Raw genomic sequence first — 109,344 nt, forward strand, 5'->3', positions numbered from 1 at the left:
ATGGCGAATAAGAGCGCAAAAAGCACTAAAGTCGACAAAATCGAACGCGTCTCGATTGATAAGACTATAGCCGATGATGCCGCGAAGCTCAGCAGCAATCTTCAGGAACTTTCCGCTCGGCTGTTTTCACCTGATGCGCAAAAGGCACTTCGCCGATTTAGTAGCACGGAAGCCGCAAAGCTGCTCGGGGTAACGGACAGCTACGTGCGTCATCTAGCGGCTCAAGAAGATTCTGTAACCTCCGAGAAGACGTCGGGCGGCCGGCGGACTTTCTCCTTGTCCGAAATCAACACGATCCGCCAGATTCTGGGTAAGACAAAACCAGCCTATCTGTCCGGACGCCGGGAAAGCGAACATCTGCAGGTTATCGCAGTGACCAATTTCAAAGGCGGATCGGGTAAGACAACGACCTCCACGCATCTCGCTCAGTATCTGGCTCTGCGCGGCTATCGAGTCCTCGCTGTCGATCTCGACCCGCAAGCTTCGATGTCCGCAATGCTGGGCTATCAGCCGGAATTTGATGTCGGCGAAAACGAGACACTGTTCGGGGCTATCCGATATGATGATCTTCGTCGCCCGGTAGGGGAGGTGGTTCGCGAAACCTATTTCCCCGGTTTGGATATAATCCCGGGTAACCTTGAGCTGCATGAATTCGAGCACGATACGCCGCGAGCGCTCGCGGAAAGAAACGGGTCCGAAACCGACATGTTTTTCATGCGAGTCGGCAACGCGCTAGCTGACCTCTCTGACCGATACGACGTCGTCGTAATCGACTGCCCACCGACCTTGGGGTTCCTGACGCTTTCGGCGCTATGCGCTGCGACGGCAGTGCTAATCACTGTCCACCCCCAGATGCTGGACGTGGCATCTATGAACCAGTTCTTGGCAATGACATCGGACCTTCTTTCGGTGGTCAAGGACGCGGGTGGCAATCTCGAATACGATTGGATGCGCTATCTGGTCACGCGGTACGAGCCAAACGATGGCCCACAAGCGCAGATCGTTGCTTTTCTACGAAGCTTGTTCGGGGATCGTGTTCTGACCTCGATGATGGTGAAGTCTACGGCTATTTCTGACGCCGGGCTCTCAAAGCAAACGATCTACGAGGCTGCACGGGAATCGATGAATCGGCAGACTTATGATCGCGCTGTGGAATCAATGGATGGGGTGAACCTCGAAGTTGAGGCACTTCTCAAGAGTTCATGGGGGCGTGCATGAAGGGCCGTGACATTCTGAAAAATATGGTCAGTTCAGCGGGTAGCGATGGGCCACCTAAGGCAACCACTCAATCTCAGCCACAACACAAGCCAGCTGGCGCGGTGCGAGCCATGAACCTGTCTCTTGCTCGTCTCGGTGATGAAGCCGCTGCGGCCAAAGAGCTACGTTTGGCGCTTGCAGCCGGTGACAAGGTCGTCGAGTTGACCCCGGCCCAGATTGATGCATCCTTCATTCAGGATCGCATCCCGACGGACCACGATGCAGCCCTTGAGGATCTTATTTCCTCTATGCGCGGGAGCGGGCAGCAAGTCCCCATCTTGGTGCGGCCACATCCCACGAAGGAGAACCACTACCAAGCGGCCTATGGGCACCGCCGATTGCGCGCGGCCATCGTTCTGGAACGCTCAGTCAAAGCCATCGTACGCCAACTGACCGACGAGGAACTCATCGTCGCGCAAGGCCAGGAAAACGGGCCGCGCGTTGATCTCAGTTTCATCGAGCGAGCTCTTTTTGCGAGGCGGCTCGAAGAGCACGGCTTTGATCGCGACCGCATATCTCAAGCGTTGTCTGTCGATAAGCCTGAAACCTCGCGGCTCCTACAAGTGGCCGACGTCATTCCAACAGAGATCATTATGGCTGTTGGGCCCGCCTCTAGAATCGGTCGCCCACGCTGGCTGGCCTTTGCCGAACTATTGAAAGACAAAGCGGCGGCGGCACGGGTAGCAGATTCCATCGCGGACCCTCATTTCAGAGCAATCGATACGAATGAAAGGTTCGCTCGTCTGTGGAACCAGGCTCAGGATGCAAAATTGCCGAAGAAGAGCACCGCGGGCAAGATTCGCACGCGCAAGGGTATCGTGCTTGCATCGATAGAGCGGACCACCAAGGGCACCAAGATCACAGTTACATCAGAAGAATTTTCAAAATTCCTAGATGCTCGTATGAGCGATCTCGTTGAACAGTTCGAAAAAGAAAACGCTTCTGAAACAAACCATTAGTTCGATTGTCAGCTGACAATCCGATCGCAACTAGGAGATCAAATCCGCAAAAGAAAAAGGCCCCCAAACGTCGCCGTCGTGGAAGCCCTTCTCATATGTGTCGCAACTAGAGAATCGCATTTCCCCGAATCCCAGTCAAGAGTCTTTGGCGCTGTTTTGGTGAGCGGATTTCTTTTGCCTTTGTGAGGGCTGAAGAGATGCAAACAGGAAGTGTAACGACGCCCTTTGGGCGGCGGCCGATGACGCTCGCCTTGGTCAAGCGGCAAGTGGCCGCAAACGATATCAAGGCCGGGAAAACGGTCGAGAAATGGAAAGTCTTCCGTGATGCCTCGGAAGCGAAAGAAGAACTCGGCCTGCAGTCGAACAGCCTAGCTGTGCTCGACGCGCTCCTGAGCTTCTATCCGGAAAACGAACTGCGCCAGGACGCGCAGCTCGTGGTGTTTCCTTCAAACGCGCAATTAATTCTTCGAGCCCACGGCATGGCAGGTGCCACGTTACGTCGTCATCTTGCGCTTCTGGTCGATGTGGGCCTTATTGTTCGCAAGGATAGTGCCAACGGCAAACGCTATGCGAGGAAAAACGGCGCCGGCGAGATCGAGAACGCGTTTGGGTTCGACCTTTCGCCAATCCTTGCGCGATCCGAAGAGCTTGCCATCATCGCGCAAAAAGTCGTCGCTGCTCGGTCGGCATTCCGCAAGGCGAAAGAGAACCTGACTATCTGCCGCCGGGATGTCCGCAAGCTCATCACTGCAGCGATAGAGGAGGGGGCTGACGGCGACTGGATGGCGATCGAGGCTATGTACATCGACCTCGTTGCCCGCATTCCACGGTCCCCAACCCTCTCCGACGTCGCCAGTATCCTCGATGAACTTGAGCTTCTTCGCGAGGAGATCCTTAATCTATTGGATACGCAGTTAAATTCAGAATTTAATAGCACCAATGCTGCTCATATTGAGCAGCACATACAGAATTCAAAATCCGAATCCTTAAATGAACTTGAACCTAGCTCTGAAAAAGAGCAGTGCGAAAAGCCGAGCAAGAGCCGCGGGCCTAACAGCGAGACGCTGAAGGCCTTTCCTCTGGGTGTAGTGCTGAAGGCATGCCCACAGATTATCGACTACGGACCAGCAGGCGCTGTGGGTGGTTGGCGCGATCTCATGTCGGCCGCGATCGTGGTGAGATCGATGCTGGGCGTCAGCCCGTCCGCCTACCAGGAGGCCTGCGAAACCATGGGGCCTGAAAATGCAGCGGTTGCGATTGCCTGTATCCTGGAGAGGGCAGGGCACATCAATTCCGCTGGTGGCTATCTGCGTGATCTTACCAACCGGGCGGGGCGTGACGAGTTTTCCCTTGGACCGATGGTCATGGCACTGCTGCGCAGCAATGTTGGAAGTGAACGGCGCACAGGGTGAGATCTCGATCTTCAGCCGGTTTCCCGCCCGTTTGACGACGGTAGCCACGAAGCTTCCTGGCAGATCATCACAAGCATCTTTCTCAACGGCGGCCATTGGGGATAAGTTGCATCCGAGCAGGGCCTTGTTTCGAATGGTTTGGTCAAGACTGTCGACCGTGGCTGTAGTGCGATCGGTATTTGAAGTAAGCCCGTCAACCTGTCAGGACGCCTACGATTCCATATGACCGGGCAATGCGGCTGCCGCAGATCGCAATTCTGAAAAGCTTGTATAACTTCGGCCAGCGGATCTACTCGTAATCTCACGCCGGGCAGAGCGAGGCGGGTTTTTCTCTAGAAACCCTGCTGATGGCCTCGACACCCGTGAATGCGGAGAACGAGAAGCAATCGGACTGGAGGCTGATGCCGTTCTCACTTGCCCGCAGCTATCATATGCCAAAGCCGCCCCCGGCACCTGCGATCACCGTTCCGTCCCCCATAATTATGATAGGCTGATTGTGTGGATTAAGAATTTCTGAGGGGAGTAGCATATGGAGTATGTTTCTTTTGATCTGCTGCTGCATGAACACAAGATAAGTGAGGCTGTTTATATCGGTGCAGCCCATACCATCGGCGTAAGGCCCGTTTTTCAAATCAAAAAAGGGGTCCGATACGTACCGAAAGATGAAGCAGCGCGAATCCTAGCAGTGATCAAATCGATTGAGCGTCCAGCGGATCTTGCGAATAGCTGGAAGGCCCTTCTTATTGGGGCGATCGGAGGCGCGTCAGGGAATCTGCTTAGCAGCCTCTTTGAGGCGAAGAGTACAGGTAACGAGGAGGTCGCTCCAATTGACGCTAGCTTATCCGAAGATAGGAGGGCTTTGGGGCATGTTTTCGAGACCGCCGAGCTCGATGCTTCGGTGATGTCGCTCCTGAGCTATTTTCGCCAAGCCCGTGATCTCCCAATAAGTGAGAAGATGTTATGTCAACGAATTGCTGATGAGGGATACGTCGCGCTTTACAATCCGATGAACCGGCCCGCATTTTATTTTAGTGCTGAGTTTCAAAATAGCATTCGGATCGTGGAAGAAGCCTTGCGTCGCAAGGTATCGTTACCAACTGCCAGGGCAGCTGTTTCCATCTGCTATAGCAAAGCATTTCACGCAACTGCAATGGGTGCTTTTGCGGGAGGTGGACTGAGCTCGAATGAGATTCAGCTATTGATGGAACTCAAAGGCAATCCCGTTCATCGGTTTGACCGTGCATTCGAGTAACATTGGTTCCCCATCGCCGGTCGTCAGACACCTCTGATCCCCGCATGTCTACAGCGCTTGACAAACTCGTTGCGCTTGTCCTTGTGCAATTTAAGAGTATCCTCAGTCCACCACCAACCGCGCTGCGCGTCCCATTTTACGTTCGGCGTTGTTGTAGTACCCTGACGCCTGTGTGACCGACTTGTGCAGGGATTGTTGCATCGCCTCCGGCAAAGGAACACCGCGGTTGGCCGCCTCGGTCAGATATCCCGAGCGAAGTCCGTGCGCCGAAAACTGTGCCGGGTCCAGCCCGGCCTGCCTGATGCGCGTTTTCAGGATAAGGTTGACCGACTGCGGCGTCATCGCCCGCCGATCTAGGTTGCCCCACTGATCGATACGCCGAAAAACAGGCCCTGCTTCGATCTTCGCCTCTGTCAGCCAATGCTTGAGTGCCGTCACAGGCCTGCCGATCAGCACAACATGTTCATCATCGTCTGACGTGGTGGTCTTGGTGCGGCCGAGATGGATGGTCAGGCAGGGGAGGAGAGGGGAGTGCTCGTCAGCCGGATTGGCGCGAACCGGTCCCTCGTACACCATATCCTCGACGCGCAGTCCCGCGACCTCGGAACGGCGTCTGCCGCCGGAAGCGAAAGCCATCAGCAGCAGCGCCCGGTCACGCAGGTCGACCAGCCGATCGCCAGCGCAGACCGCAAGCAATTTGGCGAGGATATCGCCGGTGACGGCCTTCTTGCTCTTTCTCTGACGCGGGCGATTGCTGGCGCGAACCGCTAACCGGAGTGCGCTTTTCAGCGACGGCGCCGAAAACGACCCGGTCAGCCCGCGCCAGCGCGTCAGGATCGACCAGCTCGTCAACCGACGGCGAACGGTCGCCGGCGCATGGGGCCCGGTGCTTCTCAGCAAGCCCTTCAGGCGGAGCGCCAGCGCCACGTCTTCGGGCATGCCGTGATCGGGATTGGCTTCCCGCTCTGCCAGATCCCACAGATGGTGGGCGACGAATTTCAGAAGCAAACTTTCGGGGGCAGGCCAGGGGAGGGGAGTGCCTGTCGCCAGCACGCACCACGCCTCCAGGTAGGCGAGATCGGATGCCAGCGCCCGCATGGTGTTGTCGCCCATGCCTTCGCTGGCCAGGTGCTTGAGCGTCGCGACGTCGTCGTCAGTGAGCAGCTCTGCAAGTTGATCGCGACGATCGAACGGCAGGATCGAATCGAGCGCATCCAGTTCCTTGGCGCGCTTTAGAACGTCAATGCCTGAAACCGATAGTTCAGTGCTCATGTTCGAGTGGCCCGACCACGGTGATTCCCTCACCGCGGGCAGCGATGGCCATCTTTCGGTCCCCGGTTGCCAGAGGAAGTCCCCGAGTTCTGGCAAGCGCGACATAACTCGCATCGTATGCGGTCAGCATGTAGCGGGCCGCCAGGTCCAGCACCAAGCCATCTCCGCCCGATCCGGCATCCTCGAGCGGCAGCCCGCGTAGCTGTGTCATCAGCAGGATTGATTCGCCGGGGCGGAGCCGGTCGCGGCGTTCGGCCACCAGAAACAGATTGCGGGTCTCGAACCAGAACAGTGCCGGCACGAGACCGACCGTCGACCGTATCTCCGACAGCAGTTGATCGGCGGCGTCGTGTTGTTCGTCGGGCAGAAACCAGGCGGCGGCGATCGAGGCATCGAGAACGAAGGACATCAGTAACGCCGGCCTTCATCGCGCCATTCGCGGATTTCGTCCTGCGTGGTGACGGGTCGGCCGACGCGCTGGGCCTTGATTTCGGCGATCAACGCATCGACATCGTTGTCGCGGCGAATACGGGTAAGCCGGGCAACGGGCATGTTGCCGCGCGAGATAATCACCTCCTCGCCGGCTTCGACTTTCGCCAGCAGATCGGACAGATGGGTTTTGGCTTCGGCGACCTTGACGGTAACGGTCATGATGATTGCTCCAGGGTATGTCTACTCTCGTAGAGCAGACGGTAATTTGCAGCGTTTTTCGACATTCTGCGCGATCATACGGCGGTTTTTGTAAGTTGGTCAAGGCCTAACCATATCACTATCGATACTGGAATACTATCGTTAGTGATGAGTACCGCCAGCCACAGCAACATACGACGCTAGCAAGTGGCAGGTTTGCTTTCGTTGTGCAAGTCGTGCACAAGAATTTCAATGCCTTATGATATCGCGAAAATCGATCTGAGAGATCTGAATGCGCCAGCCGCCCGTGCCGGTGAAGCTTTGGCGCGTCTGGATGAGCGCATAGCCCGCTCGCCGATCCGCGACGGCTTTCTCGAGCGGCAGAACTTTGCCGACGCCATCGCGTCGCTCTGGGTCGACGGCGAACTTGTCCACCTTGAAGACATCGTCCTGCACGATGCCCGCCTCGATATCCGCACGCCGACCCACGAACTGACCATTGCGCACTCGATCCTGCGGGTCCGCCGGCAGATTTTTGCACATCCGCCCGACTGGGCGCTCAGCGCCGCAGGCATTGCTCGTTTGCGGGGGAGGGGAGTGCCAGGTGACCATCCCGTTCCGGCGCGATCCGGTTTAACGCGCCCAGTCGGCGCAAATGACGGTGGTTTGGCGCTGGACGATGACTCGCACGGCGACGACTTCGCCGAGATTGACGCGGTTCTGGCACGAAGCACAGCGGTTCTCAACGGATCGGCCATCCCCCGACCGGCCGATGCCCGCGATCCGCTGGTCTACGACGCCGACTGGGACGAAGACGAGCGATTGGAACAGTGGCGTGCGGGGCTTAACGAAACCTACGGCCTCTCACCGGTGTTGCGTGGCGCGATCCTGCTTGACGCCTGGAATGCGATAGAAGTGCTTCAGCATCGAGCCGAGCTCGGCCGGCAGCTGGTCGCCTCACTCCTGCGCCGCGACGGCACGACGCCTTACCACCTGCCAGCGCTCAATGTCGGGCTGCGCAGTGTCCGACGCGAACAGCGGCATTCAAGAAGTCGAATGACGCGGCTGTTGGCGCTCCTCGAAGCATTCGCGGCGGCTGCCGAACTGGGGATGAAGGAGCATGACCGCATCCTGCTCGCCCGCCAGCAGCTGGAGCGTCAGACATCCGCCAAACGGACCAATTCGAACCTGTCACGGCTCGTCGACCTGGTCGTGGCGTGGCCCGTCGTGTCTGCCAACCTGATCGCCAAGGAGCTTGGCGTCACGCCGCAAGGAGCGCGATACCTGGCGGCGCAGTTGCCGCTGCGGGAGATGACGGGCAGGGGGAGGTTTCGGGCGTGGGGAATTCTGTGAACGCGTGCTCACTTTGATGTAGATATTCAAAGGTCAGCTGATCCACGACAAGGACATCTGTTGGTTGACGGAGGGCGCGGTCAACGTGGTCTTTTCAAGCTCTACCTTCCACCTCGGTGGGAAAAATGGCCGTTCCGTCGCCTTGCTGCTTGGTCGATATTGTTGCTTGATACGGGTTCGCCCTGACACGCCCGCGACGTCGGGATGCGATACGCGTGCGTACTTGGATATCTCGCAAAACAGATTTTGGCAGTCTATCGGCTGCAAAGGCCGATCACCCAAACCTTTGAAGTCGAGCTTCAAGCGAGCGAACGCAGCCGCTTGGCTATTGGTTACCTCATAAATTATGTCTTCTGCTGATAGCTTGCCGGTATCGATGAAGCATTTCGCTATACCGTCGAGCGCGCCCGGGCCAGCTATGACAAAGTCAGATTCATCGAAGTTCAGCATGGATGAGTAATTCAAATCAATCGCATATTGAAATGCAAGGAACCGTCCGAGGCCCGGATAAGGAAGTAGCAACTCAAAGACATGACGGAGCGTGGCGGCCTCGGCAATTTTCGCAGGAAGTCCATCTTCCATCATCAACTTGACCAGAGCGAGGTGATTTGCGTGTTTTCTGATGAAGCCCAACCTCGGAGCTGGCATAATGTATGCCGCAGAATAAACCGTGTGACCCGCCGCCATCATCCGGTCTAAAGCGTCGGACACATCTGAGAAAGACGTGAGGGCCCAGGATAGAGGTCCGACTACGCGTTCAAGGCGTTCCCAGGTTTCTATTTTATTGAAAATTTTGAAGATTATCGTCCGAAAAAAGATTTCTTCGATGCTTTGCGGCCTGGCATCGTCATATTGAACATGGCGGATAAGGTACTGACTCACCCGATCGGCCGCTCGATAGGCATTCGTGAAGCGATATTGTTTGATGATTGGGTCATTCGTCCAGGGACCGGAAGGGTCTTGTAGACGCTTGAAGTAGACCTGCTGCCGCTCATGGGCGAAGCGCCAGTATGTGTCAATGATTGGTGAAAATTCCATACAGCGCCCCGCCTTTACATCGGTCCTTCCTAGACTGTGAAGGCACTGCTTGGAAGCAAGAAAGGTGAAAACAAAAGCTATGGCGTTTTCGTAGGAGCACCAGATCCTCTCGGAGCCGCCTCGATTACTGAATGTGACGCAGATGAACTCGGCTATGACGCCGGAGTAACGACTGTTGTAGGATGCGGATTGGTCAAAATAGGTGACGTTGAAGGTTTGTTGAACAGGGTGACTAAGACCGTAATCCCAACACCCAGAAGTACGGTGCCTAACCACCACATAATAGACTGCTGCTTCTCGATCGAGACCACTCGATCAGCGAGCTTTTTTTCGGTTTCGTTGATCTTGGTTTCGAGACTCGAAAGCGATTGCACGCCTTCAGCGATATGCTTCACGAGCGAAGGCGGAATAACCTCGTATCCAATTTTGTCGCCCATCGGCGTGTGATCGCGGATATCTGCAAACCAAATGTGAAAGCAATCTTCGCCCCGGGCTAGGTGAACTGAACCCGGTCCGGCGTTGAAGACGGAGAAAATCAAACGTCCGCTGAAACCAGGATCGACATGGAATCCAGAGACGTTGACCAAGCCCTGGAATTTGTAACCGGCCCTTATCGAGATGAACGCAAGCGCGTCCTGTGGTACCGAGACACTCTCCTCGGTGATTAATAAAGCAAACTGGCCGGCCGGAATCTGGAAGTGCTCTCCAGGCTCAAGAATCTTTTTGGTCTTAAGTTTGGTATCACTACCGACGCCTGTCGGGGAGACGTAGATTTCAGCGCCAATCGTTAGACGATACGTGGCCCTATCCAAAAGCTCCGGATTATAGGGTACAACGAGATGCTGTAGCTGCCGTCTCAGTTCCTCGTTGCCCCAGAACATCCTTACACCCCTTTCACCAGAGAACGATGAAAGATCGACCGCTGCTCGATGAAACTCAAGCGCCTTCGATAGCTAGCGACGATGTCGAGCTTCGTGACGGCCGCATAACCCACGACGATTTTGAATAGTGATAGGTTGCTCTCTCGCATCATTGAATTGAACGATGCCATTTCTAGATGGTCCCAGGACTCGCACGCCTTCGAGAGCAATCCCGCCGCAATTGCATAGGCTTTGATAAATTGATCCCGCCCCGCGGGTTGTGCGTACGGCACGTCGGCCAGTCCAGATATCGTCGCCCAGTCGTCAGCCAGTGCCTTGCCGAGATCCTGGTTGAGAGTATTGGCAGTCGCCAGCGTAATGATGAACGCATCGGTAAGAACGGCGGCGAAGCGCTCGTCATCAGCAGCTTCGAAAAAGTAGGCGATGTATTTTCCGTTATGCAAAGCCATGTGTTTGACCCGTTCGGCCAAAGGTAAGATCACGACGTCCTTATGGAAGCTCTCGTCGTGGCGAAGCTGCTCGAGCTGAAGCCCATAGATAAAGCTCTCGGCGGAAAAACTCGCGGCGGTTTCGGAATGGGTCATGCAGCCTCCTTACTCGTGTAGAACTGGCGGCTTGCCGCAAGCAACTCTTTGATATCGCGCATGCTCCACTTCCCGGTTGCCGTATCGAGCTTTGCATAAGTGGAATTTATCGTCAGCGGACCAATATCTAAGCCGGCCTCATGCGCAAGAAAATACTGTAGTCGAGCAAGCCCAAGGAGATTTCCTAGCAGGCGTTGCACGTAATAATGTGATCTATACGTAGCATTCAACCTGACCCTTCCATGATCGAGTTTGACGCTGAGATGCATCAAGCAAGGAAGGTGGCCATACATCGGGCGCCTGTCGGCTGCGCCATTGTAAATTGCAATATCGTCGCCGGTGGTATCAGAGCCGCATATGTCGATCTGGGGATCATCCAGTGCTTGGCCGCTGCCCAGCTCAAAGGTCGCCTTGTAATCGCCATGGTCCTGAATCTTTTTTAGAAGATCCTTTAATGGGTTGTAGATCGTTCCGTCCCTATCCTTTTGACGTAAGATTCGCATGGCGTAATTCCCCCACTGCCGATCTTTTCTTGCGGCGTGTATTTTCGCCATTCGCTCAGGATAGGTCTCAAAGACACCGTTCTTACCGCCTCGAAGATAGTCCTGTAAGGGAAAAATCGTTTCGGCTACTGTGTCAACTGAGGCACCGCCACAATTCACCAGGAATTTATCAACGCCAGCCAAGACCAATGCATCTGATTTAGACAAGGGTGAGGGATTGGTAATGTGCAAGATGACGTCGAAGTCCTCATGGTCTGTTGTCTTCGCCAGATATTCGCAAGCCGCTAGCCAGACTTCGGGAGTGCTTTCGCCTTTGATTAATTCCATCAGTTTACTCCTTTGGACAATAGGGCTGTTTCGTACAACTGAGTATCGAGATACACCTTAGACACCCACGCATGGCCGTCGATACCCCAGGTCATACCCCAACTATTTCGTATTAGTAGATAGCGGCTCCCCATTTGGTCATGTCCATGACCCACTGCGAGCACAGCATGGCCACCGCGTTCGATATCCGTTGGTGATACTTCGATCTTCCCGCCCTGGTCCGGTGTTCGAAAGTTGTCGGTGATGATAATTCCTAAAACAACCACAAGCCCAGCATCGAGCATCTCGCAAATCGCTTCGAAGCCAAGCTTTCCCACCTTTACGTCCGCGTGATAGAGTTCACCTAGACTAGTTGGTGGTGCCCATGCTGGCGGATACAATTGTGTCTTCTGAAAAGGCCACGTCGCCTCCGTCGGCTGTCCATCTTTATTTACTGCGTAAGCGACAGCCTCCATGGTCGCACCCCTATCGGGATTTGCGCCAGGTGAGCGTGCTACTGATTGAAAATAGAGATACTCAATCGACAGTGAGGAACCGTCGGCTCGAGCGTGTTCGTGCGCAGCTGATGCTGCAAAAGCGAGGCAGCAATTGCGCCGTCCTTGAGCTGTGGCGGCAGGGAGCTGCCCGCGTAAATCGACGACCGCGATCACAGTCCGATTCCCTTCCGTCGCCGCTCGGCTCGCGAGAGACCGCTATCCTCCTTACCTTCGAGCGACAGAGTCATCTGGAACTCTAGATCCTCTTCGGTATAGTCCTTGCCCGCTTGACGCTCTTGCAATCGGATGTGGGTGACTCTTGGCCCGAGGGGACGGGCAATAACTGTCCGGTGAGCAGGAGCACCATAATGGAGCGGATCACGTGAAAAACTAGATTCATCGGCTAGGACTTCATATCCAGCACGCTCTAATTCACCGAAATCCCATTGATATCCTCCGTCAACCATCTCATCCAAATCAAACCTGACGAGGTCGTCGGGATTACCATGGACGCTTAAGCCAGAATCTTTGCCAGTAAGGCGCCACACATCAGCCCATGAGTTTCCCGGACGAAACGATTTCCCGGCGGTTTTTTTGAGTTGAGAAACTTTTGAGTGCGCCAATAAATCGGCGTCAACTCGACTTAAAATCTGATGACCTGCCAAACCCCAGCACGTTGCTGAGTAGCTTGTGCCCATGCGGAGGGATAGTTGGTAGACGACATCGGGATTTCGGAGATGGCCGGTGGTCCAGCCCTGCGTTTTAGCATGATGAAAATAGAGCCAGCGTGGTAGAAGAAACTCGGCTGCGAATGCCTCCGCCTGTATTTCCTGGAGGTCACCGGTATCTCGGGAAAATGGATCTCGGGCCAAGATTTCTTCTTTGTCGATACTGCCGGAATGCCCCAAGACTACGTGTCCAAGCTCATGAGCTGCTGTGAAGCGTTGGATGTGAAGGCTACGCAAGGTGGTTACCATAATTCCGCGTACTGGTGCCGGCAGGCAGAAACCAAGTGCGGAGGTCAATGGCTTAAAGATCAGCGCAATATCAAGCTCAGATATGGATTCGAAAATGTCGACTTGACCGCCGGCCTCGATCACTCTTTTTTCGAGGTCGAGAGCGCGGTGGACACGCTTTGCAGCGGCAACCGCTTTCAAACGAGCCAGCGATGAAACTGATCTAGCCATTGTCACCAACTTTAACTGGTCTGGCTTGGAGGAACTGGGCGAACCTAAGCAGCTCGTTCTGATCCTCAGTCGACAATCCTTTGGCCGCGCGGGCCAGCGCGATTACGCTATCGGGGATTGCTTGCTCCTGCGCATCACCTGATAGATGCTCAATTGTCTGCCCGTAAATTCTGGCGAAATCGCTTAGCTCCACCGCATCGACTTTGCGTTTGCCATTCTCGATCTGTGACAGTGCCGATCTCGAAATACCTACCGCCTGCGCTGCTTCCTCCTGCTTGAGCTCGACATACTCGCGTGCCTTTTTTAGCCGTTCGCCTATCTTCTGCCAGCGCTCTTCCTCGTTCGCCATCACGCAGCTGCTTTCACAAGCGACTTCTTAACCTTGACTTCTTTGGTGAAGACACGCTTCAACATGGGAACGAGATGGTCTGTCATTTCCTGAAAACTTTCGTAGCCGCCCGGCTTGATGATTTCCGGAGGAAGCTCGATACCCAATACCTCCTCCGTGATGACCGTCGCATCGACAACACGTTTCGAATCTATAGCGGGTCTAGCAGACACCACGGATCCTCCCGTGCCGCTTGGGGCAGAATTGGCAATAACGTCGTCGATCGACGTGGTCTCACTATCAAACCACTCACTCAGGCGCTTGATTAGCTCCGGCATTTTAGCGTCAAACTGTTTGGCAAGATCACTGATGGTCGCATCCATGGCACACCTTCATGTTTGAAAATCAAACATAAATGTGACGCGTATGTTGGAAAAGTCAACCGTCTATCGCAAAAGTGGAGATTTTTGTATAACTACAATCGCGGTCGCAAATCCAGAATTTTGGGAAACATTAAGCAATACAAGTGCTTGCTGACCTTTCCCACTGATTTTGTTCAAGTGTCGAACTGCACCATTTGACAGGGTTGCTTGGTGAGGCAACGCGATTTCAAAGTCATGCCAGCGAACGCCGTTTGTCATTCCGGTTCCGAGGGCTTTGGAACAAGCCTCTTTAGCCGCGAATAACTTGGCAACATACACGGCGTCGTTCCATGACGATGCCCTTTCAAGCTCTGCGCTAACAAGAACTTTTTTCACCCACCGCTCACCGAGGCCTTCGATTGAGCGCCGAATCCTTTCAATGTTCACGAGGTCGCTTCCGAGACCGATAATCATTGTGGGCAGAGTCTCCTACAGCGTCGAGCGAATATTACGGTACATCTTGCGATGACATGGACCGTTTCTTCTCGGTGGCTATAGCACCGCCTTTAGCGCATCTATGACACCCTGATGAGGTAAATAGCCGATGATACCGTGAGCGTTGCTTGTCGTATTGTTAACGGAACCATCGTTTTCAATTCCGGGTCCAAACGTCGCCTCATCCAGGTTTTTACCGAGGGCAACAATGTCCGATGGATCGAAGAAATTCACCCAACGCTTCACGAATGCGGCCCTACGACGGGGAGGTCCAAGCTTTTTCTTAAATGCCTCAAGTCCTAGGGGCGAACCTAGTGTAACCAGAAGGGGTATCTCAATGTTGGCACCTTGCATTTCTAATTCGCGCAGGAGCTTGAAGGCGATGACCGTGCCAAGCGAATGTGTTACCAGAACTTGCGGACTATCCAACAAGTAAGGTCGCACGATTTTCTCGACGGCTGCAGCGGCGCCTTTCGATGACAGGTAAGTATTGCCCTGTTTAATAACGCGCATCAGGATCGTTCCCTTAGCCGGCGATGCTTTTTCGAGCGCTCTGATCAATCCAACTAGACGCCTTCCGATAAAGCTGTCCATCGGAACGGCCGTGTCTACCTCATTGAGTGCGGCTTCTATTTCCCCTTCACTGATATTTTGCTTTGCGGCAGCCTCTTCCAGAGCTTCTCGAAGAAAGGCTAGCTCGCCAGCATCAGCTAAATCAACGCTTGTGTCAGCTCCCATCACAACGGCAGCCCTGGCTCTCCCATTGGCCCAGTCCGCAAGTGTTGTGCCATAGTAAGGGAATCTGATGTCGGCATTCTCTAATAAACCTGGAGAGGTTCGTTCAAGGCATTGCGTCCAATCTGCGACGAGCTGCTGCTGGGTCGAACCTTCCTGCCCAATCCCATGGATCATCAGAACCTTCATTCAAACCCCTCCAAACCAAATCTGTCGATAAGAATTTCCATCCCCCGCCGCTGGAACGACGAAAACTGTGATGGCAACAAGTGTGGAATAACGTCCCGGATGTTATCTGCAGACGCTTTCTCTAACGGTTCAGGATCTTCGACGAAGTCCCATCCTTGGCGGAGCCACGGCCAGTTTCCAGCTACGTCACCAGTCATGGTTTCGGTAGCTCGCGTAACCCAGCTAGGCAGCTGAACGGGATCCTCTTTGGCCCGGCGGGCGGCTACCGCCGGTACGGATACGTGATAGTCAACATTGAAATCGGCGTGCGGCAGGAGCCCTAGAAAAGCGACATCGAAGGGTATAGGTTGCCCATAATAGCAATAAAAATAGGCCATTCGCCGTATACTATCGATGTCGCCAGCATAGTCGTATAGATAGCTTGCGATCGCGCCGGATACTGGATTGATGTGCTTAGCTCTTCGTAAGGTTACAGCAATCTGGTCGACTTCGTTTGCTGCCAAGGTCCCGTATTGAAGATTTGCTATAGCTTCAATTGATTGGCTGATCTGGGTTTCGATATTCTCCCAGCGGTTGACGCACGTCCATCCAATAACCCCGTTTTCGTCGAGACTCAGAATAGTCACGAGTTGGAAATAAACGACAGCGGATGCAGCGGTGCCGTCGCTGAACTCGATCAGAACCTGCGTTGCACCGCCAGCGTCCACGCCAACGGCGAAACAAAAGGGTTTGATCCTGCGACGACGAGAATAAGTATTCGTCCAAACCCGCACCGGTTGCCGACCGAGCACGATTAGATTGATACCGATTTTGATAGCTCGCTCATCAAAGACGAAACTTCGGCGAGTGTACTCGCGTCTTTCTTCTTGCGTCTGTCTCTCTAATAGACGGTGTCCGTACCACTGCTCCGGTCCTGTTTGCCAACTGGTAACAATTGCGTCAGGTCCCTCAGGCGGCTTGGGCCAAACGGGCATCGGGGGCACGTTGCCAAACGCAGGCCCTTTGCGATGGTAGATGATGTGCTCGCGTGGGATTCCCGTTGAAAATTCAGGGATGCAATCAAGTCGATAGAGTTCGCAGATTTCCTCCGTGCGTGCTCCTGAGAATATGGCCAGCGACTCTGGGATGATGCAGTCGGGAAGGTATTTGTCGAAAGCGCCCGCGAACTGACCGCTCAGTCCCTCCAACAGAATTGTCGAAAAGACACAACGTGGAGGGCTGTGGCTGTCACCGTTGAGCATAAAAGCTCTACCGCCGTCTGAGACTGCGTTGAAACGATCAATAGCAGGCGCAACAATGTTGTAGGGACCACGTGGGAGGATTGGGTCAGCAACCATATCGGCGATTTCGATATCGTTCGGCATCGACCGGCATGCGTCGCTCAATATAGTGAGATTGGAAATCCCGTATCGATAGAGTTGCTTTTTAAGTCCCTCGACAGATATGCCGCGCATTTCGTGGTGGAAGTCACTTGGCAGCCAGATATTCTGCTCTGCTCCGGTTCGATACCCATGTCCTGCGAAATGCAGGATGAATAGTTCGACCTTATCATTTTTAGGAAGCATATCTTCGAGCTCTGCACGCAGGCGCGGAATGGTGACCGGAGTAGACCCTTCATCAGTCACGATGCGCGTCACAAAGCCAGCCGCTTGTGCCCAGGCTCCGATCTCATATGCGGCGGTAATTGCTCCTGGTAGACCGGCAAGCGGCTGCGCCTTTGATACACCAATCGTCAAGCACAATTTCACCAGTGATCCCCCAATCAGCTAACGCTACGATACATTCTTTGGTTGCAAGATCAAGCAAAAGCCTCATAATAACAAGCGTTTATTCGCCCCTTGATCACCTGCTGTTGCGTTTCTGATTGATATCCCTGTACTCATTCGCTTGAATCAGCCTTGATTTGCGCGCCTGCAGAACACGCGGCTGCACGCTGGTGCAAAACGCCTTCAACTGGCGGAGTTAATGCCGGCCATTCCCATAGGTTTGAAGCACTCGGCATTCCTATCGTATTCTTGGTAGGCAATCGCCAAGTGCATGGGCTAAGACGGCTTGTTGTGCCGCTTGTCCTCAAGTAGCCTTCACCGTTGACTGAATGCGGCCACAACGAGTTGGATAAGGGACGAGCGTTCGCAGGATCTTTATTGACGCCAACATTTTCATCGAGATGAAAGATCTGGACGTGCTCGACTGGCAAACATTGTTTCCCGGGCCCGGAGAGCTATGCATCGTCGTATCGATGCACGTCATAAAGGAACTCGACAAGCTCAAAAACGACCGCACCGAGCGTCGCCGAAAACGGGCGCGCGCGGCACTCCACATTATCGACCGTATTCCCCAAAGGGGCAAATCCGTCCTCCGGGAGAAACCCATCTTGGTAACGCTGGAGATAGCATTTCCGCGTTTACATCAGTGGCAAGACTATCACCTACTTGACGAAACGAGCCCTGACGACCGGCTCGTTGCTCATCTCATCGAAGATGGTAACAGCGTGCTGGTTTCTGATGACACCGGGATTCGGATCAAAGCTTCCGAATACGCAGCCAAAGCCATCGAGCCGCCGGCTTCGTTTCGTCTTCCGCCTGAGGAATCTAGCGATCGGAAAAAAGTCCGAGAACTAACGCAAATTATCCAAGATCTCGAAGACAAACGGCCCCGCATGCCACTGAAGCTCGGATGTGCGAGTGATCCTATCGTTCTGGTCCGACCGCTTCTAAAGCCAATGCCGGACGATTTACAGGACGAGCTTGTACGCCGTATCCTTGCAGCAAATCCGAAGTTGAAGAAACCGCAGAACGAAATTGGCATGGCGTCCTTATCGCGGCGGCCTGCTCCAGTGGACTGGGTTAAGTACGAACTTGCCCACGCGTCTTTTACTGACCGAGTAAAACGGCATGTCGCCGAATTTCATGGTAAACTGAACGCAGTTCCGATGGCGCTCGAAATTCCCTTTGAAGTCGTCAACGCCGGCCGTGTAACACTAGAGAACGCGGATGTTTCCATTCGCTTAGAGGGCGACGCACGTCTTTACGTCGATGAAGACGAAAATCCTGAAGAAGAGCGCGACGAATCGAATTATTTGGACTTGGTATTCCCGATCGCGCCTACCGTTGAGCCATCGTATGGTCTCTCCGGGGTCCGCATCAGTGAGATTTCATCTTTGCAGATACCCCGGATTCGGTTTCCCGGTGCGGTGTCGTTCGAATGGGACATCGTACCCGAAGACAAAGACCCCCAGAGAGCAAATCTATCCAACAAGGAGTTCCGCGTGGGAAAGCGCCACTCCGACAAAATCGCTGTCATACCGGAGGGGCCGCTTCCGCTCGAAGGTATGATTTCGTTTGAACTGGAAGCCAGAGATTTGGACGAACTCTACCGCCGCGACTACACATTTAGAATCGAAGCGGCCGAGAGAGATTGGACCTTAGGTGACTGGGAGCGGGTGGAGAATGCCCTTCCGGACGAAGTGCGTAAACTTGGATGACGGCGATACCTTGAAAAACCCGGGCGCAAAGATCGGGATCCGTTCCAATATCTTTCACGCGATCCAAACTGGCAGCGCCGTCGCGAGCGGCGAGACCAAGCGGATTGCTAGCGTTCTGGTTGTATGACTCTTCGTCACGTCAGCGATGGCTCTGATCTTCCTTCTACATAACAAGTCACTCCCTCGGCAAAGTCCCGCATTGGTAACGTCGTTAAGCGAGGCACTCCCTCCTTACTTCACTTATCCGACCGGTCCTCCGGGGTCATCCGCGCGACTATGCCGATCAGGTTTCTCACAGCCTCGTGTGGGAGACCCCGCGTAAGGTGCGACAACTCGAGGTGATCTTTTGCCTCTTCCGGCGTTCGTCCGTAAAGATGAGGGGCGACTGCGAAGAGCATATCGATGGGCTGAAAGCCCAGGAGCTCGCACAGGTGGATCATCCGTGTGACTGTCATCCTTGAAAACGCGCGTTCGTAGCGACCGTATACGGCTGTCGAGAGACCGACGATTGAGGCGAAGTCCGCCCTGGTCAGCTTTTCGTCTTCGCGAGCCTTGCGCAGGAACGCGGCAAGTCTCTCGTCCATTTCCTTAAAACTCACAATGCCTTCGAAGCCTGGGCGGCGGTAAAGCGGCCGGTCCACTTCGTCGTCAGTGGTCTCAACGAGGCCCTTCGAACTCTTGTATTTGATAAGGTCTCGCGTTTCCGACATCGCCCTCAGCCTCAATCCGCTTTTCGAGCGGTATTATGTACCAAGTTGAACCAACTTGGCACCAGTCTGTTCCTATGAATCACCAAACGGTGTTTCTACCAATTTGGGGGTAAGGTGTACAATCGGCGGCAAGTTGCAAACTTAGCCAAATTGGCGAACTCATTTTTCGTATAATTATCTATTCGACAAGCGCAATATAGGGTGTTTTCAAGGATATCCAGCTATTTTGCTCTAAGGGAAACTAGAGCCAAAACCTCATCTTTTCGCTCGAAGACCCCTTCCAATTGGGTATTTTCTTTGATCCAACCGAGTTTCGCAGTCATTTCACATGCGATAGCGTTTCGGGATATGCTAATACAGCGATCAACATGAACTGACGATTGAGAGCCGTAGTTTTCTATATCCCATTTGGATACGATAAACAGTTGCTCCTTGGCCGCTTGGTCAGTCGGCCAGTCGCCCTTATCGGTTAAATCCCTCACATTCATTGTTCGCGCCAAAATGGAATGTTTCAGGGCGGGTAGGTCTATACCGACCAATGCCGCTTGTGGTGCGAGCACAACTCCGAGCACTCCGCCCAAGGCGACAGCAATCAGGAATTTTGGGTCGAGGATCAATACCCGTTGTCCCGTAAATATTGGTCTATGGCCGTTTTGATGATGACCGTCATTTTTATTTCATTCTCGACAGCGGCGCGGGCAAGGCGCTGCTTCGTGTCGAAGTCCAAGGGGCAGTTCACGAAGTGCTTGCTTTCCCTTGCCTTCGTCTGCTTCAGGTCCTGCAGGCGGACACGTGATGCCTCCTGACGGAGTGCCCGCGTCGTGGTGCGCTCCCGGCGAACCTCCTCATCGGGCGAAATCAAATTTCCGGCGCGTTGTTCCGGCGCCGGCTTAATCTCTGCCCGATCAGGGGCAACGATGTTTTCCCGGCCCACCGGGACGGTGTTGATGGCTACTTCTTGTGACGGAGGCCCCGGTGCGACAAGCGCGTCCTGTGGGGCCTTTAGGGGCATAACCTGAGCGGCTGGTAACTCCTGACGCGGCTTACGAGGCGCAACCGCGAAATCTGTAACGCTTGTATCGCGTTTCACCATTGCATCAACTCCTTGCGTTGGTCGTGAGCGTCCGGCGAACGAATTATGGCGTGGTTGAAGGAATCTATGGGACGCGCTTCACCTCATCTGCCATGACTCGCTCGATGAGCTCGGGATCGCATTTTTCGTCGACGAGGAACTGGCGGATACCACCATCCCAGGTCCTGATGTCGGCGAGTAGATTTTGAAGGTCGTCGATTCCATTTTCGGTCAGACCCTTCGTGCCATCTTCACTGCCATCGCGCACATAAACCAATTCACCCCCGGCGATATTGTCCGAGTTGGCGGTCACCTCCTCGATGAGTTCGAGGTTCTCGCCGATCATACTGGCGACCTCTTTCAGCGTATAGATGAACCTCGATCGTGCCATCACGCCGCCTCGTATCGGTCTTTCGCCTGTGTCCAGTTCCAGGGCAACAGGTCCTCAAGTCGGTTCTTGGGGTGATCCTGGATCCGGGTCAGCACGTCTGTGAGATAGACCTCCGGATTGTGGCCATGGAGTTTGGCAGTCTCGATGATGGTCAGTATGTTGGCGATGCGCTCGCCGCCCTTGTCGGAGCCGGCGAACAGCCAGTTTTTTCTTCCGATTCCAAGCGGACGCATGGCCCGTTCAGCGATGTTGTTATCGATTTCGACCCGGCCATCGTCGATGTAAACGCTCAAGGCTGTCCATCGCGAGAGGGCGTATCGCATTGCTTCGGCCAGCTTCTGCTTCTGTGGCAGCGTCGGAAGCGTATCCTCGATCCAGGCCTTCAACTCTCCCAGTATGGGTCTGGCATGTTGTTGGCGCAGGGTACGCCGCTCGTCAGCCGGCATGCCGCGGATACGATCCTCGATATCGTAGAGCGCTCCGATCCGCGACAACGCTTCCTCAGCGATCGGAGACGGCTTCAGCTTGATCACATCATGGAACTTGCGGCGCACATGCGCCATGCACGCGGCTTCGATGATCTGGTTGCCGTAGAGTTTCTTGTAGCCCCCATAGCCGTCGGCATGCATCACACCGCTGAAGGTGGCGAGGTGGTCAGCCGGATGCTCGCCCTTGCGGTCAGGGCTATAGTAGTAGGCGATCGCGCCGGGAGTGGGGTCCTGGTAACCGCTTCCATCGAAGACATAGACCCAGACCCTGCCGGTCTTCGTCTTTCCTCGCCCGGGGTCGAGAACATCGACCGGGGTATCGTCCGTATGTATTCGGTCGACCGCGGCAATATGGGCTCTGATCAGCAAGATGAGAGGAGCCAGTAGAACGGAGACGCGACCGACCCAGTCCGCCATCACGGATCGGGAGATGTCTATCCCCAACCGGTCGTACATCTCGGACAGGCGGTAGAGGGGAATGTGATCGTCGAATTTGGCGACCATGATATGGGCCAGCAATCCCGGCCCGGGTTTGCCGCGCTCGATCGGCAGGGTCAGCATCTCACCCGCTACCGTCGTGTCGCACTCCCTGCAGATCATGCGCTTTTCGACATGACGGACAATCTTGACCGACGCCGGCACATGCTCCAACACCTGGACCACCCTGTCGGCCGCCTTCAGGAACGAAGTGCCACCACAGGTCGGGCAATTGCAGGGCGCCGCATAGACCAGCTCTTCGGTTGGAAGACCATCGGGCAATGGCTTGCGCTTCGGCTTCTCGGATGCGTGGTCCAACTCCGGCAGAGGAGTTTTCCCGGAGCGCAGTTCAGCCTCGGCACGGGAGGCCTCGATCTCCTCCAGCATCAGCTCAAATTGTTCGATCTTCCGGTCGACCTTTTCCGAAGAAGCGCCGTGCTGCCGATGGCGGAGCAGTTCCAACTGCGCGCGTAAAAGCCCGATGATGGAGTCGCGCTTGATGACCTCGGCTTCCTGGCTCTCAAGTTTCGCCGCCTGCTCGGCGACGAGCGCGCGCAAAGCAGATAGCTCGTCCTGACTGTCCAGCGGCGTTGTTTCCATACCCGCAAAGGTAGCCGATTTGCGCCAAAAACGCCAGTTTTTTGCCCCGGATCTCCCTGCAAAATATAGCTTTTACCCCGTTCGACCAGGAGCGGACGTCCACGCCGGGCGGCGCCAGTCGATCCCCTCAACGAGCATGGAAAGCTGCGCCTGCGTCAGGTGCGCTACGCCCTCTTTCGCCGTCGGCCACGGAAAGTATCCGCGCTCCAGAACCTTGTAGAACAGGCAGAACCCCTGACCGTCCCACCAGAGAAGCTTGATCCGGTCAGCGCGCTTGCCGCGGAAGCCGAAGATCGCACCGGAACTCGGTGCCTCCTTCACGACCGTTTCGACCAGCGCCGATAGACCATCAATGCCACGCCGCATATCGGTTACCCCGCAGGCCAGATAGACCCGTACATTCCCGGAAGGCCCGATCATGCCGCCTCCACGCAAGCGACCAGTGAGGACAGCACCTCAAGATCCATGTCAGCCGCAATTCTCAGCAAGCGGCCATTCCTCAGGACAATTTCAACGCCTTTCCATCGAGACCGAGCGCCGCTCCTCTTGAAGCCGTCACTCAAGCTCTCAGCTCCCCCGACAAGCGACACCGGGACGAACGATACGGTCTCTGAAGGTTTCAATTCGGGTGGCGAGAGCTTCCTTCGCCAGGCGTAAATCTGCTGTGGAAGAACGTCGTGCCGACGTGCCACATCCGACACGCTGCCATCCGCGCTGAACGCTTCGCGCAATATCGAACGCTTCTGTTCTGTCGACCACCGCCGCTGTCGCTCCGCACCCGTCAGGATCTCAACCTTGGCCATTCATACCCTGTTACGTCACAAATGATTCATCTGTGACGTAACTTGCGCCAATTATGCACACGACCAAAACCGGCTCACCGGACGCTCACCGTTGGTCTGGAGGAAGCCTTCGACTTCCTGCTTAAGGGCAAGAACTTCAGCCCGGGCCTTTTTCACGGGTTCCGTGAGCTCGAGCATCTGGAGGGTGCCATAGCCAGTTCGTATCTCTCGATAGGGATTCCGTTCGACAAGTTCAGTTTCGAGCAGATGCGAATTGTAGCCGCCCGAGCGAAGGTTGGCGACGAACGGGCGGATCAATCGATATTCCTCGAGGGCGCGGTTCGGCATGCTTATCCGCGTCCTGTAAATGAGGTGGGGAATGTCCCGGCCTACCCGATCACTCATTTCCGCCACGTCGCTTGCGGCTTGCCCTGCGGCAAGAATCTCGTCCTGCGATGGCTGGACCGGCGTAACCACAACATGAGAGCCCGCGATGATCGTATCCCTCGTGACGGTATCCTGACCGGGGGAGTCCATGATCACCACATCATATTTTTCGGCGTCCCGGTCGAGTATATGCCGAATACCGGCGTCCTGGGCTGCCGTGACAAGAGTTATGCCGTCTGGTTGATAGTCCTTATCAATCGACCGCTGGAACCACGTCGAGAGATTCTGCCTACCGTCGGCATCAATGAGCAGGACAGTCTTGCCTTCCAGGGCAAATTCTCCGGCCAGCAGGATGACAGCAGTCGTTTTTCCTGCGCCGCCTTTGCCGCTCACTGCGGACATATAAATCGCCATAGCTATCCCTTTGTCTACCCGAAGAGACTGGTGAGCCCCCGAACCACGAAAAAGTCGGAGCACCCCTTCTGTCTCGCGGTCTTTTGGATGCCCAGGTCAACACGCACTGTTGTTGGATCTAAACGACGGCAGTGAAACACGATGCGTTCTCACAACAGAAACGTGAGACACGAACCTACTACGGGAAAATAGGGTGCTCGCGTGTAGTTCGTCAACACACTTGTTGAGATCGGAACCACGCTGCGACCGCACGACACGGTATGGCGCAGTGCTCATGACGTACGACCTACTCATGTTGTCACAGACACGGAAAAAGGCCAACTGGACAACCACACGACCTCTCGTGTGGTTTTCTCGTGTGACCTGTTCGAGTGGTGAACCCCGGAGCCGCGTGAAGGCCGATTTTGGTAGGCGAACGGAAGCCGCAAGGGCGTAGAGCGGAGCGTCCCTTGCGGGTGAGTACGGCTGCCATACTAAGGGCTTCTTAGCGGTTTTGGCGGTGAACCCTGGTGAGCGTTTCAATGCTTTGAAGCCGATGCGTAAGCGTCGGTATCAGTGGGAAGAAGTTGGATGGAGGGGGTTGTAATTTTTCTAGTCTTAAAAGATGGCAGGATACGCAAAAATGTTTTACATTTTGAGTGCTACTATCGAGGGACTGGCCCTCGATGCCTTCGCTTTGCTCTGGAAAGGCCTTTGGCTGATGAGTGAAAACAGTTTGGTGACGTCTGCGACTAAAGCCCGCAAAGACCGGCTCGTAAACGTGCGCGTTACGGATACCGAACATGAAAAAATCGAGGAGGCAGCCAAAGCGGCTGATATGAGCGTGTCGGCATTTTTCCGTTCGCTTCTGCTTGAGGGCGCAGGCGTTCGGCCGATATTGACGCGTGATGACCGCGTTATCATGGCGGCTTTGCTGGAAGATATGCGCAAGATCGGCGTGAACTTGAACCAAGTCGCCCGAGCCTTGAACAGCGGTAAGGCCGTTCATCCGAGCGAACTGGATATAAATCTCGCCAACGTCCAGTCCACTCAGGCTGCTGTAATGCTTGAACTTCGATCGCTTTCAAGGCGTGCTGGCTACCAGCGACGTGGGGAGGAATAGCAATGGAGTTCTTCTTCGGAGTGTTCACAAGCGAATGGGAGCAGAAGCGCGCGGTGCTTCTGCACGAAATGTCACTTGGGGGAAAGGCTCAGCAATCCGAAGAAAACCTCTTCAAGTACGTTCATCAGATAAAGGAAGTTAAGCGTGGGGGAGGCGGACCCAAGGCTAAGCCTATGCGGATGCCGCGCATGCAGTTTCCCCGGATCTCCATGCCTTCTGGTATTGCGGCGGCTTCCAGCCGTCCGATGGAGGCGCGTCTTACTAGCGTCGCGAAGGGAAGTCAGCCAGCTGTTGTGAAAATGGCCTCCTATGGCGGCGGCGCACGCGTCGGGTCGATGCTCAACTACGTCTCGCGTGGCGGTGAGTTGAAGGTAGAGAATGAAAACGGCGAGAAACTTGAAGGCCGTGAAGATCTTGCTCGTGTTCGGGGCGACTGGAACCACCTGTTTCAGAACCGGACGGAGAGCCGAGATATTGGAAGCTTCTCGGTGGAGGTCGCGGCCAATGCTGGTGGAGAGGATTTGCATGGCCGGGTGCGAGGTATCCTATCGAGCGGTTTTGGCGACCGGCGGTATGCTTATGCCGTTGCGGAGCGCGCTGATGGTTCATTGACGATTGATGGCCTTGTCGTTCTACGAAGCGGGCAGGGTAAGAGGCTTACAGCCGACGCCAAGGCCGCCGGGATCGTGCAGCAAAGTTTTGACGCTAGCGCCGTCGCAGGTCAGGGCGCTGCGAGGTTTTCCTTCGGAGGCTATGGAAACGGTGTCGATTACGGCACTACGAAGGTTCGGGAGCTTGTCGAGGACAATGCAGAGGTTCGGGACGATCGCGGTCGCTTAATAGCAGACGGTAAAGGGGCCGGGGATCTCGTTCAAAAGGAGTGGCGCGAAGAGCTTCATAGCCGCAAGAGCCGTGATGTGATGCATGTCATCATGTCGGCCCGTGCCGGAACCGATGCGGGAGCCTTTGAGGGCGCGGTTCGAGATTTCCTCGCTGACCAGTTTGCTGGACATCGGTACGTCTTTGCGATGCACGACCCTGAAACCGACACCAAGGAAGCAGGGGAGGGCGGCAAGCGTCCGCATGTCCATGCTCATGCTATCGTCACGATGCGATCAGAAGCCGGGGACCGCATCGAGACAACGCCGGCAACCTTCCGCCAATGGCGTGAAGTGATGGCCGAGAAGGCGCGCGATCACGGCATCAATATGGAAATGACAGATCGACGGGAGTTTGCCTCAGCGCCTGCGTACACGCGTAACCAGGTCAGAGCCGTCAACTGCGACGGTAGGACCGAGCACATTGGAACAAGTGAGCCCGCTCAGGCTCGTTACGATGCCAAGCGATCAGGGCGGCGCACTGTCGCGTCAAGTGATCGCAGCCGGCAGTACACGGTCAAGGCTCAGGAGACGTGGCAAAAGATAGCTGCTGTTTCCGGTGATAGGCGGACTGTAGCATTTGCAGCTGAACATCGTGATGTCATTGAGACCGGGCTCAGAGAGCTCGAATCTGCAAGCAATTCAACAGTCGTTCACTCGGATTTCGGCGGCGATTTCCGTACAAATATGATATCATTGCAAAAGATGCTTTTGGAGGCAGAGGACATGCGCGAGCAGACACGCCAGGAGTTTGAATCATACGAAAAGACTGTTGAAACAGCTCTGTTTAGACTTGAGCGAAGCGCTGGCCCCGATGACAGGGGCGGTTTCGATGAGGTTGCAACTACGGCCCGCGAAATTGTGGATCTGCGCCGCGAAATGCTCGAGCTTACCGAGCGCGTTGGCGACAGACGGATTGGCAACGAGGCCGATCGGGAACCACTTGCTGGCGCCATGGACCAGCGTGGGGGAGCGGATGAACGTAGGGGAGCCGTCGCCACTGACGCTGTCCGCGATGACGCCCAACGCCTCGCCAACGAGGCTGACGAGGTCAGCAAGAAGTGGAATGAGGCTGTTGCCAAGCATGGCGAAGCGATTGTTGAGGCAGGCAATGATGCGATGATCGATGTCGAGCATTTCAGAGAAGGTATCGCGCTGGTTCAGTCGGGCGAGTTTTCTGAAGAAGACCTCGAAATGTACGAGACCGGGTTCAGGTCAGCGCTTCGGCGTGCCGCCGAGCTCGCGGCCGACGGAAACGCCTACCTTCGCGATGTCGCTATCGAGGATCCAGAGCTTCGCAGCGAAGTCGAAAAAATCGACCGCGAAGACGGTCGGTCAGACGAAAGCACGACCAACAAAACCGTTTCCACGTCTGATGTTCCTGACGATCGTCAGCGCGACCTTCAGCTTGATGCGGAAGAGGAGCAGGGCCAACTTCCAAACGAGCGCGAGGCGCACGAGCTGGCCGATACGATCGAGGCTACAAACAAGCAGCAAGATCGTGTAAAACAAGAGCGTGAGGGACAGAAAGCAGGGGAAACCACGCGAACGGACCCTGCGCAGCAGCACGTGCCTCGTCTTGAAGAACTTGAGCGCGAGCAAAACGAACAGAGGGACCGCGATCGAGACGATCGTGAGCGGTAATAGGCCATGACAGAGCGATACGTGATTCAGACGGAGAACAGAAAGTCGGACGAAGCCGTAGGAAAAGGCATCGGCGCGATCTTTGGCTTTGTTGCTGCTCTTGCTGCTATCGGCTTTGCGTATCAGACAGTCGTCGGATGGTATGACGCGACCGCGATCTGGCTTGGAGACATTGGCCAGTATCTCGCTAGCTTTTGGCCATTTTAGGCCTTCTACCCGAGCAAGTAGATTCTTACCGGCCCTAAGAGCGAAACTCTTAGGGCCGTTTCATATTCAGGCTGTCTCTGGGTCTGGAACGGTTGCAGCGAACACGTCCATGATATTCTTTCGCTTAGTCGGGTTCTTTCCGACGCTGTTTTTCTCGACCTGCTCGCGAAGCCTTTGTGCAGCAAGGGAATGCAGCGCTTCGATCTCTTCTCGCCGTGCGATGGCATTCGACGCTGCGCTGGTGCGCTTCCGTGGGGCTTTAGGTCCGGCTGCGGGTGTGGATTTGGCCTTCGAGGTCAATGCTGCTGGATTGACGATACGCTTCGCTGGAATGGCGGCCGGCGCTGTTACTTCAGCGAGTTTTAGCGACTCCGTTGCAGGAATCTGCTTTTCCGGCTCTTTTTGAGCGAGCCCAGCTTCCGGCATGTTCGTTTGGACTGCAGCCGAAGGCTCAGCTACCGGGGCTGTGTTTCCAGCATTCTCATATTCTGCAGTCGTCGCCGGGACCGGCTTCGATGGAAGGTACTCTATATCCGGGACACTTGGGATGTGAGCCTGGGCATAGGCCTCAGCTGCCTTGAACGGCTGGGTATTAAAGAACCGAAGCTTTTCAGCAAAAATTGGACGCTGGCCCTCTACCAACAGGATCATTCTGTTTTCTGGCATTTGCCGGACTTCCTGAGACATCATGAGGTCCCGCTCCCGAATTTGCTCGACCTTCGTCCGCCGTGGAAGTCCCATGATCTCGATTGTGCGAGACTCCGACGAGTAGCGAATGGTCCTCTTGCCGAGAGCTCGTGACGCGTAGTCGGCCGTCGCTTGATCATTTGCACCAAGGATCAACTGGTAGCCGCAATTCCCCAAGAGTGAGTGCCGCGAGGTCTCTCCATATATCTCATCTAGGTTTTTCAGGTCCTGGATAATGAATGCGAGCTTGATCTTGTAACCGGCCACGTAAGGCAGCTTCGTCATGATCTCGTCCATGCGTTTCAGCTGGCGAAATTCATCGAGCAGGAAATAGACAGGAAGGGAGTTTGGATCGTGCTCAAGCGTGAGAATATCCATGACCTGTTGGACAAACAGGGTCAGCAAGGGCCTGAGAAGCGTGATGTCAGTGATGTTCGGAGCGAGGTAGATTGTTATAGGCCGCCGCTTCATGGATCGAAGATCCATGTCCGTGAAGTTTGTTGCGGCAACAACCCGTTCGTTCTTGAAAGGTCGCATAGCCTTCTGGATATCCAGAAGCGCTGATGCAGCGGCTCGATCAGACAGGGAAAGATATGAGTTGAAGCTCTCGACGGTAAATTTCGAGAGGTAGGGCTCTTTCTCCTTGATGTGCTTCATCAAGGCCTGGAGGTCTACGCCGCTGTTGAAGAACGAGTTGATTTCGCCCAGATTGCGGCGGTCCCGGTAGAAGGGGCTTTCGAGAATGTAGCTTATCGCGCCGGCGAGGACCTGCTGCGCGGTGGCCTGCCATACCGAATTCTCAGACTCCGTGTTCTCCGGAACAAGAATGCTGGCAATGTTCTGAATGTCGGTGGTTCGATTGCCCCGTTCCGGTCGCACAAAATCCAGGGGATTATAGCTGTTCGTGCGCTCGGAGCCCGGTGCAAAAATGAAAACCTGGCTGCCATTCCTCTTCCGATAGCCGGCCGTCGCCTTGAAGACCTCTCCCTTTAGGTCGGTAACGATCATCGAGCCTTCATGCATGAGAGCATTCGGAATAACGTAACCGGCACCTTTACCGGACCTTGTCGGCCCGATGATCAGGTGATGGCGATCGTCCTGCGCCCGGAGGACCTTGCTTCCAAAACGACCGAAAATATGCCCCTTCTTGCCGAACCATTTCCCCGTTCGCAAACCCGCGATGTCCTGAAAAGCGGCGTCCCCTAACGGGCTCGTGACAGGTCTAAGGCCGAGATAGGCAGTAATTGCGGCGATCACGAACGCAGGCACCAACGACCCCAGGGCGACCTTCTGCAGGGTAGGATTATCGCTGTAAGCCCAGAACTGTTGGATTGGCGCGAAAGGATTGCTTCGTATCGTTGTATCGAGGATTCTGCCGTCGCCGTAAAACAGGTGGAGGCCAGCGCCATATCCAAGCATCCAGGCCGCAAAGGCAACCGCGAGGCAAAACGCTAGATAGACGGCTTTGAAGCCCTTCGTCATGCTTCATCTCTTGCAAAGAAAATCTCCGAAACGCCGCGCTTGCCTCCTTCGCGGCGGAGCTGGATGACGATCGGGATCACCATTTGAATGTAGGACATTAAGTCCTGCTTCGAGTAGCCCGCCGACATGCCGGATTGCTGCATCATCATGGCAAGTTGCTCATATGCCCCCATAGGGGTGTCCGCATGAACTGTGGACATGCTACCCGGATGACCGGTGTTGATGGCGCGCAGGAAAGAGAAAGCTTCAGCGCCTCTGATCTCGCCCACGAAAAGGCGGTCAGGACGCATGCGCAGTGCCGACTCGAGCAGGTTTTGAATGGTCACATTGGACGTGCCTTGCCCACCTTTGGAAGCAACCAAGTGGACTGCGTTTTTCTGTGGCGGAAAAAGTTCCCGCGTGTCTTCGAGCGTCAAGATGCGCTCGTTCAGCTCAACTGAATTGAGGCAGGCATTTAAGAATGTCGTTTTGCCCGAGGACGTGCCGCCGCTGATAAGGATCGAAACCCGCTTCGTGATTGCAGTATGGATGAAGTCGTAGATCTTTTCTTCGCGCAGATATCGAATGAGCTCGCGATCGACGTCGCTCAATCCCCCCACGGCAACCGACACCTTATCCAGCGATCCGTTGTCCCTGTAATCTTCCAGAGAGAAATTCTGGACGACCTGCTTTCGGATGGTAATGGATCCTCCGTCAGGAGCCGCGGGCGGTAAAACGACCTGAATGCGCTCACCAGTGGGCAGCGCCGCGCTTAGGATTGGATTGGCCTGGTTCAAGAACTGCTTTGTTGAGGCGGCGACGCGTTCTCCGATGTTCTCTATCTCTTGCGCGGTCAGAACATCGATAAGATGATGCTCCATATGGTCCGCGCCAAACCGTTCCACGTAAACGTGGCCCGGCTTGTTGATCGCGATTTCGACAACCTTTGGATCATCAAGAAATGGCCTGATGGGCTCCAACGAACGGGTCAGGAAATAGTGGGGATCATGAACCAGTGGGTCACCTGCCGGAGCGTTCACGTTTGATCTCCTTCATCGCTTCTGTAACCGGATCGTCGTACATGTCGCTGAAATCGAGGTCTTGGCGCACGAAGATGAAGATGCGTTCGCCCTGTGGGACGCTGATCGTTGGAGGGATACGAAGATTTTCCGAAAGCACGGTGTTTGCCATGTCGCTAAACGTCTGTGCGATCGTCTCGCGAGCGAGATCCGCCCCACGCTGCGCATCGTCGTTGTTGGAACCTGAACTCTGTTCGCTTCCATATCCCGTCAGATAGCTTGCGCCGCCACCAACGATCGAGAGAAGGATAGACGCGCCGAAGCGTTCCCGGAACTTGTTATCAACGTGACCTGTCAATCCAGATCTACCGAGGCTATCGGCTCCGATGGAGTTCAGCCTCACGCTGGCACCATCGTCACGGATCAGGCGTGTCCACACGACGAAAATACGCTTCTGTCCACGCGTAACCTCCGACTGGTATTCGCCGAGCAGGCGGGTGCCTGTAGGGATGATCACGCGCCGACCGTCGAACGAGTAGACATCCTGGGAGGTGATAGCGCGGATCTGCCCGGGAAGATCGCTGACGATCGCTGTTTCCAGAATTCCTGGAATGAGCGTGCCCTCTGGTACTAAAACGTCGAGGCGCTTTAGCTGTCGGGCCTTGGCGCTACGATCGCCGATCGCGCTCGCGGACGAGAGATACTGGCTATTCTTGTCCTCGCCGGCAACCGTCAATGGCGGGCCGCCTGCCGATCCGTCCAGCGATCCGTTCGCGTTGCCCCCCAGATTCTGGTCCATAGTAATCAGCTTTGACCTGAAGCGCTCGGGAAACTCCTCGACTTTAGGAGCCTCAACAGTGGGAGGCGGGGCCACTGGTGGCGGTGGCACGTTGAACGTTGTCGTATCAGCTGGCGGTTCGGGTGGCAGCGGAGGAGGCGGAGGTGGCGGTAGGACGACGACTGGCTGCTCCGGAGCGGGTTGCGGCTCCCCATCGCGTACGAAGCCGGGCGGCCGGAACGTTGTGGTCCGAAACTCCTCATCCGACTGAGAATTATCCCGCGGCTCATCTTTCGAGGTCGCAAGGACCATGTATGCAGCGATAACACCGAAAATCACCAGAGCAGCCATGCCTGCCGTCTGGTTTCGTTTCGCGTTCTTGTTGCTGATATCCGTTTCGTCAGCTTGCGCCATAGCTTCAAGTTCGGGGCTGCGCTTCATTAGTTGCCGCTCCTTCTGCGCTTGCTCGCGTCCGGATCAGGTTTCGGGGCCATGATGTCGGGGTCAGGGGCCGCAAAATCGGGCTTGCGAAGATTGAAAATGCAGGTCCATTGGTTGCCGTCTCTCAGCGTGTATTGTGTCGCCGTGCCATCAACGACGATATATTCGCCTTCCTTTCTGAAATTCCGAAGGGTCTCAGAGAAGTCAGACTGGACCGCAAAAATAGCAGGTACGCGTCCTTTGAACTTGAAGAACGTCTTCCTCCCATCATCGAAGACCATCGACGGCTTCAAAGCGGAGTCACCCGAGAATGAGTAGTCGATGTTGACGTTTGCCTTGTCGATATTGCTGATGTTCGGATTTGCTGCTCGAAACTCTGCCTCTTTCCGCAGAGATGCGTTCAAATCCTTTTCCGGATATACGAAACGGATACCGAAGACCTTCCGTTCGTCTGTCGGCGCGTAGTCATTCAGCTCCAAGAAGTAGATCCGCTTGGATGTCACGACATTCATGTTCGTAGAAACACCTTTCGCAATTGGTTTTACGAATAGGATGTTGCCTTTCTCAGACGGTGCGACCTGCCAGCTATCGGTGTCGCCAAGCGAGATCGTCTCGAACTTTTCATCTTCATCAAAAATGATCATCGTTGAGATGCCGTAGGTCGCAGAGACCTTCACCACGTTATTCGGCTGGTAGACAACACTCGTAACGCGTGAATCCAACGTGCCGGGTCTAGGCTGCTGTGCGCCGAAGGCGTGACTCATCGTCACGGCCATGAAGGCCGCAGTGACAAATAGTCTGACTTTCATCCTGCTGCTCCAGGCGTAACCGTTTCTTGATCGCGTCGGTAGTTGTAGACCTGGAAGCCAAGGGGGTTTTCAAAACGCCATTCGTTGCGCTCCGGCGTATCCGTGTATCGGAAGCGGACCACAGAGATGTAGTGCCGTGTGATATTATCGCTCTCAGAGCTTTCGGTGGTCGAGAAGCGGACCAGCGCGGTGCTAGCGTTCGAGAACGTGACCGACTTAACGTCCACGGTGATTTTCTTGTTCCTGCCCAAGCGCCTGCCTGGGTTGTTCGGATTGGCCGCGCTCCATTCGTCTTGGAGCTCCTTAGCGGCGTCTGCCGTTGAAAGGAGGGCGGCAATTCCGAAGTTTTGCTGTATCGCAAACGGGTCATAACCCTCGCGCGAGCGGATGTAACGGACCACATTGGCCTGAGTAACGGCCTGCTGGTCAGTGAGGTTTGCAGAGCGCGTGAGCCCGGTCTTCACCTCAATGTAGCCGGTGTTTTTGTCGACCTCGACGATGTAAGGTTCGAAACTCTTGAGCGGCACCAACATCACCAATGTCCCGAGCGACATAAGGGTGATGGCGCTCATTATCATGGCAACGAACCAAGCAAATGTCCTTGAGCGATTTGCCTTCTTTACGATCTCCTGTTCCCATTTATCGCCATCTTGAAAATAGCTCCTGAGAGCTTCGTTTGAATCTGCCATGGTCTAGCCCTTAAACCCCTCTGAACAGCCTGCGTTTAGCGCGGCACGCTGTTGCTACTGATGCGATTTTGCATCGCATTCGCACTTGCATTTCGAATATTTTCGCGCATGCCGGCTTGTGTCCGCTCGCGTGCCTCCATGCCGAGTCGGCCAGCTGTGCCGGAGGCACTACGCGCGCCGGTTAGCATTGCAGCTGGAGCACTGAAGCCTGTCAGGCCCCCGACAGTTCGCGCCACTTGACCGATTCCGGCCGCAACGCCGCCCGTGATCCCCTGAGCTAGCGTCTGAATGTTGAAGAGGACAAAGGCACCGGCAGCACACAAAAGAAGGAATGCCGCGACATCATCGAGTTGAAGCCTGCGCTGGTCGGCCGCCGCAGTGACCTTCGTCAACTCTGGATCCATTGCGGAGATCAGGAACGCAGCAACTACGTAAACGAACAACGGAATAAGCGCGTACATCAGCACACTTTGGAACCATGCCATTCCGTAGCTTCGGGTGGATTGAAACAACAAACATGCGATGAAAATCGGCGCGGTTCCTAGCAGCACCCACATCATGACTTTAGCGAGCAGAAGGATCGCGAGAGCGACGGCAATAAACACGCCGACGAAAAACATGATGAGGAAACCGACCATTGCCGGGAGAACGGAAAAATATCCGGCCTGCTCGGCAAAGGCCCCCGCCGCTTTATTGGCCGTTTCCCAGATCATCGACAGGCCGTTCGTCGGCTCCGTGATGCCTGTGTTGCTCACAGCTAGAATGGCGCGGCCAACATCTTCCGGCGTATCGCTCAGCCAGGTGTAGAAGAATGTGTTGAAGTTACCCCATGAGTTTATGAAAGCAACGATCAGCGTCATCCTGACCACGCGGCTGATGACCTCGCCGACACTGACCCGAGCCGTCCCCATGATCAGTTGAAGACCATAGTAGGCGACGTAGGCGATCAATAGCACGGCTAGAAGCGGCGCGACTTCGCTGCCAACTACCCCATAGGCGCTTTGCGTGAAGCTAGCGCCTGTCTGTTCAATCCGATCCAAAAGCCCACCGAGGAAATCCTCCATCGCCCAACGCCCCTATTCAGTTGCTAATGTGTCGATGGCCGCGAGAGCGGCTGATGGATCACCGTTGACGTTCGTCATCGGGCCACAGTCGTGACGCGGATCCTCAACGAAAGACGTCATGTTGGCCGGTCTTTTGCAGGGTGCTGTTTTCTCTTTCGCAGCCGTTCCACAGCCGGTAAGCCCGGCCGTGAACGTCGCGATTAGAAGCACTTTTCCAGCTGTTTCGAATGCCTTAATCACCGTAGGTCATCGCCTTTTTCGAGTTCGACATATCGACAAGACGCTGCTGATTTTGGGCATTAAGCGACTGAACGGTGCCATTCATGACGCCAATCATTTCGTTCAGCACCAGCCCCGATTGAACTTGGAGCTGCGTGTTCTGATCGATCGAGCCCTTGATATCCTCAGCCTTGCCGATCTGCTGACCCGCTTGCTGGAAGGATTGCGTACGCTGCTGCACAGCCTGATTTGATCCAGTCACCAGAGCAGCTACGCCAAGGACCGTATTCATCACTTCCTCATACGACTTATCGCCTGAGAACGTGCTATCGGCCTTTCCCGAAAGGTTTTTCACCAGCTGCAGCCCGTTGATGAATGTGGAGGCTACTTTGCCGATATCGCCGCCCATGCTTCCGAAATTCGGTACGCCACCGCTCATCAAGCTGTCGAAGGACGGCATCTGGGAAACACTGAAGCCATTGCCGATAGCAAGGTTCTGCATAGGGCTTTGCACGCTTCCACGGTCACCCGTTACGGCTTTAAGTGTTTCTTCGACAGTCTTAAGAACCTCTTTGTTGGTATCGAGGATGTCGGTCGTTGTTTTCGATGTTTCCTGAGCAACCTTCAGGTTAGCATTGTCGATTGTGGGGACCTGAGCGTACGCTGTCGAAGCTAGAGCCAGCGAAAACGCCGTTGCGATCGTCTTTTTCATGGCAGTTCTCCTTTATTGTGTACTCAACATCAGTTTCATTTCGGACGCCCGTTCCCTCTTCTGGGCGCAAGCTTGTTCCGTTTCATTCCATTCTACGTTCAGCGCCGGGTCACAGAGCTTCACCGTTTCGGGGTCTTTATCGTCTTTTTTCTTCACCGAGCTCGTGCGAGACGAGCCGGACCTTTCACCGAGATCCAGCGCGTTCTTCGAGTTCATGAGTTCAGCCATTGTCGCTCCAAGACGAATGACCTGATTCATCATTTCGAGATTCGCGTTTCGCGCCCCTGAGTTCTGGTCCCAGCTGTCTTGGATCGTGCCCGTCTGCATCTGCCCGAGCTGCTGCAACCACGAACTGACATTGCCACTGCTTTCCGTGATAGACTGGCTCGTCGCCATAGCGTTCATCGAGCTGTCACGAGCACCCGAGAAGGCTGTCCTGCCTCCTCCATAGTTCATCGGAATGTTGGAGGTATCAGACCCGCCAAACTGCGGCATCCATTGTTTCGTGATGCTCGCGACATAGCCTTGGGTTTCTTTGAATGGTGGGATGCCGCCATACTTCTGCACGTTGCCAGGGCCAGCATTGTAAGCGGCCAGAGCGAGGTTCGTATTCCCGTTGAAACGCTTCAGCTGTTGCTTGAGATACCGCGCGCCGCCCCGAAGGTTGTCTTCGATGTTGTTTGGGTCAACGCCGAGGTCCTTCGCGGTTCCTGGCATAAGCTGCGATAGACCCGTCGCGCCTACCGGTGATTTTGCGCACGGGTTGAAGCGGCTCTCTTGATAGACAAGAGACATGAACAGCGTTTCGTCTACGCCCTCTTCCTGGGCAACGCGCTTTACGAGGCCGACGATCTCCGGATTAGCTTGCGCGGCAGACGGCGCGTCGCCTCCCTTCCCTTTTTTGTACATCGAGCAAGTGACGCTCGTGCTGACAGAATGACGTTTCTTGTCTGTTTCCTTGATGTCGTCGGTCGTTTTCTCCCTCACCGTGTCGTCCGCCGTAAGAGCGGCGTCGGTGATTGGAACCTGCGTAAAGGCCGCGCTTGGAGCGCCAATCGACATGGCTGTAGCAAGCAGCACCAGAGTGGGACTTTTCCTCATTCAGCATTCTCCCATCCGCAAAATTTAGCCAACCAGTTTTCCGGCTCGTCTCCGTATTGCTCGCGGAGTGCAGCGCACTCCTCGATCGTTTCCTTTCGCCCGGACAGGACTTTCACGAGATCGGGCATGCTCGACAGGTCGAGCCTGGCTATGACGGAGTCATTGCCGTGCTTGATCAGGAAGGTTCGCTTCTCGGGCGGGGTATTCTTGATGAAGTTGTATTCCTTCACCGTGAGACCAAAGCGCTTGATGTAGCTCTCTTCGTCTGCACGCGGATTTGGGAAGTGAATGTTCGTGGATGATTGCTCAATTAGCGTGTGGGACACCTTCGATTTTGCAATGTCGGCGGCCGACTGAGTGCCAAAGCCTACGATGCCGTTGAGCTTGCGAATGGTCTTCATTTTGTCGACAATGAACGCGCTGAAGGTGTCGTCCAGGAGCAACTGCCAGCCCTCGTCCATGAAGAACATGACGGGGTTGCCATCCAGCAGTTCATCAAGCCGATGGTAGAGATACATAAGTGCGGGGGTTCGCAGCTCCTCGTTGCCAAGAATGTTGGTCATGTCGAAGCCGAATACGGTCCTGCCGGAGAAGGACAGCACATCGTGCGGAGCGTTAAAGAGCCACGCTTTCTCACCTTCGATCCAAGGACGAAGGCGGGAATAGAGATCGTTTGCGTCCGCCCGTGCACGGCCCATAAGCAGGTTGCCGAGGTTGGTGAGGTTTCGCTGTTGTGCCGGCTCTTCCATGAGGCGGACGACAGCGCGCTCGATGATATCTTCATCTTCCTGGGTGAAGTCGCGGCGATCACGTCCACCGAGCATTGCCTTGAGAAGGCGCTGAAGAAATTCTCTGTTTGGCCCGGTGTTCTCCAACTGGAGCGGATTGAATCCAGTTGGTGTCCCCGGGGAAAGGATCTCGTAAGATCCGCCGATGGCTCGAACGAAGATTTCGGCTCCGCGGTCCTTATCAAAAAAGACGGCGCGCGGCGTTGGTGAAACTCGCATGGCCTGCGCGAGCAGGAAGCTCAAACCGACAGTTTTACCCGAGCCGGTCGGTCCTGTGACGGTAAAATGCCCGATATCGCGGCGGTGGAAATTGAACCAATAGGGCGTCTGCGATGTCGTCTCAAGGATAGTGATGGGAAGGCCCCAATGCGTACGTTCCGCCTGACCACTGGCGAAATTGTGCATCGATGACAGGCCCGAGAAGTTCGAGCTGGAGAGCATCGCCTTTCTAGCAATATAGGAGTGGTTGCCGGGTAACTGCGCCCAAAACGCTGCCTCAAGATTCAGATCTTCACGCAGCCAATTGATGTTCATGTCCGTGAGGCATGCACCAAGTTCCGAAACGCAGCGGCTCAAGCCTTCGAGGTCCCGGGAAATGCAAAGTAGCGAAAAATGGTGGAAGCCAAATACGGCTTCCTGATTCAGCATGCTGTCGAGAGCAAAATTGATGTCAGATTCTACAGACGTCCCAGCTTCGTCCGAGGCACGGATTTGTCTCTGAAGGCGCGTTATGCGCTCCTGCGCAATCGGCTTGTCGGCAAGGGTAAACGACTGCGTCAGGATGAACTCGTGGTTCACCTGTAACAGTCCGTCCAACATGCCGGGTCCAGTGAAAGGAGGGTATTCCTTGATGGACAGCAGTGCGCCATACCGCGAATCTTCGTCCACGGCGGCATGCGCATGCAAAGCGCGCTTGGCGAAGTGGAGACGAGATCTTCCAATGAAGTTACGAATGCCCATACGCGGCAGTCGCATCTTCCGAGACACGCTACCCGTGAGGATAGAATTGAAGAATTCGCAGGGCTCGGAATACGGTTCGCCCTTGGTCTCTTCCTCCTGCCCCTCAATCTTTGCAGTATCGTCGGACTTCTTCCGGTAGGTTATGCCGAGCGAGCGGGCTCCGTATTTACTCAGTTCACGGACGATATTGCCGATCAGTTCCTCTAGGTCCGTTACCTCTTCGCGAGTGGCCTGTGTTTTTGCGTCCTTGTTAGACTGCGTAAAAATCCGCTTGAGCGTGTCGCCAACACCAAGCGCCCCGCGCATGCCCGAACGGACGATCGTCAAGTAGATCTCGTTTGTGAACATGCGCTTCTTGCGAAGCTGACCCATGTATCGCGTATTCAGGATGTCGCAGAATGATTGATCAAACGTTCCGCCGATCTCGGTCTCGACCTCGCGACGGATCACGGTTGACCATAGGGAAAACCGGCTTGAGCCGAGCGCGCGGATCATCGTGTTCTGGACGACTGATCGCATATTCAATTCTGCCTGGTCTTCGGTCTGGAAAAACAGGCCGTCGAGCTTGATGACGCTGGCGAGCGATCCATTCTCGAGACCTATCACCGTGTCCGAGACATGCCGCATGTAGGGAATATGAACGGACATAGGCCGCTCGTTTCCGGCGACCTTCCCAAATCCTAGCTCTTCTTTGACGACTTTCAGCATGATTATGGTCCGTACGAGTTGGTGCCCCAAAAGCGCTTATTGGGAGTGCGGGGGGTCTTGCGTGACGAAACCTGAAGCACGTCGAGAATTTTCGCGTCCCATGTGCAAAGCGAGAAAAGGACGAGGTAGCCAACAGGCGCGAGCAGAAGTGCGGCGAGATGGTTTGACGCAAGCCAGCCGATGATGGTGAGGCCGATGATCAGCACCACCGCCATGTATGGCACGCCCCATAGGGTAGGTGATCGGGTCAGACCGATCACCAAAGGCGTAAGCGCCGGCTTCTCATCCGAGAACTCGCTCAACTTACTGCCCGCCCACCGAAGAAATCATCTGATCAACAATGGCCGGAGCGCCGAAGACGAGCCCGATGCCAATAACGACCGCGCCGGCCGTAAACCAAGACAAACGACCAGCAAATGCCATGAAGCCCAGGGCGATAACGGCGATGATCGCCAACAACCGGCCAAATGGGCCAGTGATGAAATCCACGATCATCTGCACGGCGGTCTGGATAGGGCCGAAAGCACCGCTACCGCCCCCGCCTGCCCCTTGCGCAAACGCCAGCTCTGCGCCGACGATCTGTACCGCCGCGACCACGCCAAGAAGCGCGATCACCTTAACCGCCTGGGATTGACCCAACTTCACACTTTTCATCTGACTCTCTCCTTAAAAGTGCATCACGCCGCCGACAAACTTGCCGGTCTTCTCAACGGCAATTACCCCGCTACCGTTGGCCGTATTCGTCGCCGCTGCCTCGCGGACGACATTTCCGGCCTTCCGCTTGCCCGTATGCATCGGAAGGCCAAGCTGAAAATTGAGGACTTTTGCTACGTATCCGACCGTTTCCTGAAACGGCGGTACGCCGCCATATTCGTAGATCCGGTTCTCGCCGCTGTTGTATGCGGCGGCTACAAGCAGAGGATTCTGAAACTCATCGAGCAGGAAGCGGAGGTACTTGATACCGCCTTCGATGTTCTGCCGAGGATCGCAGACATCAACGACACCGAACCTCGTAGCGGTGTCAGGGATAAGCTGCATGGGGCCACGCGCACCTTTGGGAGAGTTGCGAACCACATCAAACCGGCTTTCGGCCCATGTAATCGCCACAGCAAACCCCTCGTCAACCTGATGGCGGCGCGCGGTTTCTACAACCAATGCTTTGATCTCGTCAGGCGTCATCGGAGACGCCCCGCACTCCTTTGTCCCCAACACGGGCGAAGCTAAGACATTTACTGCGCCAATTTGGCTAAGTGAACCGGTGGCACGAGGAGCGAGCGGGGAGTCCACTTCCGATCCTGTCACATCCACATACGGGGTGTTTCCTGCGCCAATCTTAGTACTTGGCAAAGCGGCCGCTTCGGTCGTGTCTTTCTGCTGGTTCGCGTCCTTCACTACGCCATCAGCGCCCAAGACAAATTCTTTGGCTGCGACAGGCTCGCCAGCCCATCTTTCCGCGAAGTTGGTAGCTAGTGACGGTGGCTCAGACGTTGTTGCTTCATTGTATGCGCTGGCTATTCTGGTATCTTTTACAGCATCTTGGGCATATGCGCAGTTGGCCGACCACAGCGTAACGAAAGCTGTCCCAAAAAGGACGGTGGTGCCTGAAAAGCCTGCCATGCTAGCCCTTTTTTCCATCGTCTCCGCCTGCCAAACGGTGTTGTGATTGGGAAGAAAACCGATTAAGTTGATGCTTGTATGATACCGATTTGGCTCAGACTTACAAGTTTTTGTGCCAGTGTTAAACCCCCTTTCTCAAGGGAATCCGTTGTACCAAGATGGTTAGGGCTAGAAAATGATACGGACCATCATTACCGCACTCGCAAGTTGCGCAATGGCAACACAAGCTTTTGCCGCGCCGGCAATCAACAAGGATTACGTCAAGTCGCTCGCCGCCCCCGGTAAGACGGCTTTGGTGATCGAGTATTATGACGGCAATGGGAAGGTCGTTGACCGGAAGGGCTATGCAACAGCCTCAGGGTTCAAGGCGGTATCCGGAACCGACTTCAAGATTGACGATAAGACGACAGTACATCTGTACGGTCTCCAGCCGTGTAAGGGGGATCTGGTCAACCGGACCGAAGATTATGCGGGAACCTGTGATGACTATGCTCTTAAGCAGCTTCAGGTCATGTTGCAGAGCCCAAAGGTCGTTTTCTGCCGCGCTTTCGTCAGTGAGCAGGGGGCGACGATGCAGAATGCGACGTGCTACGGGTACTACAATTACCCTGGTGCCATGGACTCGGTCGATAATTTCGAAGAGCAGCTTCTCTCTCTGGGCGCTCTTCGTCTCGCCAAGAAGCCTGATGGTTCGGTGGAGCGGCCTGATCTACAGGAAGCCGAGAAGCTCGGGAAAAAGGGCGACTTCGGCATGTGGGCTGATCCGCGGGTAAAGTCGCAATGAGGCGGATAGCTCTTCTTATGGCGGCATTGATGCCTTCCTGGGCTGTCGCAGCCCCGGAGGGCTATTTCGATTTAAAGCCAGACGGGATAACGCTCGAGACCGGAGACACATGGGTGTCCAATGGAGAGCGGTTCCGTCTCTATGGCATACAGTCATGTTTGCGCGGCACCAACTATACCGATGCCCACGGTAATACTCGCGATTGCGGCGAGGCGTCCCTTGCTGTTCTTGCCGCGTATATCAAGGACACACAGCCGATTTGCGCACCAGTCGCTAAGGCAAACAACATTTCGTATGTCATTTGTTACGCGACCGTTGGGAGCCAGCAGCTGGATCTAGGGCAGGTTCTCGTCAGCAGTGGGTATGCGTTTGCTGCATTGAAGAGCGACGGACTTCCATATCATGTCCCCTACTCTGTGGCCGAACAGATGGCCCAGCAGAAAAAGGCCGGTCTCTGGCAGTTCAAAGACGTCCAGCACCCGTCGATTACCCTCAGCCGAGAAGCCAATCAGCGCGCCAGGAAGGCGGAGCAATGAAACATATTCCACTGTTCGGCGTCATTATCGCTGCGATTGCCACACCTTCAATGGCCGCCGACCTACAATACTATACCCCGCGCTACTCGGGGCGCGTTGCACCACCCGTCGACTCCGCGCCCGTCAGGTTGCCGGTCTTCAAAGGCGTTGTAACCGTTCTGGACGGCCGCACTCTTTGGTATGGCTCTCTCGGACGTGGCTATAAGGTCCGCCTCGCGAGTATCGACGCATGCGAGCTTCCGCAATGGGCTCTCCACCCCAAGTGGGTAGACCGGACAAAGAACCAAGCGCCTATGCCGGTTCCCTGTGGCCCGCTTGCGAAAGCTTGGCTTAAGCGAACCATTGGCAACAAGGTGACGGTCTGCACGACGCTTGGGTATGGGAATGATGGCATTCCTCTCGCTCAATGCACGGTCAAAGGCCGAGACGTGGCGACGGAAATGCTGCGCGTAGGTTGGGCGCGAGTGGATTCCCCCTACGCCAACCAACAGTACCTTTCCTATCAGCACGATGCCATGGCCGCCCGTTATGGAATGTGGGGCACCTATGTGCTCGACATGAACGAATGGCAGCGAAAAGCGGTTGATAAGACCCTTGAGCGGCGGCCTCTAGCGGATTTCAACCTTTTGGCAGAACGAAAAAGCGAAATCTCGCCGCCGTTTGATGACGCACGCAACAAACCTAAGAGGACAGATCGATAGTTGCCGGATATCGCACATATCGCGACATTGTTCGCGGTCGATCCGATGGCGGCGCTATTGGTTGCCATTCCACTTTCGCTCGCCCTGATCGTGCCCTGCGAACGTTTGTGGTGGATCCACGCCCCCTGCGCTCTGGTCCTCCTCGTGGTCTCAGCCTTATTCCAGGCCGAGCGTCATCTCGCTTTCGACAGCTATCTTGTCGGCTTTTTTGCATTTGCGGCGGTTTGCCGGGATATCCCAAACCGCCCCCTCCTCTACCGCGTCGGTATCCTCTGGTTTGCAGCATTCTCGTTGATCGCCGCCGTCATTTATGCGGCCTCCGACCGAACAGACCCCCACGCGATAGAAGCCAAGATCTCACACCGGCCAATTCCGCAGTGAACGAATGAGAGAGGGAAAGCTAATGAAAGCTCTGTATTTTGTCGCCGCAGGTGTTGCGGCTTTTGCCATGACACCTGCCGCAAGGGCGCAAGATGCGTCTTGGGGGTGCCAGATACTCCTTTGCGCAGCGTCCAAAAACCCTTCATGGCAGGGGGTAGGGTACTGCGTGCCTCCCATGCAGAAGCTGATTTCGGCGATGAAAAAGCCCGGCTTTTCGTGGCCGATCTGCGAAGAAGCTAAAGCCTGGAAACCCGGCCATGAACCTTTTGAGGATTGCCCTGCCGGTTTCCAGGCCGGACGGGCCTCGTCTGGCCGCGACAACGACTCCCTCTTTGGCGGTGGCGAGGCGAATGTATGCACAAAGACGGTCAACCAGTGCAGCAACCGTGGCGCGTTCCGGACGCTCTATGGGAACGAACGCGCAAACCAGCAGGCTGGCATCACAATCCGCGAACTCAATTCAAACAATGACAACGGCTTTGGCAACAGCTGCCAGGTTGTCATCACGCAGCCAAGGCCAATGAGAGCTGACCCCTATTTCTTCGATATCCCGAACGACAAAGGCGTGAAGGAACGCCATTGGTTCAACCTCAATCTATGAGGACGACTCCATGAATCAGAATATCCTACTCGTAATCGCTACCGGCGTCGGCATTGCTGCCGGCTCCGGCGCAACTTACGTTTTGACGCCGCAGCCAAACCCGCAAGTTCGCGTACCCACGCAGGAAGAGATTGTAGCAGCCATAAAAGCTGATCCGTCTCTTCTCCCACGCGAATTTTTAGCTCCGGCCTTCGAGACCCCGAGCGAAGACGAGGCCTTGGCGGCATACCGCCGAGCCTACTCCTCCAATCCGATGCGAACTCGCGGATCGGAAGACCGTATCTCAATACGACTTGGCGAGTGCGACCAGAATCCAGCCGGGCCGGGAGTGTCTTGCCTTACATCTATTAAGTTTACGCCGTCCGCTCAACCTCTCGATCGCGTTATTGGATATTCGAAATCCGCTTCAGGTGATTGGGTAGCGAACGGATATTAGCGTCTATCCGGCCAACTCAAACGATCAGGTTGTCCGCCTGTGTCTTGATCATCTCCATCTCATTGGGATCCAAAGGTGCCTGCGTTGTCAGGATGTAGGCTACTAGATATTCGAGCTTGCGGTCGGATTCGTTTCGATCGGCGGCCTGTGCATGACGATCGATAGTCGTGCTGCCTCGTCTTCCTTCGATGCAGCAGCCAAGGCCCCGGCATAAATCACAGGGCTTACGCGCTCGACTGCTCGCTTCTCGTCCCACTCTCTTACCGTCTTCGCCGTCGCCCTCTGAGCCGCGATGTGGCGCTCCATCTTCTCGAAGAGCGAACCGTCTTCCATTCCCTGCTTCATCATCTCACCCCTACCCACAAAACCGGCCGAAGCCGTTTGACCTCCCAAATCGAAGGGAGGGCAGGACCTGGTCCTGCTCCCGAGCTCGTGCGGAACAGCTGGAGAGAGGGGGACAAGCGCTAAACCGGAGGGGGATCACCCACCCGAAGGGCCGCGTCGGATTTTTGTAAAAAATCGGACCGGTGCTGCAAGCCGCAGGCTGAAGCATGGGGAGACCGGTTTAGTGGTTGTGGGGGAGAGAGGGTAGCGCGCCTTTCTCCCTTCTCAGTGAGCTAAATTGTCATTAAATCTAAATGGCGATAGGTTTACATTACGTAGAAAATAACATGGGTTATGTGACGCGCTATTGGTTTTTCCTCGCCGCAACACTGACTGTAACAAATACGGGGCTGTTGCCAGCCTGCTTTTGTGCCGCCCAGCGGAGGTGTCTGCGGGACGTGCCCCTGAGGCCGGCCTCACCTTGACGGCCACGGACGTGCTTCGGCGGCGGATACGGTAGCGCTCGCCGCTTGACCCGCAGAATCGTATCGACTTGCGATTTGGATGCTGCACCAATAAGAGATACTCTTCTCACGTCGAGCAAGCGGAGGATCAAGTCATGAAACCGACAACCATCGGCTCTTCCCCCAGCCTCCTTACCGGCGAGCCAGCGAAAAGTATCGTTCCGGCGGTACCGATGAACACGGGGGCCATCGTGCTCAGCGAGTCGCAAGTGTTGGAAGCCGAGAAGGCGCTTGCGTCGCTCGACTTTCCCGCCATGCATTCGGGCGACGTCATCAGGATCGGTCTAGAGGCAGAGCAGGCGTTGCAGCGGACGCTGGACGGCTTCCTCGCGCGGCTCGACAAGAACAGCGCGGCCGCCGTCTTCGCGCTGTTCGGCCGTCTCGAACAGGGCGTCGAGGATGCCGATCTCCCGGAAATCCTCGACAAGCTCCAGAACGGCGAAAAACCGGGTTTCCTGAGTTCGTTGCTGGGAAGGTTTCGCGGAAAGCGGCCGGAGGAGGTCGCGGCGGAATTTCTGGCGGAAATCGGCGACCTTATCACCGGACGGACCAGGACGCTCGCTGACCGGATGATGAAGCTCGAAGGCGAACTTTCCGGCGAAATGCAGAAGCTGTTCGGCGAGTTGCAGGCGCTCGATGCCCTGAAGCAGAGCTATGGCGCGCATTTCAGCGATTTCACCGTGGCCGCGGCTGTCGCCCGCGCCTTCCTCGACAAGGCGCGCGCCTATGTCGCCGACGAGGAGGCGCAGCTCAATCCGGCCGATCCGGTGGCGCAGACAAGGATGATGGAATTCAAGGACAGGCTGCGGCTGATCGAGAGCCGCGCGCTGGCGCTGGAAGGTACCTACACGCGGCTGCCGGCCGACCAGCTGGTGATTCAGCAGATCGAACAGGCCGGCATTGCGACCCTGCAGGAGACCGCCAGCACGGTGGCGTCGCGGTTCGCGTCGATCAAAATGACGCTTCTTTCGATTCATGGCGCGTTCGCGGTGAAGAGCGTGCAGCAGCTGGCCGGCCGCCAGGCCAAGCTCGACAAGCAGCTGACCGAGATGCGCGGCCGCGCACTGAAAGACATCGCGGTCACCGCGGCGCAGGCTCCGGGCGACAACCGCCTTGCGCAGGCACAGCAGATAGAGCAGATCATCACCACCACCAGCGAGATCCATGACCTCGTCGCGGCGGCGAAGAAGTCGACCGAGGAAAAATTCGAGCAGGCGCGCCAGAAGTTTGCCGCCGCCCGTCAGGAGCTTGCCGCCCTGTCGTCGCGGTAACGCGCTCGCCGGCTTCCGCGCGCCCAAACATGGGCGCAGTCAGATCACAGGAGTTTCACAAGCATGCTGACCCTATCTCTTGAAAAGCCCGGCACCGCGACGCCAAAGCTCAAGCTTTCCCTCAACAAGGGAGCGCAGTTCACCGTGAAGGTTGAGTGGATGTGCGATGCCGACCACGCCGATGATGTCGACGTTCACGCGCTTGAGGCGCGGAGCGACGGGAACGGCGCGAAGGTGACGGAACTTACCAGCGTGCTGTCGACCTACAATACCACGCGGATGAACCCAAATGGCGGCACCTTGCCGTCAAACCCTGAAGGATCGTTTCAGACGCCCAGCGGTGGGCTGTTCCACAGTGGCGACAAGAGAGTGCAGAACAACACCGAGACCATTGTCATTGACGGCTCCAAGCTGCCGGCGGGGGTCAACGAGATACCGATCTTCGTCACCGTCCATGAAGCGGAACATGGGGGCAGCCACGAGACCGAGCAGGGCGCCGAACAGGGGGAGGAAGCGGCGTTCGGCGACATCGACGTCTGCACCATCACACTGTCGGACGGCAGTGGGAAGCAACTCGGCGCCTACAAGCTGTCGGACGAATTCAAAGAGTTCAATGTCGTCCAACTGGGCAGCATATTGCTCGGCCCCGAGGGCTGGGAATACGCGGCCGTCGGCCGAGGCTTCACCGGAACGTTCAACGACGTTCTCGCGCACTTTTCCTGAGAGAGCGATGCCCCAGAACAAAGCCCCTCCCTCGCGTGGTACGATGCCGGATAATCGCCAGGGCAGGCTTCGCCCAACGGTGATCGTTCCGCCGGCTGAGCGGTCACGGACGCCAAGGGCCAAGCCTGGCGAATCGGCTGGGACTGATGCGCCCGCAAAGCCGACAATTGTGGCGCCCGCCAGTACCGGGAACGACAGTGGGACTGCGACGGCGAAAACTGGACGGTCGGCGCAGATGCCGCTGCTGGCGAAGCCGACTGCGATCCCCGGGGTGGAACGCAAGCGGATCGCAGTCGAGCTCTCCGACATTCGGAAACTGTCGCCGTTGGCGAGACCTGAGGTGCTGGAGCAGGCGCTCCGGCTGATTCAGTCGTTCGTGGTCGAAAGCGCGCGTGACCGGCAGGCCGTCCTTTGGGGCCATCGCCTCCAGCAGGATTACGGCGACCTGGTGTCGCGCACGCTCGAACTCTCGCAGGCCGATGTGCTGAAGAAGGCGACGGGATATATCGGCCGAATGACCGACATCCTTGGCGCGATCGACATCAAGGCCGTCTGCGGTACCTCTTCAGCGGCTGGAATTCTCGGCGAGTATTTCAAGAAGGCGAACAGCAGGATCGACACGGCTAGTGAGCTGCAAGCGGCGCGCATCGAGCTCGACCAACTGGTCCGGCTGATGGGCGAGGCACTCGAGCTTCTGTTGTCATTCAAGGAGACGCTGGAGTTGCACGCCCGTCGGATTGAGGACATGGGGGATGAAGCCGAAGCCTCGGCACTCGCGGCATCTTTTCTGTCGGACCATCTGCGCGTGAGCCGGCCGCCGCTCTCGCAACGTTTGCTGGAGCGAGCCATGAGCCTGACGCAAACCGTGGCGCAGATTCGCAGCGGCGCCTCGATGCGAGAGATGCAGCTCGAACAGCCGCTCCGGCTCATCGGGGCGATCCAGAATGTGGCGCTCGTCATGGTTCCAGGCTTTCTGGGAAGCATCGCGTCGCTGACGACGATGCTGGAGAACAACCGCAAGCTGACCCCGACCGAAGCCGGCGAACTTTCCTATCAGCTTCGGAACATCCTTCAGCAACTCAAAGAGTGAGGACCGATCGGCCATGGCACTGCAACTCAACCTCAAGAAGTCGGCGGAAACGCTGCGTCTTTCTCTCGAAAAGGCGGGGGTCGCGGCTGACATCAAAGCCGAGCTGATCTTCGACATGGACGTCTCCGGCTCTTTCGAGCACGAGCACGAGGAAGGCACCACGAGCAAGCTCGTTGCACGGCTGGTGCCCTACGGCATGGTGCTAGACCCTGATGGCAAGGTCGATGTCTTCAGTTTCAGTCATGGCAAGGGCCACGTTCACCATGTCGGAACGGTCACTCCGGACGATTGCGAGAACTACATCGTCCGCAACGTGATCGACAAAGTGCCAGGCTGGAAGGGCGGAACCACCTACAGCTATGTGCTGGAGCGCAATCTGCAGCATTTCGGGTGGTTGCCACGCGAAAAGGAACGCGAAGGCTTCTTCAGCCGGTTCTTCGGCGGGAGCACCAAGGAAGCGCCGGTTTCGGCAAGGAAACGCTCGGTCGTGATTTTCGTTACCGATGGTGAGAACGATCCTTCGGATGAAGAACGGACCATGTGGGTTCTCGAGGAATCGGAGAAGCGCGGCGATCAAGTGTATTTCCTGTTCATGGGCGCCTGCGAGCATACCGTGGAATTCAAGTTCCTCGAAACGATCGCCAGGCGTTTCAAGAACACCGGCGTCGTCATCGTGCGCGACCTCGACGGCTTCGTCGAACTCTCCGACGAGCAATTGAACGCGCAACTTCTCGGAACCGAGTTGATAGATTGGCTGCGATCTTGACAATCAGCCTTGGCTGGCGGTGACCGCAGTTCGACAACCAATACTGCTCCTGCGGTGTGGCAACTCGCTTAGCTTGCGCTCCCTGCTAGCTTTAGATCATCGCCGGTAGGACCGGTTTCATCCGCCCCTGACGAGAAGCACCATGACCATTGACTTACACCTGCCGTGCTCCTTTTCGGACGTAGGAACTCCGGGTCCCGGGCTGAGTTTGCTCTTTCGTCAATACGCTAATGGATCAAAAAGCATGATCGAGCCTAAGGCGGACGTTACGGCGGCATGCCTTAATCACCAATTGTCCTAATTAGGACCGATCAATCACGCCGCTACAATTTGAGTTCCATAATATGGACTGACGAGAGTTCCGCAAAACGCGAACAAGCTAGAGGAGACATCCGGCAGTTTCGAGCGGCGCTTCAACGCTCAAATGAAGGGTTTAGGATGCCGCTGTAGCCGTCTACGAGGCGTGGAGCGGATGAATGCGGGTTATCAAGCAAATGTTTATTACGACGGCCTTAGAAAGTCGCCGGCAGGTGTACGATTCAGCGTCACGCATGAGATTGGCGAGGACTGGCTTTGGGATATTGTGAAAACCGGCCATGTTCTAGTCAATCAATTTGCTGGATGTCCGAAGCGTGGCCGCATCGTCGCGGAAATCAGTGCCGAGCAAGCCGCCTTGCGCTGAAAAAGGGCTCTGAAACGCAAAGAGGGCGAGAGCACGTCGCTGTCACCTTAGGCACGTCAGACTTTTCGACAATGGCAGACAATCTTAAGCGGCGTCGGAGGCAGTTGTCTCTGTGGAGTGGTTATCGCGTGGTCGCGTGAGGTTGAAGCGACGTTCCAGAAAGCGCGCCCAGCGCGGCCGCTCGAAAATGAAAATTGCGATACCGGTTATCTTCACCGCTGCATACAATGCCAGCGAGCTGAGGATAGAGACAATCATCACGACGAAGCTTACGACACCTGTGTCACTTATTAGCTCGCTTTTCAACGCAAAGGCCCTGAAGATGGACATCGGGATCGTGAAGACGAGATATATGGCCAGAGAATGCCTTCCAAGTAGGGTCAACCAGGCCGAAAAAGGCAGCTTCGTAAGGAGGCCCGATGTGACGCACAAGGCGAGCGTGCCCGCCACGGCCAGCACAAGGCGCAATCCCGGCAAACCCGCCAAGCCCATATGCACCCCAGTTGGTTGAACCATATAGCCAGATGAATAGACAAGCAGGCCATTCATCATCGCCCAAAGAAAGAGCAAAGCCCAAGCAAATCTAGGATGACGTTCGGCAGCTCCCACGACTGCGACCACAAAAGGTCCGGCTATGAACCCTAGATAGAAGTAGACGAAATACGCGCTAAATTGCGTTGCAACATAGCTAACGGATTCGCCTGTGAAAATCTGGATCGCCACTGCCACCGGAAGGACGCCGAAAGCCGGAATTCTAAAATGGTAGAGGGATTTGGCCACAAGGCCAAAAACCGCCAGCAGATAGACGAACCAGAGGACCCCATAGGGTTGGACTAGAGCCAGCGCAAACTCTGCAAGCATCTTGGTCGGATCGGCTTCGTATATCCCGACCTTGAGGCCCAACATAATTGCGCACCACAGGATGTAAAAATATAGGTAATGCACGACACGGCGGTCGCAAAAAAGTGGCCACGGTTTGGATATAACCTGTGAAAGAAACAGGCCCGAGATCAGAAAAAACTCCGGCATTCGGAAGGGTGAAGCAAAGCCTATTATGTAGTGCATGAACCCTACTTGGCCTGTGTACTCACCCGTGTTGAAGGCTGAATACATCATCACCACGAGTATGATCGAAATCCCCTTGGCGGCGTCTACCCACTCTAGTCGTTTGGAATCCACCACGTGCTGACTTTGCCTCTCTGCAGCTAGCGCAGTTTCTATCTTGCGCGGTCTTGCTCACAAATTTGCGCCCACCAGGCCTGTTACTAAAGGGGCTGGAGAACTGGGTAGGAATTGAACCTACATTTACGAGCTTGCTGGCCCGCTCCATTACAGTCTGGCACCAGTTCCGATTAGACCGTTGCAGCCGAAAAACCACACTAGCGTGGTGGGGTTACCAATCTCTAAAAGTCGAGGTTCGTTCATGGCTTGAACTCGCGCCAGTTTTGGGGGCGAGAAAAAACCCTAAACGATCTGCGAGATCAGCAGCTTCTTTAGGGTTACGCTGAGATGCTGTCGTCGGAGCGACGCAGTTAAACAAAACATTTCCGAATAATCCTCTTGCATCTCTAGTAGCTAGAGGTCGTAGAATTGCTCACATTAATAGTGAGGATTCCAAGATGAGCGATTCACTTCAAACGAGATTTCGTGTCGGAGGCATGGACTGCGCCTCTTGCGCTGCCAAGATCGATACGGCCATCAGGCGCATGCCCGGTGTCACCGACGTGTCCGTTTCGGTCACCGCAGGAACGATGACGGTCAAGCACGACGAGAACAGCGATCTCGCCGCCATCCCGAAGAAGCTCTCCGGGCTTGGCTACGAAGCGACACCCATTCAGGCGAAGGCAGTCGCCGCGGAATCCGTCCATGTGCACGGTCCGGACTGCTCGCACGACCATCAACACGCCGACTCCCATGATCACTCTGATCACGACCATTCGGGTCATAATCATTCCGGTCATGACCATGATCACGCCGACCATGGCCATGTACCCGACCAAGGCATACCCCCGCAGGACACGGCGCCCGGACCCCTGCAGGCCCGCTTCCGAATCGGCGGAATGGACTGCGCCTCCTGCGCGGCCAAGATCGACACCGCTGTTCGGCGCATAGACGATATCGAGGATGTGTCCGTCTCTGTCACCTCCGGGACGATGACGGTGAAGCATCGCCAGTCCGCAGACATGAAGGCTGTTGAGAAGCAGGTCTCGGGTCTCGGTTATTCGATCGTACCCATCCTCAAGACGGCGCTGCCGTCGGGCCAGAGCGTCGCGCATGCAGGCCATGACCACGGACCCAAATCCGACCATGCCGAGATCGAGGGCCTGCACGGACATGACCATGGCCCGTCCGAAGGCCCGTGGTGGAAGAGCAAGAAGGGCCGCCTGACTATCATGGCAGGCGTGGCGCTCGTGCTCGCATATGGCGTCGGCCATCTGTTCCCGCCCATCGCGACGTACGCCTTCATCGTCGCCATGCTGGTCGGCCTCGTCCCAATTGCACGCCGGGCCTTCATGGCGGCACGCGCGGGAACCCCGTTCTCCATCGAGATGCTGATGACGATCGCCGCAGTGGGCGCGCTAATCATCAACGCCACCGAGGAAGCGGCCGCCGTCGTATTCCTGTTCCTGGTGGGCGAACTCCTCGAGGGCGTGGCCGCAGGAAAGGCGCGCGACAGCATCAAGTCGCTCACCGCACTGGTTCCGAAGACAGCCCTGCTCGAAGAAGGCGGGAAGACACGCGAGGTGCCTGCAGAGACGCTTGCGGTGGGTTCGGTCATCCTCGTCCGTCCCGGCGACCGCATCTCGGCCGACGGCGTGATCGTCGCGGGGGAAAGCTCCATCGACGAAGCCCCTGTCACTGGTGAGAGCGTTCCGGTTCGGAAGGTGGTCGACGACAGCGTGTTCGCAGGCACCGTAAACGGCGATGCGGCACTCCGCGTAAGGGTAACGGCCGCTGCCGCCGACAACACCATCGCCCGCGTCGTCCGCCTCGTCGAGGAGGCCCAGGAATCTAAGGCTCCGACCGAACGCTTCATCGACCGCTTCTCGCGATACTACACGCCGGGTGTCGTCGTCGTCGCTGCGCTCGTCGCAATCCTGCCTCCGCTGCTTGGTGGCGGTGTCTGGAGCGAATGGGTCTACAAGGGCCTCGCAGTACTTCTGATCGGCTGCCCGTGCGCGCTCGTCATCTCGACACCGGCCGCTATCGCAGCGTCGCTTTCGTCGGGTGCCCGACGCGGCCTGCTCCTGAAAGGCGGCGCCGTACTTGAAGGACTGGGCAAGCTCACCGCCATCGCCTTCGACAAGACCGGGACACTCACCGAAGGCAAGCCGAAGGTCACCGACGTCGTGCCGTTCGGCCGCAAGGTCGACGAGGTGCTCCGGTACGCCGCCGCGCTTGAAATGGGATCCAGTCATCCGCTCGCTGTCGCCATTCTCGACAAGGCGAACGAGGACGGGATCGATGCTCCGGCGGCAACGGATGCCAAGGCACTTGGGGGCAAAGGCGTGACCGCGGTGATCGACGGGGTCGAGGTCTTCTTCGGCTCGCCAAAGGCCGCGGCCGAACGTGTCACGGTCCCGATGGCTCACTCGAAGACGATCACGTCCCTCAACGACGAGGGCAAGACCGTCTCCGTGCTTGTGATCGGCGACGTGCTCGCTGGTGCCATTGCCATGCGCGACGAGCCCCGGCCCGACGCGGTTGCGGGACTCAAGGCGCTGACTGACGCGGGCATCAAGACGGTCATGCTGACAGGCGACAACAAGCGGACGGCGACCGCCATCGGCGCGCAGCTCGGCATCGAGGTCCGTGCGGAGCTGATGCCCGAGGACAAGCAGCGGATCGTCGGCGAGCTGAAGAAGGAAGGCTACGTCGTCGGCAAGATCGGCGACGGCATCAACGACGCACCCGCACTGGCTGCCGCCGACGTTGGCATCGCCATGGGTGGTGGCACCGATGTGGCGCTGGAGACCGCCGATGCTGCCGTGCTGCATGGCAGGGTAGGGGACGTCGCCCTCATGGTCGATCTCTCGAAGCGGACGATGAGGAACATCTTCCAGAACATCACCATCGCGCTGGGATTGAAGGCGGTCTTCCTCGTGACCACGGTCCTCGGCATCACGGGCCTGTGGCCTGCAATCCTGGCCGATACCGGAGCGACCGTTCTGGTGACCATGAACGCGCTACGTCTGCTGCGTCCGATCCGGGGATCGTGATGCTGAGGAAGGTCGTGTTCGCTGGCATACTCGTCCTTGTCGCCACGTCTGTCGTGTTCAGCCTCGTCGGCGTTCTATCGGTGTGGAACCCGATGGAGCTTTTCCGGTACGGAGACTGATGAGCTTGAACTCAGCGAATTGAATTGGAGAACTTCATTTTGTCCGTCCAGATCACGTCCACCTTCGCCGGCGCCGTTACAGTGGCGGTCATGCTGTCCACCTCCGCGCTGTCCCACGACTTCAAGACAGGCAGCCTCGAGCTGAAGCATCCTTGGTCGGCGAGGGCGCCTGCGGTCGCTCCGGTTCTCGGTGGCTATGTGACGATCGTGAATACGGGAACACAGAGCGATCGTCTCGTAGGCGGGACGACGTCTGTGGCCGAACGTCTCGAGATCCACGAATCCTCCATCGTCGACGGTATCGCAAGGATGCGACCCGCCAAGCAGGGGATCGAGATTCCGGCTGGCGCGACGCTGAACCTGCAGCCGGGCGGTGCTCATATCATGCTGGTGAACCCGCGACAGCGCCCGGCAGAGGGCGAGAAATTCAAGGCGACGCTCGAGTTCGAGAAAGCAGCATCCGTGGAGGTGGAGTTCGTTGTACAGAAAAGTACGCCTGAAAGTGCGGGCGACCATTCAGTGCACAAGCCCTGATGTGGGGGGCCGAGCTTCAGCGGGTGATGTTAATCGTGGGAATGTGATCCGCACAGCTGCCCCGTTAACCTTCCTGGTTCACCCGGCATGAAGATTCCGCAGGTCAGATCAGAGCATCTGACCGGAGACTCGTAAACGCTGAACGCCGCCAACTGATCTTCAGGATCAGGCTTGACGACGTTATTGGGAGCGGTCGCTCTCTGCGGCGCAAGCGGTGCCGCCGTGCTCTATATCGGGTCCGCGAAGGCGCTGGGCGTGATGCGGGTAGACTTTCGCTGCGGTCATAGGGTTTTTCCTGCTGGTCCAGACTGGACTGCAGTCCCTTTGCACGCGGCTATCGCCTCCAGCTATGATCTGGCCATACGTCCCGGGCTGAACCGCGAGGCCGACAATCTGTTGGCTCCGCTGCTGGGTCAGTCTGCAGCTGTTTCGCGGTGTTCCCGTTCGTGATGTCACATCCGACCGCGCCAAGACGGGAGAGCTGAGGCGCCGCTCGGCTCACGGCATTCGCGTGGCTCATCAACGTCGTGATAGCCCTGTGAACATCAAGCTGGTGGTCGACTTCATCGGTTCGTAGTCAAGCCGATCGATCCCCGCTGACATCAGTCACGGCAGTGGAATTTCGCAACGGGAGCGCCAGCTATACGTTCTTGAGATGAATGGTTTCACCGGAGGACAGACATGCTCGACGAACGCGCCCGGATCATCGAGGAACTTGGAGTGAGCCGGGTTTTCGACGCAGCGGCCGAAGCCGATCGCCGCTCGGCCTTCCTTGCAGACTATCTCCAGGCATCGTCCATGCGGGCGCTCGTCCTTGGTATCAGCGGAGGCGTCGACTCACTGACTGCAGGGATGCTTGCGCAGCGGGCGGTGCAGCGGCTGCGAGCCGGCGGCTACAGCGCGGAGTTCATCGCGGTACGGCTTCCGTACGGCGAGCAGGCCGACGAGGCCGACGCGCTGAAGTCTCTGGATGTCATCCGCCCCGACCGCACAGTCACCATCGACATCAAGCCCGCAGCCGACGCCATGCTGGCCGAAATTCGGCGCGATGCCGACGATCTCGTTTCGGGCGAACGCCTTCATTTCCATCTCGGTAACATCAAGGCCCGCCAGCGGATGATCGCCCAGTATGCTTTGGCAGGCGGTGCCCGCGGCCTTGTCATCGGAACCGACCATGCTGCCGAGGCCCTAATGGGCTTCTTCACGAAGTTCGGCGACGGCGCGGCCGACATCCTACCGCTTTCCGGTCTCAACAAGCGTCGGGTGAGGGCGGTCGCGCAGCATCTCGACGCACCTGACGATCTCGTCTTCAAGGTGCCGACGGCCGACCTCGAATCCGACGCTCCGCTCAAGCCCGACGAGGATGTCTATGGTGTCACCTACGACGAGATCGATGACTTCCTTGAGGGCCGGGAGATCAGCGATAACGCGCTGCAGCGGATCCTCACGGCGTATAGGTCCACCGCCCACAAGCGCTCTCTGCCCGCGGGTCCGATAGGGTGAGGCACCTTTGAGATCGAAACGGCAGGCGAGGCGGCAATGGCAAGCATTCCTTTTGAGAAAATACCGGACTCGACGCTAGCGCTTATCCGCGATCCCTATCGCTTCATTTCCGATGGGTGTCGGCGCCACCAATCAGACCTGTTCGAGACACGGCTCCTGCTGCAGAGGACGATCTGCATGACAGGCCCGGAAGCGGCCAGGCTTTTCTATGACCCGACCTTTTCGCGCGCCAGGGCGCAATGCCGAAAGCAGTCCAGAAGACGCTGCTCGGGGAGGGTGGCGTGCAGGGCCTCGATGGAGGGCCGCACCGCCACCGCAAGCACCTGTTCATGTCGCTGATGAGTCCCGACCAGATCGGGGAAATTTCTCAGCTGACGGCAGCAATGGCAGATTCGCATGCGGAGATGGAGGTCGAGCGCTGACGTCACGCTGTATCCGGAATTCCAGCAGCTTCTGACGCGCGCGAGCTTGGCCCGGGTCGGGATACCATTCCGCAGGGCGGCGGAGACCACTCCGTCCACCATCGCTGTCCAGGTGAGTGGATCACCATCGAACTCATGAAGCAGGCGACGGTCATGCTGACCCGACAGATCGGGTATGACGTTCCCGAACAGGATCTGCGGATCGAGTGGTCGCGGATGCCCGCGATGCCACGAAGCCGCTTCGTGGTCAGCAATGTCATCCCCCGTGAGGAACCGTGAGCGATGCATTCCTTGCCCTTTAGGGTAAGGCTGGTTTGGGTGCAGCCGCAGCGTGATGCTCGCGTAAGGCATCACCGGAGCGGGCCTGCCGAGCTTGCGCGGCACTTTCAGAACTTTCGGGCGGGACGTTCACCGTCCGAGGTAGCTAAGCAGCAACCGAGCTTCCACGCTCGATCCTGAACCGAGTGCACCAAAGCCGGATTAAGCCAGCTGAACGTAGAAACAATGAGGTTGCTGAAGCGGACCCACCGGGCGATCGCACTAAATTTTCATCGGGTTTTCCGACTCGTGCATAGCCCGATCGTCAATTTGAATTGTAACATGAGACAAGCCAAATTTTTCCTCCATGATAGCGCGGGCACGGGAGAGTATCGTACGAGCTTCAGACATATCATTCACCACGACGTGACAACTCATGGCGTCGACCCCAGATGTAATTGTCCAAACATGCAGATCGTGGATAGCATCGACGCCGGGGATGCTAATCAACTCATTCTCCAACATCGGCATATCTATCTCGGGAGGCGTTCCTTCCATGAGGATATGAATGGCTTGTTTAAGGAGAGTCCATGTACGAGGGAGGATAAGGAGGCCAATCCCGGCACCGATGATCGGATCCGCGAGCGCCCAACCGGTGAGCATCACCACACCTGCGGCAACAATGACGCCAAGCGAGCCTAGCATATCGCCAAGCACCTCGAAATACGCCCCTTTGACATTCAGACTTTCTGACGAGCCAGCGGAAAGCAGCTTCATGCTGATCAGGTTGACGGTCAGACCGAACATGGCAACTATGAGCATGGGACCGCCGAGTATGGGAGGTGGATTGAGGAACCGCTCGTAGGCCTCGTAAAATATGTAAATTGTCAGTAGTAGCAAAACCACTGCGTTCGCCAGCGCCGACAGAACCTCCATGCGGACATAGCCGTAGGTGTTTTGGGGGGTCGCCGGGCGTTCTGAAAAACGGATTGCGACTAGCGCGAGAACGAGCCCTCCAGCATCTGTCAACATATGAGCTGCATCCGCCAAAAGTGCCAGGCTGCCCGTCCAAAGCCCGCCGACCACCTCGACTATCATAAACGCTACCGTCAATCCTAGGGCGGCGGCAAGCCTATTCTTATGTCGCCCTGCGGATGTCTTTGCTGAAGTTGTCGCTGAATGAGATTGGCCGGCGCCCATGTCTTGCCTCCCTGGTTTTTTTCTCGAAGGGCTACGCAACTGGTCCGTTAGCGATGCCCATTCTTCCTTTAATCGAAGAGCCGACCCAGAAACGATCCGTGACGGTGGCTTTTTCCGTGGCCGCCATGGCCGGAACCATGCCCATATTCTCGATCATCAGCGGAAATAACGTGTACATATGCTGTTTCCCGAGGCTGAGCGACGTTCTGCGTAATCCTCCGGTCAAATGATTTTTGTCGAGCTCTCCTCGGTCCAGCCAGACCCCTCTGCAGTTCGGGCAACAGTCGATTTCGATCGATTGGCATTCGCTCATAACTAGATCAACCTAACACGTTGGGCAAAGAAACCTGCTGGCCTTCTTCTGTTTAGCTGAATTCTCAAGATCATTCATGATTGTCTGCTGATGTTTCGGCGTCCACGAGATATCTGACGCACTTGGACATCATGGGATCTCTAGTACCTTGAGGTTCAAGGGCCTAGTCAAACATTTCCATCAATGCTGTCTGGCGGTGAAACCCCGAGCTACCGCGTGACGCTGGCGAAGGACGCTAGACATCCCGATTTCTTAGCAACCCGCAACCGGATAGTCGTGGTGAAACGGCTTGAATGCTGCGTGACCGCAGGCAGGCATCCAAGCCATCAGATGCATCAGGAGACGACAGGAACCTCCTTGCACCGAAATCGTTGAGGAGCTGCAGAAACAGGAGGAATACTATGCCCGAAGAAAAACCCGGCCCGCATCACGACCATCCGGGCCACACCCCAGGCGACCTGGACGATCACGGTCATCGTGATAAATCAGTTCAGGAAAAGCCAGGTCCTCATCACGATCATCCTGGCCATAAGCCGGGTGACCTAGATGACCACGGACACCGCGATAAGAGTGCGCCGCCTCTCAAGTAACAGAGATAGGAGGCACCGTCTTCGGTGCCTCCTAGTATCTGGTTCGACAGAGCACACTTTCCTGCACCCACGGATCAGAAAGGCCGGCTGTGGCCTCGCTTCAGCTGCACCGCAAACGATAAATCATTTGCCATTAGCTTTGGGAGTTTTTTAGTAGTTTGTCTAGGCGAACTCTCGATCTGCTAAATTTGCCATAAGCTTCGCCGGCCAAATCGTTTACTTGAGGCAACCTTGCTTTGAAGGGATCCATTCTTTTCCGATCACCGTCAACTCGTAGTGGAGATGGGGGACGGTCGAGCGTCCGGTCGATCCCACAAAACCGATTATTTGACCTCGTAACACCCTTACTTCTTCTTTTATGCCTCTGGCTATTCCGCTTGGATGGGAATAGGCGCTGACATATCCATTGCCATGCCGGATGATCGTCTGATGCCCATAAGTGGAAGCCCAACCGGCCTTTTCAACGATCCCGTTACCAGCAGCCATGATCGATCCTTGCGGTCCGGCAAGATCGGTACCGGTATGGCCTTGTGCGTATCCAAGAATTGGATGAATTCTTCCACCAAATTCGGAGGTTAGACGTGCGTTCGGAAGCGGCAGGAGTGGCCTTAGCCCTTTACCTTCGCTGTCGTAATAGTCAGCTACCTTTTGTGTCCGGATCCTGGAACCGGTAGAAAGAGGTGACGGAATCTCCGAATCGCGCTCGGATGTAGAGCAATTCCGAGCCCTTAGTCGCATTTCCTCTGTCATCAATGACAGAGAAGAAGGCCTCCAGCTTGTCGGTCGGCCTTATATTCGCCTGCAGATCAACCTTTGCAGCTACGCCGCAGTCGATGCGCTGGTCATCAACGCGACCGAAGAAGAGGCCGCCGTCGTATTCCTGTTCCTTGTCGGCTAACTACTCGAAGGTGTGGCGGCCGGAAAGGCGCGAGACAGCATCAGGTCCTGACCGCGCTCGTGCCGAAGACCGCGGTGCTGAGGAGGGCGGAAAGACAAGGGAGGTTCCGGCTGAAACTCTGGCTGTCGGATCCGTGATCCTTGTCCGTCGGGTGACCGCATCTCGGCGGATGGCGTAATTGTCGATGGCGAGTGCAACGGGTGTAACTGTCTGGTGGGTTTACTCTCGATAAGTTGTGCCTCGGTGGGGTGAGTTAACCGTGTTGTTTCATCGGTTTTCAACAATCTGAAGTCAAGCATACGGCCATTAGTTTGGAGTAGGGCGCATGCAGGTACGCAAAAAGCGGATCTACAGGATCGGCTTGGGAATTATCCTCGGATCACTCGTGCTTTGCGGAGCGAGCGGTGCGGCGGCTGTCTACATGGGGTCCGGAAAGATCCTCGGGCCCTCCTATGAGGAGGTTCACGGGAGCGAATGCCGCACCGTAGCGGCGACGAAGACCAAGGATTCCGACGGCATCTGGATCAGGCAATACATTGTCGCCGATGCACAGGACGACCTGACCCGCATGCGGACTGCATTGCGGGTCGCCGAGTCGATCCTTAAGGAACAGTTGCCGCATCTTGTTCAGGTATCTGTCATCGATGCTGGCAATCCTGGGACCGGCGCCAGCATGCGCGGACGTGCCATCGGCGCTCAGGTTACCATCATTCCAAAACCAGTGACGGAGGCTGAGAGCAATTCCGGTCCTTACTCCGGATTTTCCATTCAGGGAGCGGCAAGCACCGACGGCGAGTTCCATGGCATTCGTTTCGATGCGACGCGTGAGGATCTGAAGGCGATGGCCTCCAAATTCGAGGAGCTGAAGGGTTGCGTAGCAGCATCTGGCGAAGGAGCCTAAGAGGCGCTTCAAATGGCATCAGCTCTCAGATCTGTTGAGCAACCCGTCTATCCGCTGCCTGTCGCTGTTGAACTGCTCGTAGATGTCACCGACCAGATCTTTGACCTGCGGCAATCTGGTTTTCATCGCGTCCACACGAGTGCCGTTGACCGTTAGCTCGTAGTGGAGATGCGATCCGGTCGATCGCCCGGTCGATCCGACGAAGCCGATGATCTGGCCCTGCGCGACCCTGACCCCTTCCTTGATGCCCTTGGCGATCCCGCTCTGGTGGGAATATGAGCTGATGTAGCCGTTGGCGTGCCGGATGATCGTCTGATTTCCATAGGAAGCGGCCCATCCGGCCTTCTCCACGATGCCGTCTCCGGCGGCCATGATGGGAGACCCCTGTGGAGCGGCAAGATCCGTTCCTGTATGGGCCTGTGCGTAACCCAGTATGGGATGCATCCTTCCGCCGAAGTTGGAAGTGAGACGCGCGTTTGGAACGGGCGTGCGCAGAAGCAGCGGCCGCAGTCCTTTTCCATCGCTGTCGTAGTAGTCTACGGCCTTCGTCTTCGGATCCTGGAAACGGTAGAACGCTGTGACGGTGTCGCCGAACCGAGCCCTGATGTAGAGCAACTCGGATTGTGCGGTGGCCTTTCCCTGCTCGTCGACGATAGAGAAAAACGCTTCGAGTTTGTCCGTCGATTTCGTCGTCGCCTGCAGGTCGACCTTTGCAGCCACGAGGCGCAGGACCTGCGTAACCATCTCCCTGGTCATCCCGTAGGACAGCGCCGCGCGGAAGATCCCATCGTAAATCGTCTGCTTATCTCTCGGTCCGGACACGGTAGCGGGTTGCTGGTTCATGGCAGCGAACACCTCATCATTCATCTCGGGCTCGGTACCCGTCACGAGGCGATTCAGGTCGTTCATGGCCAGCGTCAGACGATGTTCGCCGCTTCGGTAGACGCTTATGCGCACTATGCGCGCCATCTCGCCAAACTGGAAAATGCCCACGCGCAATGCGTCCTCTTCACCCAGTTTGTTTGTGCCGAGGCGACTTTGGATCACATCCACAAGGCCTGCCACACCAGCCGCGTCGTATCCGTTGGCCGAAAGAAGTTCGGAAATGGTCTGTTTGCGGCGCGACGGGATCACGTCGTCGGCGAATTCCGGGGCGGTAGGATCATATGCTTCGGGAAACGAAGTACTGACGTTTTCTTCGATCACCCGGGCGGTAAGGCTCCCTGTGATATCCGGACTGATTTCGGGAAGATCTGCGAAACGCTGCGGGTCAACTCGGTACGTGCTATCCGATGCAGAGGTCACCGAAGCCAGAAGCGCTCCGTTGAATCGGATGTCCTGCTCCACTTCGTCCGTGCTCATCTCGTCGGACTTCGAGAGGCCACCTCCGCTGCCGGGGAATGGAGTTATTTTCAGGCTGATCTCGGAGGCTATGTCAGAGGAGTAGATGGCGCTGACGCGCGATTCGGGCGGCTCTGCCGATGTCCCGTCTGCGAAAATGGCTAGAGGATCGAAGCGGGGATAGTCCTCCTGAAGCTTGTAGTTCGAAGCGAGGGACATCCGGACCAGGGAGAAGGATTCTGGTCGGACCACATCCACGCCCGCCTCTCGCATGACGACAGGCACCTTCAGAATTGCCTTGTCCGCGGCCCTAGCAGTGATCCGTGCTTCGACGACGCGATCCCCTTTCCTTGAGGTCTCATGCGGAGGCTCTTCGCCGGACGCGATCATAGCTTCGGCTGGGATGGCAAGCTGCTGGCGGCCTTCGACGGCGGCAAACAGGGCGTAGCCCATCATGGTGCACGATGTCACGCCGACCAGGAAAGTTCCAGCGAGCCAGCGCAGCGAGATCTCTCTGCGATCGAGGGTCCGCCTCCCATCAGCCTGGATCGGCTGATCGTTCCCTATCGTCTTTCTTATCGAATTCCTGGCCTGCAACCCGTTTTCCGCTTCTTTGGAAGGCTGCTGACTTCTTGATGAAGAAAGCAGCGGGAAGCGCTCTCATAGAACCTCTAGCTGGATGAGGGTCAATAAAGACTGGGGCATTTTGGTGTGTTGACGAAAAGAAGGTGGTTCACGTTCCTGCGATTGGATGGTGGATCCCTACCCACCTGACGAGAAGCGGCCGTTGTCAAACGTTCCCGCGGACTCGGTCGGAACTGGGACATCAACAACGCTTTGATCGCTTGAACCGACCACCAGGGCGCGGCGGACGAGGAGCGGTGCTGACATTCCGGTCGAACTGCCAGGCTGTGACAGGGCCCACGCGACGATGGCGTCGTCACCGTCGAAATCTTCATCGGGATCGACTTCAAACGCATCGATGGGGAGGCTTGCGATCGATAAGGCGGGCTCCTTCAAAGCGAGGCGCGGAGCGGGTTGGAGCGTGTCCCGCACCTCCATGGCTAATGAAGCCGGGTCTATCGATGTGGTCTCGATGCTCTGCTCGGTATCGATCTGCGAAGGTCGTAGTGACGGGACCGGCACGGTAACCGATGCGAGATCTGCGAAGGATGACGTTGGAGGCGCGGTCGCTGCTTGCGGCCTTGTCTGAAGCTCCAGCGCGCGCTCTGCCCTTGTTTTTGAAGTCGGAAGCATGGCCGTTAGAAGGCTGCTGCGAGACGAACTGACATCATCGTCGTCATCACCAGCGGTGCTCGCGATCTGGATCGAGTTGGGGCCGACCCGTCTCCGGTAATCCGCCACGGCTTGCTCATAGCCTGGCAGGGGGCGACCGTCCGCTGGCAGATGCATGGTGTTGCCGTTGGGAAAGATCCTGGCAAGCTCCTGTCGGGACATGCGCGGCCAAGCCCTGACGTTGCCGACATCGAGATGGACAAAAGGCGAGCCGGAGGTCGGATAGAACCCCACGCCGCCGATCTGCATCTGCATTGCAAGTGCCCGGAGCGTGGCGAGCTTAACGCCGGGCAGATAGAAGTCCATCGCCTTTCCGAGCATGTGCTGGCTGTTCTTGGCGACCCCTGTGACTCGCGAGCGGTTCCTGAGCATGTTGTTCGTGGTGGGCGAGCGGTAGGCTGAAACGATATGGATGTAGTCCTTCGCGCTACTGCGGTCATACACCTCCCAGACTAGATCGAGCAGGCGAGGATCCATTCGGGCAGGTTCGTTCCGCCGCCAGTCGCGCAGGAACTGATTGATCTGCGCCAAGCCTCTGGAATCGTATTTTCCGTCACGCTTGAAGGTTATCGTGGCGCGCTCCCCCGTGTGCGTGAAAAACAGCTTGAGAGACCGCTCCTGCGCCTCTGCGGCACATGCTGATCCGACGTAGGCGGGAAGGGCGAGGAGCGCGGTGGCCGCTGCCCGGATCGCCCATCGGCATGCCTTGGAGAGCAGGACGGGCGTCGAAGGATACGAGAACTCGGGCACTTTCATGAACACAGGCACAACATCCCTCAGAAGGATTCAACGCACGCAAACGAAGCGGCTCGCTTGTCAGAGATTATGGTCAACAATTCGCTAATAAGCCGTTGACGGGCTGTCGCACCTTTCCACCTAAAGGCCCTCTTGCCAGATCGAGTCCTTCATGCGAATGATTTGCAATAGCAACTTAGTCGCTGTCGAAGGATGTGAAGGCAATGGATCAGAACGTTTCGGGATGGCGGAAGACCGCGGGGGATCCATCGCTTTCAGATGTCCACCGCACGATCAAAGTGTCGAGCGCGCCGGGATCGATGCGGCGTGCGATGGCATTCTTCGGCCCCGGCTATCTTGTGGCGGTCGGATACATGGATCCCGGCAACTGGGCGACTTCGCTCGCTGGCGGCTCCAAGTTCGGCTATGCGCTTCTGACCGTAGCGCTGCTTTCGAACATCATGGCGATCGTCCTGCAGTCGCTCTGCGCCCGTCTCGCCATCGCGTCCGGACGGGATCTTGCCCAGGCCTGCCGCGACGCATTCCCGAAACCCGTCGGGATTGTCCTGTGGCTCCTTGCAGAAATCGCAATCATCGCGACCGACATCGCGGAAGTGATCGGTACAGCGATCGGCCTGAACCTCATCTTCGGGATACCTCTCGAACTCGGCGTGCTCATCACCGCGCTCGACGTGTTCCTCATCCTATACCTTCAGAAGCTTGGTTTCCGCTGGGTCGAAGCCCTCGTCATCACGCTGCTGGGCGTGATTGCCGTCTGCTTCACCATTCAGATCGCACTTGCCGATCCCGATTGGGGGCAGGTGATCCTGGGATTCGCGCCGACCACCGAAATCGTCACGAACCCTGAGATGCTCTACCTCGCGCTGGGCATCCTCGGAGCGACGGTGATGCCTCACAACCTCTATCTCCACTCCGGTATCGTACAAACGCGGGCTTACGGACATACGCTCCCCGAAAAGCGGGAGGCGTTGAAATTCGCGACGATTGACTCGACGGTCGCTCTGATGTTCGCACTCCTCGTGAACTCCTCGATCCTGATACTTGCGGCGGCGACCTTCCACACGACCGGACGCACGGAGGTTGCGGAACTGGGCGAGGCGCACAATCTGCTTGCACCGCTTCTCGGTCTCGCCATCGCGCCGACATTGTTCGGTATCGCCCTGTTGTGTTGCGGGATCAATTCGACGGTCACCGCAACGCTTGCCGGGCAGATCGTGATGGAGGGCTTTCTGAACATCCGGCTAGCTCCCTGGTTGCGTCGTCTTATCACGCGCGCCATAGCGATCGTTCCGGCGGCAGGTGTTACAATCGCTTTCGGTGACAGCGGCACTGCACAGCTACTCATCCTGACGCAGGTCGTCCTGAGTCTTCAGCTTTCCTTCGCAGTGTTTCCGCTGGTCATGTTCACTTCGGACCGCCGGAAGATGGGCGAACTGAAAGCCCCGATCTGGCTCACTTCCTTCGCCTGGCTGATCGCAATTGTCATCGCGGTCCTGAATGTGAAGCTGCTGACGGATTTCGTGGCCGTGTGATGCGGCCATTCCTTACTTCAGATTGGAACCGTGAACAATGAGCACGACAAGAGCCAATCATGCCCAGTCGGAAACGCGCCTCACCGGCTGGTTCGTTGCGATATCAGCTCGCCCTCAGCTTCCAAGCGTCGCGCGGATCCGCTTTCTCTCCCGCCTATTGATACTCGCGGTCTTACTCGCAGGTGCGATTTCAGGAGGGCTGACCTTCGGGTAGGCGGCCTGCAGGCAGCGGAGGCTGGATCGCTCGCATTTCAGCCGCCGCTCCATCTAGTCGTGGTCGGTAGAACAAAGGTCGTGGTTAGCGAGAGCACGGATCACGTAGCAGTCACGAACCTGGTTCGTATGGCAGTGCGTCGAAATTCGTTCGAGCTCCGCTTCCAGCTTCTTGAGGCGCATGATCTTCTCTCGAACGGTCACGAGCTGCTCGGCAGCGATCCGATCGGCTTCCGCGCACGGCTTCTCCGGATGCTGGCTGAGATCGATAAGTTCGCGGATGGCCTCGATCGTCAATCCGAGTTCGCGAGCATGTCGGATGAACGACAGCCGCTCTCGCTCGGACTTGGAGTACCTACGCTGATTGCCTTCCGATCTTTCGGGATGCGAAAGAAGTCCCATCTGCTCGTAGTACCGAATCGTAGGGACCTTCACGCCTGTCGTCTTTGACAAGTCACCGATCGTCAGCATGCGAATCCTCCAGTCAAAAAAGCAGCCTCACAAGCCGCGGCATATTCAAGCTTCACGAAAAACTGAATCCATTGAAACCGCAACCGAGATATTCAGGATAGGCCCAATGTGAGGATTCCGTATGGCAAATCAAGTGATCCGATTGCTTCCCACGATCCCCACGGCCTTGCTCGCCCTGATCTCGATTCCCTGTTCTGCGTCGGGCTCAATCCTTCGCATCTCCCGGACTATCCGAATGTTATCGTCGAGCATGCGGAACTCGTGCTCAGTCCAGACGGGATCCCTGACACGGCGTACCTGACCATCTACAATGGGACCGGCAATCCGGTCGCTGTCACACGAGTGACGGCCAGCGGATACAACAGTGCCGCGGTAGTCAAACGCAGTCAGCACCTGTTCGGCTTCGAGGAGGTTGCTGCTGACGAGGGCGACCTCGCCATTCCCGCAATGTCGGAACTCGAAATGAGCCAGGATGCAGTGTTCGTCACCATGGAGCGGGATCAACAACTGCCGGAAAGCGTGACGATCACCGTCGGGTTCGACGATGGCAGCCTCCGGTCCGTTCCGGCTAGGATTGTTGACACTGATAGAACTAGGACAAGTCATCATCACGGGGCGAGTGAACTGGAGTGATCAGGTGGCCGTCGATTGATTGTTTCCGGTCTGACGGAAAGAGACTGCGATCATGAACAGAGCTCCGCACACGATCATGATATCCGCTAGATTGAATGTCGGCCACGACCATCCATAGAGATGAAAGTCCAGATAGTCCGTCACGCTCAGGTTGAGAAGCCGGTCAACCACGTTCCCGCTGGCTCCGCCCGCGATCGTGGTGATCGCCAGTGATTCCAGCGCATACTTCGCCTTCCACGCCCAGACAACAAGGCCGAGAACCAGGCCGCCCTGCAGCAGTGCGAACAGCCTGGGAGCGGAGGCCATGGCATCGGAGAACAGGCTGAAACTCACTCCGGGATTGTACGCCAGAGTAAGGTTGAAGAAGGCCGTGATCGGAATGACCCTCGGCGGATCCATGAGATGATTGACGACGAGATACTTAACGGCGAGATCGAGCAGGCAGAGCGTTGCGATCCAGAAGAGGATGAGTACGGGCTTCTTCAGGGTCACGATCGATAAGTTGGTCATTCGATCTCCTATTGGTGGACGACTATGCGGGCCTTCGCCGGAACCCGCTCAAAGAGATCAATCACGTCCTGGTTCAGAAGCCGAACGCACCCGGACGACACGGCATTCCCGATGGAGCGCCAGTCCTTCGTTCCGTGAAGGCGATAGAGCGTGTCCTTGCCGTCCTGGAAGATGTAGAGCGCTCGTGCGCCGAGCGGATTGTTTGGCCCAGGTGCTTGCCCGCCGTTCGCATACGAGTATTTCCGAAGCTCCGGTTGTCTCGCAATCATCTCTGAGGGCGGTGTCCACCGCGGCCATTTTTGCCGCCACTGGATTGCACCTTCGCCCGACCAGGTGAAGCCTGCGCGACCGATGCCGATCCCGTATCTCATCGCTGTGCCAGCATCTTCGGTGAGATAGAGAAACCTGTTGGCGACGTCCACGACGACAACGCCCGCAGGCTCCCCAGTGGGATTTTCAACCCGCTGCCGATAGTATTTCGGGTCGATCTTTCGAAACGGAACTCCGGGGATCAAGTGACCACCGTCGGTTCTTGCAGCGTAGCGAGCGGCAAGCTCGCGTTCGCTCGGTTCCAGTTGGCCAGCGATGCTGGTGGCGGCCGCGCCTACGGGAATTCCAAGCACGGCTGATGCCAGAGCTCCGCCAGATAGAACGACGAGTGATCGACGTTTGAAAAGACCCGGTTTGGGCATGCATGTCCTCATTCGGTTGGCGCGTCCGCGTCATCCGCACTGTTGATTCCCTGTGGGTTTACGATCTCTAGTAGCTTGAGGTTCAAGCGTTAGGGCAGAGCCGAGGTGTGGATACAACGAATTGTGTAGAGCTCGTGATGAACTGTCTTCGCGCCTTGAGGACAAATTGGCGCAGTGTCGAAGTAGCGGGTTCTTTTTGAAGTCGAGTTTTGCTACTCGTCGTTCGATCGATGCCGTCCTGCTTATTAGGAACGAATGACCCGCAACGTTTCAACCAGTTGGAAGACCATAGCGGTCCTGACGATGATCTTGTTTCAGATCATTTCGGGAAGCCTGTGCTCGACTCCGCCGGCGGATCGCACCGTTGTTGCATCCGGGATCGTCGCGGTCATGCAGGAGCGGGCGGCCCCGGCGGAAAACAGGGCTCTGATCCTGTCTGATGCCGATCACCACGTTCGATGCGAGCAGCGATACCCGCAAGCCGAAACCGACGACATGAGACGTTCGGATGTGCTGCGGTATGCCATATCCAAAGACGCGGTCCTTGAGGGCCAGTCCTATCTCATCTCGCGCCCTCCGAAACGCCTGATCTAAGCGTTCTGTCCGGCATCGCCCAGGCATCTTGTCCTGAAATAGCTCGACCGCAGATCCACACCTGAAAACCACCCTTCGACCAGATCTCTGGGCGAGCGTGTGCGTGATCTTTTGTGGCCTCTCCAGAGCGGCCGGATACCATCCTGTAACCACAATCCCCATCCCGGGAGCCGAAAGTGCGTCTGTCAAAGAAGCTCGTTCGCCTCGCCGCCTTAACCAGCTTGCTCCTTCTCGGCGGATGCAAGATGGTCGTCATGTCCCCGTCCGGGGATATTGCGAGGCAGCAGGCAGATCTCATCATCGTCGCCACCGTACTGATGCTGCTCATCATCGTGCCTGTCCTCTTCCTCACCTTTTATTTCGCCTGGCATTACCGCCACTCCAACACGAAGGCGAAATACGACCCGGAGTGGCATCACTCCACCAGACTTGAAGTCGTGATCTGGTCGGCCCCGCTGGCGATCATCATCGCACTCGGGGCGATCACCTGGATCAGCACACATAAGCTCGATCCATATCGCCCTCTCGACCGGATCGATGCCAATCGACCAGTTACGCCCGAGACCAAGCCAATTACGGTCGAGGTCGTCGCACTCGATTGGAAGTGGCTGTTCTTTTATCCGGAGTACGGCATCGCCACAGTGAACGAGCTGGCGGCTCCTGTAGATGTGCCGATCAACTTCAAGCTGACGGCCTCATCAGTGATGAACGCGTTCTATGTGCCCGCGCTCGCAGGGATGATCTACGCAATGCCGGGAATGCAGACCAAACTGCATGCCGTCATCAACGCGCCCGGCTCCTACGACGGCTTTTCCGCCAACTACAGCGGAGACGGTTTCTCCCAGATGCGGTTCAAGTTTCTTGGGCTGGATCAGGGCGGTTTCGACCAGTGGGTCGCACGAGTGAAGCACCAGGGCGTTGCATTGAACCGCAATGCGTACATGAGGCTCGAGAAGCCCAGCGCGAAGGAGCCTGTCCGGTATTTCTCGAGTGTCGAAGACGGTCTCTATAAGTCCGTGCTCAACCTGTGCGCGCGGCCCGGCCAGATGTGCGCCGACGAGATGATGCATATCGACAAGATGGGTGGTGCGGGCGTGGACAGCCGCGAGAACCGCGCGCGCCTCGAATACGACAACCGCCGTGCCAGCGACGAAGCCGCAGTCGGGGAGATCGCACCCGGTGTCGCCGTCCCATCCGATGGCAGCCCGGCCCGCAGCGAAGATCCTGCGGAAATTTTTGAGATCAATGCGAGCCCGCCGTCGCAGCCGATTAGCCACGGCATGCAAGGCATGCAGCACCCCATGACACCTGGAAGCAACGAGGACGGTTCATCACCCGCCGACCTCGATGCCTCCGCGCAACCTTGAAGGATTCGGCAGATACCATGTTCGACAATCTCACACTCACCCAGTTGGTCTTCGGACGACTTACCTGGAATGCCATTCCATACGATCCCATCATCCGAACCACCTTCGTCGCTGTCGTCATCGGTGGCTTGGCCATCGTGGGACTAATCACGAAATACAAACTGTGGGGCTATCTCTGGAAGGAGTGGTTCACATCCGTCGATCACAAGAAGATCGGCATCATGTACATCATCCTCGCGCTGGTAATGCTGCTGCGCGGCTTCGCGGACGCGATCATGATGCGCATCCAGCAGGCGATCGCATTCAATGGGTCGGAGGGCTATCTCAACGCCAACCACTACGACCAGATTTTCACAGCCCATGGCGTGATCATGATCTTCTTCGTGGCCATGCCCTTCATTACCGGGTTCATGAACTACATCGTGCCGCTGCAGATCGGTGCGCGCGACGTATCGTTTCCCTTCCTGAACAACTTCTCGTTCTGGCTAACGACTGCAGGCGCGATCATCGTCATGATCTCGCTGTTCGTAGGTGAGTTCGCGCGGACCGGCTGGCTTGCATATCCGCCGCTTTCCGGTGCCGACTACAGCCCGGGTGTCGGGGTCGATTATTACATCTGGGGTCTGCAGGTGGCGGGCGTTGGAACGACGCTCTCGGGCATCAACCTCGTCGCCACCATCGTCAAGATGCGTGCCCCAGGCATGTCGTTGATGAAGATGCCCGTCTTCACCTGGACCTCGCTCTGCACCAACATCCTGATCGTCGCCACCTTCCCGATCCTGACGGCCACGCTCGCACTGCTCACTGCAGATCGCTATCTCAACACCAACTTCTTCACGAACGATCTCGGCGGCAACCCGATGATGTACGTGAACCTGATCTGGATGTGGGGGCATCCCGAAGTCTATATCCTGATCCTGCCCGCCTTCGGCATTTTCTCCGAAGTCGCATCGACGTTCTCGGGGAAGCGACTCTTCGGCTACGTGTCGATGGTCTACGCGACCTGCGCGATCATGATCCTGTCCTACCTTGTCTGGCTGCATCACTTCTTCACGATGGGGGCCGGGGCCTCGGTGAACGCTTTCTTCGGCATCGCTACGATGATCATCTCGATCCCCACGGGCGCGAAGATGTTCAACTGGCTGTTCACCATGTACCGCGGCCGGATTCGGTACGAGCCGCCAATGTACTGGCTCATCGGCTTCATGGTCACCTTCGTCATCGGTGGCATGACAGGCGTGATGCTTGCCATCCCGCCTGCTGACTTCGTGCTCCACAACTCGCTCTTCCTGATCGCGCACTTCCACAACGTCATCATCGGCGGCGTGCTGTTCGGGCTGATGGCAGGGATGGCCTACTGGTGGCCCAAGGCGTTCGGCTTCAAGCTCGATCCTTTCTGGGGCAAGATGACCTTCTGGTTCTGGCAGATCGGCTTCTTCTTCGCCTTCATGCCACTCTACGTCCTCGGTCTGATGGGCGTGACCCGCCGCGTGAGCCAGTTCGATGACCCGTCGCTGCAGATCTGGTTCATCATCGCGGCATTCGGCGCGGGCCTCATTGCGCTCGGCATCCTGTCCTTCATCATCCAGATGGTCGTCAGCGTCATGAGGCGTGATCAGCTCCGCTGCACGACGGGCGATCCCTGGGGTGGACGCACACTCGAATGGTCCACGTCCTCGCCACCGCCGGATTATAACTTCGCCTTCACGCCTGTCGTGCATGAGATGGATAGCTGGTACGACATGAAGGAGTGCGGATACCAGCGGCCGCTTGAAGGTTATCGGGCGATCCACATGCCGAAGAACACGGGGACCGGCGTCATCCTGTCCGGCATCAGCATCGCGCTGGCCTTCGCGCTCATCTGGTACATCTGGTGGCTGGCCATCCTGTCTTTCGCGGCGATCCTTGTGATCTCCATCGCTCACACCTTCAACTACAACCGCGACTTCCACATCCCGGCAGAGACAGTCGCCGAGGTCGAAGGTGCGCGTTCGAAGCTGCTCGCCCAGGGGAACTGACATGGCAAATCCGATTGAAGCCCGCCGGGCCGACAAGAAGTTCCACCTCGAGGAGGAACATCATCCCGAAGGGAGCACGAGCCTCGGGTTCTGGCTCTACCTGATGAGTGACTGCCTTATCTTCGCGGCTCTCTTCGCCACCTATGCCGTACTTGGCCGCAACTACGCGGCCGGGCCTGCGCCTGCGGATCTGTTCGACCTCAAACTCATCGCCGTCGCGACGACGATCCTGCTCGTATCCTCGATCACCTACGGTGTTGCGATGATCCGCGCCGAGAGCAACGCGAAGGGCGGGACGATCTTCTGGCTCGGTGTCACGGGCCTGCTGGGGCTCGCTTTCCTCGGTCTTGAGGCATACGAGTTCTATCACCTGATCGCCGAGGGTGCTGGCCCGCAGCGTTCAGCCTTCCTGTCATCTTTCTTCGCCCTCGTCGGCACGCATGGCCTGCACGTCACGTTCGGCATCGTCTGGCTTGTCGTCCTGATGGTTCAGGTCTCGAAGCTCGGCCTCACTCCGGAGAACCATCGACGGCTGATGTGCCTGTCGATGTTCTGGCACTTCCTGGATCTCATCTGGATCGGTGTCTTTTCGGTCGTCTATCTGATGGGAGTTGTCGCATGACCACGAATTCTTCTCACAATGGGGCGCACGGACAGCATTCCGGTCATCGTTCGGGTCAAAGCTCCCTCAACAGCTACCTGAAGGGATTCGTCCTCTCGCTCATCCTGACTGCAATACCGTTCTGGCTGGTGATGGGAAACGTCATCGAGAGCAAGACGGTGACGATCGCGGCGATCATGATCCTCGGCGGCATCCAGATGGTCGTCCACATGATATACTTCCTGCACATGAACAGCCGCTCGGAAGGCGGCTGGACGATGATGGCGCTGATTTTCACGATCGTGATCCTGGTGATCGTGCTCGTCGGGTCGCTCTGGGTGATGTATCACCTCAACACCAACATGATGCCGATGTCGCCGGAGATGATGAAGAACATGCCCTGAGGCCTTATCTTCTGTTTGAAATGGTCTGTCCTCATCTCTATCTGCGGTAGGCCTCGTGGCCTATCCCGCATGCGAGGTCGCTCATATACAATCCGGGAACCGTCTGCGAGAGGTCAGCACGGCTGGGCTCCACGGTTTCCGGATCTCTCCTTTTTCTAAAATGCTGGCGAGCACATGCCTTTTTATCTCGTTACCCATAGATCGCTTGTGGAAGCCAACAGCGATCACGAAGCGGCCGTCAAAGCCCTCGAAAAGATCGAAGACGGCGGGAAGCTCGATTTCGAGGTGAAGTTCGACGAGGTGACCATTACCCATGTCGTCATTTCAGGAAGAAAAACCTCGAAGCCGTCTTCCGAAAGTCAGGAGAAATTAGCGGTCTCCGAGGATACAAAATCCGTGATGGAGCTGCCTGGCGCGGTGACGACGACTGAAGAGCATCTGCCGGAAAACCGCCCGGCTCAGTTGGAATTGAAGCGTCCGGACAGGCGAACCACCACAATCGTGTCGCTCTTTCTCGGTGGCCTTGTCGTGATGACGATGCTGCTGGGAACGTTTTAGGTGTGGCGACGTCGATCCTGCCCACGCCAGCCCGGCCGAATTGCCCAGCGCCAAATCTCTGAATGACTATTTGATCCCGCTGACAGCGACCGTGTCACGGCCGTCATTGATCTTGACCCATTTGCCGGGGTCCTGCGAATCCTGCCGCTTGAGATATGTGTATTCTGTCTCCGACCAGTTCCTGATCTCTGCGCGCAGGTTGTCGAGCACGATGTCGCCCAATCCTGAACGCACGGCCAGGACCGCGTGACCGGATCCGTCCGGCTGAAGGACGACGGTGATGAGCAGGTTGGAAGCGGAAAAGCCGCGCTCCAGGAGCAGCTTGCGTTTCTGCAGAACGAAGTCCTCGCAGTCCGCCGCGTCGATGGGGTAGGTCCAGAACTCCTCGACACCGTATATATCCATGTCGGTCATGGCTGGGATCAGGTTGACGCTTCTGTTCACCTCGACGAGGGTACTCCACGTCTCTTGCGTCAGCTTCATCGGGCCGCGATCGGTGGAGCCCGGTCGGCATTCACGCGGATATCTCTGGCAGAAGTCGTAATGCCCGATCGGCTGGGATGTCGGCCCGGAGATGGGCATTGCGTCGAAGGTAGCTGCTTCCGGCTTCCAGGCCGCGCCCATGGATATCGTGGTGATGGCAATGACTGCAATCAGAAGCCTGAACATCATTCTCTTCGTCCCTGTTGTTGAGACGATCTATGACGACGAAGCGGATATATCCCGGAAAAAAGTTCGGTGCAATTTTAATGAGATGCGTCAAAATCCGACGCGCGTTTCCGCCAGCGCCAATCCTTGAACCAGAGATAGGCTTCAATACCAATCCATCCGCCGAAGCCGATGGACGCCACCAAGCTGATCATCGTTTCGAGCGTGTCGTGCCCCGCGGTCCAGCAAACCAGTTCGAAGATCACTCTGACCACTACGAATCCAACCAGCGAAAACACCGTTATCAGGGCTAGGGCCTTGCACAACCGTCTGAAGAAAGATCGCATGGCGGAAGGTTAGCTCCGTCGCCGGACACTTGGAAATCAAGTCTTCTTGTGTTTTCGGTATCGTAGTCACGACAGGGCTTGAGCTCAAGCTTCACGCAATCTAAACCATGTTCAGGATATTGCGTGATGATGTTGTTGATGGATAGATCGATCAGGATGCTATGCTTGGCGCTGCTGTTGGTAGCGGCGCTGATGGCCTCGCTCGGCCCGGTAAACCGCTCCGGCAGCCCTACGCCGATAGTCACGACTGCGCTTCAATCGGTAGCAGAGGTGACTGGTCATCAGCGATGTCTGCATGTTGCAGAGCATTCCCACGATCTCCTCGCTTCGATGCAGGACGAAGTGAACACGCCGAAATGCGTGAACTCGAGCCTCATCGAACACTCGGATCGCTTTGTCCACCAAGCAACGGTCAATCCACTCGAGCATCCTCCACGGGCCTGATCCTCTGATCACGGTCATCCGACCGCGCATGTGTCCGGGCCTGTACGCGTGATCGCAACAGGTCTGCCCACGGGCGGTCCTTCTTGAATCCGTAACCAGGCCTTCGCCCGAACTACGATGTGGGAGGACTTGGTTTGTCGACGGGAAACATCGAGAAACTCTCGATTCTCCCTGGTGGAGATCATCATATGTGGAAGATTGCACTGACTGGCGTGTGGTGCGTGGTCGTGTCCCTGACAGCCGTCTACGCCGCCTCCCGGTTTACACCGACCGCTGAGGAGCCAAAGACTCAGTATCCGCTCCTCACCGAACACGAAGTGGTAAAGTCGGAGATGGTGACCGTGCCGATCATAAAACAGACAAAGGTTGACGGCTATGTGGTCGCGGAAGTCAGCCTCACAGCGAACGACGAGGCGTGGCACAATAGCGTAGGCCCGTCGGCAGAACTGACGGACGAACTGATCTCCGTTCTCCAGTCGACACCCGTGCTGACCGATCCGATGTTCGCCGCTGACAGTCTGCGCTCCGAGCTTGTGAACCGGATGAACGCTCGAGTGGGGATGCAGGCGTACTACAACACTCTCCTGACGAGGCTCGATTATCTGACTGTCAATGACCTCGAAAGGATGCGTAAACCTGGCGGCAACCAGATGAAATCCACTCCTATCGTGGATCAAGCCGCTCTCGATGTCGTGCCAGCCCCGGCGAAAGGCAAGTGAGGACGATAATCCTTCCACCGCGCCTCTTGCACCTCTAGGTGCTTGAGGTTTTATGATCCGGCCACTTGCTGAGGCTACGGGAAATCGGTGTTTCCACACCATTCCGTGCCGGATCGGAAATGAACCGAACGAAGCAGATCAAAAATGCGTAATCGCAGAGTGGCGAAATGAACTGGTTCCATATTTCGAGCAAGCGCGTGGCCGGGTTCACGCGAAAGGCAGCACTCGCCGTAGCGGTGAGTGTCGCGCTGTCCGGATGCGTTTCGGACATGGCGCTCGACGACCTGTCGAGTTCAGCTCCGCAGATATCAAGCAAGATGCTCACGGAGATGTCCAAGAGAGGCATGAAGGCCGAAAGTCCCGTGCTGGTCAGGATATTCAAGCAGGAGAGCGAACTGGAAGTCTGGAAGATCGACCGGACTGGACGCTATTCGCTTCTGAAGACCTATCCGATGTGCAGGTGGTCCGGAAAGCTTGGCCCGAAGATGAAAAACGGGGACCGGCAAGCGCCAGAGGGGTTCTATCACGTCTCGTCTGGCATGCTGAATCCGAAGTCGCAGTACTATGTCTCCTTCAATCTCGGCTACCCGAATAGGCTCGAGTCGGCCCTCGGGTATACGGGAGAAGCCCTCATGGTTCACGGAGCTTGCTCTTCATCTGGATGCTACGCCCTCACAGATCAGGGCGTAGGCGAGATCTATTCGATCGTCGCCAAGGCGCTTTCCTCCGGCCAGGATCGCTTTCAGGTCCAGGCCTATCCCTTCCGCATGACCCCAGAAAACATGGCGGCACATAAGGGCGATCCGAATATGGCGTTCTGGCAGACGCTGAAGGAGGGATACGACGCATTCGAGATCACCCGGCAGCAGCCGAAGGTGTCAGTGTGTGGTCGCCGATACATGTTCAACACCGAATTCGCAGGCGGCGAGCCGCGTGATCCTCTTGGAGCTTGCCCCGTCGTTTCCACGCCTCCTGATGCGCAACTCGTTGCACGGATGGATACAGAGAAGAAGAAGGTCGAGGCGGCGATGGCCGAAAGCAGCGGCTCCACGGTCTCGTCTTACGTCGACGGCGGCATGCATCCGAGCTTCCGTACACTCCTCCAGAAGGACGGAGCCGAGAAGCTGGCGGCTCGCATATCTGGTATCAAGTATCCTGTCAGCAGGCCGGACGCAGCGCTTGCGGACCCCTTCAAGGAAATGACGAAACGCTCGAACGCAGGAGCCGTCGCAGACGACTCCGCGGGGGATTGAAAATGGCGCAACCGGATGATCGGATGCGTCGCATTCGGCGCAATAACTGGATCCTGTTCGCGATCCTCGCAACCTTCGTCGTCTCGGTCTTCTCGTATAGCTTCCTCCATATTGGTCGAGAGGCGAGGCCGGATCCGCCGTCGAGCGCGACGCAGCCGCGTCCATAGGGGCTGGAACACGTGTCCATGAATGCAGGGGACGGCCTGCGCACCGACATCCTCGTTATCGGGGCCGGGCAGGCAGGGCTCGCTACGGCTCACTCGCTGGCAGGAGCAGGGCTTCAGTTCCTAATAGTCGACAGCGCCGTTGCAGTTGGTGATAGCTGGCGGAAGCGATACGAAAGCCTGACCCTGTTCACACCCCGGAGCATCAGCGCGCTGCCGGGGATGCCGCTTGTTGGCGATCCGGACGGCTACGCCACGAAGGACGAATTCGCAGACTATCTCGCCAGGTATGCCAACAGAAATAGCGTTCAGGTCATCGGCTCGACGAGGATCGTCAGACTGGTCAAGGTCGGCAGGTTCTTCGAGGCATTCACGGATGCAGGCCGTGTTGTGACCTGCCAGAGCGTCATCGTCGCAACAGGCTCGTTTTCATCTCCACGCATTCCCGTTCTGCCTGGCAGGCTCCCATCTACAGTCAAGCAAATGCATGTGGCAGATTTTCAGGACACGGGGGATGTGCCCGCCGGGACAGTGCTCGTCGTCGGCGACGGCGCGAGCGGGCGGGACATGGCAGTCACCTTGACAGGTTCTCATCGGGTGCTGATGTCAGGTGGCAGAAAGCGGAAGCTTCTTCCGGAACGGATCCTGGGAAGAAGCATCTGGTGGTGGCTCAAGACGTTTGGCCTTCTCCGTGCTTCGCCGAACAGCCTGATCGGCAGACGAATGCGGCGAGAAGACCCATTTCCCGGACGAGGGAATGATGATGCGGCGCTCATTCGGAAAGGCGTGATGTTGAAGGACAGGCTCGTCGAACTCGATGACGATAATGCGATATTCCAGGACGGCTCGCGTGAACCGATCCGCTCGGTGATATGGGCGACTGGATATGTCGACGACTTCGGGTGGATTGAGATCGATGGTGCGACCGATGGAAAGGGTGCCTCAGTTCATCGCGAAGGTATCTCGTCCATCGACGGTCTCTATTTCGTTGGCAGGCCCTGGCAACGAAACCGCGCGTCCGGGCTGATCGCAGGCGTAGGGGAAGATGCGATTTTCGTCGTGAATGCGATCCGTCGACGCGGTGGGAAGTAGCACCGCTATAGCTTGTCGACCTCGTGCCCGATGACCTTGGAATCGTTGTCACAGCGGTCGTCGGGTGTCTCTATTTCCAGCGTGCTGTGAGCGATGCCATGTTTCTCCTGTAGGATCTTTCTGGCCATCCGCTTCACTTTGGCAACCTCGATGAAAGAATCGTTGGCGACGACAAGATGAGCCTCGAAGGCATTGTGACCTTCATCAAGAGCCCAGACGTGGACATGATGGACATCCTGCACGCCTTCGACGGAGCGAAGATCGAGTACCACTTGCACGGCATCGACATTCTCAGGGGTCGCCATCATCAGCAGCCGGATCGAGGATCCGATTTCCGTGAACGCCTGCCAGAGAATGTAGCCAGCGATCAGAAGTGTGATCGCCGGGTCGATCCATATCCATCCATAGATGAGCACGACGGTACCAGCAATGATGACACCGACGGATCCGAGAGCATCAGCCACGTTGTGAAGGAACGCCGCACGGATGTTCATGCTGCTTTTCGAAAGGGCATAGGTGAGCATCGCGGTAACCACATCGATTGCCAACGCGATGCTCGCCACGATGACGACGATCCATCCTTCGATCGGCTCCGGATTGATGAACCGCATCACTGCTTCGTAGAGAAGGTAAAGGCCGATGACGATGAGGGTCGTGTAGTTGATCAGCGCGGCGACGATTTCGGCACGAACGTAACCGAAGGTCATCGTATCGTCCGCCGGGCGGCGTGATATCCTCCTCGCTCCATACGCAATGACGAGCGATGCCGCGTCGCTGAAATTATGCAGGGCATCTGCGATCAGCGACAGGCTGCCGGAGAGGATGCCCCCGGCGATCTGTGCGAAGGTCAGGAGCACGTTGACGAGGATGGCCCACCAGATGCGCTTGTCGCCGGCATCGGCTCCGTGATCGTGATGATGTCCGCTCATGCCGTGCTACTTGGGTGCCGTTTTCGGGCCGATCTTATGAACTCGGCTTCGTTGCGTCGATTTCAGCTTTGACGAGATTGTAAAGCCCTTGCGGACTGAACTCGGTCAGCGGCTTCCCATTTACGAAGAACGTCGGAGTCTGCTCGACCTTGTTGATACGTACGTCCGCCATATCCTGCGCAAGGACGGCATCGACCGCGGGAGAGGCCGCGTCCCTTCGGGCCTGGTCGAGGTCGAGTCCAGCGCTTGCTGCCGCCTGCCATGCCTTTTCGAGATCCGGTTCGCCATGCGCCGCCCAGACAGGCTGCTGCGCGAGCAGCGCCTCGAGGACTGGCTGGAAGCGGTTCTGTTTGCGGGCCGCCTCGAGAATGCGGACTGCCTCGTCAGATCCCTTGTGAAAAGCGGCGTAGCGAAGCACGAGACGGACGCTCGGCCCTGTCTGGGCCATCATTTGCTTCACGATCGGATAGAAGGCCCGGCACGCTTCGCAGGACGGATCGAAAAATTCGACGATGGTAACGGGCGCCGCAACAGGGCCCATGACGGGCGAATGCATTCGGACGAGCGTGTCGTTGCCTGATGGCGCTGGACCCGGCACAGGGGCCGGAGCAGGAGTGTTGCCGCTGTAGATGGCTGCTCCTCCTGCGAAAACTGCTATGCCGACCGCAGCCGTGGCTAGAACGAGGGTGCGTCTGTTCATGATGAGGTTCTCCAGCGCACGGTTAGAAGGAGGACGATTATTGCGGTGAATGCCGCGAGCGAAAGGAGGGGAATAGGCAGAGCCCCAAACAGGATCATTCCGTCCCCCGAGCATGAGGGACCTTGCCCGCATGGCTTGATGGCGGTTGGAATGATATTGAAATAGAGAAGGTTGTGGAATGCCGCGATCAGCCAGCCGATGGCCGCGAGGGGTGCGGCATAGAACCAAGCACCTCCGTCCGATCGGTAGGCGGCAACGGCAAGCAGAATGGCCAGCGGGAACATGAAGGCTCGCTGATACCAGCACAGATCGCAGGGTGCCTGCCCCATCACCTCGCCGATAAATAGAGCGCCAAGCGTTGACAGGAGCGCGATGAGCCATGCCCCGAACGTCGGGAGCCAAGTCTTGTCATCCTTGTTTATTTCAGCCGCGACCATCCAATCTCCTTCCAATATTCGAAGACATTGTCAGACCTCTAGTACCTTGAGGGTCAAGGACCGGTTGCAGTCATGGGCGGGGTTTTCTGTAATTTTCGATACTTGTCGAACTGCGTCACATCAACGCGGAACCAGCAGTTGCCGCAGAAAGCATCTTGAACCTCAGGCTACTAGAGGGATTAAGGCTAGTCCCGTAGCGAATCGTGCGGGAGAATGGATGAAGCGCCTTCGGATTTTTCAGATCGTGTTGTGGTGCCTGGTCGCGATCGTTGGTGCAGGGCTCCTTGTGTTTGGAAACGTCCTGCCGTTCCGATCGGGAAACCAGGTGGTTGATGCGTCTGCACCCGTTATCGGCAAGCCCTTTGAACTCGTCTCGCACAAAGGCGAGGTGATCAACAATGCCGCCCTCAAGGGCAGGCCATACCTGGCGTTCTTCGGCTTTACCCACTGCCCCGATATCTGCCCTACGACTCTCTTCGAGCTGACGGATCTCATGACTGAGCTGGGCCCGCTGGCTGACAAGTTCAACGTAGCGTTCATCAGCGTAGATCCTGAGCGGGACACCCAGGATCTGTTGAAGGAATACATGACCTCGTTTGATCCCAGGATCATGGCTCTTCGAGGCAATCCACATCAGACCGAGGTCGCTCTCAAGGCCTTCGCTGCCTACGCAAAGCGGGTTCCGACGGAGGGCGGCAACTACACCATGGATCATACGGCGGGGGTTTACCTCATGGACGCGAACGGCACCTTCAAAGGAACGCTCGATATGCATGAACCCCGAGAAACCCGCCTTCACAAGATCCGCAATCTGGTTGCGGGAATGAGCTGAGCTGGTCACTTTGAGCCCGCAATACATATTCAAGAGGAAATCCATTGCAGGAAAGAAACATCACCAGGCGCGGACTCATGACGATCGGGGCAGGGACCGCGGTTATCGCTCTAGCAGGCTGCTCGACGACAGCTCGAGAGACGGCGCAGCCGACAGCCGCTCCACTGGAAGATCCTACGCTCGCTTCGATCTACGGACCCGTTCCCGATGAGCAGTTTCCGCTACCGGCTGTTCCGTACCAGAAAATCGGCAAGCGATATCATCGGCAACTCGTAAGCGATCCGACGGGCGAGCGTCCTGGAACTCTCGTCGTCGATACTGCAAACTTTTTCCTCTATCTCACCCAAGAGAATGGACAGGCGATGCGTTACGGCGTTGGCCTCGGCCGACAGGGGTTCGAATGGGCCGGGAAGGGGGTCATCCAGTACAAACGCGAATGGCCGCGCTGGACCCCGCCGGACGAGATGGTAGCCCGACAGCCCGAACTGGTCCCCTATAGTATCGCGAACGGTGGAATGGCTCCGGGTTTGAACAACCCACTCGGCGCGCGAGCTTTGTACATCTTCCAGAATGGAGAAGACACGCTCTACCGCATCCACGGTTCGCCGGAATGGTGGAGCATCGGCAAGGCGGTCTCGTCCGGATGCGTCCGGATGATCAATCAGGATGTCATCGACCTCTACAGCCGGGTGCCGGACAGGGCGGCGATCGTCGTTGCCAGCCTGCCGCGCCCCTCGACAGCATAACCGAGGATCAACAAGTCGCTGGCATGCCCCGTTTCACGGAAATGCTATCGCGACGTTATCTGCAAGTCAGACTTCGTTAATTTCAAGTCCGTAAATGTTTCAACCTTAACTGTATATTTATGCAGTTTTTAATGATCGCCGCTCGACGTTTCAATTCTGCGTTGGCTGTCATCGAGGCTGTGTAAAGATCCCTGAATATCCAGCAGACAGGCGTACCTGTGTCGGCGGAACGGTTCTTGTAGGTCGATTGCAATGCTTTCATTCGTTGTGCGGCTCAGGAGCCGATCCCATTTCAGTATAAAGAGCCGTTTGGGCAGTGAAGGCGGCGTGCGTGTCGCCGGATCCGGTGCTCAGCGTCGGAAGCAGGCGAAGCAGCGTGTCGGAATCCTGATCGCGGGGTTCGCAGTACTCTTTTCTATCGTTGGCAGCCGTCTCGTATGGTATGGCTTTCGCGAACCTCTGACGACGGCCTCGATCGGCAACCCGACACTCGTCGCCTCACGTCCGGACATAGTCGATCGTAATGGCGAACTGCTCGCGACCGACCTGAACATGACCTCACTCTATGCCGATCCGCGCCGGATCGTTGATCCCAACGAGGTTGTCGAGAAGCTCTCCTCAGTAGTCCCCAACCTAGATTGGCGTGAGACGCATCAGAAGCTGCGTTCGAAGACAGCGTTCCAGTGGCTGAAGCGTCAGCTCACTCCGAGGCAGCAGGCCGACATTCTGGCCCTTGGTATTCCGGGCATCGGCTTCCGTCCGGAGAAGCGGCGTTTCTACCCCGGCGCCGAAACCGCCTCCCACATCGTAGGTCATGTCAATGTCGACAACCAGGGCCTGGCCGGGATGGAGCGTTATCTCGATCAGCAAGGTCTCGCGGACCTTCGCCAACTCGGTATGACGAGCGGCGCACCTCTCGAACCCGTCCGGTTGTCGATCGACATCCGCGTCCAGACCATCGTTCGCGATGTCGCCGCGAAGGCGATGGAATCGTACCAGGCCGAGGCGGCAGGTGCGGCCATCATCGATGTCGACACTGGCGAAGTGATCGCGATGGCATCCGTCCCTGACTATAATCCGAACGAGCCGTCGCGAAATCTGCCGGACGGCAGCGTGGACAAGGAGTACGAGAAGGGCTGGTTCAATAGGATGAGCAACGCGACCTTCGAGATGGGGTCGACGTTCAAGAGCTTTACCCTCGCGATGGGACTTGATGCCGGAAAGATCAATCTGAACACCGTCGTCGACGCGTCACGTCCGATCCGCATGGGTGGCTTCACGATCAAGGACTTCAAGGGCAAGAACAGGGCGCTCACCATCCCGGAGGTCTTCCAGTACTCCTCGAACATCGGCACTGCCGCTGTTGCGGACCGCGTTGGTATAGAAGGCCACCAGGAGTTCCTGACAAGGCTTGGTCTTCTTTCGAAGATGAATACCGAGATGCCCGGTGTCGCGACCCCCACTCAACCGCGAACATGGAAGAAGATCAACTCGGTGACGATCTCGTTCGGTCACGGGGTTGCGACGACACCGCTCCAGACCGCAGTTGCGGCCGCCTCCCTGATCAACGGCGGTAAGCTGCTTCCTCCGACCTTTCTGCCCCGCGGACCGGAGGCTGCAGCATATCTGGCGAAGACCGTGGTCAAGGACTCAACAAGCGCAGACATGCGCTACCTCTTCACCTGGAACGGTCTCAAAGGATCTGGACGCGGCGCCCAAGTCGAGGGCTTTAACGTCGGTGGCAAGACGGGGACTGCGGACAAAGTTATCAATGGGCGCTACGCAAGCAATATTAACTTCAACGCCTTCGTGGCGGCCTTCCCAATGGACAAGCCTAAATACATTGTTCTCAGCATCATCGATGCGCCAAAGACTGGAGAGCATGGCGGCCGCACGGCTGCCTCGACTGCCGCACCCATGGTGAAGCAGATCATTTCCCGCTCAGCGCCATTGCTCGGAGTGAAGCCGCGCTTTGGAAACGGTGACGAATACCTGCTAGCAGACTATTAACATCTTGATGCCGGAGACCTACCCACCCAGTCGGCGCTGTGATAAAGTTCCATAACTAGGCGTTATCCCACGAAGTACGTCTTTCAGACACTTAAGCTATCTGACCAACCTGTCGCCGGTTCGACTCCTTTCAAGGCGACGTACGGCAAATAGGAAGGAAACAAGACCATATCGCCGGAGAGGTCGTTTCCTCTTGCCGAATTCGGAGATGCGATGTTGAAATCGTTCATCAAAACGCCAAACAGGGAAACTACGGGTGCGCCACTGTTCGACGGTGGCGGTTTCGTTTGCTGTCGCCTCCCTATTCGCGATTGCAGCTTGACGCATGCCGATCGTTGGCGTCCGGTTTTTATTGTCTTCCCCTATGATCGAGAAATGGGTACGTGAGTACATCAGCATCTCAAGCGGTGTCGTTTGACCGGCGTAGGAAGGGGGCGTGGCTCTTACGCTTTGACGGCCACGTTCGCGACGTCAGGTCATCCGTTAGTATGGCGTCGAAACGACTTTTCCATTAAAGTGCTTCAGGCGCATTTTTTCGAGATTGAGCGGGGCGTCGTTTCAGCTTGACTGAAAACTTGGTTCTCCTGAAAGTTCATCGATAATCGGGCAATCCGGCCGCTCGTCGCCATGGCAGTTCTGGACAAGGTGGTATAACGCGCCGCGTAGTCCAACCAGCTCAGCAATCTTCCGGTCGACCTCTACCAACTTCGCCTGTGCAATCGCCTTGACCTCCGCACTTTCACGGGCTTTGTCATTGTAGAGTGACAGCAGTTGCCGACACTCTTCCACCGAAAACCCAAGGCTGCGGCCACGCTGTAAAAACCGCAGCCCATGGAGGTCCTTGATCGAGTAGTCACGGTAGCCGTTATCAGCGCGCCCAGGCTTCAAAAGTCCGATTTCCTCGTAGTAGCGGATGGTCTTTGCCGGCAGGCCGGATCGTAACGACGCATCACCAATATTCATTGAAAGCCCCCTTGAGCTTATAGTTTCAGACTGCGCAGGCGGAGCGCATTTCCAATGACGGACACGGAGGACAGGCTCATGGCGGCAGCCGCGATCATCGGCGACAGCAGTGTTCCGAAAACCGGATAGAGGACCCCGGCGGCAATCGGCACGCCAAGCACATTGTAGATAAAGGCAAAAAACAGGTTCTGCTTGATGTTGCGAATGGTCGCAACGGCGAGGGTCCTTGCCCTGACGATGCCATTGAGATCGCCTTTCACAAGCGTGATACCGGCACTTTCCACCGCGACGTCAGCCCCTGTGCCCATGGCGATACCGACCTCGGCCGCCGCAAGTGCAGGGGCGTCGTTCACACCGTCCCCCGCCATGGCGACCTTGGCCCCACTGGCGTGCAACTGGTCGATAAGCGCCTTTTTGTCTTCCGGCAGAACGCCAGCGCGAACTTCATCGATGCCGAGCCTGGAGGCAACCGCCTTTGCGGTCAATTCGTTGTCGCCGGTCGCCATGATGATCCGCAAGCCACTTTCGCGCAGGGCGAGAATAGCCTCCTTCGTGGTGGCCTTGATCGGATCGGCCACAGCGACGATCCCACCGAGCTTGCCGCCGATCGCGACATACATGGCGGTCTTGCCTTCGGTGCGCAGCGCGTCCGCTTGCTTGGCAAGTATTCCCACGTTGACCCCGAGGTCGACCATCATTGCCTGGTTCCCCAGCGCGATGCGCCTGCCGTCAACCAATCCGCTCACGCCCTTTCCGGTGATCGCCTGAAACTCAGTGGTCACCAGGAGGGTTGCGCCACGCTCCTTTGCTCCTTCAACGATGGCCTCGGCCAGTGGATGCTCCGATCCCTGTTCCAAACTCGCGGCAAGCCCGAGCAAGTCTGCCTCGGTCGTGCCTTTAGCGATCAGTATATCAGTGAGCTTCGGCCGCCCTTCCGTAAGGGTCCCGGTTTTATCGACGATGAGGGTATCGACTTTGGCGAAGCGCTCCAGCGCTTGGGCATCCTTGATCAACACGCCGGCCTGGGCGCCACGCCCGGTCGCCGTCATGATCGACATGGGTGTGGCAAGCCCAAGCGCACAGGGGCAAGCAATGATCAGCACCGAGACCGCCGAAACGATTGCGTATATCATGCTGGGTTCAGGGCCTATGATCGCCCACGTGGCAAAAGCCCCAACTGCGACCAGGACCACGGCTGGCACAAAATAGAATGACACTCGATCGGCAAGACCTTGGATCGGCGCACGAGAGCGTTGGGCCTTGGCGACCATCTCGACGATCTTCGAGAGCATGGTGTCGGCACCAATCCGCTCGGCACGCATGATGAAGGTTCCATTCCTGTTGATGGTGCCGCCAGTGACCTTGGCACCCTCGGTGACCTCCACCGGCAGGGGTTCGCCGGTGATCATGGATTCGTCGACGGAGGAGCGGCCCTCGGTGACGATCCCATCGACCGGGATGCTGTTGCCCGGGCGGACCCTCAGCAGGTCTCCGGCCAGCACCTGGTCGAGCGGGATATCTTCCTCAGACCCGTCCTTGCCGATGCGCCTCGCTGTTTTGGGAGCAAGGTCGAGCAAGGCGCGTATTGCCGATCCGGTGCGCTCGCGTGCCCGGAGCTCAAGCACCTGCCCAAGGAAAATCAGCGCGACGATGACGGCCGCGGCCTCGAAATACACCGGGACACTACCGCCGTGGTCACGGAACGTATGGGGGAAAATACTGGGGAATAGGGTCGCGACAAGGCTGTAGCTATAGGCTGCGCCGACGCCCAGTGAGACCAGCGTCCACATGTTGGGCGAGCGGTTGATGATCGACTCGTAGCCGCGCTGGAAGAACGGGGTAGCGGCCCAGAGCACCACCGGAGTGGCAAGCGCCAGTTCGAGCCAGGTGGCCATCGGCTCGCCAATCCATTCCCGGAAAGGCAGCCCAACCATCGGCCCCATGGTAATGATGAGCAAGGGCACGGACAGTAAGGCGCTGATCCACAGCCGCCGTGTAAAATCCACCAACTCGGGGCTTGGGCCCTCATCTCCGGTCGGCACACCCATGGGCTCAAGGGCCATGCCACAGATCGGGCATGATCCCGGCTTGTCGCGAATGATCTCCGGGTGCATCGGGCAGGTATACTGGGTTCCCGGTTTCATCGGCTCGGCAACGGACTTATCGCCGAGATACCTGGCCGGTTCTGCCGCGAATTTGGTCTTGCAGCCATCCGAACAGAAGTAAAAGCCCTTGCTCTCGTGGCGAGTGAAGTGGTTGGCGGAGGCGCGGTCAACGCTCATTCCACAGACCGGATCAATGGCTGTCAGGTAGTCCTGTGGCACTTTGACAAACTTATCATGGCAGGATGCGCTGCAGAAATGATAGGTCAAGCCACCGTGCTCGAAAACTGGTTTGGCTGCTTTGGGATCCACGGTCATTCCGCAGACCGGGTCGCGAACCACCGCTTCTGGTGCTTGAGGATTGGCAGCAGGACTCGAGCCTTCTGTGCTGTGTTCGTGATCGTGGGTCGCCATTGGCAGTACCTTTCAATTCAATCCAAAAGAGTACCGGTTCCCGTGACTGGAAGGTCAAGCGATTTCTTCAAAATAGACATGCTGTGGCGCTAGACGAAAATCGTAGCAATGAGTACCGATTTTCCTTGACCTTCCCCTCGCTGGAAGGAGCACGCTGTCGCAACCCCTCCTTGAAGAGGTTTGTTCCAGCTTGAAAGGTAAACCCATGAAACAGTCTCTCCTGCTCGCAAGCGCCATCCTGCTATTTGCCGCCCCGATTGCTAACGCCGAGGAAGGCAGTTTTCCGGAGGTTTGCAAAAGCGACATGGCGATGGATATGAACGCCGACCATTCCAAGATGATGACCGGCATGATGACCGAGGAGCATCAGAAGGCTGGAATGACCGGCATGATGCGGATGGATAAGGACATGATGCAGGGGATGATGCACAAGGACCCCGACGTGGCCTTCGTCTGTGGCATGATCGCTCACCACATGGGCGCCATCGACATGAGCAAGGTAGAGCTCAAATACGGTAAGAATGCCTGGGCCAAGGAAATGGCGCAGAAGGTTATCGACGCGCAGACCAGGGAAATCGCTGATATGACCGAGTGGCTTAAAACCAACGCGAAGTGAAACGGTTCACATCAACCGTCTTATCGCCGATAGCCGGGTCTGTTGGCCCGGGCCTCCCGCCCAAGCGAAAGACTTAAGATGCCCCCAGCTCCAACCGTGGCGGATGGTCGTTCGTCGCTTGCTGCACGACTGAACCGCAAGTGCTTTTGCGTTACCCTCGACCGGGCAGCGCTTTCGGCTGCGTTGTCGCTGGAGGCCGGCGAGCCTCAGTTCTCCGAGACTTTCATGGCGTCTCGGCCGCATTTGTTTTCGAACGTTCCGGTCTTCCTCGCTGCATCGGCGCTTGACGAGATGCAAGCTATTGTCGTGGCCGTCGAGGCAACTGCCAAGCTACCGGGTTACCGCGAAACCGTTCTATCCTGGGCTCCCGAAATCGCTCAGCGGGATTTTGGTCCCGTTGGCGCGATGATGGGCTATGATTTTCATCTGGACGATGACGGTCCGAAGCTCATTGAGGTCAACACCAACGCGGGCGGAGCCTTTCTCAATGCCGTGCTCGCCAAGGCCCAGAAAGCATGCTGCTCCGAAGTCGACCGAACGGCAGTCGATACAAGATACGATGATTTCGAAACCAGCGTCGTTGCGATGTTCAAAAATGAATGGCGCCTCCAGCGTAAAGCCGGTTCGCCACAACGGATCGCAATCATTGATGATCAACCGGAGGAGCAATACCTGTATCCGGAATTCGTTCTTGCTCGTAATGTTTTACTAAAACATGGGTTTGAAGCGATTGTCGGGGATGCCAGCGCGCTGGCATATAAGGACGGCAGGCTTCGGCTCGACGGAGAGGAGATTGACCTCGTCTACAACCGACTGGTCGATTTCACACTCGAACGCCCCGAACATGCCGCGTTGAGAGCGGCTTATCAGGATGGCGCCGTGGTGGTCACGCCCAATCCGCACAATCACGCGCTTCTATCCAGCAAGCGCAATCTGACGCTGCTATCCGATCCGGCGAGGCTTGAAGCCTTTGGTCTTTCTTCGGAGATGCGCTCGCGGCTGGCCAGCGTGCCGCAGACCATGCTGGTTACGCCCGATAATTCGGACTCTCTTTGGCAGTCTCGAAATGACATGTTCTTCAAGCCGCTCTCAGGCCACGGCAGCAAAGCGGTCTATCGTGGCGACAAGGTGACAAAGCGAGTTTGGGCCGACATCGCCCTTGGCGGATATGTCGCCCAGGCCTTTGCCTCACCTGGACAGCGTATAATCGAGATCGACGGCGCACCCACGCCGCGCAAGATGGACGTGCGGCTTTATACATACGATGGCCGAGTGTTGCTTGCGGCTGCCCGTCTCTACCAAGGCCAGACTACAAATTTCCGGACACCCGGCGGCGGTTTTTCCCCGATACTGGCCGTCTAGAAACGTGGTTCGGTGCTGGTCGTGGCAGCCTGGATCGATCAAGCGTGAGAATGGCCAGGAACTGTATGAACCTGGCATAACGTTCGCACCATAATGCTCTAAATGAGGAGGTTTCCATGAGCTACGTGCGCTTTGCTGCAATGATAATTGTCTCAACCGTCATCATGTTTGCGCTGATGTACCTGAACACATTCGCTTTGAATCATGTCTTCTTTAGCCAGACCCGCGCCTGGATGGCCTTGCTCATGGGCGCAGTCATGGCGGCGATCATGCTTTTGTTTATGTGGAACATGTACGCGAGCAGAAACATCAATTTTGCGATCCTGGCCGTGAGCGCCCTGGTTTTTGCAATTTCACTTTGGCTGGTGCGCAGCCAGGCAACTGTAGACGACGTTTCGTATATGAAAGCTATGGTTCCTCACCATTCGATTGCGATCATGACCAGTGACCGGGCCCACATCCACGATCCACGTGTCCGAAAACTCGCGGACGGGATCATTGCGGCACAGGTGAAGGAAATCGCTGAAATGAAAACGTTAATCGAGGATCTGAAAGAACATCCCGTATCCTCAAATGCACCGCAGATGGTCCCTACAGTCTCTCCTCAATAACTGGTCGGCTTGGGCTGGCCTGTCAACTCCTAGGCCATATCAATGGCCCGCATGTAGAGGGCATTGGGCCATGCACGCGCAGCGCATCGTTGATCCTCAACATCAAACATCCCGACTATTCAGCCAACGCCTGTCCGGCGGGACCACGCGGGTTATCTTGTGCTCGAAAATCCTTAATTTGTTTGTATTTCAGCATCTTTCGTTCGCCGTGAATTTTGTCTAAAACATGGTCATGACCAGAGAAACCGAAGCCTTCGACTTCCTGGCGCACAAGGCCGAACTTGCCGGCCTGATCGCCAGTTTAGACTGGTCGACCAACCTATCTCGGCGGTCCGGGGACGTGGTCTCAAAGTGTGCGGACGACGGTTACCGTGTATTGCTCAAGAGGTTCGGCCCGGATCAACTGGCGGGGAGGATTTCATCCACCCGTCACCCGATCAGCCGTCCAGATGCCGCCCTGAAGGATCCGTTCATGCCCCAGCTCCGGCCTCGCAAGTGGACCTCCTCGAGCACGCCAAGATGAAAGGATCGCCATGCCAGTCTCGTTATTGACGTTAGGCCCGGTGGCAGCCGCCGTCGTTGCAGCCGGGGTCGCCACGCTGTTCAAGTCTGGGCCTAGAACCATCAGCGGCATCCGCCATTTCGCGGCGGGGGTGGTGTTTGCCGCCGCCGCTGGCGAAATCCTTCCGGACGTGGTGCATGGCAACGCTTCGGCCATCGCGACCTTTGTCGGCGGCGGGCTTGGGCTCGCCCTGATGCTGGTGGTTAAGCAGACAGAGCGGTGGATTCCGGGCCCAGCCGGGTTGATCGCTGCTATCGGGGTCGACCTGCTGATTGATGGTCTGGTGCTCGGGATCGCCATGCTGGCTGGGGAGAAGGCGGGACTGCTGTTAGCCATCGCCCTTACCTTGGAAGTTCTGTCGCTTGGGTTGGTGCTGACCACTTCCCTGGAGCCGCTGCTCAAATCCCCACTGAAAGTCATCGCCAGCATCGGCGGACTTACCCTGCTGCTGCCTCTGGGTGCCCTGCTCGCGACGCCGGCGTCGCTCCTGCCGGCCCCGATGTTCACGGGCTTGCTGGCACTAGGCTTAGTAGCACTGCTGTATCTTGTCACCGAGGAGCTGTTGGTGGAAGCGCATGAGGTCGAGGATACGCCACTCATCACGGCTATGTTTTTCGTTGGCTTCCTGGCGCTGCTCATACTGGAAGAGGTGATGTCGTAGCCCATGCGCCCGCATTAGCAAGTTCTCAATTTCCGCCGGCCGAGAGTGGATGCTAATGTTCGTGTTGTTGACACGTTCTGATAGCCGCCGGGTGGTGTCACTCCCGCCAACCTTTCAGCAAACAGCACCCCTTTTACTGTTCGCCAGGCGCCTGTAAGGCGTCGAACGCAGGCACTGTTGCAGGTTTGGCGCGCGCTTTGGGCAACCGCCAGCCCTTGACCACGCCAAACACGGCCGGAATGACGATCGGAGTCAGCGGCCTCTTCGGCCCAATAGCCGCCGGCCGATATGCGCGGGACGAAACGGCGACTTCATAAAAGCCCTATTATGGGATTGGTCGACATCTGGTAAACTTGGCTTCTTAACGGGGACGATTTCGATGACAGCGACCGACCGACAAAATCATTGGGAGGGCGTCTATAAAGCCAAGGCAGATACCGAAGTCAGTTGGTACGAGGACACTCCCGAATTGTCGTTGGCACTGCTGCGTGAAGCGGGACTGACACCGGAAATGTCGGTCATAGATATAGGCGGTGGTGCGTCACGGTTGGTCGATGCCCTGGTGGAATTCGGTCAGGCCCACGTCAGCGTCCTTGATCTCTCGCGCGCCGCCCTCGATACGGCGAATTCCCGACTGGTGGACGCTGCTCGGGTACAATGGATCGTATCGGATGTGACCGTATGGACGCCCGACCGCAGGTACGATCTCTGGCACGACCGCGCCGCCTTTCATTTCCTGACGACAGTCGCGGATCAGCAGGCCTATGTTCGCGTGCTGGCACAGGCTCTCAGAAACGGAGGCAAAGCCGTGATCGGCACCTTCGCATTGGACGGCCCGGAGAAATGCAGCGGCCTACCCGTTGCCCGCTATGATGCGGACGGCCTCGAGGCCGTTCTCGGCGATCAGTTCAGGCTCGCCACGACACGGTGGCATGAACACACAACCCCCTGGGGATCGATGCAGAAATTTCAGTTCAGCACTTTCGAAAAGATCGGCGAGCCGAGCGCTTCGCCACAGACTTGATCTTTGGCAATGCCCGCACACGATTTCTGGACTACGTTGAGCTCCTGCGCAAGGGAACAAATATCTCTCGCCGGGGTTACTTCCTCATAACAAACAAGGAGGATTATCCAATGGATCATACCAATCACGTACGCCTCGCAGCCACAGAACTGACACCTGCTGTCCTTGAAGGTGCGACGATTTACGGAGCCGACGACCATAAGGTTGGTAAGCTCGATCACGTTCATGGTTCGGGGAGTGGCGGGACGGCCATCATCGATGTCGGCGGTTTCCTTGGCATCGGCGCGAAGCCGGTCGGAGTGCCGCTTGTGGACCTCCAGTTCATGCGTGACGAGGATGGTGATGTCCATGCCGTCACAACCTGGACAAAGGATCAGCTCAAGGAAATGCCCGAGCACAAAGACTAACTTCCGCAGCGAGTGAATCGAAGAAGGAGCCCGGCCTATGCCGGGTTTTTTCTTGCGTGTTCTCCGCTTATAATTCGCTTGTGATCCTTCACATCCAGCTCAGCGTGATTGCGGTAAGAACAAGATAGCGCGTCACCTTGGCGATCGTGACAAGAAGCAGAAACATCCCAAACGGCTCCCTCAGGACGCCGGCCACAACGGTCAGCGGGTCGCCGACCACTGGCAACCAGGACAAAAGCAGCGACCACTTGCCATAGCGTCGGTACCAGAGTGTGGCGCGTTCCAGTGTTCTGGCATTGGCGGGAAACCATTTTCTGTTCCGGAAGCGCTCGATGCCGCGACCCAGACCCCAGTTTATGACGGAGCCCAGCACGTTGCCGGTGCTCGCTACGGTCACCAGAAACCAGACAGGATGACTATCGAGGACGAGCAGTCCGGCAAGGACGGCCTCGGACTGCATGGGGAGAATGGTGGCTGCGGCAAGGGCTGCAAAAAACAGCCCGGCGTAGACGCGGAAGTCGGTCATCCCGAACGCGGCCATTCCTGGTGATGGCTGTCAATGACGAACGTATGGACATGGCGGTGGCCACCCGCGACCCGGTCAGCACCCGCCACGTGCGGATGATCTGGGCCGAGCGCATCGTGTACGTGTTCTATCTCTGCGGGGTCGTCGGTAGGCCAAAGGCGCGTGGCCGCGACGAGTGCGATAATCGCGATCAGCGCGAGTGCCCCGAAGGTGAACGGCAAGCCAACTGTCGCGCCGAGCCAGCCGGCAATCGGGTAGGTCAGAAGCCAGCAGGCGTGGGACAGTGCAAACTGCGCGGCGAACAGAGCTGGACGATCTTCAGGCTGGGAAGATCGGCGCAGCAGGCGGCCGGATGGCGTTTGAGCGAGAGAATATCCGATGCCGAGCACGAACCAGAGCGGAAGCAGCATTGTGTAGTTCTGAACGATGATCCCGAGCGCAAGACCAGTGACAAGAACCAGGGCGCCCGCGAACATTGCCCGGCGATCAGCGATCCGGTCCAGCAGACGGGGAAGGACGAAGGCGGACAACATGGAGCCGCCACCGAATGCCGCGAGTGCTAGCGCCGTCGCGCGCTGGGTGAGCCCGAACTCTGCCTGCACGAGTACTACGGTGTTGACGATCACCATGGCGCTGGCCGCCGCGATCGCGAGGTTCAAAGCCAGAAGCCCGCGCAGCCGGGGCGTGGCGAGGTAGATGCGAAGGCCCCGCGTCGTGCGATCGTAGATACCGCGGGGTTCACTGGCTTTCGGGCTTGGCAGTACCACCGAGACGACAAGCGCTGCGGATGCCAAAAAGCCGGCGACCGTTCCCGCAAACAGGCTGTGAAAGCTGATAAGCGTCAGAAGTGCTGCGGCAAGCATCGGACTGACCACGCTCTCGAGGTCGTAGGCCAGGCGGGATAGTGACAGCGCCCGTGTATACTCCTTCTCGTCCGGAAGAACATCCGGAATGGTCGCCTGGAACGTTGGCGTGAAGGCTGCCGATGCCGACTGCAGAACGAAAATGAGAAGATAAATCTCCCAGATCTGCGTGACGAACGGCAGAGCCAGGGCGACCGCAGCGCGTATGAGATCGAGGCTGACCAGCATCGTGCGTCGCGGCAGGCGCTCTGCGAATGCCGCGGCGATCGGTGCGACACCGACATAGGCGATCATCTTGATGGCAAGTGCGGTTCCGAGTACAGCGCCGGCATCAGCGCCTGCCAGATCATAGGCAAGCAATCCGAGCGCCACGGTCGCGAGACCGGTTCCGACAAGCGCTATGACCTGGGCGAGGAACAGGTGACGGTAGGTTCTGTTCGAGAGGACCTGCAACATCGTTGGAACTCAATTCTGAATTGGTGCGGAGATAGTGGTTGCCGGGGTCGTTGCAGCATGCGCCTGGAGGCCTATCCATCCCTGAATGCCCACGTAGACGCCGACCGCGATGATCAGCATGCTTGAGACATAAGGGGCGCGCCGCGCGAACGTGCTGAACCATGTCCAGCGCTTCGTCGCTTGCCGGACGCCGAGTGCGGCGATAGCCCCAACCGTGACAAGCGTGATGGCAAGACCGATCGAGAAGCACAGCACCAGAGCGAAACCGAGGGAGAACTCCTTGAGCTGGATGCACAGAAGAAGCACCGTGATCGCGGCGGGGCAAGGGATGAGGCCGCCTGTCAGTCCAAAGAGGACGATCTGCCACGTCGTGACGTTCTGGTCGGCAAACTTCCGACGAATGTCGTTGGCATGCGCCAGTTCATGCGCGTCCTGGTAACCATCCGTGCCGACTTCAAGTCCTCTGACCTCCTCATGCATATGATCGTGCCCGTGACCCTCGACGAACGACAAATCATAGTCATGAGTATGATTGCCGTGGCCCAGGATGAGGCGCGCCATGAATTCATGAGGCTCGGGAATCTCGGTGTTGGATTCGAGATAGCCGCCCTTGTTTGCGAATAAGAACGTCTGCCGGCTACCGTCGGGACGTTCCGTCACCACAGTGACGTCGGCGGCAGACCAGGCGTGGCCGCGCTCGGTTCGCAAGCGCCATACGGGCGGCACACCATCCTCGAAAATTTCCAGTGCCACGAGCCCGTGGCCTGTATCGACGCGGCGCATTTCCGCGTGGTCTCCATGCCCGCCGGAGGCGGTGGCTCCGTGGTCATGACCGTTGTGTCCGGAATGGTCATGCCGGGCGGCGGCCTTTGCCATCTTCTGACCCTGCCAGGTGCGCCACACCATCCACAGTGCTATGGCGATGATGGCTGCTGCCGACGCGAGCTGAAAATACGGCTCGAACACCTCGGCATCGACGCCTTGCCAGATATACAGGCCGGCAAAGGCAATTCCCCACACAATGATGGTGTGGGAGACTGTAGCCGCCAATCCCAAGAGGACGGCCTGACTGACTGTGCCTCGGACGGCGACGATAAAGGCGGCCATCATTGTCTTGGAATGACCCGGCTCCAGGCCGTGGAGCGCGCCGAGCAGAATGGCGCTTGGGATAAATAGCCATGCGTGGCCTGACCCCTGGCTGATCAGGTCGGCGAAGCTCGTCATGTCAAACCTCAGAGGTACTTGGTGATGGTCTTGAACTCGTCGATCGCCCGGCGCTGTTCGCTTCCAAGGCCGCCGACCGCGTCTTCGAGGCAGTGATCGAGATGGTCCTGGATCAGTGTTTTCTTTGCCTGGCAGACAGCTTTTTCCACTGCGTGGAGCTGTTGCGCCACATCTACGCAGGGTCTCTGCGCTTCGATCATGGCGATGACGCTGCGCAGGTGTCCCTCCGCGCGTTTCAGCCGTTTGATGATGTCCGGGTGGGTTTCGTGAATGTGCGCTTGGTCTGTCATGGGCCAAGTGCTATCCCCCGGGAGGGGATATGGTCAAGTCGAATTGTGGCGTGGCAATTTGCATTCGTCTCTAAACTGGATAGCAAATCTTTCAATGATGCTTCGCTTCGAAAACAGAATAGCTCGCTTGATGGTCGTTGTTGCGATGAAGATCTCCGTGGTTCTGTTCGCGTTTTCCTTACCTGCGAGTAACCATGCACCCGAATTGCACGACCAAGTGCGTGCAGACGTACATTTCCATATGAAAACCGAAACGGACACTTGACGGCTATACGATAAGTTCCATAAATCGCATTATGCAATTATTGATAAATCTTTGATTTTATTGCAAAAACTTGAGAACTATGTTCGTAGCTTCGATACAGAGAGAAATACGTTTACACGAGAGGAAGCAAAACGTTGAGTGGTTCTTTATGAGCTTCGTTGACGACGCCGCTGTAAAGGCGCGAAGCCAAATGCTTCAGGACAGATTGCCTGTTATGGTCTGTGTGATGACTGACAAGTGTTGCTCAACCTTCGCCGCTGCGGTCGCGGCCCCCATCCAACGCCAACCCAATGAGAGCGAAATAGACGCGCGGCTTGCGCCGCGCCCCTATCTCAGCGGCCCGCCGTGGGTGTCGGTTTATTCTCCATCGAGACAACCAGTTTGAAGATCCGTTCGAGACCTTCAGTATCGAGCTGTCGGATTTCCGAGATCGTATTTTGCAGGAGCCGGGAATGTTCCTGGTTTTCGCCCCATAAATGCGGAGCGGCAGGGGCTAGGATTTCCTCTGGCGTGGCGTCCAGAACTTCGCAGAGATGAATTAGCCGGGAGACGGTCAGTCGGGAAACACTCGTTTCATAGCGATGATAGACCGCGTTACTCAAGCCAAGCAGGGGAGCGATTTTCGAACGTGACAAGGACCGTTTATCGCGGGCCTCTCGGATGCTTGTGCTGATTTTGTCGTCCAGTTCCGCGTTCAGATGGACTTTTCCGTGATAGGGCTTCCGATAGACCGGCTTTTCGAGATCAGGATCCTCGACCAGTTGTAGGCCTAGTTGTTCAACCCAGTTTTCTATCGTTGGACCTGCCATGGTTTTACCGCGTTGTAATCTCTAAGCCTGATTCTTTGTTACCGAATTGGCTACGTGATAGGAACCCTGAAACATAGGTTTTCGGCTAAATTTGGCGCCTCGCTTCGCGACCCGCTCTATGCCTTCGGCACGGAGCCGCTGGAAAAGCGTCTCCGCCCTGCGGGTAACGATCGCTTGCGCAGCGCGGCGGTCGCCGCGAAACAAATAATGATTTGCGCCATATTGGGCTATTCACTGGCATTTACAGTTTGAACGCAAGATACCATATTGCATCAAACCGAGGTCAGGTTGTGACAGGACACTAGCCCGTTCTGCCATGCCGGCAGGGGGCCGCTCTGCCTCGAAACAGGGCGGCCCCTTTTTATTTCTGGGGTATCATCGTCGTGGATATTTCCATTCCAGCAGTCATCGCTTTGGCCGGTTACGTATGGCTCGTGTTGAGAGCGAACCGAACCTTCCACGCCATTCGCAAGGAGCGGTTCGAGCACACAAATGCCGCTGGCGTTCTGCAATTCGACACCTACGAAGAGTTGCGCAAATTCGAGAGCCGCGAAGCCAGCAATCAATTCTGGATCAACGTCGCCGTGCCTGGCGGCGTCATTCCGCTGGCCGCTATTTTCGCTATCATCGCGTCGATCGCTGAGATGTCCTCCTGAAGAAGCCTTCCGCGTGGGTAGATCAACGGTGACACCTTCGGTGTCCTGCTTGCTGGATGAGGGAAAGAGGAGCGCTGCCCTCTCTCCCTCGCAAGCGAAAAAACGGTATCCCCGTCCTTCCTTCGCGCTTTGCGCTCCGTGCAGGATCGCCGCTTACGCGCCGACCCTTCGTCTTCGCCTTCGGGCGGGCGAACCCCCTCCGTTTTATTCCCTTGCCACCCTCTCTCCCGCTGCTCCGCGCGAACTCGGGAGCAGGAGCGGGGCTCCTGCCCACGAGGGGCATGAGTGACCGCTTCGCGGAAATGGAAGGGCTAGACATGACCAAAACAGCAACCGTTTACTTGCTGGACCCGGAGGCGGGGACCATTCAAACCGTCGAGATCGATGCGCGCAGCGCCTTTGCTCAAACCTATACCTTGATTGGATGCGAACTGGTTCAGGTGGTGCCGTTCGATAGCCACCATGTGCTTGTCATCGATGAGGACGGGTTACAGGACGGACTAACATCCTTCACCATCGCAGATGGATACCCGCAGCCATTGGCCGGGAAAATTGTCCTTGTCGGTGCGCAAAACGGAGAACACTTCACGCCTCTCCAAATCACCATCGAGGACGCCGCCAAACGGTTCACCGTCTGCAAGCCGGTGCTTGATCCGGTTTTTGCGTCAATCGATGAGACGACCATGAAGGGGGTTATCCTTGCCGGTTTTCTGACCGGCCTGCAAACGCGGATCACTCGCACCATGCCCACCGTCATGGCGGGAGTGAAGAAATGAGCATCACCGTTGCATTCTTCGAGCGGGAAGCCGCCGACCGTCATCTAGAAATCGTAGCAGACACCTTCGCCGCCAAGATCGCGGCGAAGGACATCGAGCATAATTTCAGCTGGCTCACCCACTCGCCCGAACGTCGCGCAGACCGCGAACTTGAGGCGCTGGCCCAGCGGCTGAACGATTTTGCCAATTATGCCATGGACCTTTGGACGGAGGCCGCGACCCCTATTCCCGGTCCCGAAATCGAGGCTTTCACGCGACGGCACATTGACGTCACTCGCAAATATTGGGCAGCGGAAAGCCGTTGCGCCAACTGGATGATAACCGGCCCTGCCCGCTTTCCCGTTGCTCGCAACGAAAAGCGCATGCGGGTTTCCGACGCCCGCCGTGCTGATATCGCCGCCCATGCGGAAAATGCCCGCAAAGCAATCAGGCGCAAGGCATACCCGCACGGAGCGGACGGCGAGCCGATCCGCTCCGGCGACCCCGAAGCGTTGCAGCGGATCGCATCGCGCATCGAGGACCTGGCCTTGTCCATCGACAGGATGAAACGCGCCAACGCCATTATTCGCCGGATGGAAAAGGACCATGCCAGCGAAGCCGACATATTGGCTCGCGTGGTGTCGGAGACCGGCTTGCAGGAAGAGCAGGCGGCACGGGGCATCACGATTGCGCCGTGGCAGAGCAGGCGCGGCTTTTGCACCACCAACACCCGCGTCGAGCTTCGCCGCATGCAGCAGCGCCTAGCGCGCCTCGCGGCGATGAAGAAGCGCGGCGACAGGTCGGAGGAAGTCGGGACGGAGGCGGGAGCCGTGGAGGTGAAGGAAAACACCGAAATAGCCCGCATCCAGATGATTTTTCCCGGCAAACCCGACGAGGAAGCCCGCCGCATTCTCAAATCTCATGGCTTCCGTTGGTCGCCCTCGCAAGGCGCGTGGCAGCGTCACCTTAACGAGGCGGGACGCTATGCCGTCAAAACCGTCTTGAGCAAGATCAGCGGCGCTAGCGCCGCTTGATCCTCCCAACCCATCGAGGATTGATGACATGACCGAGCGGATTTTTACCGTCATGGAGTTTTGCAGCAAGGGCGACCCGATGTTCGGCGGCAATGCTGCCGATTGGGGCCTCTATACGACTGAGGACAAGGGGCACGCGTTCATATGTGCAGCCGACGCGCAGCGCCGCGATCTGGTCAAAGCCTATTTCCCGACCGAGAAGGAGGGAAAGGCAGCTGGCGAAGGCGCGAGCCTTAGAAACGGACTGATTTCCGTTCTGCCGGTGCCACATGACGCGCGCATTCCCGTTGCGCAGCTCCGCTGGATCGTCGGAAATATGCATGTTGGCACGAGCGACGAGGATCTGACCGCCGATATCGTCGCCCGTTCGGAAGGTTGGCCGCTAGGCCGGTACGCGGATTACGTGGTGCAGGCTTGCGCCTACGCGCTTGCCAGTCACCGAGCCAATCAGGGCTTTATGCCCACTTCCGGTTCTAGGGGGCAACCATGACGCACTCTGTTTGCAAACGCTGTGGTGGCAGCTTCTGGGAAAGCGAGAAAGGCGCACGGGGGGAAGACCTCTGCGACGAATGCGAGGGAAAGCCTGCGCCAATGCAGGCGACCCGCCGCAGCGTCGAGGTGTTCGATGTTCCGTCCGGTCTTGGCGGGAGCCATACCGTCGAGATCGTCGGAGAACTGCAAGGCGGTCAGGTGCGGTTGCGCGTCTGGTATGGGCGCGCAACCGCGACAGGCTGGGAACCGTGGAAGGATTGGGACGGCTACCGTTTTGACGCCGACCGCGCCGAATTGAAAAACAAGCGGACAATGCCGCTGTTCAAATAACCCTTGGCCGCGCCGAGCGCGCGGCCCTTTCATCAGGAGGACCGACATTGAGCCGATATCCTATCACCGTAAAATCAGACCTTCAGACCGATGAAAGCGCCGTAATCGGTTTTGACCCGCCGTTGCGCACGTTCTTTCTGCAGGCGTTCCCCGACGAGGCGACGGACGCTTGCGCGCTATGGCTTGGCGGCTTTCTTGAAGAGTATCCGAGCCTTGAATCGATCATCGATGCGGCCCGCTCAGAGGGGTATGAAGTTCACGGGCTGACCCATGATGTCATCATAGCCCTGACGAAGGAAGGCGGGACGCCGACGCCGCCCAGCATCGGCGAGCGACTTGGGATCGTTCGCTAACCGAGCAATCGAAGCTGATGTTTAGGGGCCGGTTTTGCCAGACTGGCCCCATACCCGTTTTCGCAGGTCGGACCCGTGCCGCATCGAGCGGCCCAGGTCCGAACGAGGGGAGCCCTTGCCCCTCCCCTCGGGCTCCCCTCCCACCCGGTCTTTTCAGGTCTGGGCCGCGTAGAAGAGAGCAAAATTGACGGCCAGCATGACGACGACCGTGCCGATGAAAGCAAGAAAAAAGAAGCCGATCTTTTTGAGTAGGCTTTGCGGCTGCTTCTTGCGGCTGAACGCAACCACGCCCGCCGCGCCTGCCGAAATGCCGATGATGGCCGGGAGTGACATCATGTCATGGACCTTTCAGATGCTCGCACGACCCCGCTTGTGCGGGAGTCCGTGCTTAATTACGATGTAGTTCAAGACGTTCTTAAAGTTGCACCGCTGAGACGCTGCGAGGCCACGTAACGGGCAACGCGACGATTCCCCCGGAAAGATCTCGAAACCCTTGCGAGCATATGCAATCCGGGATATTATAATATCCTCGAAAGGATATGTATCATGCCGCTCTACATCAAAGATCCGGAAGTCGATACGCTCACTGAAGAGCTAATCCGCTTGACCAAGACATCCAAGGTTGATGCCGTGAAAACAGCGCTTAGGCGAGAGATCGCCAGCCGCAAGGGCAGCTTGCCCATGCGCGAGCGTCTGGCTAAGTCCCTCGCGATGGCGCGGGATGCCGGACCCTTTGCGCCGGGGGATCACAAACGCGAAACCGATGAAATGTGGGGCGAAGACTGATGCTGTTCGTTGACGCTTCCGTGGCCGTTGCGATCCTTGCCGGCGAAGACGATGCGGGCGAGCTAATGCAGCGGCTTGAGCAGCATGACGGCCCCTTTTACGTGTCGGCCGTGGTTCGCATGGAAGCCTCGCTTTCGCTGACGCGGCGCATGGCCGAAGCGACAGGCCGCGACCGGCCTGCGACCCCTGACATGCTCGCGACAGCGCGCAGGATGGTCGATCAGTTCTTTGCCGACCTTGAAGCCAAGGAGGCGATGATTTCCGGCGATGTGGGCTGGAAGGCGCTGGACGCCGCGCAGCAGTTCGGGAAGATCGTCAATCATCCTGCAAAGCTCAATATGGGCGATTGCTTCACGTATGCTTGTGCCAGAGCCTACCGCACCAAGATTGCCTACAAGGGCAACGACTTTGCCGAGACCGATCTTGGCTGGTGACCGTCAATAGCAACGCGCGAGGTGTTCATGTCTGAAGATGTATCGCAGATTTTCTACACATATTCTCCATGCCGATGGGCCGAAGGCGAACGACGCTGGAAAGATGACGACGCAGGCTTTGATATCTTCGACACATATGAACCTGCGAAGGAGGACGCGCTACAGCTCCGAGAAGACATCGTGCGTCAGGGCGAAACTGAGTGGACACCTGTCCAGATCGAGAAGCTTGTCCTCGCCCCCATGAACAGGGAAAATCTGCTGCTTCTTTTCAATTCGGGCTTTGAGGCCGCTGTCATCGACCACGAAGTGTTGGACGTGATCGATTAAGGTCAGCCACGACGAGGGGAATTTCACATCCGGCGTGGAGCTCCGAGGAGCAAATCCATTTCCTTGGGCGTCAAAACATTGCCGGTTTTCAGAATGTAAGCTGCGATATAGGTCAGCTTCTCATTCACCTCGCTCTCACCCTGCGGCCTGTAATGGAGGATTGCTTGTCGGCTTTCCGCTTCTTGCCTCATCAGAGCGTCGTCAGAATGACCGGCGCCTGCCATCGCGTGGAGCGTGGCGATGTGCTGATCAATCAACTCCTCAAGGCATGCCTCAAGGGTCTCCTTGCACACAAGGGCCTTGTGCGTGCGATGATGGAATGAACGTGGATCGGATGACGACATATCTATCATGGCTGAACAACTCACTGATCTATGAGCGTTCAAGCGTAGACCACTGCTTGCGGATGAAGGCACGATACACTACGAAGTTCCACGAAACGAAACGAAATCAGGGCCTGTAAGCCTTTGGAGAAGAACGGAAAGTTTTTCATCGCGCCTCCCAAGGATGGGCGTGACTTCAAGGAACTGTTCAAGGACCTTGCCGCTGCGGGGGCTGGACGTCCGCTGGACAGCGACGGCTTTCCATCGGGTCCGTGGACGCCGGAGCTTCTGGCCGAAGCGATTTCGCAGATAGATTCCAATCATGTCGGCGTCGATTTGCGAACGGTACAGCTCTGGTTTCAGGAGAACGACAAGGGTGTGAGCGCGGCCAACATTCGCTGGCTTGCGAGGGTTTTCGGATGCGCTGATAAGCAAGCGACGAGCGAATGGCAGATGGAGCTCAGCGCGGCTCAATCCCGATTGGTCGCCAAGAGGCGGGATTCCAAAAAAGCAGACAGCCGTCTCAATCGCATTCCTGATGTTCCTCTAGCCGATCTCGAGGCCGTCGAAATCGTCTATGCGGCGCAAGGCGATGCGCAGACCCAAAAGCCGCCCTTCAGTCTCGGCCGAATGTCGGAAGCGGTTTTCACGCGCGGCTCGCCCCTGAATCTGCCCGCCTCGGTCTTCGCCGGCGCGTCGGCTCTCGGGTTCCTGGCCTATATACTCGGCATACACAGCGCGATCTACACCCGGGCCGATGGCATTGTTAAGCAGGTCGGGTTCCTTTGGGCACCCAACTGGACCTTTCTGTTCATGGTCCTCCTGCCCGTGTTTTTCGTGCTGGTCACGGAGCTTCTGGTTTACTGGAAAAACAATGGCCGGATGGTGCTGGCAGGCCATGGTGACAGGATTCGGAGCAACCGCGATTGGGAACATCACCTCAAGGCCTATTCGTACTCCTATTGGGCCGTTTTCGTTATCTGCATTCCCTTCGCGGGTATCTTCCAGTGGATCGCAGTGGATCTGATGCCGCTGCTGAAGGGGAAGGGCGATTACGCGATAAGTTGGGGCACGTTGGCGCTCATTCGCCCTGAGGTGGTCTCGGTGCCAATGTCGATCGTCTTCACAGGGCTCGCCTATCTCTACATGTGCCTCTGCTTCTATCTTCTGTTCGCAGGGCTGATCCTACTCCATACGATCCTGCATGACCTCTGGACGATTGAAGGCGCCACACAGCTTCGGCCTGATGAGTTTCAGCGGGATGCCGGGGCAATTGCCCTGAGAGTGATGGAGGGAATATTCCGGTGCACCACCGTTGGTATTCTGGTCGCCATCTGCATGAAGCTGCAAAGCGCCTACCTTGCCTCGAACGGCAAGGACATCGTGACGTGGCTCGTAAACGATAGCTCTGTTGTCATTGACGGCTATGCCAATGGCCGCAATGGCTTCCACTATAGAATGCCAACGCATTTTAGCAGTTTGCTGGTGGCAATTTCCTCCTGTGTAGGCTTCCTGTTCGGGTCCGTTCGGTTTGCAAGGCGCTTCCACATGCCGCTTTGGCGAATGTCGGCGGTCGTCGCGTTGCTCTTTGCAACCTACATGCTGATCGATGCCTTTGACGGCTTCTCGATCCTCCTTGGTATCGCAACCCTGCTTGCGACATACGCTCTCTTCGATCCGGAGCTCGGGCGGTGGCGCGCAGACGAAATAGAAAGCGATCAACGTGTTTCATAGCTGGCTCGATCGTTGGGATGAGCGGCGCGCGCAGAGCGGTGACGAGGCCAAGAAGACAACGCCTTTCGTGATCGACGCCGATCGCGCCTTTCCCGGCGCGAAGAATACCGCGTCTCTGGAAGAATTTTGTTTGCTTGCAGACAGCGCCGCTTCCGATCCAAGTTTCTTTGAGCGACCGAGCGGGAGCGTTGACGGCTTTGACCGAACAGACGGATGGCTCAAGTTCCCGTCCGACATCGCGACGGACGTTGACGAGAACAATATCGTCTGGGCAAAAATCACGGAAAGCGCGTCCAGCAAAAAGGCATTGGTGATCTTCCATCACTGGAATGCTGACGCCCGCAATGCTCAGATCGCGACGTTGTTTTCAAAGCGCGGCATCACCGTGATCGAGATCGCGATGCCCTATCATTTCGAGCGCAGCCGTCCCGGCTCGCTGTATGCCGACTACATCCTCAGCGCCAATCTCGGGCGAACGCTCCAGTCCATGAGGCAAGCCGTTTTCGACGGACGGAAAATCATTGGCTGGCTGAAAAGCGAAGGCTACCGCGAGATTTCGGTTCTCGGCATGAGCCTGGGCTCTTGGGCCGCAGGATTGATCACGGCGCACGAGCCCGCCGTGTCGAAAGCCTCGCTGTTTCTGACAGCCGGTAGCCTCGCGGATATGGTTTGGACAGGGCGCGCGACACGATCCATTCAAGAGAGCCTTGCGCCCCATATGGAGCTGAACGATCTCAGAAGAGCGTGGGGACCGCTCAATCTGGAGAACTACGCGCAAAACCTAGCGCGACCAGACTTGAGGCTTCACATCGTCCTCGCGAAACGAGACACAGTCGTTTTACCCGATCTCTCAGCCCGATTTATGCAGAGGCTCGAAAGTGTCGGCGCTTCGCCCCACATCCTGGAACTGAACTGCGGGCATTATTCACTCGGTATTCCGCCTTACATCCTGCTGGCTGGCCTAAGCTTGAGCAGGTTCCTGTCGCGCTGATCAGTTCCACAGTCATGCCTGCCGCGCGCACCCGCTGACCGCGTTGAGCGGCCGGCAAGTGCTATGAGGGGAGCCCCCTTCGGCCCCTCCCCTCAAACTCCCCTTCCCCCGCACGATGGACGCCCCGCAAGTGGGTCGGCCTCATTGAGGCTTGTTGGCGTTTCCGGCCGGAGACGTCTTGATGTGTGTCCACCACGCTGCAGCCTGATGGCGAGGAGATCCGCCCTTGCGGTCGGATCGCGATTTGCCGGTTGAAGGCAAAGGGGACGGCCGGGGCTACGAAGGCCGCGTTTAGCGGTCTCTTCTTGGTGGCTGTACGTAATCTAATGCTGCGCACGATACGGCAAGCCCCGCCTTTGCGTGCAACCCCAAGGGGTTCTCCTCCCCGCTTTGCTCCGTTGCGATCGCTGCGCGATGCACTCGGCGGTTCCAGCCGTATTCGAGCTTCGCGATTACGCACAACCACCAAGGAGGATCACCTCATGAAAACGCTCGTAACCTTCTGCCAGAAAACCGGCCGTCGCCTTCGCCAGTTCATCAACCGGCAAATCGCGAAGTTGGCCCATAAGGGCCAACTAAAGTTCTCCATCGCCATCATGCTTCCGCTCCTCGCCAAGGTCGAGTTCACCTATCAGGTCGAGCTCGATAGCAAGGCCGGAAACGCCAACAAGGCTCAATGAGGCAAAGCCGCGCCCTGCGGGGCGCGGCTTACTCATGCCGGCGCGACCTGTACCTCTATATTGACCTATCTAGCCTGACACGTACGTTTGCAGATTATGCAAAAGCAAGTAACTCCGTTTGAAGCCTGGCATCTTAAATAAACTAGTCCTCAAAAATTCCGGTGCGTACCAGATCTCTTACTTCATTGAGCGTCATAATTCTCCTCGATCATTAAGATAGGCGGTGCGTTTTTGCCGGACGAAGTCGGTCCCGGCTTCCGCTTCGCGGCGCAAGCTAAGCCTCCTACGTCTTCCTTTTCCCCGGCAAAAGCGCGTCGAGAATTCCCGCTTTCCCGGCGTGAAGAACGGCCGTCGCTATGCTGAAAGCTCCGATACTCTTCATCGTTCGTTTGGCTCGTCGCGACGAGCAGGCGCCTATCGGCACGCCGAGCGGCGCTCGGCACGGTGCTCTTTCTCATTGCGCTAATCGACGTTGAACCAGATCTGCCCGTGAAGCGGAGCGCCCAACACTCGGAGCGCAGCGGGCAGATCGATCCTGGGAACCGGCTGGCCGGTTCACTTCCAGAATGAGCGTCCGAGAAGCGGACGCACGATTTTTCATACCTGTCCGCTCTTACGACAGGTCGCGTATCGCGCCAATGGGCAAGCGCGCAAGCGCTGTCCCTCGTCTGGAAAAACGGCTTTCACCGCCCAGCCGGCGAACCTTCCGTTTTTCCCTCCTCCGGACCCATGACCCGCTCCACCCCCTGACGGGAGCGGGCTGCGCCCTCCCCCTTCGTTCCGCCGGATGTGGGGGCACATCCTACGGAACGTAGGCAGAGGCTTCGCCCACTAGCGGGGCTTGCTCCCAAGGGAACCGGGAAAACTTTGGAGATTGACCTATGACCGAGATTGTCAGCATTCCGCTTAGCAAGCTTGATACGGACCCGAAAAACGTCCGTAAAACCTACAAGGCCGAGGGCGTCGAAAGCCTCGCAGCGTCCATTCTCGCCAATGGCGTGGTTCAGAATATCGTCGTGCGCAAGGCTTCCAAGGGTCGCTATTTCGTTACGGCGGGCGGTCGTCGGCGGGCTGCGCTCTTGCTCCTTGCCGAGCGCGGCCAGATCGCGGCCGATTATGCCGTGAACGCCATCGTAAAGACCGCCGACGAGGCCACAGAGCTTAGCCTGACCGAGAACGTGCAGCGTGAGGAAATGCACCCTGTGGACCAGTATGTGGCGTTTCAGGTCATGGTCAACGAGGGCAAGGCCATCGCGGATATCGCTGCGCGGTTCGGTGTTACCGAAGTCATCGTTCGTCGCCGTTTGGCCTTGGCGAAGGTCTCGCCGGTCTTGCTGGACCTGTTTCGCCACGACGAAATGACGTTTGAGCAGCTAACCGCCTTCACGGTCTGCGATGATCACGAGCGTCAGGAACAAGTGTGGGAGTCTCTTGATCGCTGGAGCCGCGATGTGTCGCGGATCAAGTCGGCACTGATGACAGACGAAATTGCCGGAAGCGACAAGCGTATCAAGTTCATTGGCGGCCTTGATGTCTATGAGCAGGCAGGAGGCGCGGTGCGCCGTGACCTGTTCGACGCGCAAGGCGGCGGGTTCGCGATCGACGTAATATTGGTTGAAAAGCTGGTCAGCGAGAAGCTGACAGCGGTAGCGGAGCCGTTTTTGTCGCAGGGTTGGAAATTTGTCGAAACCTATATGCAGCGGCCTGACTGGATTTTCGGCGTCCCTCGCGTCTATCCGAAGCAGATCGAGCTTTCCCCTGACGAACAATCGGAACGTTTGCGCCTGTGCGCCGAGCACGATGAACTCGTTGAGCTTATGGACCGTGACGAGGGCGAGGAAAGCCATTCCGAGCGCATCGACGCCATCAGCGCACGACTGGATGAACTGGACGCGATGCAGGAAGTCTTTTCCGACGAGGACAAGGCTAAAAGCGGGGTGGTCGTTTCCTTGGACTATTACGGCAGGGCGGATATTGCCGTTGGCATCCGCAAGCCGGGTGCTGACGAACAGACCGAGCAAGCGGAAACGGAGGATGACGATAGCGGATGCGAGGCTTCCGAAAAGGTTGAGGAAGTCGGCCCGCCGAAGATCGTCCATTCTGCGGTGCTGGTCGAGGACCTGACAGCGCAAAAGACCGCAGCGCTCCGCGTCGAACTTGCCAACAATCCCGATGTTGCTCTGGTCAGCGTCGTTCACGCCATGCTGCTCGATCTCGTTTATCCCGGCACCTATGGCCGTTCACGAGGGATGACCGCATTGCAGATCGCCGTGACGCATGAGCGTCTGCAAGGTTCGATGAAAAGACCGGATGCAAGTCGGGCGACCGAGGAATGGGACCGGATTGCCGAAAACTTCGGGTATCAACTCCCCGGTGAGCCGGAAGACCTATGGAACCATCTTCTCGAAAAGTCGCAGTCGGAGCTTCTCGGACTGCTGGCCTATGCCGCCGCGCACACGCTCAACGCGGTCGAGACGAAACATAGCTTCCGCAAGGACGCATGCGCCCATGCCGACCAGATCGGGCGCACCCTAAATGTTGATATGACCGACTGGTTCGAGACCACAGCCGAAAGCTACTTTTCGAGCCTGAACCGCGCAGGCATTCAGGCGGCGGTGGCGGAAGTGAAAGGCGCTGATTTCGCTTCGCGTATCGCAAGTATGAAGAAGGCCGAGGCGGCGGCCTTTGCCGAAACCGCCATCAAAGGGTCCAACTGGCTTCCGTCGCTGGTGCGGATCGCGCCTGATCAGAAGGCCGAGAAGGAACAGACTGAACCCCGTTCAGAAGATGAGCAACCTTTCCCGATAGCAGCGGAATAGCCGCGCTGCTGTCAGCCGGTCACGTCCTCCAGCGTGACCGGCTCCCCTCACGTCACGAGGCAAAGTCATGTTCGATCACCTACCCGACCCTACCAAAGCAGCGGAATGCTGCTGCCAATTGATTCAAGCGTATCTGTCCGATCCCGAGCACGTGGATTGGAGTGACGTTCAAACGGCAGTTGACACGGCGCTGGAAGCTTTCGATCTTCCGCCCACGTTCTTCGAAGAACAGGTTTAAGCCGTTTGATTCTTGGTTTGTACCGCCCGCCCGTCTTTGGTTCGACACCAGAGGCGGGCGTTCTGTTGTCCGTAAAATTAGTGCAATACGGAGATAAACCCCCCGCTTCTTAGGGGCCGGATCGTCGCGAACCGCGCCCCTCCGTTGAGAGGAGGCCCAGGCCCCCTCCTCTCAAACTCTCCTTCCCACCCGTGGTCAAAAGCCTTCGAAAGGTGCTCTTGATC

Annotated in this window: 120 protein-coding genes, 1 tRNA gene and 1 pseudogene; 61 read left to right on the forward strand and 61 right to left on the reverse strand. The window is 57.1% G+C overall.

The window, feature by feature from the left end:
- From repA to ACSQ8R_RS31645, 4 genes are all read left to right on the forward strand, one after another.
- Entirely contained in the window at window positions 1-1,218 is a 1,218-nt protein-coding gene (gene repA, locus ACSQ8R_RS31630; protein WP_113495010.1) for a plasmid partitioning protein RepA, read from the forward strand.
- Complete coding sequence (gene repB, locus ACSQ8R_RS31635; protein WP_436257346.1) at window positions 1,215-2,216, forward strand: plasmid partitioning protein RepB; 1,002 nt, start codon at window positions 1,215-1,217, stop codon at window positions 2,214-2,216. The genes repA and repB overlap by 4 nt, the downstream gene beginning before the upstream one ends.
- Before the next feature lie 197 nt (window positions 2,217-2,413).
- Entirely contained in the window at window positions 2,414-3,628 is a 1,215-nt protein-coding gene (gene repC / locus ACSQ8R_RS31640; protein ID WP_436257347.1) for a plasmid replication protein RepC, read from the forward strand.
- Between the two features lie 529 nt (window positions 3,629-4,157).
- The gene (locus tag ACSQ8R_RS31645; RefSeq protein WP_436257348.1) at window positions 4,158-4,880 is read left to right on the forward strand and encodes a hypothetical protein; all 723 of its coding nucleotides are present in this window, start codon (window positions 4,158-4,160) and stop codon (window positions 4,878-4,880) included.
- A gap of 102 nt (window positions 4,881-4,982) precedes the next feature.
- Here the strand turns inward: ACSQ8R_RS31645 and ACSQ8R_RS31650 are convergent, their stop codons facing one another.
- Genes ACSQ8R_RS31650 through ACSQ8R_RS31660 form a run of 3 tightly spaced genes read right to left on the reverse strand, consistent with a single transcriptional unit; the run spans window position 4,983 to window position 6,803 of the window.
- Window positions 4,983-6,152: a site-specific integrase gene (locus tag ACSQ8R_RS31650; RefSeq protein ID WP_436257349.1), complete on the reverse strand. Its 1,170-nt coding sequence runs from the start codon at window positions 6,150-6,152 to the stop codon at window positions 4,983-4,985.
- Complete coding sequence (locus ACSQ8R_RS31655; protein WP_436257350.1) at window positions 6,142-6,561, reverse strand: type II toxin-antitoxin system VapC family toxin; 420 nt, start codon at window positions 6,559-6,561, stop codon at window positions 6,142-6,144. The genes ACSQ8R_RS31650 and ACSQ8R_RS31655 overlap by 11 nt, the downstream gene beginning before the upstream one ends.
- Window positions 6,561-6,803: a type II toxin-antitoxin system Phd/YefM family antitoxin gene (locus tag ACSQ8R_RS31660; protein ID WP_436257351.1), complete on the reverse strand. Its 243-nt coding sequence runs from the start codon at window positions 6,801-6,803 to the stop codon at window positions 6,561-6,563. Before ACSQ8R_RS31660 ends, ACSQ8R_RS31655 begins: the two co-directional genes overlap by 1 nt.
- 231 nt (window positions 6,804-7,034) lie before the next feature.
- On the opposite strand from ACSQ8R_RS31660, the gene ACSQ8R_RS31665 reads away from it, so the two are divergent.
- Window positions 7,035-8,135, forward strand: coding sequence for an RHE_PE00001 family protein (locus ACSQ8R_RS31665; RefSeq protein ID WP_436257352.1), 1,101 nt, complete (start codon window positions 7,035-7,037; stop codon window positions 8,133-8,135).
- A 33-nt stretch (window positions 8,136-8,168) separates the two neighbouring features.
- Here ACSQ8R_RS31665 and ACSQ8R_RS31670 read toward each other — a convergent pair whose 3' ends face one another.
- The 11 genes from ACSQ8R_RS31670 to ACSQ8R_RS31720 all read right to left on the reverse strand — a co-directional run bounded on the left by ACSQ8R_RS31670 (window position 8,169) and on the right by ACSQ8R_RS31720 (window position 16,976).
- Complete coding sequence (locus ACSQ8R_RS31670; protein ID WP_436257353.1) at window positions 8,169-9,173, reverse strand: nucleotide kinase domain-containing protein; 1,005 nt, start codon at window positions 9,171-9,173, stop codon at window positions 8,169-8,171.
- 152 nt (window positions 9,174-9,325) lie between these two features.
- Window positions 9,326-10,054, reverse strand: a complete 729-nt coding sequence (locus tag ACSQ8R_RS31675) for a dCTP deaminase domain-containing protein (RefSeq protein ID WP_436257354.1) — start codon at window positions 10,052-10,054, stop codon at window positions 9,326-9,328.
- A 2-nt stretch (window positions 10,055-10,056) separates the two neighbouring features.
- Entirely contained in the window at window positions 10,057-10,638 is a 582-nt protein-coding gene (locus ACSQ8R_RS31680; protein ID WP_436257355.1) for a hypothetical protein, read from the reverse strand.
- A complete protein-coding gene (locus ACSQ8R_RS31685) occupies window positions 10,635-11,468 on the reverse strand; it encodes a hypothetical protein (RefSeq protein ID WP_436257356.1) in 834 nt (277 codons plus the stop codon). Before ACSQ8R_RS31685 ends, ACSQ8R_RS31680 begins: the two co-directional genes overlap by 4 nt.
- A complete protein-coding gene (locus ACSQ8R_RS31690; RefSeq protein ID WP_436257357.1) occupies window positions 11,468-12,118 on the reverse strand; it encodes a C1 family peptidase in 651 nt (216 codons plus the stop codon). The genes ACSQ8R_RS31685 and ACSQ8R_RS31690 overlap by 1 nt, the downstream gene beginning before the upstream one ends.
- Window positions 12,115-13,131 carry an ImmA/IrrE family metallo-endopeptidase gene (locus ACSQ8R_RS31695; RefSeq protein ID WP_436257358.1) on the reverse strand — a complete coding sequence of 339 codons (1,017 nt, stop codon included), beginning with the start codon at window positions 13,129-13,131 and terminating at the stop codon, window positions 12,115-12,117. Before ACSQ8R_RS31695 ends, ACSQ8R_RS31690 begins: the two co-directional genes overlap by 4 nt.
- Window positions 13,124-13,480 carry a helix-turn-helix domain-containing protein gene (locus ACSQ8R_RS31700; protein WP_436257359.1) on the reverse strand — a complete coding sequence of 119 codons (357 nt, stop codon included), beginning with the start codon at window positions 13,478-13,480 and terminating at the stop codon, window positions 13,124-13,126. Before ACSQ8R_RS31700 ends, ACSQ8R_RS31695 begins: the two co-directional genes overlap by 8 nt.
- A complete protein-coding gene (locus ACSQ8R_RS31705) occupies window positions 13,480-13,842 on the reverse strand; it encodes a hypothetical protein (protein WP_436257360.1) in 363 nt (120 codons plus the stop codon). The genes ACSQ8R_RS31700 and ACSQ8R_RS31705 overlap by 1 nt, the downstream gene beginning before the upstream one ends.
- A gap of 63 nt (window positions 13,843-13,905) precedes the next feature.
- Window positions 13,906-14,295: a holo-ACP synthase gene (acpS, locus tag ACSQ8R_RS31710; protein ID WP_436257361.1), complete on the reverse strand. Its 390-nt coding sequence runs from the start codon at window positions 14,293-14,295 to the stop codon at window positions 13,906-13,908.
- 78 nt (window positions 14,296-14,373) lie between these two features.
- On the reverse strand, window positions 14,374-15,240 hold the full coding sequence (locus ACSQ8R_RS31715; RefSeq protein WP_436257362.1) for a hypothetical protein: 867 nt from the start codon (window positions 15,238-15,240) through the stop codon (window positions 14,374-14,376).
- Window positions 15,237-16,976: a caspase family protein gene (locus ACSQ8R_RS31720; RefSeq protein ID WP_436257363.1), complete on the reverse strand. Its 1,740-nt coding sequence runs from the start codon at window positions 16,974-16,976 to the stop codon at window positions 15,237-15,239. Before ACSQ8R_RS31720 ends, ACSQ8R_RS31715 begins: the two co-directional genes overlap by 4 nt.
- 419 nt (window positions 16,977-17,395) lie before the next feature.
- On the opposite strand from ACSQ8R_RS31720, the gene ACSQ8R_RS31725 reads away from it, so the two are divergent.
- On the forward strand, window positions 17,396-18,724 hold the full coding sequence (locus ACSQ8R_RS31725) for a PIN domain-containing protein (RefSeq protein ID WP_436257450.1): 1,329 nt from the start codon (window positions 17,396-17,398) through the stop codon (window positions 18,722-18,724).
- A 236-nt stretch (window positions 18,725-18,960) separates the two neighbouring features.
- Here the strand turns inward: ACSQ8R_RS31725 and ACSQ8R_RS31730 are convergent, their stop codons facing one another.
- The 8 genes from ACSQ8R_RS31730 to ACSQ8R_RS31765 form a co-directional block, all read right to left on the reverse strand.
- The gene (locus ACSQ8R_RS31730) at window positions 18,961-19,434 is read right to left on the reverse strand and encodes a helix-turn-helix transcriptional regulator (RefSeq protein ID WP_436257364.1); all 474 of its coding nucleotides are present in this window, start codon (window positions 19,432-19,434) and stop codon (window positions 18,961-18,963) included.
- A gap of 221 nt (window positions 19,435-19,655) precedes the next feature.
- Window positions 19,656-20,051, reverse strand: coding sequence for a hypothetical protein (locus tag ACSQ8R_RS31735; protein ID WP_436257365.1), 396 nt, complete (start codon window positions 20,049-20,051; stop codon window positions 19,656-19,658).
- The gene (locus tag ACSQ8R_RS31740; RefSeq protein ID WP_436257366.1) at window positions 20,048-20,527 is read right to left on the reverse strand and encodes a hypothetical protein; all 480 of its coding nucleotides are present in this window, start codon (window positions 20,525-20,527) and stop codon (window positions 20,048-20,050) included. Before ACSQ8R_RS31740 ends, ACSQ8R_RS31735 begins: the two co-directional genes overlap by 4 nt.
- 64 nt (window positions 20,528-20,591) lie before the next feature.
- Window positions 20,592-20,897, reverse strand: coding sequence for a hypothetical protein (locus ACSQ8R_RS31745; protein ID WP_436252703.1), 306 nt, complete (start codon window positions 20,895-20,897; stop codon window positions 20,592-20,594).
- Entirely contained in the window at window positions 20,897-22,462 is a 1,566-nt protein-coding gene (gene tnpC / locus ACSQ8R_RS31750) for an IS66 family transposase (protein ID WP_436252704.1), read from the reverse strand. The genes ACSQ8R_RS31745 and tnpC overlap by 1 nt, the downstream gene beginning before the upstream one ends.
- Before the next feature lie 72 nt (window positions 22,463-22,534).
- Entirely contained in the window at window positions 22,535-22,882 is a 348-nt protein-coding gene (tnpB, locus tag ACSQ8R_RS31755; RefSeq protein ID WP_132442462.1) for an IS66 family insertion sequence element accessory protein TnpB, read from the reverse strand.
- Window positions 22,879-23,265 carry an IS66-like element accessory protein TnpA gene (gene tnpA / locus ACSQ8R_RS31760; protein ID WP_436252705.1) on the reverse strand — a complete coding sequence of 129 codons (387 nt, stop codon included), beginning with the start codon at window positions 23,263-23,265 and terminating at the stop codon, window positions 22,879-22,881. The genes tnpB and tnpA overlap by 4 nt, the downstream gene beginning before the upstream one ends.
- A 51-nt stretch (window positions 23,266-23,316) precedes the next feature.
- Window positions 23,317-24,045 (reverse strand): ParA family protein, encoded by a 729-nt coding sequence (locus tag ACSQ8R_RS31765; protein ID WP_436257367.1) that lies wholly within the window; start codon window positions 24,043-24,045, stop codon window positions 23,317-23,319.
- Between the two features lie 700 nt (window positions 24,046-24,745).
- On the opposite strand from ACSQ8R_RS31765, the gene ACSQ8R_RS31770 reads away from it, so the two are divergent.
- The 3 genes from ACSQ8R_RS31770 to ACSQ8R_RS31780 are packed head-to-tail and all read left to right on the forward strand — an operon-like array spanning window position 24,746 to window position 27,876.
- A complete protein-coding gene (locus ACSQ8R_RS31770) occupies window positions 24,746-25,147 on the forward strand; it encodes a plasmid mobilization protein (RefSeq protein WP_436257451.1) in 402 nt (133 codons plus the stop codon).
- Window positions 25,148-25,149: 2 nt separating this feature from the next.
- Window positions 25,150-27,669, forward strand: coding sequence for a relaxase/mobilization nuclease domain-containing protein (locus tag ACSQ8R_RS31775; RefSeq protein WP_436257368.1), 2,520 nt, complete (start codon window positions 25,150-25,152; stop codon window positions 27,667-27,669).
- Window positions 27,670-27,675: 6 nt separating this feature from the next.
- Window positions 27,676-27,876, forward strand: coding sequence for a hypothetical protein (locus ACSQ8R_RS31780; protein ID WP_436257369.1), 201 nt, complete (start codon window positions 27,676-27,678; stop codon window positions 27,874-27,876).
- 66 nt (window positions 27,877-27,942) lie between these two features.
- On the opposite strand, the gene ACSQ8R_RS31785 is transcribed toward ACSQ8R_RS31780, so the two are convergent.
- The 13 genes from ACSQ8R_RS31785 to ACSQ8R_RS31845 are packed head-to-tail and all read right to left on the reverse strand — an operon-like array spanning window position 27,943 to window position 40,947.
- Window positions 27,943-30,045 carry a type IV secretory system conjugative DNA transfer family protein gene (locus ACSQ8R_RS31785; RefSeq protein WP_436257370.1) on the reverse strand — a complete coding sequence of 701 codons (2,103 nt, stop codon included), beginning with the start codon at window positions 30,043-30,045 and terminating at the stop codon, window positions 27,943-27,945.
- On the reverse strand, window positions 30,042-31,064 hold the full coding sequence (gene virB11, locus ACSQ8R_RS31790; protein ID WP_436257371.1) for a P-type DNA transfer ATPase VirB11: 1,023 nt from the start codon (window positions 31,062-31,064) through the stop codon (window positions 30,042-30,044). Before virB11 ends, ACSQ8R_RS31785 begins: the two co-directional genes overlap by 4 nt.
- On the reverse strand, window positions 31,045-32,262 hold the full coding sequence (gene virB10 / locus ACSQ8R_RS31795) for a type IV secretion system protein VirB10 (RefSeq protein WP_436257372.1): 1,218 nt from the start codon (window positions 32,260-32,262) through the stop codon (window positions 31,045-31,047). The genes virB11 and virB10 overlap by 20 nt, the downstream gene beginning before the upstream one ends.
- Window positions 32,262-33,071 carry a TrbG/VirB9 family P-type conjugative transfer protein gene (locus ACSQ8R_RS31800; protein WP_436257373.1) on the reverse strand — a complete coding sequence of 270 codons (810 nt, stop codon included), beginning with the start codon at window positions 33,069-33,071 and terminating at the stop codon, window positions 32,262-32,264. Before ACSQ8R_RS31800 ends, virB10 begins: the two co-directional genes overlap by 1 nt.
- On the reverse strand, window positions 33,068-33,760 hold the full coding sequence (locus ACSQ8R_RS31805) for a virB8 family protein (protein WP_436257374.1): 693 nt from the start codon (window positions 33,758-33,760) through the stop codon (window positions 33,068-33,070). Before ACSQ8R_RS31805 ends, ACSQ8R_RS31800 begins: the two co-directional genes overlap by 4 nt.
- Window positions 33,761-33,795: 35 nt before the next feature.
- Window positions 33,796-34,824 carry a type IV secretion system protein gene (locus ACSQ8R_RS31810; RefSeq protein ID WP_436257375.1) on the reverse strand — a complete coding sequence of 343 codons (1,029 nt, stop codon included), beginning with the start codon at window positions 34,822-34,824 and terminating at the stop codon, window positions 33,796-33,798.
- Between the two features lie 12 nt (window positions 34,825-34,836).
- Window positions 34,837-35,064 (reverse strand): hypothetical protein, encoded by a 228-nt coding sequence (locus ACSQ8R_RS31815; RefSeq protein ID WP_436257376.1) that lies wholly within the window; start codon window positions 35,062-35,064, stop codon window positions 34,837-34,839.
- Complete coding sequence (locus tag ACSQ8R_RS31820) at window positions 35,057-35,755, reverse strand: type IV secretion system protein (RefSeq protein WP_132665710.1); 699 nt, start codon at window positions 35,753-35,755, stop codon at window positions 35,057-35,059. Before ACSQ8R_RS31820 ends, ACSQ8R_RS31815 begins: the two co-directional genes overlap by 8 nt.
- A gap of 12 nt (window positions 35,756-35,767) precedes the next feature.
- Window positions 35,768-36,856: a lytic transglycosylase domain-containing protein gene (locus tag ACSQ8R_RS31825; protein WP_436257377.1), complete on the reverse strand. Its 1,089-nt coding sequence runs from the start codon at window positions 36,854-36,856 to the stop codon at window positions 35,768-35,770.
- Window positions 36,853-39,312, reverse strand: a complete 2,460-nt coding sequence (locus ACSQ8R_RS31830; protein WP_436257378.1) for a VirB4 family type IV secretion/conjugal transfer ATPase — start codon at window positions 39,310-39,312, stop codon at window positions 36,853-36,855. The genes ACSQ8R_RS31825 and ACSQ8R_RS31830 overlap by 4 nt, the downstream gene beginning before the upstream one ends.
- Before the next feature lie 2 nt (window positions 39,313-39,314).
- Window positions 39,315-39,614: a type IV secretion system protein VirB3 gene (locus ACSQ8R_RS31835; protein WP_080517092.1), complete on the reverse strand. Its 300-nt coding sequence runs from the start codon at window positions 39,612-39,614 to the stop codon at window positions 39,315-39,317.
- A 1-nt stretch (window position 39,615) separates the two neighbouring features.
- A complete protein-coding gene (locus ACSQ8R_RS31840) occupies window positions 39,616-39,966 on the reverse strand; it encodes a TrbC/VirB2 family protein (RefSeq protein WP_132665707.1) in 351 nt (116 codons plus the stop codon).
- Between the two features lie 12 nt (window positions 39,967-39,978).
- Window positions 39,979-40,947, reverse strand: coding sequence for a lytic transglycosylase domain-containing protein (locus tag ACSQ8R_RS31845; protein WP_436257379.1), 969 nt, complete (start codon window positions 40,945-40,947; stop codon window positions 39,979-39,981).
- Window positions 40,948-41,104: 157 nt separating this feature from the next.
- On the opposite strand from ACSQ8R_RS31845, the gene ACSQ8R_RS31850 reads away from it, so the two are divergent.
- The 5 genes from ACSQ8R_RS31850 to ACSQ8R_RS31870 all read left to right on the forward strand — a co-directional run bounded on the left by ACSQ8R_RS31850 (window position 41,105) and on the right by ACSQ8R_RS31870 (window position 43,932).
- Window positions 41,105-41,713 carry a hypothetical protein gene (locus tag ACSQ8R_RS31850; protein WP_132665705.1) on the forward strand — a complete coding sequence of 203 codons (609 nt, stop codon included), beginning with the start codon at window positions 41,105-41,107 and terminating at the stop codon, window positions 41,711-41,713.
- A complete protein-coding gene (locus ACSQ8R_RS31855; protein ID WP_436257380.1) occupies window positions 41,710-42,249 on the forward strand; it encodes a thermonuclease family protein in 540 nt (179 codons plus the stop codon). Before ACSQ8R_RS31850 ends, ACSQ8R_RS31855 begins: the two co-directional genes overlap by 4 nt.
- The gene (locus tag ACSQ8R_RS31860) at window positions 42,246-42,950 is read left to right on the forward strand and encodes a thermonuclease family protein (protein WP_436257381.1); all 705 of its coding nucleotides are present in this window, start codon (window positions 42,246-42,248) and stop codon (window positions 42,948-42,950) included. The genes ACSQ8R_RS31855 and ACSQ8R_RS31860 overlap by 4 nt, the downstream gene beginning before the upstream one ends.
- Complete coding sequence (locus tag ACSQ8R_RS31865) at window positions 42,951-43,331, forward strand: hypothetical protein (RefSeq protein ID WP_436257382.1); 381 nt, start codon at window positions 42,951-42,953, stop codon at window positions 43,329-43,331. It abuts the gene before it with no gap.
- A 175-nt stretch (window positions 43,332-43,506) separates the two neighbouring features.
- Window positions 43,507-43,932, forward strand: coding sequence for a hypothetical protein (locus ACSQ8R_RS31870; RefSeq protein ID WP_436257383.1), 426 nt, complete (start codon window positions 43,507-43,509; stop codon window positions 43,930-43,932).
- Window positions 43,933-44,470: 538 nt separating this feature from the next.
- Here ACSQ8R_RS31870 and ACSQ8R_RS31875 read toward each other — a convergent pair.
- Entirely contained in the window at window positions 44,471-44,716 is a 246-nt protein-coding gene (locus tag ACSQ8R_RS31875; protein WP_436257384.1) for a hypothetical protein, read from the reverse strand.
- A gap of 595 nt (window positions 44,717-45,311) precedes the next feature.
- Here ACSQ8R_RS31875 and ACSQ8R_RS31880 point away from each other — a divergent pair.
- The 5 genes from ACSQ8R_RS31880 (at window position 45,312) to ACSQ8R_RS31900 (ending at window position 49,748) form a co-directional block, all read left to right on the forward strand.
- A complete protein-coding gene (locus tag ACSQ8R_RS31880) occupies window positions 45,312-46,487 on the forward strand; it encodes a hypothetical protein (protein ID WP_436257385.1) in 1,176 nt (391 codons plus the stop codon).
- 63 nt (window positions 46,488-46,550) lie between these two features.
- Window positions 46,551-47,210: a TerD family protein gene (locus ACSQ8R_RS31885; RefSeq protein WP_436257386.1), complete on the forward strand. Its 660-nt coding sequence runs from the start codon at window positions 46,551-46,553 to the stop codon at window positions 47,208-47,210.
- 235 nt (window positions 47,211-47,445) lie between these two features.
- Window positions 47,446-48,300, forward strand: coding sequence for a hypothetical protein (locus tag ACSQ8R_RS31890; RefSeq protein WP_436257387.1), 855 nt, complete (start codon window positions 47,446-47,448; stop codon window positions 48,298-48,300).
- 13 nt (window positions 48,301-48,313) lie between these two features.
- Window positions 48,314-49,066, forward strand: coding sequence for a VWA domain-containing protein (locus tag ACSQ8R_RS31895; RefSeq protein ID WP_436257388.1), 753 nt, complete (start codon window positions 48,314-48,316; stop codon window positions 49,064-49,066).
- A 472-nt stretch (window positions 49,067-49,538) separates the two neighbouring features.
- Complete coding sequence (locus ACSQ8R_RS31900; RefSeq protein WP_436257389.1) at window positions 49,539-49,748, forward strand: hypothetical protein; 210 nt, start codon at window positions 49,539-49,541, stop codon at window positions 49,746-49,748.
- A gap of 84 nt (window positions 49,749-49,832) precedes the next feature.
- On the opposite strand, the gene ACSQ8R_RS31905 is transcribed toward ACSQ8R_RS31900, so the two are convergent.
- Together ACSQ8R_RS31905 and ACSQ8R_RS31910 are read right to left on the reverse strand one after the other, a co-directional pair.
- Window positions 49,833-50,930 carry an acyltransferase family protein gene (locus ACSQ8R_RS31905; RefSeq protein ID WP_436257390.1) on the reverse strand — a complete coding sequence of 366 codons (1,098 nt, stop codon included), beginning with the start codon at window positions 50,928-50,930 and terminating at the stop codon, window positions 49,833-49,835.
- Window positions 50,931-51,023: 93 nt separating this feature from the next.
- Window positions 51,024-51,097: transfer RNA gene (locus ACSQ8R_RS31910), tRNA-Ala, on the reverse strand.
- Window positions 51,098-51,367: 270 nt separating this feature from the next.
- Here ACSQ8R_RS31910 and ACSQ8R_RS31915 point away from each other — a divergent pair.
- From ACSQ8R_RS31915 to ACSQ8R_RS31935, 5 genes are all read left to right on the forward strand, one after another.
- Window positions 51,368-53,968: a heavy metal translocating P-type ATPase gene (locus ACSQ8R_RS31915; protein ID WP_436257391.1), complete on the forward strand. Its 2,601-nt coding sequence runs from the start codon at window positions 51,368-51,370 to the stop codon at window positions 53,966-53,968.
- A gap of 158 nt (window positions 53,969-54,126) precedes the next feature.
- Window positions 54,127-54,621: a copper chaperone PCu(A)C gene (locus ACSQ8R_RS31920; protein ID WP_436257392.1), complete on the forward strand. Its 495-nt coding sequence runs from the start codon at window positions 54,127-54,129 to the stop codon at window positions 54,619-54,621.
- Between the two features lie 681 nt (window positions 54,622-55,302).
- Window positions 55,303-56,124 carry an ammonia-dependent NAD(+) synthetase gene (gene nadE, locus ACSQ8R_RS31925; protein ID WP_436257393.1) on the forward strand — a complete coding sequence of 274 codons (822 nt, stop codon included), beginning with the start codon at window positions 55,303-55,305 and terminating at the stop codon, window positions 56,122-56,124.
- A gap of 239 nt (window positions 56,125-56,363) precedes the next feature.
- Window positions 56,364-56,546 carry a hypothetical protein gene (locus ACSQ8R_RS31930; protein WP_436257394.1) on the forward strand — a complete coding sequence of 61 codons (183 nt, stop codon included), beginning with the start codon at window positions 56,364-56,366 and terminating at the stop codon, window positions 56,544-56,546.
- 153 nt (window positions 56,547-56,699) lie between these two features.
- On the forward strand, window positions 56,700-56,825 hold the full coding sequence (locus tag ACSQ8R_RS31935) for a hypothetical protein (protein WP_436257395.1): 126 nt from the start codon (window positions 56,700-56,702) through the stop codon (window positions 56,823-56,825).
- Window positions 56,826-57,086: 261 nt separating this feature from the next.
- Here ACSQ8R_RS31935 and ACSQ8R_RS31940 read toward each other — a convergent pair whose 3' ends face one another.
- From ACSQ8R_RS31940 to ACSQ8R_RS31950, 3 genes are all read right to left on the reverse strand, one after another.
- Window positions 57,087-58,004, reverse strand: coding sequence for a cation diffusion facilitator family transporter (locus ACSQ8R_RS31940; protein WP_436257396.1), 918 nt, complete (start codon window positions 58,002-58,004; stop codon window positions 57,087-57,089).
- A gap of 31 nt (window positions 58,005-58,035) precedes the next feature.
- On the reverse strand, window positions 58,036-58,182 hold the full coding sequence (locus ACSQ8R_RS31945) for a hypothetical protein (protein WP_436257457.1): 147 nt from the start codon (window positions 58,180-58,182) through the stop codon (window positions 58,036-58,038).
- Between the two features lie 941 nt (window positions 58,183-59,123).
- Window positions 59,124-59,393: a M23 family metallopeptidase gene (locus ACSQ8R_RS31950; RefSeq protein ID WP_436257397.1), complete on the reverse strand. Its 270-nt coding sequence runs from the start codon at window positions 59,391-59,393 to the stop codon at window positions 59,124-59,126.
- Between the two features lie 325 nt (window positions 59,394-59,718).
- On the opposite strand from ACSQ8R_RS31950, the pseudogene ACSQ8R_RS31955 reads away from it, so the two are divergent.
- Window positions 59,719-59,997: pseudogene (locus tag ACSQ8R_RS31955) on the forward strand (heavy metal translocating P-type ATPase); the annotation flags it as partial.
- Between the two features lie 133 nt (window positions 59,998-60,130).
- Window positions 60,131-60,706, forward strand: a complete 576-nt coding sequence (locus tag ACSQ8R_RS31960) for a hypothetical protein (RefSeq protein WP_436257398.1) — start codon at window positions 60,131-60,133, stop codon at window positions 60,704-60,706.
- An 18-nt stretch (window positions 60,707-60,724) separates the two neighbouring features.
- Here ACSQ8R_RS31960 and ACSQ8R_RS31965 read toward each other — a convergent pair whose 3' ends face one another.
- Window positions 60,725-62,644: a M23 family metallopeptidase gene (locus tag ACSQ8R_RS31965; RefSeq protein WP_436257399.1), complete on the reverse strand. Its 1,920-nt coding sequence runs from the start codon at window positions 62,642-62,644 to the stop codon at window positions 60,725-60,727.
- A gap of 165 nt (window positions 62,645-62,809) precedes the next feature.
- Window positions 62,810-64,099 carry a DUF882 domain-containing protein gene (locus ACSQ8R_RS31970; RefSeq protein WP_436257452.1) on the reverse strand — a complete coding sequence of 430 codons (1,290 nt, stop codon included), beginning with the start codon at window positions 64,097-64,099 and terminating at the stop codon, window positions 62,810-62,812.
- A gap of 203 nt (window positions 64,100-64,302) precedes the next feature.
- Here ACSQ8R_RS31970 and ACSQ8R_RS31975 point away from each other — a divergent pair, with 203 nt between their 5' ends.
- Window positions 64,303-65,631, forward strand: coding sequence for an Nramp family divalent metal transporter (locus tag ACSQ8R_RS31975; RefSeq protein ID WP_436257400.1), 1,329 nt, complete (start codon window positions 64,303-64,305; stop codon window positions 65,629-65,631).
- A 267-nt stretch (window positions 65,632-65,898) separates the two neighbouring features.
- On the opposite strand, the gene ACSQ8R_RS31980 is transcribed toward ACSQ8R_RS31975, so the two are convergent.
- A complete protein-coding gene (locus ACSQ8R_RS31980) occupies window positions 65,899-66,315 on the reverse strand; it encodes a MerR family transcriptional regulator (protein WP_312222646.1) in 417 nt (138 codons plus the stop codon).
- Between the two features lie 108 nt (window positions 66,316-66,423).
- On the opposite strand from ACSQ8R_RS31980, the gene ACSQ8R_RS31985 reads away from it, so the two are divergent.
- A complete protein-coding gene (locus ACSQ8R_RS31985) occupies window positions 66,424-66,948 on the forward strand; it encodes a hypothetical protein (protein ID WP_436257401.1) in 525 nt (174 codons plus the stop codon).
- On the opposite strand, the gene lspA is transcribed toward ACSQ8R_RS31985, so the two are convergent.
- Together lspA and ACSQ8R_RS31995 are read right to left on the reverse strand one after the other, a co-directional pair.
- A complete protein-coding gene (gene lspA / locus ACSQ8R_RS31990) occupies window positions 66,949-67,458 on the reverse strand; it encodes a signal peptidase II (RefSeq protein WP_436257402.1) in 510 nt (169 codons plus the stop codon).
- A gap of 8 nt (window positions 67,459-67,466) precedes the next feature.
- Complete coding sequence (locus ACSQ8R_RS31995; protein WP_436257403.1) at window positions 67,467-68,150, reverse strand: L,D-transpeptidase; 684 nt, start codon at window positions 68,148-68,150, stop codon at window positions 67,467-67,469.
- 255 nt (window positions 68,151-68,405) lie between these two features.
- Between ACSQ8R_RS31995 and ACSQ8R_RS32000 the strand changes: the two genes are divergently transcribed.
- The 6 genes from ACSQ8R_RS32000 to ACSQ8R_RS32025 all read left to right on the forward strand — a co-directional run bounded on the left by ACSQ8R_RS32000 (window position 68,406) and on the right by ACSQ8R_RS32025 (window position 73,692).
- Window positions 68,406-68,744 (forward strand): hypothetical protein, encoded by a 339-nt coding sequence (locus ACSQ8R_RS32000; protein ID WP_436257404.1) that lies wholly within the window; start codon window positions 68,406-68,408, stop codon window positions 68,742-68,744.
- A gap of 245 nt (window positions 68,745-68,989) precedes the next feature.
- Window positions 68,990-70,111: a ubiquinol oxidase subunit II gene (gene cyoA, locus ACSQ8R_RS32005; RefSeq protein ID WP_436257453.1), complete on the forward strand. Its 1,122-nt coding sequence runs from the start codon at window positions 68,990-68,992 to the stop codon at window positions 70,109-70,111.
- Window positions 70,112-70,128: 17 nt separating this feature from the next.
- Window positions 70,129-72,129 (forward strand): cytochrome o ubiquinol oxidase subunit I, encoded by a 2,001-nt coding sequence (gene cyoB / locus ACSQ8R_RS32010; protein ID WP_436257405.1) that lies wholly within the window; start codon window positions 70,129-70,131, stop codon window positions 72,127-72,129.
- Between the two features lies 1 nt (window position 72,130).
- Window positions 72,131-72,751, forward strand: coding sequence for a cytochrome o ubiquinol oxidase subunit III (cyoC, locus tag ACSQ8R_RS32015; RefSeq protein ID WP_436257406.1), 621 nt, complete (start codon window positions 72,131-72,133; stop codon window positions 72,749-72,751).
- Window positions 72,748-73,134 carry a cytochrome o ubiquinol oxidase subunit IV gene (cyoD, locus tag ACSQ8R_RS32020; RefSeq protein ID WP_436257407.1) on the forward strand — a complete coding sequence of 129 codons (387 nt, stop codon included), beginning with the start codon at window positions 72,748-72,750 and terminating at the stop codon, window positions 73,132-73,134. The genes cyoC and cyoD overlap by 4 nt, the downstream gene beginning before the upstream one ends.
- A 207-nt stretch (window positions 73,135-73,341) precedes the next feature.
- Window positions 73,342-73,692, forward strand: coding sequence for a hypothetical protein (locus tag ACSQ8R_RS32025; RefSeq protein ID WP_436257408.1), 351 nt, complete (start codon window positions 73,342-73,344; stop codon window positions 73,690-73,692).
- Window positions 73,693-73,758: 66 nt separating this feature from the next.
- Here the strand turns inward: ACSQ8R_RS32025 and ACSQ8R_RS32030 are convergent, their stop codons facing one another.
- The 3 genes from ACSQ8R_RS32030 to ACSQ8R_RS32040 all read right to left on the reverse strand — a co-directional run bounded on the left by ACSQ8R_RS32030 (window position 73,759) and on the right by ACSQ8R_RS32040 (window position 74,932).
- Window positions 73,759-74,361 (reverse strand): transglutaminase-like cysteine peptidase, encoded by a 603-nt coding sequence (locus tag ACSQ8R_RS32030; RefSeq protein WP_436257454.1) that lies wholly within the window; start codon window positions 74,359-74,361, stop codon window positions 73,759-73,761.
- Window positions 74,362-74,438: 77 nt separating this feature from the next.
- Window positions 74,439-74,606: a hypothetical protein gene (locus ACSQ8R_RS32035; RefSeq protein ID WP_436257409.1), complete on the reverse strand. Its 168-nt coding sequence runs from the start codon at window positions 74,604-74,606 to the stop codon at window positions 74,439-74,441.
- Window positions 74,607-74,650: 44 nt separating this feature from the next.
- The gene (locus ACSQ8R_RS32040) at window positions 74,651-74,932 is read right to left on the reverse strand and encodes a hypothetical protein (protein WP_436257410.1); all 282 of its coding nucleotides are present in this window, start codon (window positions 74,930-74,932) and stop codon (window positions 74,651-74,653) included.
- A 387-nt stretch (window positions 74,933-75,319) separates the two neighbouring features.
- Here ACSQ8R_RS32040 and ACSQ8R_RS32045 point away from each other — a divergent pair, with 387 nt between their 5' ends.
- From ACSQ8R_RS32045 to ACSQ8R_RS32055, 3 genes are all read left to right on the forward strand, one after another.
- Window positions 75,320-75,850, forward strand: coding sequence for a hypothetical protein (locus tag ACSQ8R_RS32045; RefSeq protein ID WP_436257411.1), 531 nt, complete (start codon window positions 75,320-75,322; stop codon window positions 75,848-75,850).
- Window positions 75,851-76,017: 167 nt separating this feature from the next.
- Complete coding sequence (locus ACSQ8R_RS32050; RefSeq protein WP_436257412.1) at window positions 76,018-77,103, forward strand: hypothetical protein; 1,086 nt, start codon at window positions 76,018-76,020, stop codon at window positions 77,101-77,103.
- Window positions 77,104-77,288: 185 nt separating this feature from the next.
- On the forward strand, window positions 77,289-78,359 hold the full coding sequence (locus ACSQ8R_RS32055; protein WP_436257413.1) for a flavin-containing monooxygenase: 1,071 nt from the start codon (window positions 77,289-77,291) through the stop codon (window positions 78,357-78,359).
- 5 nt (window positions 78,360-78,364) lie between these two features.
- Here the strand turns inward: ACSQ8R_RS32055 and ACSQ8R_RS32060 are convergent, their stop codons facing one another.
- From ACSQ8R_RS32060 to ACSQ8R_RS32070, 3 genes are read right to left on the reverse strand one after another with little or no spacing between them, the layout of a single operon-like run.
- The gene (locus ACSQ8R_RS32060) at window positions 78,365-79,288 is read right to left on the reverse strand and encodes a cation diffusion facilitator family transporter (protein ID WP_436257414.1); all 924 of its coding nucleotides are present in this window, start codon (window positions 79,286-79,288) and stop codon (window positions 78,365-78,367) included.
- Window positions 79,289-79,322: 34 nt separating this feature from the next.
- Entirely contained in the window at window positions 79,323-79,988 is a 666-nt protein-coding gene (locus ACSQ8R_RS32065) for a DsbA family protein (RefSeq protein WP_436257415.1), read from the reverse strand.
- A complete protein-coding gene (locus ACSQ8R_RS32070; RefSeq protein WP_436257416.1) occupies window positions 79,985-80,425 on the reverse strand; it encodes a disulfide bond formation protein B in 441 nt (146 codons plus the stop codon). Before ACSQ8R_RS32070 ends, ACSQ8R_RS32065 begins: the two co-directional genes overlap by 4 nt.
- 217 nt (window positions 80,426-80,642) lie before the next feature.
- Here ACSQ8R_RS32070 and ACSQ8R_RS32075 point away from each other — a divergent pair, with 217 nt between their 5' ends.
- From ACSQ8R_RS32075 to ACSQ8R_RS32085, 3 genes are all read left to right on the forward strand, one after another.
- On the forward strand, window positions 80,643-81,257 hold the full coding sequence (locus ACSQ8R_RS32075) for an SCO family protein (RefSeq protein WP_436257417.1): 615 nt from the start codon (window positions 80,643-80,645) through the stop codon (window positions 81,255-81,257).
- Window positions 81,258-81,334: 77 nt separating this feature from the next.
- Window positions 81,335-82,003 (forward strand): L,D-transpeptidase, encoded by a 669-nt coding sequence (locus tag ACSQ8R_RS32080; RefSeq protein ID WP_436257418.1) that lies wholly within the window; start codon window positions 81,335-81,337, stop codon window positions 82,001-82,003.
- Window positions 82,004-82,255: 252 nt separating this feature from the next.
- Window positions 82,256-84,013, forward strand: a complete 1,758-nt coding sequence (locus ACSQ8R_RS32085) for a peptidoglycan D,D-transpeptidase FtsI family protein (protein ID WP_436257419.1) — start codon at window positions 82,256-82,258, stop codon at window positions 84,011-84,013.
- Window positions 84,014-84,571: 558 nt separating this feature from the next.
- On the opposite strand, the gene cueR is transcribed toward ACSQ8R_RS32085, so the two are convergent.
- Window positions 84,572-84,976: a Cu(I)-responsive transcriptional regulator gene (gene cueR / locus ACSQ8R_RS32090; protein WP_436257420.1), complete on the reverse strand. Its 405-nt coding sequence runs from the start codon at window positions 84,974-84,976 to the stop codon at window positions 84,572-84,574.
- A gap of 17 nt (window positions 84,977-84,993) precedes the next feature.
- Window positions 84,994-87,492 (reverse strand): heavy metal translocating P-type ATPase, encoded by a 2,499-nt coding sequence (locus ACSQ8R_RS32095; RefSeq protein ID WP_436257421.1) that lies wholly within the window; start codon window positions 87,490-87,492, stop codon window positions 84,994-84,996.
- Between the two features lie 205 nt (window positions 87,493-87,697).
- On the opposite strand from ACSQ8R_RS32095, the gene copM reads away from it, so the two are divergent.
- The 7 genes from copM (at window position 87,698) to ACSQ8R_RS32130 (ending at window position 92,735) form a co-directional block, all read left to right on the forward strand.
- Window positions 87,698-88,108: a CopM family metallochaperone gene (gene copM, locus ACSQ8R_RS32100; protein ID WP_436257455.1), complete on the forward strand. Its 411-nt coding sequence runs from the start codon at window positions 87,698-87,700 to the stop codon at window positions 88,106-88,108.
- A 78-nt stretch (window positions 88,109-88,186) separates the two neighbouring features.
- The gene (locus ACSQ8R_RS32105) at window positions 88,187-89,470 is read left to right on the forward strand and encodes a hypothetical protein (RefSeq protein ID WP_436257422.1); all 1,284 of its coding nucleotides are present in this window, start codon (window positions 88,187-88,189) and stop codon (window positions 89,468-89,470) included.
- Between the two features lie 116 nt (window positions 89,471-89,586).
- On the forward strand, window positions 89,587-90,081 hold the full coding sequence (locus ACSQ8R_RS32110) for a DUF305 domain-containing protein (RefSeq protein WP_436257423.1): 495 nt from the start codon (window positions 89,587-89,589) through the stop codon (window positions 90,079-90,081).
- A gap of 232 nt (window positions 90,082-90,313) precedes the next feature.
- Complete coding sequence (locus ACSQ8R_RS32115; protein WP_436257424.1) at window positions 90,314-90,604, forward strand: hypothetical protein; 291 nt, start codon at window positions 90,314-90,316, stop codon at window positions 90,602-90,604.
- A 10-nt stretch (window positions 90,605-90,614) separates the two neighbouring features.
- Entirely contained in the window at window positions 90,615-91,304 is a 690-nt protein-coding gene (locus ACSQ8R_RS32120; RefSeq protein WP_142174645.1) for a transporter, read from the forward strand.
- A 379-nt stretch (window positions 91,305-91,683) separates the two neighbouring features.
- Complete coding sequence (locus ACSQ8R_RS32125) at window positions 91,684-92,328, forward strand: class I SAM-dependent methyltransferase (protein ID WP_436257425.1); 645 nt, start codon at window positions 91,684-91,686, stop codon at window positions 92,326-92,328.
- Window positions 92,329-92,438: 110 nt separating this feature from the next.
- Window positions 92,439-92,735, forward strand: coding sequence for a PRC-barrel domain-containing protein (locus tag ACSQ8R_RS32130; protein ID WP_436257426.1), 297 nt, complete (start codon window positions 92,439-92,441; stop codon window positions 92,733-92,735).
- Between the two features lie 88 nt (window positions 92,736-92,823).
- Here the strand turns inward: ACSQ8R_RS32130 and ACSQ8R_RS32135 are convergent, their stop codons facing one another.
- The 5 genes from ACSQ8R_RS32135 to ACSQ8R_RS32155 all read right to left on the reverse strand — a co-directional run bounded on the left by ACSQ8R_RS32135 (window position 92,824) and on the right by ACSQ8R_RS32155 (window position 97,168).
- The gene (locus tag ACSQ8R_RS32135) at window positions 92,824-93,261 is read right to left on the reverse strand and encodes a YqaA family protein (RefSeq protein WP_436257427.1); all 438 of its coding nucleotides are present in this window, start codon (window positions 93,259-93,261) and stop codon (window positions 92,824-92,826) included.
- Window positions 93,258-94,580 carry an MFS transporter gene (locus ACSQ8R_RS32140; protein WP_436257428.1) on the reverse strand — a complete coding sequence of 441 codons (1,323 nt, stop codon included), beginning with the start codon at window positions 94,578-94,580 and terminating at the stop codon, window positions 93,258-93,260. The genes ACSQ8R_RS32135 and ACSQ8R_RS32140 overlap by 4 nt, the downstream gene beginning before the upstream one ends.
- Window positions 94,581-94,589: 9 nt before the next feature.
- The gene (locus ACSQ8R_RS32145; RefSeq protein WP_436257429.1) at window positions 94,590-95,804 is read right to left on the reverse strand and encodes a nickel/cobalt efflux transporter; all 1,215 of its coding nucleotides are present in this window, start codon (window positions 95,802-95,804) and stop codon (window positions 94,590-94,592) included.
- 8 nt (window positions 95,805-95,812) lie between these two features.
- Window positions 95,813-96,094 (reverse strand): metal-sensing transcriptional repressor, encoded by a 282-nt coding sequence (locus tag ACSQ8R_RS32150; protein ID WP_142174639.1) that lies wholly within the window; start codon window positions 96,092-96,094, stop codon window positions 95,813-95,815.
- A 597-nt stretch (window positions 96,095-96,691) separates the two neighbouring features.
- Entirely contained in the window at window positions 96,692-97,168 is a 477-nt protein-coding gene (locus tag ACSQ8R_RS32155; protein ID WP_436257430.1) for a helix-turn-helix domain-containing protein, read from the reverse strand.
- A 383-nt stretch (window positions 97,169-97,551) separates the two neighbouring features.
- On the opposite strand from ACSQ8R_RS32155, the gene ACSQ8R_RS32160 reads away from it, so the two are divergent.
- The 6 genes from ACSQ8R_RS32160 to ACSQ8R_RS32185 all read left to right on the forward strand — a co-directional run bounded on the left by ACSQ8R_RS32160 (window position 97,552) and on the right by ACSQ8R_RS32185 (window position 100,788).
- Entirely contained in the window at window positions 97,552-97,824 is a 273-nt protein-coding gene (locus ACSQ8R_RS32160; protein ID WP_436257431.1) for a hypothetical protein, read from the forward strand.
- A 281-nt stretch (window positions 97,825-98,105) separates the two neighbouring features.
- Window positions 98,106-98,600 carry a DUF3846 domain-containing protein gene (locus tag ACSQ8R_RS32165; RefSeq protein WP_436257432.1) on the forward strand — a complete coding sequence of 165 codons (495 nt, stop codon included), beginning with the start codon at window positions 98,106-98,108 and terminating at the stop codon, window positions 98,598-98,600.
- Complete coding sequence (locus ACSQ8R_RS32170) at window positions 98,597-99,613, forward strand: hypothetical protein (protein WP_436257433.1); 1,017 nt, start codon at window positions 98,597-98,599, stop codon at window positions 99,611-99,613. The genes ACSQ8R_RS32165 and ACSQ8R_RS32170 overlap by 4 nt, the downstream gene beginning before the upstream one ends.
- Window positions 99,614-99,641: 28 nt before the next feature.
- Window positions 99,642-100,103: a hypothetical protein gene (locus ACSQ8R_RS32175; protein ID WP_436257434.1), complete on the forward strand. Its 462-nt coding sequence runs from the start codon at window positions 99,642-99,644 to the stop codon at window positions 100,101-100,103.
- A gap of 101 nt (window positions 100,104-100,204) precedes the next feature.
- On the forward strand, window positions 100,205-100,435 hold the full coding sequence (locus ACSQ8R_RS32180; RefSeq protein WP_436257435.1) for a hypothetical protein: 231 nt from the start codon (window positions 100,205-100,207) through the stop codon (window positions 100,433-100,435).
- 47 nt (window positions 100,436-100,482) lie between these two features.
- Window positions 100,483-100,788: a hypothetical protein gene (locus ACSQ8R_RS32185; RefSeq protein WP_436257436.1), complete on the forward strand. Its 306-nt coding sequence runs from the start codon at window positions 100,483-100,485 to the stop codon at window positions 100,786-100,788.
- Between the two features lie 153 nt (window positions 100,789-100,941).
- On the opposite strand, the gene ACSQ8R_RS32190 is transcribed toward ACSQ8R_RS32185, so the two are convergent.
- Entirely contained in the window at window positions 100,942-101,124 is a 183-nt protein-coding gene (locus tag ACSQ8R_RS32190; protein WP_436257437.1) for a hypothetical protein, read from the reverse strand.
- A 210-nt stretch (window positions 101,125-101,334) separates the two neighbouring features.
- On the opposite strand from ACSQ8R_RS32190, the gene ACSQ8R_RS32195 reads away from it, so the two are divergent.
- The 3 genes from ACSQ8R_RS32195 to ACSQ8R_RS32205 are packed head-to-tail and all read left to right on the forward strand — an operon-like array spanning window position 101,335 to window position 102,335.
- A complete protein-coding gene (locus ACSQ8R_RS32195; RefSeq protein ID WP_012653071.1) occupies window positions 101,335-101,574 on the forward strand; it encodes a type II toxin-antitoxin system VapB family antitoxin in 240 nt (79 codons plus the stop codon).
- Window positions 101,574-102,008, forward strand: a complete 435-nt coding sequence (locus ACSQ8R_RS32200) for a type II toxin-antitoxin system VapC family toxin (RefSeq protein ID WP_436257438.1) — start codon at window positions 101,574-101,576, stop codon at window positions 102,006-102,008. Before ACSQ8R_RS32195 ends, ACSQ8R_RS32200 begins: the two co-directional genes overlap by 1 nt.
- A 27-nt stretch (window positions 102,009-102,035) precedes the next feature.
- A complete protein-coding gene (locus ACSQ8R_RS32205) occupies window positions 102,036-102,335 on the forward strand; it encodes a hypothetical protein (RefSeq protein ID WP_436257439.1) in 300 nt (99 codons plus the stop codon).
- Window positions 102,336-102,358: 23 nt separating this feature from the next.
- On the opposite strand, the gene ACSQ8R_RS32210 is transcribed toward ACSQ8R_RS32205, so the two are convergent.
- Window positions 102,359-102,688 (reverse strand): hypothetical protein, encoded by a 330-nt coding sequence (locus tag ACSQ8R_RS32210; RefSeq protein ID WP_436257440.1) that lies wholly within the window; start codon window positions 102,686-102,688, stop codon window positions 102,359-102,361.
- Window positions 102,689-102,802: 114 nt separating this feature from the next.
- Here ACSQ8R_RS32210 and ACSQ8R_RS32215 point away from each other — a divergent pair, with 114 nt between their 5' ends.
- The 5 genes from ACSQ8R_RS32215 to ACSQ8R_RS32235 all read left to right on the forward strand — a co-directional run bounded on the left by ACSQ8R_RS32215 (window position 102,803) and on the right by ACSQ8R_RS32235 (window position 109,120).
- Entirely contained in the window at window positions 102,803-104,392 is a 1,590-nt protein-coding gene (locus ACSQ8R_RS32215; protein WP_436257441.1) for an RcgA family putative transporter, read from the forward strand.
- A complete protein-coding gene (locus tag ACSQ8R_RS32220; protein WP_436257442.1) occupies window positions 104,382-105,383 on the forward strand; it encodes an alpha/beta fold hydrolase in 1,002 nt (333 codons plus the stop codon). The genes ACSQ8R_RS32215 and ACSQ8R_RS32220 overlap by 11 nt, the downstream gene beginning before the upstream one ends.
- Before the next feature lie 482 nt (window positions 105,384-105,865).
- Window positions 105,866-106,063, forward strand: a complete 198-nt coding sequence (locus ACSQ8R_RS32225; RefSeq protein WP_436257443.1) for a hypothetical protein — start codon at window positions 105,866-105,868, stop codon at window positions 106,061-106,063.
- Window positions 106,064-106,944: 881 nt separating this feature from the next.
- Window positions 106,945-108,882 carry a ParB/RepB/Spo0J family partition protein gene (locus tag ACSQ8R_RS32230; protein ID WP_436257444.1) on the forward strand — a complete coding sequence of 646 codons (1,938 nt, stop codon included), beginning with the start codon at window positions 106,945-106,947 and terminating at the stop codon, window positions 108,880-108,882.
- Between the two features lie 67 nt (window positions 108,883-108,949).
- Window positions 108,950-109,120 carry a hypothetical protein gene (locus ACSQ8R_RS32235; RefSeq protein WP_436257445.1) on the forward strand — a complete coding sequence of 57 codons (171 nt, stop codon included), beginning with the start codon at window positions 108,950-108,952 and terminating at the stop codon, window positions 109,118-109,120.
- Window positions 109,121-109,344: the final 224 nt, after the last annotated feature.

The sequence above is a fragment of the Neorhizobium sp. LjRoot104 genome, from assembly GCF_964253725.1.
Lineage (GTDB): Bacteria > Pseudomonadota > Alphaproteobacteria > Rhizobiales > Rhizobiaceae > Neorhizobium.

What these genes read in the sequence shown, in the direction of transcription:
- ACSQ8R_RS31970 (WP_436257452.1), bottom strand. Translation starts at nt 64,099, where the DNA reads ATGAAAGTGCCCGAGTTCTCGTATCCTTCGACGCCCGTCCTGCTCTCC.
- ACSQ8R_RS31675 (WP_436257354.1), bottom strand. Translation starts at nt 10,054, where the DNA reads ATGTTCTGGGGCAACGAGGAACTGAGACGGCAGCTACAGCATCTCGTT.
- ACSQ8R_RS32230 (WP_436257444.1), top strand. Translation starts at nt 106,945, where the DNA reads ATGACCGAGATTGTCAGCATTCCGCTTAGCAAGCTTGATACGGACCCG.
- ACSQ8R_RS31770 (WP_436257451.1), top strand. Translation starts at nt 24,746, where the DNA reads ATGAGTGAAAACAGTTTGGTGACGTCTGCGACTAAAGCCCGCAAAGAC.
- ACSQ8R_RS32140 (WP_436257428.1), bottom strand. Translation starts at nt 94,580, where the DNA reads ATGTTGCAGGTCCTCTCGAACAGAACCTACCGTCACCTGTTCCTCGCC.
- ACSQ8R_RS31885 (WP_436257386.1), top strand. Translation starts at nt 46,551, where the DNA reads ATGCTGACCCTATCTCTTGAAAAGCCCGGCACCGCGACGCCAAAGCTC.
- ACSQ8R_RS32080 (WP_436257418.1), top strand. Translation starts at nt 81,335, where the DNA reads ATGACGATCGGGGCAGGGACCGCGGTTATCGCTCTAGCAGGCTGCTCG.
- ACSQ8R_RS31860 (WP_436257381.1), top strand. Translation starts at nt 42,246, where the DNA reads ATGAAACATATTCCACTGTTCGGCGTCATTATCGCTGCGATTGCCACA.
- ACSQ8R_RS31935 (WP_436257395.1), top strand. Translation starts at nt 56,700, where the DNA reads ATGCTGACCCGACAGATCGGGTATGACGTTCCCGAACAGGATCTGCGG.
- cyoB (WP_436257405.1), top strand. Translation starts at nt 70,129, where the DNA reads ATGTTCGACAATCTCACACTCACCCAGTTGGTCTTCGGACGACTTACC.
- ACSQ8R_RS32130 (WP_436257426.1), top strand. Translation starts at nt 92,439, where the DNA reads ATGGATCATACCAATCACGTACGCCTCGCAGCCACAGAACTGACACCT.
- ACSQ8R_RS32070 (WP_436257416.1), bottom strand. Translation starts at nt 80,425, where the DNA reads ATGGTCGCGGCTGAAATAAACAAGGATGACAAGACTTGGCTCCCGACG.
- ACSQ8R_RS32065 (WP_436257415.1), bottom strand. Translation starts at nt 79,988, where the DNA reads ATGAACAGACGCACCCTCGTTCTAGCCACGGCTGCGGTCGGCATAGCA.
- ACSQ8R_RS32175 (WP_436257434.1), top strand. Translation starts at nt 99,642, where the DNA reads ATGACCGAGCGGATTTTTACCGTCATGGAGTTTTGCAGCAAGGGCGAC.
- tnpC (WP_436252704.1), bottom strand. Translation starts at nt 22,462, where the DNA reads ATGGAAACAACGCCGCTGGACAGTCAGGACGAGCTATCTGCTTTGCGC.
- ACSQ8R_RS31930 (WP_436257394.1), top strand. Translation starts at nt 56,364, where the DNA reads ATGCCGAAAGCAGTCCAGAAGACGCTGCTCGGGGAGGGTGGCGTGCAG.
- ACSQ8R_RS32235 (WP_436257445.1), top strand. Translation starts at nt 108,950, where the DNA reads ATGTTCGATCACCTACCCGACCCTACCAAAGCAGCGGAATGCTGCTGC.
- virB10 (WP_436257372.1), bottom strand. Translation starts at nt 32,262, where the DNA reads ATGAAGCGCAGCCCCGAACTTGAAGCTATGGCGCAAGCTGACGAAACG.
- ACSQ8R_RS31940 (WP_436257396.1), bottom strand. Translation starts at nt 58,004, where the DNA reads ATGGGCGCCGGCCAATCTCATTCAGCGACAACTTCAGCAAAGACATCC.
- tnpA (WP_436252705.1), bottom strand. Translation starts at nt 23,265, where the DNA reads ATGGCCAAGGTTGAGATCCTGACGGGTGCGGAGCGACAGCGGCGGTGG.
- ACSQ8R_RS32085 (WP_436257419.1), top strand. Translation starts at nt 82,256, where the DNA reads ATGCTTTCATTCGTTGTGCGGCTCAGGAGCCGATCCCATTTCAGTATA.
- ACSQ8R_RS31810 (WP_436257375.1), bottom strand. Translation starts at nt 34,824, where the DNA reads ATGGAGGATTTCCTCGGTGGGCTTTTGGATCGGATTGAACAGACAGGC.
- repA (WP_113495010.1), top strand. Translation starts at nt 1, where the DNA reads ATGGCGAATAAGAGCGCAAAAAGCACTAAAGTCGACAAAATCGAACGC.
- ACSQ8R_RS32165 (WP_436257432.1), top strand. Translation starts at nt 98,106, where the DNA reads ATGAGTGACCGCTTCGCGGAAATGGAAGGGCTAGACATGACCAAAACA.
- ACSQ8R_RS32000 (WP_436257404.1), top strand. Translation starts at nt 68,406, where the DNA reads ATGACCCGCAACGTTTCAACCAGTTGGAAGACCATAGCGGTCCTGACG.
- nadE (WP_436257393.1), top strand. Translation starts at nt 55,303, where the DNA reads ATGCTCGACGAACGCGCCCGGATCATCGAGGAACTTGGAGTGAGCCGG.
- cyoD (WP_436257407.1), top strand. Translation starts at nt 72,748, where the DNA reads ATGACCACGAATTCTTCTCACAATGGGGCGCACGGACAGCATTCCGGT.
- ACSQ8R_RS31840 (WP_132665707.1), bottom strand. Translation starts at nt 39,966, where the DNA reads ATGAAAAGTGTGAAGTTGGGTCAATCCCAGGCGGTTAAGGTGATCGCG.
- ACSQ8R_RS32055 (WP_436257413.1), top strand. Translation starts at nt 77,289, where the DNA reads ATGAATGCAGGGGACGGCCTGCGCACCGACATCCTCGTTATCGGGGCC.
- ACSQ8R_RS31715 (WP_436257362.1), bottom strand. Translation starts at nt 15,240, where the DNA reads ATGAAGGTTCTGATGATCCATGGGATTGGGCAGGAAGGTTCGACCCAG.
- ACSQ8R_RS31780 (WP_436257369.1), top strand. Translation starts at nt 27,676, where the DNA reads ATGACAGAGCGATACGTGATTCAGACGGAGAACAGAAAGTCGGACGAA.
- ACSQ8R_RS32155 (WP_436257430.1), bottom strand. Translation starts at nt 97,168, where the DNA reads ATGGCAGGTCCAACGATAGAAAACTGGGTTGAACAACTAGGCCTACAA.
- ACSQ8R_RS32200 (WP_436257438.1), top strand. Translation starts at nt 101,574, where the DNA reads ATGCTGTTCGTTGACGCTTCCGTGGCCGTTGCGATCCTTGCCGGCGAA.
- ACSQ8R_RS31665 (WP_436257352.1), top strand. Translation starts at nt 7,035, where the DNA reads ATGCCTTATGATATCGCGAAAATCGATCTGAGAGATCTGAATGCGCCA.
- ACSQ8R_RS32210 (WP_436257440.1), bottom strand. Translation starts at nt 102,688, where the DNA reads ATGATAGATATGTCGTCATCCGATCCACGTTCATTCCATCATCGCACG.
- ACSQ8R_RS31700 (WP_436257359.1), bottom strand. Translation starts at nt 13,480, where the DNA reads ATGGCGAACGAGGAAGAGCGCTGGCAGAAGATAGGCGAACGGCTAAAA.
- ACSQ8R_RS31740 (WP_436257366.1), bottom strand. Translation starts at nt 20,527, where the DNA reads ATGGTGAAACGCGATACAAGCGTTACAGATTTCGCGGTTGCGCCTCGT.
- ACSQ8R_RS31980 (WP_312222646.1), bottom strand. Translation starts at nt 66,315, where the DNA reads ATGCTGACGATCGGTGACTTGTCAAAGACGACAGGCGTGAAGGTCCCT.
- ACSQ8R_RS31805 (WP_436257374.1), bottom strand. Translation starts at nt 33,760, where the DNA reads ATGGCAGATTCAAACGAAGCTCTCAGGAGCTATTTTCAAGATGGCGAT.
- ACSQ8R_RS31800 (WP_436257373.1), bottom strand. Translation starts at nt 33,071, where the DNA reads ATGAAAGTCAGACTATTTGTCACTGCGGCCTTCATGGCCGTGACGATG.
- ACSQ8R_RS32060 (WP_436257414.1), bottom strand. Translation starts at nt 79,288, where the DNA reads ATGAGCGGACATCATCACGATCACGGAGCCGATGCCGGCGACAAGCGC.
- ACSQ8R_RS31680 (WP_436257355.1), bottom strand. Translation starts at nt 10,638, where the DNA reads ATGACCCATTCCGAAACCGCCGCGAGTTTTTCCGCCGAGAGCTTTATC.
- ACSQ8R_RS32195 (WP_012653071.1), top strand. Translation starts at nt 101,335, where the DNA reads ATGCCGCTCTACATCAAAGATCCGGAAGTCGATACGCTCACTGAAGAG.
- ACSQ8R_RS31975 (WP_436257400.1), top strand. Translation starts at nt 64,303, where the DNA reads ATGGATCAGAACGTTTCGGGATGGCGGAAGACCGCGGGGGATCCATCG.
- repB (WP_436257346.1), top strand. Translation starts at nt 1,215, where the DNA reads ATGAAGGGCCGTGACATTCTGAAAAATATGGTCAGTTCAGCGGGTAGC.
- ACSQ8R_RS31855 (WP_436257380.1), top strand. Translation starts at nt 41,710, where the DNA reads ATGAGGCGGATAGCTCTTCTTATGGCGGCATTGATGCCTTCCTGGGCT.
- ACSQ8R_RS31880 (WP_436257385.1), top strand. Translation starts at nt 45,312, where the DNA reads ATGAAACCGACAACCATCGGCTCTTCCCCCAGCCTCCTTACCGGCGAG.
- ACSQ8R_RS32115 (WP_436257424.1), top strand. Translation starts at nt 90,314, where the DNA reads ATGACCAGAGAAACCGAAGCCTTCGACTTCCTGGCGCACAAGGCCGAA.
- ACSQ8R_RS32075 (WP_436257417.1), top strand. Translation starts at nt 80,643, where the DNA reads ATGAAGCGCCTTCGGATTTTTCAGATCGTGTTGTGGTGCCTGGTCGCG.
- ACSQ8R_RS32150 (WP_142174639.1), bottom strand. Translation starts at nt 96,094, where the DNA reads ATGACAGACCAAGCGCACATTCACGAAACCCACCCGGACATCATCAAA.
- ACSQ8R_RS32205 (WP_436257439.1), top strand. Translation starts at nt 102,036, where the DNA reads ATGTCTGAAGATGTATCGCAGATTTTCTACACATATTCTCCATGCCGA.
- ACSQ8R_RS31685 (WP_436257356.1), bottom strand. Translation starts at nt 11,468, where the DNA reads ATGGAATTAATCAAAGGCGAAAGCACTCCCGAAGTCTGGCTAGCGGCT.
- ACSQ8R_RS32120 (WP_142174645.1), top strand. Translation starts at nt 90,615, where the DNA reads ATGCCAGTCTCGTTATTGACGTTAGGCCCGGTGGCAGCCGCCGTCGTT.
- ACSQ8R_RS31890 (WP_436257387.1), top strand. Translation starts at nt 47,446, where the DNA reads ATGCCGCTGCTGGCGAAGCCGACTGCGATCCCCGGGGTGGAACGCAAG.
- ACSQ8R_RS31655 (WP_436257350.1), bottom strand. Translation starts at nt 6,561, where the DNA reads ATGTCCTTCGTTCTCGATGCCTCGATCGCCGCCGCCTGGTTTCTGCCC.
- ACSQ8R_RS32030 (WP_436257454.1), bottom strand. Translation starts at nt 74,361, where the DNA reads ATGTTCAGGCTTCTGATTGCAGTCATTGCCATCACCACGATATCCATG.
- ACSQ8R_RS32145 (WP_436257429.1), bottom strand. Translation starts at nt 95,804, where the DNA reads ATGACGAGCTTCGCCGACCTGATCAGCCAGGGGTCAGGCCACGCATGG.
- ACSQ8R_RS31950 (WP_436257397.1), bottom strand. Translation starts at nt 59,393, where the DNA reads ATGGCTGCTGGTAACGGGATCGTTGAAAAGGCCGGTTGGGCTTCCACT.
- ACSQ8R_RS31695 (WP_436257358.1), bottom strand. Translation starts at nt 13,131, where the DNA reads ATGGCTAGATCAGTTTCATCGCTGGCTCGTTTGAAAGCGGTTGCCGCT.
- cyoA (WP_436257453.1), top strand. Translation starts at nt 68,990, where the DNA reads ATGGTCGTCATGTCCCCGTCCGGGGATATTGCGAGGCAGCAGGCAGAT.
- ACSQ8R_RS32225 (WP_436257443.1), top strand. Translation starts at nt 105,866, where the DNA reads ATGAAAACGCTCGTAACCTTCTGCCAGAAAACCGGCCGTCGCCTTCGC.
- ACSQ8R_RS32125 (WP_436257425.1), top strand. Translation starts at nt 91,684, where the DNA reads ATGACAGCGACCGACCGACAAAATCATTGGGAGGGCGTCTATAAAGCC.
- repC (WP_436257347.1), top strand. Translation starts at nt 2,414, where the DNA reads ATGCAAACAGGAAGTGTAACGACGCCCTTTGGGCGGCGGCCGATGACG.
- ACSQ8R_RS31830 (WP_436257378.1), bottom strand. Translation starts at nt 39,312, where the DNA reads ATGCTGAAAGTCGTCAAAGAAGAGCTAGGATTTGGGAAGGTCGCCGGA.
- ACSQ8R_RS31670 (WP_436257353.1), bottom strand. Translation starts at nt 9,173, where the DNA reads ATGGAATTTTCACCAATCATTGACACATACTGGCGCTTCGCCCATGAG.
- ACSQ8R_RS31660 (WP_436257351.1), bottom strand. Translation starts at nt 6,803, where the DNA reads ATGACCGTTACCGTCAAGGTCGCCGAAGCCAAAACCCATCTGTCCGAT.
- acpS (WP_436257361.1), bottom strand. Translation starts at nt 14,295, where the DNA reads ATGATTATCGGTCTCGGAAGCGACCTCGTGAACATTGAAAGGATTCGG.
- ACSQ8R_RS31825 (WP_436257377.1), bottom strand. Translation starts at nt 36,856, where the DNA reads ATGAGGAAAAGTCCCACTCTGGTGCTGCTTGCTACAGCCATGTCGATT.
- ACSQ8R_RS31960 (WP_436257398.1), top strand. Translation starts at nt 60,131, where the DNA reads ATGCAGGTACGCAAAAAGCGGATCTACAGGATCGGCTTGGGAATTATC.
- ACSQ8R_RS31945 (WP_436257457.1), bottom strand. Translation starts at nt 58,182, where the DNA reads ATGTACACGTTATTTCCGCTGATGATCGAGAATATGGGCATGGTTCCG.
- ACSQ8R_RS32135 (WP_436257427.1), bottom strand. Translation starts at nt 93,261, where the DNA reads ATGACCGACTTCCGCGTCTACGCCGGGCTGTTTTTTGCAGCCCTTGCC.
- ACSQ8R_RS31845 (WP_436257379.1), bottom strand. Translation starts at nt 40,947, where the DNA reads ATGGAAAAAAGGGCTAGCATGGCAGGCTTTTCAGGCACCACCGTCCTT.
- ACSQ8R_RS31870 (WP_436257383.1), top strand. Translation starts at nt 43,507, where the DNA reads ATGCAGAAGCTGATTTCGGCGATGAAAAAGCCCGGCTTTTCGTGGCCG.
- ACSQ8R_RS31850 (WP_132665705.1), top strand. Translation starts at nt 41,105, where the DNA reads ATGATACGGACCATCATTACCGCACTCGCAAGTTGCGCAATGGCAACA.
- ACSQ8R_RS31705 (WP_436257360.1), bottom strand. Translation starts at nt 13,842, where the DNA reads ATGGATGCGACCATCAGTGATCTTGCCAAACAGTTTGACGCTAAAATG.
- ACSQ8R_RS31895 (WP_436257388.1), top strand. Translation starts at nt 48,314, where the DNA reads ATGGCACTGCAACTCAACCTCAAGAAGTCGGCGGAAACGCTGCGTCTT.
- ACSQ8R_RS32105 (WP_436257422.1), top strand. Translation starts at nt 88,187, where the DNA reads ATGCCCCCAGCTCCAACCGTGGCGGATGGTCGTTCGTCGCTTGCTGCA.
- ACSQ8R_RS32110 (WP_436257423.1), top strand. Translation starts at nt 89,587, where the DNA reads ATGAGCTACGTGCGCTTTGCTGCAATGATAATTGTCTCAACCGTCATC.
- ACSQ8R_RS31900 (WP_436257389.1), top strand. Translation starts at nt 49,539, where the DNA reads ATGAATGCGGGTTATCAAGCAAATGTTTATTACGACGGCCTTAGAAAG.
- ACSQ8R_RS32180 (WP_436257435.1), top strand. Translation starts at nt 100,205, where the DNA reads ATGCAGGCGACCCGCCGCAGCGTCGAGGTGTTCGATGTTCCGTCCGGT.
- ACSQ8R_RS31875 (WP_436257384.1), bottom strand. Translation starts at nt 44,716, where the DNA reads ATGATGAAGCAGGGAATGGAAGACGGTTCGCTCTTCGAGAAGATGGAG.
- cueR (WP_436257420.1), bottom strand. Translation starts at nt 84,976, where the DNA reads ATGAATATTGGTGATGCGTCGTTACGATCCGGCCTGCCGGCAAAGACC.
- ACSQ8R_RS32050 (WP_436257412.1), top strand. Translation starts at nt 76,018, where the DNA reads ATGAACTGGTTCCATATTTCGAGCAAGCGCGTGGCCGGGTTCACGCGA.
- ACSQ8R_RS32170 (WP_436257433.1), top strand. Translation starts at nt 98,597, where the DNA reads ATGAGCATCACCGTTGCATTCTTCGAGCGGGAAGCCGCCGACCGTCAT.
- ACSQ8R_RS31915 (WP_436257391.1), top strand. Translation starts at nt 51,368, where the DNA reads ATGAGCGATTCACTTCAAACGAGATTTCGTGTCGGAGGCATGGACTGC.
- ACSQ8R_RS31775 (WP_436257368.1), top strand. Translation starts at nt 25,150, where the DNA reads ATGGAGTTCTTCTTCGGAGTGTTCACAAGCGAATGGGAGCAGAAGCGC.
- ACSQ8R_RS32095 (WP_436257421.1), bottom strand. Translation starts at nt 87,492, where the DNA reads ATGGCGACCCACGATCACGAACACAGCACAGAAGGCTCGAGTCCTGCT.
- ACSQ8R_RS31785 (WP_436257370.1), bottom strand. Translation starts at nt 30,045, where the DNA reads ATGACGAAGGGCTTCAAAGCCGTCTATCTAGCGTTTTGCCTCGCGGTT.
- lspA (WP_436257402.1), bottom strand. Translation starts at nt 67,458, where the DNA reads ATGACCAACTTATCGATCGTGACCCTGAAGAAGCCCGTACTCATCCTC.
- ACSQ8R_RS31820 (WP_132665710.1), bottom strand. Translation starts at nt 35,755, where the DNA reads ATGAAAAAGACGATCGCAACGGCGTTTTCGCTGGCTCTAGCTTCGACA.
- ACSQ8R_RS31650 (WP_436257349.1), bottom strand. Translation starts at nt 6,152, where the DNA reads ATGAGCACTGAACTATCGGTTTCAGGCATTGACGTTCTAAAGCGCGCC.
- ACSQ8R_RS31995 (WP_436257403.1), bottom strand. Translation starts at nt 68,150, where the DNA reads ATGCCCAAACCGGGTCTTTTCAAACGTCGATCACTCGTCGTTCTATCT.
- ACSQ8R_RS31645 (WP_436257348.1), top strand. Translation starts at nt 4,158, where the DNA reads ATGGAGTATGTTTCTTTTGATCTGCTGCTGCATGAACACAAGATAAGT.
- ACSQ8R_RS31765 (WP_436257367.1), bottom strand. Translation starts at nt 24,045, where the DNA reads ATGGCGATTTATATGTCCGCAGTGAGCGGCAAAGGCGGCGCAGGAAAA.
- cyoC (WP_436257406.1), top strand. Translation starts at nt 72,131, where the DNA reads ATGGCAAATCCGATTGAAGCCCGCCGGGCCGACAAGAAGTTCCACCTC.
- ACSQ8R_RS31730 (WP_436257364.1), bottom strand. Translation starts at nt 19,434, where the DNA reads ATGTCGGAAACGCGAGACCTTATCAAATACAAGAGTTCGAAGGGCCTC.
- ACSQ8R_RS31745 (WP_436252703.1), bottom strand. Translation starts at nt 20,897, where the DNA reads ATGGCACGATCGAGGTTCATCTATACGCTGAAAGAGGTCGCCAGTATG.
- tnpB (WP_132442462.1), bottom strand. Translation starts at nt 22,882, where the DNA reads ATGATCGGGCCTTCCGGGAATGTACGGGTCTATCTGGCCTGCGGGGTA.
- copM (WP_436257455.1), top strand. Translation starts at nt 87,698, where the DNA reads ATGAAACAGTCTCTCCTGCTCGCAAGCGCCATCCTGCTATTTGCCGCC.
- ACSQ8R_RS32045 (WP_436257411.1), top strand. Translation starts at nt 75,320, where the DNA reads ATGTGGAAGATTGCACTGACTGGCGTGTGGTGCGTGGTCGTGTCCCTG.
- ACSQ8R_RS32190 (WP_436257437.1), bottom strand. Translation starts at nt 101,124, where the DNA reads ATGATGTCACTCCCGGCCATCATCGGCATTTCGGCAGGCGCGGCGGGC.